Below are 110,325 nucleotides of genomic sequence, written 5' to 3'. Positions count from 1 at the left end.
AGACGGAACCTTGGCAGCTAGACTGCCAGTATGGGATCGTCGGGGCTGGGCATGAGACGGCGCGAGTTCATTGCAGGACTAACCGCGGCCGTGACCGCGCCCTCCGTGGTACGTGGACAGACGTCTAAACAGGTTCGCCGTGTGGGCGTGCTGGTCGGGCTTGCCGCAAATGCCGACGTGCCGGTGGCGCGGGCGTTTCTCAAACCATTCAGCGAAGCCATGACGGGGCCGGTTGGATCGAGAACGAGAATGTTCGCATCGACTATCGCTTCGGCGGAGCGCTGTCCGATCTCGCCAACACCCGTGCCTCCGCCGTGGAACTAGTCGCGCTCCGCCCCCGAAGTGATCTATGCCCAGGGCCTGCCGGCGGCGTTGGCGCTTCGGCAGCAGACTACGACGATTCCCATCGTGTTCACGCAGGTGATTGATCCGGTCGGCTTCAAGCTTGCCGACAGTCTCGGCCATCCAGGCGTGCAGGTCGTCGAGCTCCGCACCCACAACGATGGTGAGACCGAAGCGCTGATCGCTACGTTCGGTGGCGAACGAAATACCAGTCTACTGGTAATACCCGAGCCGTTCACCAATGGACATCGCGACCACATCGTCGCCCAATGCGCCCGTTTTCGCGTGCCCGCATCCTGAAGGGCGGATCGCCGCGCGACCTGCCGATCCAGGCGCCGCGACGATATGAACTGGTCGTCAATCTGACGACGGCCAAGACTATTGAGCTCGACGTGCCGCCATTGTTGCTTGTCCGCGCCGATCGCGTGATCGAATAGCGCGCGCCTGGCGCTACCCAGCGGCCTCGTCAAACTGCGTGCTTGCCTCCAGCCACTGCTCTTCCGCGCGCGCCAGCGCGTCGGCGGCATTGGCGCGGGCCTTCGACAGCTGCGCGGCCTGCTTGGGATCGCGGGTGAAAATGTCGGGCAGGGCGAGGGCGGTGTCGATCTTGGTGATGATTTCGGTGACGCGCGCGATCTCGGCTTCGGCTTCGGTGATGCGTTTCTTCAGCGAGCCGCGATTGTCCAACCTGGCGCGCTGCGGCTTTTCGCTGGGCACGCTGCGCTCGCGCGGGGCGGGCTCGCCGTTGCGCGTGGACAGCACCAGGCGGCGGTACTCGTCGAGGTCGCCGTCGTAATTGGTGACGGTGCGGTCGGCGACGATCCAGAGCTGGTCGGCGCAGGCCTCGATCAGATAGCGGTCGTGCGAGACCATGATGACGGCGCCGGGGAATTCATTGATGGCCTCCGCAAGCGCAGCGCGGCTGTCGATGTCGAGATGGTTGGTCGGCTCGTCCAGGATGATCATGTTGGGGCCGAAGAAGGTCGCAAGGCCCAGCAGCAGCCGCGCCTTCTCGCCACCGGACAGTTTTGCCACCTTGGTGTCGGCCGCCTTGCCGGAAAAGCCGATCGCGCCGGCGCGGGCGCGGACCTTGGCCTCGGGCGCATCGCCACCCATCAGCTTGCGGACGTGGTCGTAGGTGGAGGCGTCCTCGTTCAGCTCGTCGAGCTGATGCTGCGCGAAATAGGCGATCGACAGCTTGTCCGCGCGCGTCACCTTGCCGGAGAACGGCGCGAGGCGGCCTGCGAGCAGTTTGACGAGTGTCGACTTGCCGTTGCCGTTGGAGCCGAGCAGGGCGATGCGGTCGTCATTGTCGATGCGCAAGGTGACCCGATTGAGCACCGGCGCTGCCGGATCGTAGCCGACGGATGCGTTGTCGACGGCGATGATCGGCGGCGAGAGAAGTTTCTCCGGTGCGGGGAAGCTGATCTCGCGCACATCCTGGGTGACCAGCGCCGTGATCGGCTTCAGCCGCTCCAGCATCTTGACGCGAGACTGCGCCTGGCGGGCTTTGGAGGCCTTGGCTTTGAAGCGGTCGACGAAGGCTTGCAGGCGGGCGCGCTCGGCCTCCTGGCGCTTGACCGCCTTGGCATCGAGCATCTCGCGCATGGCGCGCTGCTCCTCGAAGGAGGAATAGGTGCCTTTGTAGAGCGTGAGCTTGCCGCGCTCCAGATGGAGGATCTGGTCGACCGAGCTTTCGAGCAGATCGCGGTCATGGCTGATCACGATCACCGTGCGCGGATAATGCGCGAGATGATCCTCCAGCCACAGCGTGCCCTCGAGATCGAGATAGTTGGTGGGCTCGTCGAGCAGCAACAGGTCTGGGGCGGCGAACAACGTGGCCGCGAGCGCGACGCGCATGCGCCAGCCGCCGGAAAATTCGGCGCAGGGACGGAGCTGGTCGGTGGCGGAGAAGCCGAGGCCAGACAGGATCGCAGCGGCACGGCTCGGCGCCGAATGCGCGTCGATGTCGACCAGCCGGGTCTGGATCTCGGCGATGCGGTGCGGGTCAGTCGCGCTTTCGGCTTCAGTGAGCAGAGCGTCGCGTTCGAGGTCGGCCTTGAGGACGACGGAGATTAGGCTTTCAGGTCCGTTCGGGGCTTCCTGGGCGAGGCTGCCGACGCTCCAGCGTGGCGGCAGGCTCACCGAGCCGTGCTCGGCCGCGAGTTCGCCTCGGATCACCTTGAACAGCGTCGACTTGCCGGTGCCGTTGCGTCCGACCAGACCCACGCGCGATCCCGGCGTGATCTGCACGGAACTCTGGTCAATCAGAAGGCGTCCGGCAAGGCGGATGGAGAGGTCGGTGATCCCAAGCATGCGGCCTTGTCACCGCAAGGCGCGTCGAACGCAACCCGTTTTTCGCACCCGCTCAGTGCTGGTCGCGGTCGCGCTGCCTCAGCTCGTTCATGAGCTGTTCGAGATGGGTCGGGAGCTGGGTTTCGGGACGCAGCCGCTGCTGGAGCCGTTCGCCCACGGCATCGCGAATCGAGCGACTGGTGCGCCGGTCGATCTGTTCGCTGTCATTGGCAAAAGCGCCGGCCATAGCGTTGGTTCCGTGTGTTCATAGTCAGGACACGGTACCAAGTCATTGACCCCCAAAATGGTTTCGCCGCTTTTGGGCAATGTCGGCATTCTCGTCAAAATTGCATGATTCTCGGCATGTCCGCCCAAAATGCGAAGCCCCGGCGGGGGGATCGCCGGGGCTTCTCTTGGAAGGTACCTGTGGGGGCGCAGATACCTATCGTCCTTCAGGAAGGTGCTATCGGGCTCAGTAGCAGCGGTTGACCATCCGCCAGCGGGGTCCCCAGGGGGTCGGGACCAGCCGGCGCGCGTAGCAGCCGCCATAACCGTAGGAGACGGGGGCATAGAAGCGCGGACCGCCCCAACGGTAGCCGCCGTGCCAGCCGCCACCGCCATGCCAGCCCGGGCCGCCGCCGTGCCAATGCGCTGAAGCCGAGGTCGGCGCCAGCGCGGCACCCAGCGCAACCGCAGCGACAGCGGCAAGCGAAAGTTTCCTCAACATGGTGATCTCCTCAAAAACTGCCGGCGCGGGGCTATCGCGTCCGATGGAAAGGCCTCCGAAACGGTCCGCCCGGTGATCGGGCTTCGGTTTCGATGGGGCCAACCCTACGCCGGTGAGGCTGAACCGAATCCTGACGGAGCCTTCAGATTGGGTTCATCTGGGTGAAATTGTCGTAATCCATGTTGAAACCGAACCGTCCGGTCCTGCGGCGAAGCGCCTGTGACGTCACCCCGGCGGTCGCTTGCCGGATGACAAAGGCGCCGATATAAGCCCGGCAACTCGACAACCACCGCTTTTCTTCCCAAGGACAAGATTATGGCCATCGAACGCACTTTCTCGATCATCAAGCCCGACGCGACCGCCCGTAACCTGACCGGCGCCGTCAACGCCGTGATCGAAAAGGCGGGCCTGCGCATCGTCGCGCAGAAGCGCATCCGCATGACCAAGGAACAGGCCGAGACCTTCTATGCCGTCCACAAGGCGCGGCCGTTCTTCGGCGAGCTCGTCGAGTTCATGACCTCGGGCCCCGTCGTCGTCCAGGTGCTCGAAGGCGAGAACGCCGTCGCCAAATATCGCGACGCGATGGGCGCGACCGACCCGTCCAAGGCCGCCGACGGCACCATCCGCAAGCTCTACGCCAAGTCGATCGGCGAGAATTCCGCGCACGGCTCGGATGCGCCGGAGACCGCCGCGATCGAGATCGCGCAGTTCTTCTCGGGCAACGAGATCGTCGGCTGATCCATCAGCCGTAATTTAAAGACCGGGCGAAAGGACCTATTGTGAGCTGGCTCTGGCAGATCTTCGATCCCGCCACGATCGGGGCATTCTTCACCCAGTTTCGCAACGAGATGGCCGAACCGACCTTCTGGATTGCGGTCGGCAAGATCATCTGGATCAACATCCTCTTGTCCGGTGACAACGCGCTGGTGATCGCGCTCGCCTGCCGCGGCCTGTCGCCGCGACACCGCCTGTGGGGCATGATCTTCGGTGCCGGTGCCGCGGTGCTGCTGCGGATCATCTTCACCGGCATCGTCGCGACCTTGATGGAGCTGCCGTATCTCAAGTTGATCGGCGGTCTCGCGCTGATCGTGATCGCGGCCAAGCTGCTGGTGCCGGAACACGACGACGACGACGACGTCGACGCTGCCTCGCATCTGTGGCAGGCCGTGCAGATCGTCGTGGTGGCCGACATCGTCATGTCGCTCGACAACGTCATTGCGGTCGCCGCGGCCGCCAATGGCAGCGTGCCGCTGCTGATCCTCGGCCTTGCCATCAGCGTGCCGTTGATCGTGGCCGGTGCGGCGCTGATCATGGCGCTGCTCGAAAAGCTGCCCGTGCTGGTCTGGGCCGGTGCGGCGCTGCTCGGCTGGATCGCCGGCGAGGTGATCGCGACCGATCCCGGCGTCGCGCCCCACCTGCACACGCTGTTCGAAGGTCCGTTCGGCGCCTCGCTCGACAGCATGCTCGGTGCCTTGCGCATCCCGCCGCAGTTCGGCCATGGCGGCGCCGGCGGCGAATATTTCTGCGCGGCGCTCGGCGTCGTCGTCGTGCTGGTGGTCGGCAGCATCTGGCGCCGGCGCAAACTGAACTCTGCCGCACTGGCATCGTCCGAGCGGCACGCCCGGGCGTCGGCAGAGTAGGGCCGCTCAGTCGATCGTGCCGAGCTCCGTCACGGGGATCGTCCAGTACACCAGCTTGGTTCCGGCGAACGCGACCCGCAGCCGGTCGAGCAAGCGGCCGGCATCGCTGCTCGGCAGGACCACTTGCACGACGGCCTGATCGGCATGGCCCTTCACGCGTTCGGCGGCCGTGTGCAAGCGGATCTCGGTGCCGTGACCCGCTCCGTGCGATGCCGTGAAGCCCGAAACCAGGTCGGTCTGCTCAGTGAGATAGTCGAACACCTCCTCGCGCAGGAGATGCGGCACGATCAGCGTGAGACAGACGGGGTGCTCGGTCATGTCGCCACCTTCGACGTCCCGCCATAGCGGCGATACAGGATCGGCAGGAGAATCAGGGTGAGCAGGGTCGAAGACATCAGTCCTCCGATCACGACGATGGCGAGCGGCCGCTGCACCTCGGATCCCGGGCCGGTGGCGAACAGCAGCGGGATCAAGCCCAGCGCCGTGATGCTCGCCGTCATCAGCACGGGGCGAAGCCTGCGCATGGCGCCCTCGACGACGATGCGATCCTCGGCAAGGCCGTGGGCGCGGAGCTGATTGAAGTAGGACACCAGCACGACGCCGTTGAGCACGGCGATGCCGAGCAGCGCGATGAATCCGACCGAGGCCGGCACCGACAGATACTCACCCGTCACGACCAGCGCGAACACGCCGCCGATCAGCGCGAAGGGAATGTTGACGAGCACCAGCAGCGCCTGGCGGATGGCCCCGAATGTGGTGAACAGCAACACGAAGATCAGGCCGATTGCAACGGGGACCACGACGGACAGGCGCGCGGCGGCGCGTTGCTGATTCTCGAACTGTCCGCCCCAAGTCAGTCGGTAGCCACTCGGCAGCGGCAGTTCGGTCGCTACCTTTTGCTGGGCGGCTTCGACGAAGCCGACCATGTCGCGGCCGCGGACGTTGGCACGCACCACGCTCATGCGGGTGCCGTCCTCGCGGTCGATCTTCACCGGGCCGTCCACGCGCTGGATGCGGGCGACCTGCGACAGCGCGACATGCCGTCCGGACGCCAGCGTCAGCGGCAGGCTCGCCAGCAATGTCGGCGCCTCCCGCGTCGTCTCGCTGCCCCGGACCAGGATCGGCGTGCGACGCCCTTCTTCGAGCGCCGTCCCGATGATTCGACCCTCGATCTGGGTCCGCAGCGAGGCGACGATGGAATCCACGGTCAGGCCGAGGCGACCGGCCTCCATGCGATTGACTGCAACCGTGTAATATTGAGCGCCTTCGTTCAGCGTGGTGTAGACGTCCTCGGCACCGTCGATACTGGACAGGATCGCCGACAGCTTCGCCGCGGTTTCGTTCAGCCTGGCGATGTCGGGGCCGAAAATCTTGACGGCGACGTCGCCGCGCACGCCGCTGATCATCTCCTGCACGCGCATGTCGATGGGCTGGGTGAAGCTGAGCGAGATGCCGGGAAAGCCGGCCAAGACCTCGCGAAGCTTCTGCAGCAGGGCCTCGCGATTGTCGGTCGCGCGCTCGGCGGCCGGTTTGAGCACGAGGAACGTGTCGGTCTGGTTGGGGCCCATGGGATCGAGGCCGAGCTCGTCCGACCCGGTCCGGGCGACGATGCCGGCGATGTCAGGTACGGCCAGAAGCGCGGTCTGCAGCCTTGCATTCATGGCGAGCGACTCGTCGAGGTTGACGGATGGAAGCGTCTCCACGCTGACGATGACGTCGCCTTCGTCCATCGTCGGCATGAAGGTCTTGCCGAGCTGGGTATAGGCGAAGCCCGCAGCGACGAGACAGATCAGCGCCGCGGCCATCACCTTGCGCTCGTTGTTCAGGGCCCAGTTCAATGCCGGCGCGTAGACCCGTTGTGCCGCACGCACCAGCAGGGGATCGCGATGTGACGCGGATTTGAGCACGAAGGAAGTCGCAACCGGAATTACGGTGAGTGCCAGCAGCAGCGAGCCGGCCAGCGCGAAGATGATGGCCAGCGCGACCGGGATGAACAGCTTGCCCTCCAGCCCCTGCAGCGTCAGCAGCGGGACGAACACGATGATGATGATGAGCACACCCGAGGCGACCGGCTCCAGGACTTCGCAGACCGAACGGTACACCAGATGGATCAGCGGCGCGGTTTTGCCGGGCTCGTGCTTGGCGAGATTGCCGACGATGTTCTCGACCACGACCACCAGCGCGTCGATCAGCATGCCGATCGCGATCGCAAGTCCGCCGAGGCTCATCAGGTTGGCCGACATGCCCACTAGGCGCATGATGATCAACGCAATCACGATGGCGAGCGGCAGGCTGAGCGCGATCACCAGCGATGCGCGCCAGTTGCCGAGAAAGAGCAGCAGGAGGACGATGACGAGGACGGTGGCCTCGCCGAGGGCCCGCACCACGGTGCCGACGGCGCGGTTGACCAGGCGGCTGCGGTCGTAGAACACGTTGATCGACACGCTCTTAGGCAGCGAAGGCTGCAGCTCGGCGAGCCGGGCACGCACGTCGCGGATGAGCTGACCCGCGTTGGCGCCGCGCAGGCCGAGCACCAGACCCTCGACGGTTTCGCCGCGGCCGTCAGATGTGACCGCGCCATAGCGCGTCAGCGTGCCGACTTTGACGCTCGCGACGTCGTTGACCAGGATCGGCACGCCCTCGCGGGTGTCGACGACGATGGCCTTGATGTCCTCGATCGAACGGATGCTGCCTTCGATCCGAACCAGGGCGCTGTCCTCGCCCTGGTTGACCCGCCCGGCGCCGTCGTTGCGGCTGTTGGTCTCGATGGCCCGGCGAAACACATCGTAGGAAATGCCGCGCGCGGCCAGCGCATCGTTGCGCGGCACGATCTCGAAGGCGCGGACATAGCCGCCGAGCGCATTGACGTCAGCAACGCCGGGGACCGTCCGCAGAGCAGGGCGGATCACCCAATCCAGCAGGGTCCGGCGCTCGGCGAGCGAAAGCTCGGGGCTGTCGATCGTGAACATGAACATCTCGCCGAGCGGGCTCGTGATCGGCGCAAGCCCGCCGGTCACCCCTTCCGGGAAATCGCGCGAGATGTTCGACAGCCGCTCTGAGACCTGGTTGCGCGCCCAGTAGATGTCGGTGCCGTCCTCGAAATCGACGGTGATGTCGGCCAGCGCGTATTTCGTCGTCGAACGAAGCACCTTCTTGTTCGGCAATCCGAGCAGCTCGAGCTCGACGGGGACGGTGATGCGCTGCTCGACCTCTTCAGGGGTGAGGCCCGCCGCCTTCATGATGACTTTGACCTGAACCGGCGAGACGTCGGGAAAGGCGTCGATCGGCAGGCTGGGCAGGAGGACGGCGCCGGCGCCGATCACCAGCAGCACACTTAGCAGAACGAACAGTCGCTGCGACAGCGCGAACGCAACCAGGCGCCGGAGCATTTTACTGCCCCAGTCCCGAGAGCATGCCGCGCAGCGCCGAGATGCCGCCGATTGCAATCGCGTCCCGTTCCGTGACGGCGCCCGACACGACGACATGGTCCTGATCTTCCGCCAGCAGCTTGACCGGGACCAGCCGGAAGCCGCCGTCGAAGGCGACGAAGACCGATGTCTGCTCGCCCCTTCGGACCAGCCCACTGTAGGGGATCTCAAAGGCGCTTTCGCCGGCCGAGAGAAACCCTATGCGGGCCGCGGTGGTCTGGCCGGGATGCAGTTCGCCGTCATTGGGGACTTCCGCGCGAATCAGAATGGTCTGGGTGGCAGCATCGATGGTCTCTGAGACCAGCACGACCCGGCCTGAAGTGGAATAGCCCTCGATCTCGACCTTCGCGCCGGTGCGGATCGCGCGAATGTTGGTGGCAGGGACCGCGATTTCGGCCCATAGCGGCGAGAGCCGCGCCAGCTTGACGAGCGGCGCGGATTGTTCGAGCCGTTGCCCTGGCGACACCGCGAGCTCGACCACGGACGCGGTTTGCGGCGCATTGACGGTGAGCGTCGCGCTGATCGCCGCTTGCTGGGCGAGGCGCGAGATTGCATCATCGGACATGCCGCTCAGATGCAGCATCTGGCGCCGTTCGGCGACGACGAGAGCGGCCTGGCGCGCTTCGGCCTGGCTGGCCTCGAGCACGCGTTGCGGCACGGCCTTGCCCTCGAACAGATCGACGTTGCGCGCGAGCTGCTGGCTGACGAGATGCTCCTGCGCAATCGCGTGCAGATAGTCGCGCTGCTGGGAGACGAAGCTCGGACTCTCCAGGGTGACCAGCGGCTGGCCGGCGGTCGCGCGGTCACCGCGCCCGACCAGGAGATTGGCGACCATGCCGGCCACAGGCGCGCTGACGACCCACAATTGCTGCGTCGGGATCACGATCTGGACGGGATAAGGCATCGTGAGATCGGTCCGGCTCGCGATCGGATGGGTGACGCGCACGCCGAGATTGCGCGCCTGCGCATCGCTGAGCTTCACCTCGCCCTGCGCCATCGCAACTGAGGGCAACAGGCTCAGTGTAATCGCAACAAGGGTACGCGCGAGCGCGCCCCCAGAGGAGGTGAGACGGAGATTTCCGTGACGGACTCGCATGAGGAATGTCCCCTGCTCACCGGCGAGCGAAGCGCTATTCGATTGCAGGTTTTGCTTACTCCAGCCGCGCGTGGGCGAGTTGATTTGCCTCAATCGGCTGTCTTCGCCCCTCTCGGTGAGGCGGCGGCTGGGCCAGGCAACCTCGCTCACGATGGACGCTTCCTGCCGGTGATCATCGCCTTCACCAGGTTCTCGCGGTGCTCGAAGCTCGCCACCAGGACGCCAAGCACATGGACGACGACCAGGCCGATCGTGAGGTTGGCGAACGTCTCATGGACCTCTTCCACCCATTTTGCTCCCCAGAAGCTGCCCGTCGTCATCATGTAACCGGTGGCGCAGGTGCCGATCAGCATGACGATCAGCGCCACGACCATCGCGCCGCCGGCAGGATTGTGGCCGAGATAGCGCGGCGCCCTCAGCAGCGCCACGTCGCGCGCGTAGGCGAGCACCGCGCGCGGCGAGCGCACGAAGTCGCTGAAGCGCGCACGGCGCGGTCCCACGAAGCCCCACACGATCCGTAAGCCGAGCAACCCCGCGATCGTGTAGCCGGCAGCGATATGGACATTCTCGACCTCGTCACCGGTCGCATAAGCGAGCAGAAACAGCCCGGCCAGCGACCAGTGGAACAGGCGCACAAAGGGGTCCCAGACCTTGACGGTGGCCGGCGGCTTCTCGCCGCCGGCCACGATCGCGTCGTGAATGACGCTCATGGTGCGGCCTCTTACAACTGACCGACGATCCGGCCGCTGGTCGGATCGACGAACAATTCGACCCGGCTGCCGGACTTGTCGATGGTGTAGAGTTCGCCACAGGCATTCTTGAGCTTGGCCTTCTGGACTTTGTAACCTTGGGCTTCGACCTTGGCCTGCAATTGTTCGAGCGGCAGCCAGTTCGTCTGTGGCGCTGCAGTGCAGGGGCGCCCGAGGCTGCCGGCATGAGCGGTCGCGGCGGCTGCGAGCAAGGCGACGGCAGCGGTGAAGATGGTGATATTGCGCATGGTTCTCTCCGGCTTGTGGCCTCCAGCCGCGTCAAGCGGCAAGGCGATTTGCGGACATTGGCAGACGAGCCCTGACGGCAACCTGTTGATCCACGTCAGCGTTTCGTCAGGTTGATTAGGGCAGACTTTGTGAATGCAACTAGCTAGCTTCCTGGGATTCCTCGTGGTGCCTTTGTTGGCAGGCGTCCTGCTCGCGCCGGTGCCTGCCGCAGCCGGCGGCCACGATCGAGGCGCGCCCGACGCGGTTCGCCGCGCGGTCGAGGCGGGCGAGATCAAGTCACTCGCCGACATCCTCGCCTCCCTTCGTGGCAAGCTGCCGGGTGAGGTCGCCGGCGTCGAGATAGAGCGCGAGCGGAGCCGCTGGGTCTACGAGTTTCGCGTCGTCGACGACAAGGGGCGCCTCTACGAGGTGCACGTCGATGCGCGGAGCGGCGAGATCGAACGCATCAGGGAGAAGTGATGCGTCTCTTGCTGGTGGAGGACGACCGACGGATCGCAGCCGATGTGGAGAGGGCGCTCCACGCGGCCGGCTACGTGGTCGAGACCGTCCGCAACGGCGAGGAAGCCTGGTTCCGCGGCGATACCGAGGATTACGGCGCCGTCGTCCTCGATCTCGGCTTGCCCAGCATGGACGGCCTGGCAGTGCTCAAGCGCTGGCGCGCGAACGGCCGCTCCATGCCGGTGCTGATCCTGACGGCGCGCGGCAGCTGGGCCGAGCGCGTCGACGGGATCGACGCGGGCGCCGACGACTATTTGCCCAAGCCGTTCCGCATGGAAGAATTGCTGGCGCGGCTGCGCTCGATCGTGCGGCGCTCGGCGGGGCATGCCTCTCCCCGGATCGTTGCCGGCGACGTCGAACTCGACGAGCGCCAGATGAAAGTGACGCTGCGCGGCATACCGGTCGCGTTGTCGCCGCTGGAATACCGCCTGATCGCCTTTCTCTTGCACCATCGCGGCCGCGTGGTGCCTCAGCACGAGCTTGACGAGAACGTCTATGGCCATGGCGAGGACCACGAGTCGAACGCGCTCGAGGTGCTGGTCGGCCGGGTGCGCAAGAAGCTCGGGGCGGATCTGATCGAGACCAGGCGCGGCTTCGGCTATCTAGTCCCGGAGACGACGCCGTGAGCTGGGGCTCGCTGCGGCTGCGACTGGTGGCCGGCGGAGTGGTGGCGATCCTGATCGCGCTGACCATCGCCGGCGCCGGGCTGACGCTGCTGTTCGAACGCCACGTCACGCGCAGCATCGGCGACGACCTCGACGTCTATCTGAAGCAACTCATCGCGGGTATCGACGTGGATGCGGAGGGCAAGCTGGTGGTGGGCCGGCCGCCGGCCGATCCGCGCTTTGCGGACCCACTTTCGGGCTTGTACTGGCAGGTATCGGACGACGCCGGTCAGGTGCTGGGCTCGCGTTCGCTGTGGGACGCGGCGTTGGACTTGCCGCAGGACGAGCCGTCGCCTCGCGAATTGCACCGTCACGTCATCGCCGGGCCGGCGAACGCGCGGCTTCTGGTCAGTGAACGCCGCGTGCTGCTCACCGTGGGCGGCCGCCGCGTTCCTGTGCGCGTTGCGGTGGCGGCCGATCTTGCCCGCGTTTCGGTCGCCGCCTCGCAATTCGCCAGGGATCTGGCGCTGGCGCTCGGCCTGCTGGGGCTTGTGCTGGCGGCGGCCACCTCGGTCCAGGTCGGACTGGGCCTCCGGCCGCTCGATGCACTTCGCCGCGGCGTCGCCGACGTCCGCTCCGGCCAACGCAAGCATCTTCCCGTCGATGTCCCTGTCGAGGTGAAGCCTCTGGTGGAAGAGGTCAACAATCTGATCGATGCCCAGGAAGGCGAGATCGAGCGTTCGCGCAGCCGCGCCGCCGACCTGGCCCACGGGCTGAAGACGCCGCTCGCCGCGCTCGCGGCCGACGTCGCGCTATTGCGCCAGCGAGGTGAGCAGGACGTCGCCCAGGCCATCGAAACCGTCGCCGATGCGATGAGCCGTCATGTCGACCGCGAGCTGGCACGTGCCCGGGCGCGGGGCTCGGCGCGAGTGCGTGGCGGTACTTCCACGCCCCTCAGGCCGCTTGTCGAATCCCTGATGCTGACGCTGGCGCGCACGCCTGCTGCCCAGCGGCTTGAATTCAAGACCTGCATCACGGGCGAGCCGAGCGCGCCGCTCGATCGCACGGATTTGGCCGAAGTGCTCGGCAATCTCCTGGAAAACGCCGCCCGTCACGCCAGGAGCCAGGTGCGCATTGGCGCAGACAGCACCGCAAATCCGGCGATCACGGTCGAAGACGACGGCCCGGGCATCGCGGCCGCCGAACGTTCGCGCGTGCTCGAACGCGGTGCGAGACTGGATGAGCGCGGCGAAGGTGCCGGTCTTGGCCTCGCGATCGTTCAGGACGTGCTGAGTGCCTATGGATGGCAGCTCGTCCTCACCGATTCCGAGCTCGGCGGACTGAAAGCCGTCATCGCGCCCGAAGGCAGCCGCGATCCAGCGGTCACGGCTGGTTGAAGACCCAGCCGCTCGCTTGACGCGCTGTCCTCGTTGTCAGCGCCGCACGATCGAGCCGGCTCGGTTGATCAGGCGGGCGAGCTGCTTGAAGCGGCTGCCGACGCGGTCGGCGACGAGGTCGCCGAGGCGGTGCTCGAACATCAGCATCAGCTTGCGGCCCTCGCTGCGGAAATGCGTGGCCGGCAGCACGCCTGGACGCGCCGCCGAGATTAGATGCGCGACGCGGAACGCGGCGCCGAGAAGGCGCGCGCGTTCGAGTTGCGCCGGCGTCAGCAGTTCCTGCATGGTCAAGGGCGGCTGGTTTTCCTCGCTCAGGCCTGCATAGCGATAGAACACCGAGAGGCCGACGAAGGCCCGCTCGGTGTGGGTGATCGCGCCGAAATTGCCGTTGACGACGAGGCTCAGCGTCTGCTCGCCGCGGTGATCGGGATGCACGCGCCAGCCGATGTCGGACAGCAGGCACGCGGCGTGGCGCAAGCGGCGGTCCTCCTCGGTCTCGCGCAGCTTCACCACGCGCGCGAGACGGTCGGTCCAGGCAATCAACTCGTGGGCGTGCTTCGCCGAGCGCGACAGCAGCCGGTTGAGCTCTTCCGCGGCGCAGATCAGGCCGTCCTTGGTGCGTTCCGCCTCCGACAGCTTCTCGTGCAGCAGGCCCTCGCGCACGCCGAAGGTCGAGAACACGATCGTCTTCGGTTTCGCCACCCGGATGATGTGCTCGAGCACCAGCGCCGCATAGGTGAGGAGCGGGCGGCGTGCATCGGCGACGCTCTCGATGTCGGCGAGCATGTCCGCGGCCGCAAGACGACGCAGACGACGCGAGAAGTCGAGCGCCTCGGCGGCCGAAATCGAATAGCCGTGCATCACCTGGAGCGGATAGCCGCTCTGGATGATGTGAATGCGCGCCAGCGCGCGCCAGGTGCCGCCGACCGCATAGAAGGAGCGGCCGCGGCCCGCCGTGAGCAGCTCGACCTCGTCGATCTCCTCGCGCACGATGCGGTCGGCGCGCTTGAGCGATTTATGCGCGAGGTCCTGCAGCGCCAGCCCGCCGAGCGGCAGCGTCACGCCGCTGCGCACGCTGTTCCTGCGCACGTCGATCAATTCGAGTGAGCCGCCGCCGAGGTCGCCGACGATGCCGTCGGGATGGTGGATGCCGGAGATCACGCCGAGCGCCGACAGCCGCGCCTCGCGCGGGCCCGAGAGGATCTCGATCTTCACGGCGCAGATGCGCTCGGCCCTGGCGATGAAATCGGGGCCGTTGGAGGCGTCACGGCAGGCTGCGGTCGCGATCGCGAACACGTGTCCGACCTGCATCACGCGGCACAATGCGCGGAAGCGCCTCAGCGAGGTCAGCGCCTTGTCGACCGCATCGGGCGCGAGCAGCCCGGTGCTCTGCACCTCGCGTCCGAGGCCGCACAGCGTCTTCTCGTTGAAGATAGGAATGAGACTCCGCGTCAGTCCCTCGTAGACGACGAGACGGACCGAGTTGGAGCCGATATCGATGACTGCGACGCTCGAGCCGCGCTTGCGCGGCCGCTTCACGTCGGGAATCCCCGATCAGGATTGATGGCGTTCGTTCCGGCGCGTGAGACGACGCGGCGAGGATTCCTTGAGCGACTTTCCACGGCCAGACAGACTCGGATTTGTCATGAAGTAGTTGTGCACGTTGAAGGGCTCCTCGCCCTTCGCGGTCTTCATACGCGTTGAGGACCCGTCCGGCAACAATTGCCAGCTTTGCTCATTGTCCTTCAGGTTCGCGACCATGATCTGTTCGAGAACCTGCTGATGCACCGTGGGATTTTGCAGCGGACACAGTACCTCGACGCGGCGGTCGAGGTTGCGCGGCATCATGTCGGCCGACGAGATATACACAGCCGCTTTGGCGCTCGGCAGACCCTGACCCATGCCGAAGCAGTAGATTCGACCGTGTTCCAGGAAGCGTCCGATGATCGACTTGACGCGGATGTTCTCGGACAGGCCGGGAATGCCGGGCCGCAGGCAACATATACCACGTACCACGAGTTCGACCTGAACGCCGGCCTGGGAGGCCTCGTAGAGCGCATCGATGATATCAGGATCGACCAGCGCATTCATCTTCATCCAGACCGCGCCGGGCCGGCCGTGCTTCGCGTGTGCGGTCTCGCCCTGGATGTGTTCGATGATGCGTTTGCGCAAGGTGAGCGGCGACACCGCCATCTTTTCCAGATCGCTCGGCGCGGCGTAGCCGGTGATGAAATTGAACACGCGCGCGGCATCGCGGCCGATGGTCGGATCGGACGTGAAGTAGGAGAGGTCGGTATAGATGCGCGCGGTGACCGGATGGTAGTTGCCGGTGCCGGTATGGACGTAAGTCGTGAGGCTGCCGCCCTCGCGGCGCACCACCATCGAGAGTTTTGCGTGCGTCTTCAGTTCGAGGAAGCCGTAGACAACCTGCACGCCGGCGCGTTCGAGGTCGCGCGCCCAGCGGATGTTGGCCTCCTCGTCAAAGCGTGCTTTCAGCTCGATGAGTGCGGTGACGGATTTGCCGGCTTCGGCAGCTTCCACGAGCGCGCGCACGATCGGGGAGTTGCTCGAGGTGCGGTAGAGCGTCTGCTTGATGGCGACGACGTCGGGGTCGCGCGTCGCCTGCTGGAGAAACTGCACCACGACGTCGAAGGATTCGTAGGGGTGATGGACGACCAGGTCCTTCTGCCGGATCGCAGCGAAGATGTCGCCGCCTTGTTCGCGCACGCGCTCGGGATGCCGGGGCACGTAAGGGGTAAATTCCAGGTCGGGCCGGTCGATGCGGGTGAGTTGCGAGAGCTCGTTCATGGCGAGGACGCCGTCGACGAGGAACACCTCGTCGTCGGCGGTCGACAGCGCGTGCTGCACGAAGCTGCGCAGCTGCTCCGGCATCTTGGCGTCGATCTCGAGCCGGATCACCGAGCCGCGGCGGCGGCGTTTCAGCGCAGTCTCGAACAGGCGGACGAGATCCTCGGCCTCTTCCTCGATTTCGAGTTCGGAGTCGCGGATGACGCGGAAAGCGCCCTGGCCGTGCAGGTTGTAGCCGGGGAACAGGCGGTTGATGAACAGGGCGGTCGCCTGTTCCAGCGAGATCAGCCGGACCACCTTGCCCTCGGTCGGCAGGCGGATGAAGCGGTCGATCTTGCCGGGCATGCGGATCAGCGCGTTCATCTGCTTACCGTCGGCGGCGCGCGTGAGCTGGAGCGCGATGGTGAAGCCGAGGCTGGGGATGAACGGGAAGGGGTGGGCGGGGTCGATCGCCAGCGGCGTCAGCAGCGGGAACACGTTGCTGAGGAAGTAGTCCTCGATCCAGGTCCGTTCCGCCTTGGTGACGTCCTTGCCCTCGACCAACACGATGCCGACGTCGGCCAGGGTGCCGCGCAAATCGCGCCAGATCGCCTGCTGGTCGGAGGCAAGCTCGGAGACGGTGCGGTTGATCAGCGCGAGCTGCTCGGACGGGGTCAGACCATCGGGACTCCGTTCGGCAATGCCCTCGCGCACCTGGGCCTTGATGCCGGCGACGCGGACCATGAAGAACTCGTCGAGGTTATTCGCCGAAATCGACAGGAATCGCACCCGCTCCAGCATGGGGTGGCTGGGATTGACCGATTCCTCCAGGACACGTCGGTTGAAATGCAGCCAGGAGAGTTCGCGGTTGATGAATCGCTCGGGACTCGATGCGATCGCCGGCAGGCTCTCGATCTCTGGGGCTTTTTCTTTAGTTTCAACGGCTTGCGCAGAGTCCATCAGAAGTCGGTCCATCCAGTTCGCCCCAATTTGCGACTTACGCGCAAAACCGCCGGGAGCATGTGCTAGAGCGATGACGTTTCGATGACATTGATGTTCCGCCGCTTCGCCCCGTCAAGCGGACTTCGCGTGGGCCGTGGAAGGGCAGGTCAGGCGTCCCGCAGCAGCTCGGCGGCCAGCGCCCGGGTGACGGGGCGGCCGAGCCTGAGGGCTTCGCTGTCGAGCAGCTCCACGGCCTGGCGGGCGGCGGCCGAGGACCGCTCCAGGCGGGTGGCGAGGTAGCTGACCACGCTCTCGTCCACGGCGAGCTGGCGGTCGGCGCAGAATTTGACGATCAGGCCGCGGAACAGCCGGTCGTCGGGCGGCAGCAACGCGACCACGGGCACGGCCCGCAGACGCGAGCGCAGGTCGCGAAGCTCGATCTCCAGCGCGGCCGGCACCTCGCGTCCGGTGAAGAGGAGGTAGGCCTCGTCCTCGCGGGCAAGGTTCATCAGGTGGAAAAGGGCGCGTTCGTCAAATTCCCCGGCCTTGAGATCCTCGACCACCAGCGCGCCGGTGGCGAGCGCGCCCGGAACGCCCGCGGCGGTCAGCCCATTGGCCGTGGTGGAGCGCGCGCCGGCCTCCTCGGCCCAGATCGCGGCGAGATGGCTCTTGCCGCTTCCTTCCGGGCCGGCCAGCCACATGATCCGGTTCGGCCATTCCGGCCAGCTGTCGATCAGGCCAAGACCGGCCGCGTTGGCGGGGCCTTCGAGGAAATTGTCCCGGCTGAGGCTTTCCGCGTGCGGAAGCGAAAACGCCAATTGTCGGGGGTGAACGCGGCCTGGCACGCTTGCTTTGCTCCATGCCGGCGGGCCGGCGTGATGTGAAGAGATCGAACGTATCGAGCGCGACTTGGCCTTTTGCGGGGCCGCATCGCCTCTCATTTGGCCTCGATCGTACTCATGTGCCGCAGCCACTCGACCAGATAGAGCGACACGGAGGAGAGCGTGAAGACCGTGACGAGGCCCATCAGGATGATATCATAAGGGGCAGGCTTGAAGCCGAAGGCAAGCGCTGCCAGCACGAGGGCCGCGAACGCCACTTGCGCCGCGGTGTTGAGCTTGGACACTTTCGACGGCTTCATCTCGACCGGCCGGTCGAACAGCCAGGATACGATCACGGCGGCGACGATCATGATGTCGCGCGAGACCACCAGGATCACGATCCAGCGCGGGATTGCGCCCCAGATCCCGAGCGCCATGTAGATTGAGACCAGCAGCGCCTTGTCCGCGAGCGGATCGAGCAGGGCGCCGAGCTCGCTCGTCATGTTGAAGCGCTTGGCCAGGAAGCCGTCCACGGCGTCGCTGATACCGGCGATCAGGAAGACGGCGAACGCGACCTCCATTTGGCTCGACACGATGGCCCAGACGATGATCGGGACCAGCATGATGCGGCCCAGCGTAATGATATTCGGAATACTCACGAAAGCGCTTCCCGGCACCCGGTCTGACCTCGAATCCGGCCCCCTCGGGAGGCTGAACCGGTTGATATCTACATACTATAGGGTAGGGCGCCACGCTTGCCATTGCGCGTCCCCGGAATTCGACGTAACCAGCCGCAAACCCACTGGAAATCGGGCATGACCGACCGCAAAAACGGCCTCACTTACGCCGATTCAGGCGTCGATATCGACGCGGGCAACCGCCTGGTCGATTTGATCAAGCCGATGGTGCGCGCCACCGCACGGCCCGGCGCCGACGCCGAGATCGGCGGCTTCGGCGGTCTGTTCGACCTCAAGGCGGCCGGCTTCAAGGACCCCGTCCTGGTGGCTGCGACCGACGGGGTCGGCACCAAGGTCAAGATCGCGATCGAGACGGGCTTGCACGGCGGGATCGGCATCGACCTCGTCGCCATGAGCGTCAACGACCTCGTGGTGCAGGGCGCCGAGCCGCTGTTCTTCCTGGACTATTTCGCCTGCGGCAAGCTCGATCCGGAAGCGACGGCCTCGATCGTCGCGGGCGTCGCGGAGGGCTGCCGCGAATCCGGCTGTGCCCTGATCGGTGGCGAGACCGCCGAGATGCCCGGCCTGTACAAGGACGGCGATTACGACCTCGGCGGCTTTGCCGTCGGTGCTGCGGAGCGGGGCACGCTGCTGCCGCGCAAGGACATCGCTGCGGGCGACGCCGTGATCGGGCTCGCCTCGTCAGGGGTGCATTCCAACGGCTTCTCGCTGGTCCGCAAGATCGTCGAGCAATCGGGCCTCGGCTTCGAAGCCCAGGCTCCGTTCGCCCCTGTGATGACGCTGGGCGGCGCGCTGCTGACGCCGACCAAGCTCTACGTCAAATCCTGCCTGCGCGCGATCCGCGAGACCGGTGCGGTGAAGGGCCTTGCCCACATCACCGGCGGCGGCTTCACCGACAACATTCCGCGCGTACTGCCGAAGGAGCTCGGCGTCGGCATCGATCTGGCACGCCTGCCGGTGCTGCCGGTATTCAAATGGCTGGCCGCGCAGGGCGGCATCGCCGAACTCGAACTGCTGCGCACCTTCAACTGCGGCATCGGCATGATCGCGATCGTCGAGCCCGACAAGGTCGACGAGGTCGTGCAGGTCTTCACCGACGCCGGCGAGACCGTGGCGCAGCTCGGCACCGTGATCCCGGCCGAGGGCGAGCACCGCGTCGTCTATAACGGCCATCTCGACATGGCATTGTAATGACTGGCGCTGTGATGAAGCGCCGCGTCGCCATCCTCATCTCTGGCCGCGGCTCCAACATGGCCGCGTTGATCAAGGCCGCTGCGGCTGCGGATTTCCCGGCCGAAATCTCGCTCGTCATCTCGAACAAGGCCGACGCGCTCGGGCTGGAGCGGGCCAAAGCGGCTGGCGTGAACACGCTGGTGATCGAGAGCAAGCCGTTCGGCAAGGACCGCGCCGGCTTCGAGAAGGTGCTGCAGGCGGCCCTCGACCAGCACGGTATCGAGCTGATTTGTCTGGGCGGCTTCATGCGCCTGTTCACGGCCGAGTTCACCCAAAACTGGTACGGGCGGATGCTCAACATCCATCCCTCGCTGCTGCCGTCCTTCCCCGGCCTCGACCCGCACGGCCAGGCCCTGCGCGCCGGCGTCAAACTGTCAGGCGCGACTGTGCACTTCGTGATCCCCGAGACCGACGCGGGCCCGATCGTGATGCAGGGCGCGGTGCCCGTTGGCGATCACGATACGGGCGATACGCTGTCAGAACGCATCCTCGAGGTCGAGCATCGCATCTATCCGGAAGCGCTGCGGCTGCTTGCGACCGGAAAGGTCCGGATCGAGGGCGATGTGTGCAGGACGGCCGGGAGTGCTGCGTCGGAGAATTTCCTGGTGGCGCCGGTGGTGAGCTGAAACGCCGTCCTTGCTGCGGCCTTCACAAACAAAATCCCCCGGCAGAGCCGGGGGCAACGTCATGATCTCTCGTGTGTAGGCTTGAGAGAATTCAGGAGACCTTGAGGTTCTCCGCGGATGCCTTGCCGCGGTTCTCCACGAGGTCGTATTCAACCACCTGATTTTCGTTGAGGGTCGAGAGTCCGGCGCGCTCGACGGCTGAGATATGGACGAAGACGTCCTTGTCGCTGCCGTTCGGCTTGATGAACCCATAGCCCTTGGTCGGGTTGAACCATTTGACGGTGCCCTTTTGCGGCATCGCTAGTCTCCTCCGCTAGATACAAAAACGACGCGGCCGCTTTTCGCGTGCCACGCCACAAACGGGCTTCCGGAAGTCTGTTCGAGTCTTGAGTCTCAATGTCGCGAAACGCACAGTCGAGCGGCCAATTCCGATTGTGTCCGATATTGCAACATGAAAATCGCCCGTTAGCAAGCCGTGCGCGGATTTCAAGGGCGGGCCGTTTGTGCCGATTTGCAATTTCCGACCTGTGGCCGCGGAACCACAATCGAGGGCAATAGCCTCGGTGACAGCGGGCCAAGCGGTTGACCCTCTGCAGCAGTTCGGCGCAAATCGCCGCATCGGCGGCGTGTCTTGTTGCATTTTTGCGCGTTGCCCTTTGCTTCGGGATTCATCGTCATGCGCTGCATCTCGCAGCTCTCCGGGACACGACAGGTAAGTGGAGGAGCCCGGGTTCGCCGGACGACGGCCAACGTCGCGGGTGCCGTCGTGGCTGGTTTGATGGCGCCGGCTGCTTTTGCTCAGGTGGCGCCGCCGCTGCCGCCTCCCACGCCCTCGGCCATCTCGACCAATTACGACCAGTCGGCCGGCAACAGCGCGCTCAATCTCGGCTCGAACTTCCTGGAGCGCCTCGGCAACCAGGCATCAGGCGGCGTCAACCGGACGTTCCGGACCAATCCCGGCGGCGGCGGCGCATCCGCGAGCACGGAAGACCCGCGCTACCGCACCTGGTTCGAGGGCTACGGCATCTCGGTGCGGACAGACGCGCAAGGAGACTTCGTCGGCGACAGGCGCAAGACGGTCGGCGGCGTCGCCGGCTTTGGCGCGCGCGTGGCCCCTGGCGTCAATCTCGGCCTCTCCGTCGACCAAAGCCACACCGACGTCGACGTGCCGCTGGCGTTGCAATCGGCAACGCTCGACCTGACCCAGCTTGGCTTCAACGGCTCGGTCGACAAGGGGCCGTGGACCTGGGCCTTTGCGGTGGTGCACGGCTTCGGCAAGGTCCGTTCCAGCCGCGACACCGGCCTGGGTCTTGCGACTGCGGGCTATCGCGCCGCGGTCGACGGCGCGCTGACCGAGATCAGTTATTACTGGACCAAGGACCAGATGCGCATCGTGCCCAAGGGCGCGCTGGAATATGTGCGCGCCACCAGCGCGGCGTTCCAGGAGGCCGGCGGCCTCGATCCGCTCAACGTCGGTTCGACCACGCTCTCGCGCGCACGCATCATGATCGGGGCCGAGATCGGCAGCTACTTCATCATCGACCGGAAGATCCTGGACCTGTCGGCCTACGGCAAGCTCGTCGACAATTTCCATCAGGATTTGGGATCGATCCAGGTCAGCCTCGGCACCCAGAACATCGTGGTGCCCGGCATCGGCGAGAGCCGTCACGGCATGGATGCAGGCGCCTCGGCTTCGCTCAGCCTGACCAGCGTGGCGCGGCTCTACGTCAATTACGACGGCAAGTTCCGTAACGAGTTGACCTCACACCAGGGCACACTCGGCTTCGAATATCGCTGGTAGTCGCAGCCTGCTAAGTCGGCGTCGCCGCGACATATCCCGTCAACCCAAATCCCTCGCGCGCGGCCGTCATCATCGGCACCAACGCGTTCGGATGGATGAATTCGTCGCGAAAGCAGGGACAGATCTTGGGATCGAAGATCTTCTTCAGCCAGTCGATCACGATCTTGTGGCGCTCGGAGGTTCGGAACTCCTTGTGATAAGTGAGCCAGAGATCGGCGTGGTGGCTGACGCCGAGATCGACGGCGATCAACGGCGCGCCGAGCGCGATCGAGACCGTCGGCAGGAAGCCGATGCCGGCGCCGCGCTCGACGGCATAGAGCGCGCCGACCGAGGAATTGGTCTTGATCCCGACGATGCCCTCCAGCGACTTCAGTCCGAGCACGCGGGCGTAGGCGCCGTCGTCGACCTGCGGCGCGCTCTGCTTGATGATGCGGTGGTTGTTCAGTTCGGCGAGCGACGTCGGCACGCCGTAGAGGCTTTCGTACTCCTTGGAGACGAAGGGATAGATGTGCAGACGGCCGAGCTTGGCGACGATCAGGTCGGGATTGGTCGGAGGCTCGAGCTGGATCGCGATGTCCGATTCAAGCCGCGCGACGTCGGCCTGCTCCATCGCGCAACGCAAATCGACGGTGATCTTGCGGTAGGTCTTCTGGAAGTCGATCAGTCGCGGCAGGATCCAGAAATTGCCGGGGCCTTCGGTCACCGCGACGCGCACGGTGCCGGACGTGTCGTTAGACGACCGCGAGGCGCGCCGAAAGACGTTGAAGGCATGACGCTCCATGTGCGCAACGTCGGCGATCATCGCGGTGCCTTCATCGCTGAGCGTGAGCCCGCTCTGGTCGCGCAGGAACAGCTTGCAGCCGATGCTCTCTTCGAGCCGGTCGATCCGGCGCATCAGCGTGGTCGAGGTGAGCCCGAGCTCCTCGGCGGCATTGCGGAAACTTTTATATTTTGCGCACGCTAAAAACAGCTTCAAATCGTCCCAGGACGCATCCAGGGCTTCTTCACCGTGCTGCGTCACCGCAGCACCCCGGTGCAATAACTGCTGCATACTCCTGATCCCCAGCCGCTAAGCTCATCGGCATAGCGGGGCACGAAAGCCTCGAACGATAGAGGCGTGACATGTGTATGGAAAGGGGCTCGTTTGCCGCAAGGCATGATTTCGATGCCTTGCCGCTGAGTCCGGATGTCGAAGTCCGTTGCGCGCAATCTTCCGAAATTGCCGTGCTTGCACAGATGGCGCACCGGCTGGTGCCGGGCGTTCGGATCGGGGCCGCCGAGCTTGGGCGATACGTCGCGTTCGACCCCCAGAGTATCCTGACGTTCACCCGGAAGGGCGATCTCGTCGGCGGCATGGCGTTCCTGTTCCTCAACGACCGCGGGCACGACGCGCTGCTGCTCGATGAGATCTGCCTCACGGCGCCCGAGACGCACTATCTCGCTTCCGCGAACGAAGAGGTCGCTGCCATCTACATCTGGGCGATCGCGGCGACAGGACGCGGTATCGCCGGTCTCGGCAAGGCTGCAGCGCATCTGCGACAGCTAAGGTTTCGCAGCGCCGATTGCTATGCGCAGCCGTCAACGGTGGCCGGACGCGACATCATGAAGGCGACCGGCTTTGCGCCGGTCCCGAGCTTCCAGCCCGACCTCTGGTGCTACGAGCGGCCCTGGCATCGCCAGCCGCTGCAGATGCCGGGCGCGATCATCCAGGCAAGGAGTTTTGCAGATGCACGGTACTAGAATTCCTCTCGCCAAGCCCAGTTCCCGCGCCATCTCGATCCGTCTTGCGCGCGATCCCAGCGATCTCATGCTGGTCACGGCCATCCGCTCCGCGGTCTATCTCGCCGAGCAGGATTGTCCGTTCGAGGAGGAGTTCGACGGCAACGACATGGTCGCGGCCCATTTCATCGGCTTCGTCGGCAGCGAGCCCGCGGGCTGCCTGCGGGTGCGCTTCTTCGGCGATTTCGCCAAGGTGGAGCGGCTCGCGGTGCGTCACCAATACCGGCGCTCGCGCGTCTCGTTCAAGCTGGTGCAGGCCAGCGTCGACTATGTGAAGCGCAAGGGCTTTCGCAAGATCTACGGCCAGGCGCAGGACAGGCTGGTCGATTTCTGGGCCCATTTCGGCGCCAAGCCGCTCGGCCACAATCGCAAGGTCACCTTCTCGGATTTTTCCTACACGGAAATGCTGCTGGAAATCGAGCCGGGCCCGGACGCGATCACGCTGGACAGCGATCCCTACGTGATCATCCGTCCCGAGGGCGATTGGGACCGGCCGGGCGTGCTCGACGCCTCGGCAGGGCGGGCCGTGACGTCACCGCTGCGGGACCTCGCACTCGCCGACCGTTGAAACTGGTGCAGCTCTGCGCAAGACAATGCTGGATTCCATCCATGATGATCCGCCGATCCTGGTCTGCGCGGATCTCCAGGTCGAATATCTGACCCCCGGGCGTCGCCACGTCATCCTCGACGGCGACGCCGTCACGTCGCGCTGCCTGGAACTCCTGACCTTGTGGCGCGGCAATCTCTGGCCGGTGATGCATCTGAAGCGCATCGCGCAGGCGGCTTGGTTCAATCCGGCATCGAGGCTGACCGATTGGATCGCGGCGACCAAGCCGCGGCCGGGAGAGTTGACGTTCGAGCACCCGCTGCCATCCGCTTATAGCTCGCCGCGGTTCGTGGATTACATGTCCAATATCCGCAGTGTGCGCTGCATTCTTGTCGGTTTTTCCCTGGACGAGACCATTTTGGCCACCGCCGCCGATGGGTTTCACCGCAGTCATCGCTACCAGGTGGTGGCCGACGCCGTGGCTTGCCGGCAGCCTGGGACGGGCGATGCTGCCGCCTATAAACATGCGGTAGTGGATGTCATCGGGAATTTTGCTACAATCCAGGCCAGCGCCGAACTGCTCAGAACCAGCGGCGCCGTTGCGGTGTAGGCGGCCGCGACCGGTGGATGGGGTGGAGATTGTCGCGGGGAGACGAGCTCGAGGAGCTGGCGAGCGATCTGTCGCGTGCGGCCGAGAGGGCGCGCGGGCTTGGTTTGCCGACCACGGTCTATCTGCTCTCGATGGCGCTGGTGGAGGTGCGGGAAGCCGCTGCCGGTGATCACGACGGACATGACGACGACGCGGCGTGAGCTGCTCCAGCTGCTGCTTCGTCCGGTGCTGCTTCGTCAGGTGCCGCTTCGTCATGGGCGGATTTGTCACGTGCAGCGTCGCCGCGTGCATCTTTGTGCATCGCTGCTGAGCGCTTGTTGCCGACGAATTGGCGTTGCAAGTTCGGTGCTGTCGCAATAGCCAAGGTATTGATCATCGAGTGATGACGCCGGCTCTGCCTGCGACGTGACGCTTTCAAGGATCTGCGCAAATGTCCATGCTGCCCAATTCGCAAGAAGCTCGTGATGTGGCCTACCAGCTGCATTCGTACACCAATGCGCGCGCGCATCAGCAGGCCGGTCCGCTGGTGATCGAGCGCGGCGAGGGGCCTCACGTGTTCGACGCATCGGGCAAACGCTATTTCGAGGCGATGGCGGGCCTGTGGAGCGTCGGGCTCGGCTTCAACGAGAAGCGGCTGGTCGAGGCCGCGCACAAGCAGATGCTGGCGCTGCCGTTCTACCATACCTTCTCCGCCAAATCGCACGGACCCTCGATCGACCTCGCCGAGAAGCTGGTTGCGCTCGCGCCTGTCCCGATGAGCAAGGTGTTCTTCACCAATTCCGGCTCGGAGGCCAACGACACGGTCCTCAAGCTGATCGCCTATCGTTCCAACTCGCTCGGCCAGCCGCAGCGCAAGAAGATCATCAGCCGGATGCGCGGCTATCACGGCGTCACCATTGCGTCGGCCAGCCTTACCGGCCTGCCGAACAACCACCGCTCGTTCGACCTGCCGCTGCCGAACATCCTGCATACGGGCTCGCCGCATTTCTACAAGGACGGTGCGCCCGGCGAGAGCGAGGAGGCCTTCGCGACGCGGCGGGCCGAGGAGCTCGACGCGCTGATCCAGAAGGAGGGGCCCGAGACGATCGCGGCCTTCTTCGGCGAACCGGTGATGGGCGCGGGCGGCGTCGTCGTGCCGCCGGCGACCTATTGGGACAAGATCCAGGCGGTCCTGAAGAAGTACGACATCCTGCTGGTCGCCGACGAGGTGATCTGCGGCTTCGGCCGCACCGGCAAGATGTTCGGCTGCGAGACCTACGGCATCAAGCCGGACGTGATGGTCGTCTCCAAGCAGATCACGTCGAGCTATTTCCCGCTCTCGGCCATCATCATGAACGACCGCATGTTCGAGCCGATCGCGGACGAGAGCAACAGGATCGGCGTGCTAGGCCACGGTTTCACCGCGGGCGGCCATCCGGTCGGCTCGGCGATTGCGCTGGAAAACCTCAAGATCATCGAGGAGCGCGGCCTGGTCGCGCATGCGGCCGAGCTCGGTGCCTACATGCAGGGCAAGCTGCGCGAGCTCACCAGCCATCCGCTGGTCGGCGAGGTCCGCGGCGTCGGCATGATCGCGGCGATCGAACTCGTGCTCGACAAGGGGCGCAAGACGGCAGCGGCGACGCCCGGTGCGGTCGGCGGCATGGCCAGCCGCATGCTCCAGGAACGCGGCGTGATCTCGCGCAACATGCTGGACGCCATCGCCATCTGTCCGCCGCTGATCGTCACCAAGGCCCAGATCGACGACCTCGTCGCCGCGATCTCAGGCGTGCTGAATGACATGAAGCCGGAAGTCGCGAAGCTGACGCCAGCGTAGGGAAGCCGGGGCGTCATACCCCGTCATTGCGAGCGAAGCGAAGCAATCCAGAGTCTCCGCGGAGGCAGTCTGGATTGCTTCGCTACGCTCGCAATGACGGTACGAGAAGGTTGCGACCTATTCTGCCCGCTGAACGCCGATCACGCGGCCCTTCTCGACCGCCAGCGCAAGTTCACCGCGCTTGAGCTTCAAGGCGGCATCGCCGAACAGCTCGCGGCGCCAGCCGCGCAAGGCGGGCACGTCGGCCTCGTCGTCGACTGCGATCTCTTCGAGATCGTCGACCGTCGCGATCACCTTGCTGGCGACCGCGTGTTTTTCAGCGGTCATGCGCAGCAACACCTTCAACAACTCGACGATGGCGGCGCCATTGTTGTTGTTGCGCGGCTTCTCCAGCTTCGGCAGCGTGGCAGGATCGCGCGCCAGTCCGCGCGTGACCGCGGCGACGATGTCCGCGCCCCATTTGGATTTCTCAAAACCCTTCGGCACCGAGCGCAGATTGGCTAGCTTCTCGATGGTATTGGGTGCGTGGGTTGCGATGTCGCTGACAGCTTCATCGCGCAGCACGCGCCCGCGCGGCACGTCGCGGCTCTGCGCTTCCTGTTCGCGCCAGGCCGCGACCTCCATCAGCACCGCGAGATCCTTCGGCTTGCGCACCCGCGTCTTCAGCCGCTCCCAGGCGCGCTCGGGGTGGAAGTCGTAGGTCTTGGGCGAGGTCAGGACCTCCATCTCGATGGAGACCCATTCGCTGCGGCGGCGCTTCTTCAAATCGGCGTCGAGCGCTGCGAACACGTCGCGCAGATGCGTGACGTCGGACACCGCGTAATGCATCTGTTCCTTGGTCAGCGGGCGGCGCGACCAGTCGGTGAAGCGGTGGGTCTTGTCGGGGCGGTGGCCGGTGACTTTCTCGACCAGGGCGTCGTAGGCGATGCTGTCGCCGTAACCCAGCACCATCGCGGCAACCTGGGTGTCGAATACCGGGTGCGGGATGATGTTGGCCTGGTGCCAGATGATTTCGATGTCCTGGCGGGCGGCGTGGAAGACCTTCAGCACGGCTTCGTTGGCCATCAGCTCGAAGAACGGCTTGAGGTCGATGCCCGCGGCCAGGGTATCGACGACAATGGCTTCCTCGGCGCTGGCCATCTGCACCACGCATAGCAGCGGGTAATAGGTGGTCTCGCGCAGGAACTCGGTATCGACGGTAATGACGGGGTGCTTGGCAAGCCGGCTGCAGGCAGCCGCGAGGTCAGCGGTGGTGGTAATCAAATCCATGAACGGCCCATGACACTTGATATCAGCCGATCTGCCGAAAGTGCTGTGATGTCAAGGGGCTCAGTGCGAATTCGAGCCTTGAATTCGGGCCGGAATCGCTTTTTCCGACGAAATTCCTATTCGTAGCGGATCCGGTGCGAGGATTTGCGGGCGCAGGGCAGCGCCACCACGACGACGCACATGGCGACCAGCGCCAGTCCCAGGAACTCGATAACCAACAGATCCACGGCGAAACCTCCAGAAACATAGCTAGATTTGTCGGGGGTGCGTTGAGGGTCTGTTAATTGCAATGGTTACCGGCGGCCGGGCCGGCGGGATGGTGGACAAGGGGTTAATGGGAGGCCGAAACGAATTCGGCGCCCCGCCCGGGCGGAGCGCCGATGCTCGTTTGCCGTTGCAGCAGCCCCTACGGCAACTTCAGCGACGTCTCCGCATTGTACGGCTTGAGCGTCTCGTCGGCAGCCTTCTGCGCGGCGGCGAGGGCTTCCTTCGGCTGCTTCTTGCCGTTGAGGACCAGCATCACCTCGTCCTCCAGCGTCTTGCGCACCGGCACGGTCTTGTAGGTTGCGAACCACGGCTTTGCGACGTCGAGCTGCTCGACGGCGGTCTTGGCGTCCGGGTTCTTGTTGAGGAAGTCGACCATCTCGGGCGTCTTGTACGCCGCCATGTTGGGCGCGAAATAGCCGGTGGCGCGGCTCCACCAGGCGCTCTTCTCCGGCGAGGTCATCCACTTGATCAGAGTCCAGGCGGCCTTCTGCTTGTCGGCTTCGAGACCGGCCGGCACGATCAGCGAGGCGCCGCCGATCGGCACGGCGTTGCGGACGTTGCGCGGAATGAACGCGACCTTGTAGTTGAACTTGGCGTTGTCGCGCACGTAAGTAAGCGAGCCCGTCGACAGCATCATCATCGCGGCATTGCCCGAGATGAAGGAGGTGCTGACGGCTGGTCCCGGCGTCGCGCCGGGGGCATGGACCTTGTGCTTGTAGACGAGGTCGTTCCACCAGGAGAGTGCGCCGAGCATCGAGGGCGTGTCGTAATACACCTCGCCGCCAAACTCCTCGTTGTAGTAGCGCCCGCCATTGCTCATGGTGAGCGTTTCCATCATCCAGCCGCAATAGTCGTAGGCGCAGGGGATCGCGATGCCCCATTGCGTCACCTTGTCGCCCTCGCGCTTGGTGAGCTTCTTGGCCCAGTCGGTGAGTTCGGCCCAGGTCTGCGGCGGCTTGGCCGGATCGAGGCCGGCTTCCTTGGCCTTGTCGGCGTTGATGTAGAGCAGCGGCGTCGAATTGTGGAACGGCACGCCGTAGACGGAGCGGTTGATCACCGCGTTGCCCTGCAGCGCGGGGAAGAACTGGCCGAGGAACTGCTCCTTGGTGGTGCCGTCGGCCTTGATCAGGGCATCGAGGTTGGTCAGCTCGTTCTCGATCTGCATGTCGAGCAGGAAGTTCGCCGACATGATCACGGCGGACGGCGGCTTGCCGGCCTTGATCGCGGCGCGCGTCTTGATCAGCGTGTCGTCATAGGAGCCGGTGTAGACGGCGGTCGCCTTGATGTCGGGATGACCGTCGTTGAACTCCTTGATCAGGGTGCCCATGTCGCGGGCGAGCTTGCCGTCGACGGGGACGGGGAAGAACAGATCGATCTCGGTCGGACCTTCGGCCATCGCCGGGACGGCGAGGGCGCCGGCCAAAGTGGCTGCCAAACTACTTGCCATGGCGAGGCCGAACACGAGCCTGCGGGAAAACAGCATCGAAGAATCTCCTATTTGATGCCTGAGGTGACGAAAGAGCTGATGAAGCGCTTCTGGAAAATCAGGAACGTGATGAGCAGCGGTGCGATAACCATCAGCGTGCCAGCGGCGATGGTGCCCCAGGCCTGCGTGCCTTCGGCGGTCTTGGTGAAGACCGAGAGCCCGACCGTGAGCGGCCGCTTGTCCGGCGAATTGATCACCATCAGCGGCCAAAGGAAGTCGTTCCAGTGGCTGGTCACCGAGATGATGGCGAAGGCCGAGAAGCTCGGCATCGACAGCGGCACGTAGATGTGGCGGATGCGCTGGAGCAGGGTCGCGCCGTCGATAAGGGCGGCATCTTCGAGCTCGGTCGGGATCGCCTCGAACGCCTGGCGCATCAGGAAGGTGCCGAAGGCCGAGGCGAAGAACGGCATCATCACGCCGGCGAGCGTGTCGTAGAGGCCGAGCCGCGCCACGAGGCTGAGATTCGGCACGATCAGCAGCACCGGCACGAGCATCAGCTGCATGAGGAACAGATAGAAGATCAGCGACTTGCCGGCGAAGTCGAGGCGCGCAAAGGCAAAGCCCGCCAGCGTGATCGTGACGAACTGCACCAGCAGAATGCCAGCGCAGATGATCGTGGTGTTGAGCGTGTAGCGCGGGAAGTCGCCGATCTCCCAGGCGTCCCTGACATTGTCGAGCGTCGGCTTCAGGCTCGGCATCAGCTCGGCCATGGCGTTGATGCCGTCGGAGGCCGGGCGCAGCGTCGCGACGACCATCCACAGGAAGGGGATGAGCCAGACGATCGCGAGCAGCACGGTCAGCAGGAAGCCGAGCTTGGGCGTGATCTCGCCCCGTGTGGCCAACGGCGCGTCCTTGTAGAGCCGGTCGATCAGCTTCATGGCCCGCCCTCGCGGTTGGCCATGGTGCGGAAGGAGAGCGCGGTGAGGCCCATCAGCGCGGCGAGCGTCAGCAGCGTCGCGGCCGAGGCCTTGCCCACGTCGTAATGCTCGACCGCCTGCTGGTAGATGTAAAACAGCACGAGGTTGGTCGAATTCGACGGCCCACCCTGAGTCATGACGAAGACGTGGTCGACCTGCGTCACCGCGTTGAGGATCGCGATGACGATGACGAACAGGAAGGTGGGCTTGAGCTCCGGCAGGATGATATGGCGCAGGCGCTGGTAAGGCCCGGCGCCGTCCAGATGCGCAGCTTCCATCACGTCTTCGGGCACGGCCTGCAGGCCGGCGAGGAAGAACAGCATGTAATAGCCGGCGTTCTTCCAGATCGTGATGATCATGATCGCATAAAGCGCGATGTCGGGGTCGCCGAGCCAGTTCGGCAGCACCGGAAGCAGGCGGCCGATATAGTAATCGAGCAGGCCGACATTGGGCAGGAAGATGAACATGAACAGTGCGGAGGCTGCGACCATCGGGATCAGCACCGGCAGGAACAGCGCGGCGCGCAGCGCGCTGCTCACGGCATGGGTGCGCGACAGCGTCAGCGCGAACAGCAGCGCGAGGCCGATGCTCGGGATCGCCGTGCCGACCGCATAGACGAGATTGTTGACGACCGCGCTGGAGAAGGCGGGGTCGGCCAGCACCGCCGCGATGTTGTCGAGACCGACGAAGCGGACCGGGGCCTTCGGTGTGGCGCGCTGGTAGAGCGCATCGATCAGCACGCGGCCCATCGCGCCATAGGTGAACAGCACGAGGAAGACCAGCGAGGGCAGCAACAGGAGATAGGCGGGCAGCGAAGCTTTGATGCGCCCGACGAGGCGCTTCGGCACGTGCAGGCGCGGCGCCGCCGAGGTCGCGACCGGAAGAGTCGCGGGTTCGGCGAGGCTCATCTCACCGCGCCGGAAAGTTGAGTGCATAGTCGCGGCCGTCCACCCCCGCCGGTGGCTCGAAGGGGAAGCGCAGACTGGTGTCGAGAAAGTCGTGGCTGTGTACGACCAGGTTTTCGTCGTCGATCAGCACCACGCCATAGGCGGGCGGCTCGTGGCTCGCCAGATGCGGCGCGCCGGCGTCGAGCTCGAACCAGACCTGATGGTTGGTACCGCGCAGGGTGGAGAACGGAATCTTGCCGTAGCTGCCGAAAATCGGACGGTGCACATGACCGAAGAAGAGGTGGCGGATGCGGGAGCGATAGGGCGCGATCACCTCGGCGAACTCCGCGCTCTGTTTCAGCCCGATCTCGTCCATCGCATGGACGCCGATCGGGAAGGGCGGGTGATGCATGAACGCGACGAACGGCATGTCGGCCGGCGCAGCCGCGAGCGTCTTCGCGAGCCAGTCGAAGCGCTTGGCGCACATCTCGCCGGCGTGGCTTGTCTCGTCCAGCGTGTCGAGGAAGACGAACAGGCCGTGCTCGGTGGTGCGCGTGCCCTGCACGAAGCCGTTGGAATCGCGCGGCGCGGCCTTGAGCGCGTCGAGGCAGGTGACGCGGCGGTCGTGATTGCCGACCATGGCGATGTAAGGGATCGTCAGCGCGGCCATCGCGTCGGCGAAATTGGCGTAGGATTCAGCCTCGCCCCAATGGGTGAGGTCGCCGGTCACGACCGCAAAGGCAGCATCCGCCTGGTGCTTGTTGATGTCGGCGATCGCCGCGTCCAGCCGGGCGCGCGGATCGAGGCCATAGAGGGTCGAGCCGGGATTCGCCAGATGCGTGTCGGTGAGGTGGATGAATTTGAAGGGCATGGCGCTTGTCAGAGTGTGTTGGAGAACGGACGTCTCCAGCAAGACGACCCTGACAGGCGGTTAGAGTGTGTGTGTTTCAGTTTGATGACAGCGGTTCCCGCGGGCAGAGGTGTCCACAGGGCCCGCGGAACCGCAACGGACCGCGCAAGGCGCGATCCACGCAGTGCATAATTTGGGGATGGTCGTGAGCGCTCGAACCCGCCTCACGTCCCGCAGAACGTCTGCAGCACACGCTGGTCCGGCAGCGGCGGATCGGCGTAGGCGGCGTACTCGGGCTGATCGTCGAACGGCTTGGCCAGTACCTTCACCAATTCCTCGAATGGTGCGTAGTCGTCGTCATTCACGGCGGCCTGGATCACGGCTTCGACGCGGTGGTTGCGCGGGATGAAGAGCGGGTTGACCGAGTGCATCGCGGCCTGCCGCTCGGTCGCGCCTTCCTGCTCCAGTGCGATGCGCGCGCGCCAGCGGCCGGCCCACTCGTCGAAGGCTGCGGGCTCCATGAACTGCGCACGCGCATCCGCGCTGTCATCAACGGCGGCATCGCCGAGCTTGCGGAAGGTGAGGGTGAAGTCGGCCTGGTTCTTGGCCATGGCATCCAGCAGGTCCTGGATCAGCGCCTCGTCGCCGTCGCGCTCGGTGAACAAGCCGACCTTCCTGCGCAGCCCGGCCTGATAGGCGGCGCTAAATTGGTCGGAGAAGGCGCCGAGAATATCCTGGGCTTCGGCGACCGCCTTCTCCTGCTCGTCGGAAAACAGCGGCAGCAGGCATTCGGCGAGGCGCGTCAGATTCCACAGCGCGATACGCGGCTGGTTGGCATAGGCATAGCGGCCCATCTCGTCGATCGAGGAAAACACCTGCGAAGGATTGTAGGTGTCCATGAAGGCGCAAGGGCCGTAATCGATGGTCTCGCCGGAAATGGAGCTGTTGTCGGTGTTCATCACGCCGTGGATGAAGCCAACCAGCAGCCAGCGTGCGACGAGCTGGGCTTGGCGCGCAACCACGCCGGCGAGCAGCGCGTGATAGGGCCGCTCCGCGTCGCGCAGCTCCGGATAGTGCCTGACGATCACGTGGTCGGCGAGCCGCCGGACCGCCTCGGTATCGCGGCGGGCGGCGAAGAACTGGAAGGTGCCGACCCGGATGTGGCTCGAGGCGACACGCGTCAGCACCGCGCCGGGCAGCGCGGTCTCGCGCATGACGTGCTCGCCAGTGATCACGGCCGCGAGCGAGCGGGTGGTCGGAATGCCGAGCGCGAACATGGCTTCGCTGACCATGTATTCGCGCAACACGGGTCCGAGCGCGGCGCGGCCGTCGCCGCGGCGGGAGAATGGGGTGGGACCGGATCCCTTGAGCTGGATGTCGCGGCGGACGCCGTCTTTGTCGATGACCTCGCCGAGCAGGACGGCGCGGCCGTCGCCGAGCTGGGGCACGAAATGCCCGAACTGGTGGCCGGCATAGGCCATGGCGATGGGATCGGCGCCTTCCGGAACCGTTTTGCCGGCCAGGATCGCCGCGCCTTCGGGGGTCTCCAGCAAGTCAGGATCAAGCCCGAGCTGGAGCGCCAGCGGCCGGTTCAACTTGATCAGCCGGGGGGCCGCGACCGGGGTCGGCGCGACGCGGGCAAAGAAGCTGTCCGGCAGCGTCGAATAGGAGTTCTGGAAGGGGAAATGCACTGTCATGGCTTCAAGATAGGGCTGGAACGGCTAATGGCAAAGGGATGGGCCCAGATTGGGCAAAATTGGACGCCTCCGGCCCAAAACAGGGCGTTCCCTTGGTTGCCGCCTCCGGCCTCGTCGGGTAAACCCTGCCGCAATCTCGGACCGGCCGTGACAGGTCGTCCGATTCGTTTCCTCCGACATCATTTTTGGGACGACCATGCATCGCTACCGGTCACATACATGCGGCGCGCTCCGCGAGAGCAACATCGGCGAGACGGTCCGCCTGTCGGGCTGGGTCCATCGCGTTCGCGACCATGGCGGCGTACTGTTCATCGACCTGCGCGACCATTACGGCCTGACCCAGTGCGTGGTCGATCCGGACTCGCCGGCCTTCGCGCAGGCCGAGAAGCTGCGCTCGGAATTCACGGTGCGGATGGACGGCAAGGCCCGCCGCCGGCCCGAGGGCACCGACAATGACGATCTGCCGACCGGCAAGATCGAGATCTATGTCACCGAGATCGAGGTGCTGGGCCCGGCCGGCGACCTGCCGCTGCCGGTGTTCGGCGACCAGGAATATCCCGAAGACATCAGGCTCAAATATCGCTTCCTCGACCTGCGGCGCGAGAAGCTGCACCAGAACATCATGACGCGCGTCGACATCATCAAGTCGATGCGCCGGCGCATGGAGGGGCAGGGCTTCTTCGAGTTCAACACGCCGATCCTGACCGCGTCCTCGCCGGAAGGCGCGCGCGACTTCCTCGTCCCGTCGCGCATCCATCCCGGCAAGTTCTACGCGCTGCCGCAGGCCCCGCAGCAGTACAAGCAGCTGCTGATGATGTCGGGCTTCGACCGCTACTTCCAGATCGCGCCGTGCTTCCGCGACGAGGACCCGCGCGCCGACCGTCTGCCCGGCGAGTTCTATCAGCTCGACGTCGAGATGAGCTTTGTGACTCAGGAAGACGTTTTCGCGGCCATGGAGCCTGTGATCACGGGCGTGTTCGAAGAGTTCGCCAAGGGCAAGCCGGTGTCGAAGAACTGGCGCCGCATCCCGTTCGCCGAAGCGCTGCGCAAATACGGCAGCGACAAGCCGGATTTGCGCAACCCCATCGAGATGCAGGACGTCTCCGAGCATTTCCGCGGTTCCGGCTTCAAGGTGTTCGCGCGAATGTTAGAGGACCCCAAGAACCAGGTCTGGGCCATTCCGGCACCGGGCGGCGGCAGCCGCGCCTTCTGCGACCGCATGAACTCGTGGGCGCAAGGTGAGGGCCAGCCCGGGCTCGGCTACATCATGTGGCGCGAGGGCGGCGGGGGCGCAGGTCCCTTGGCGAACAACATCGGGCCGGAGCGCACCGCCGCGATCCGCGCACAGATCGGCACCAAGGAGGGCGATGCCGCCTTCTTCGTCGCCGGCGATCCCGACAAGTTCTGGAAGTTTTCGGGTCTGGCCCGCAACAAGGTCGGCGAGGAATTGAATCTCACCGACAAGGAGCGGTTCGAGCTCGCCTGGATCGTCGACTTCCCGATGTACGAGTACAACGAGGAGGACAAGAAGGTCGACTTCTCGCACAACCCGTTCTCGATGCCGCAGGGCGGCCTCGACGCGCTGAAGGGCCAGGACCCGCTGACCATCAAGGCGTACCAGTACGACATCACCTGCAACGGCTACGAGATCGCCTCGGGCGGCATCCGCAACCACGTTCCGGAAGCCATGGTGAAGGCGTTCGAGATCGCGGGCTATGGCGAGCAGGAAGTGGTCGACCGCTTCGGCGGCATGTACCGCGCCTTCCAGTACGGCGCCCCGCCGCATGGCGGCATGGCCGCCGGTGTGGACCGCATCGTGATGCTTCTGTGCGGCACCAACAATCTGCGCGAGATCTCGCTGTTCCCGATGAACCAGCAGGCCATGGACCTGCTGATGGGCGCCCCGTCGGAAGCCACCACAAAGCAGCTCCGTGAGCTGCATGTGCGGGTGAACCTGCCGCAGAAGTGAGGAACTTGTGCCCCGGACGCTGCGCAGCGCTTCTTAGCGGTGCGCTGCAGAGCCAGGGCCCATGTCTCAGCGAGCATCAAGCGTTCTGGGTCCCGGCTCTGCGCAGCAACGCTCGCGCGTTGCAGCGCGTCCGGGACACGAGATCGCCTCTCTTGCCTACAACCCCGTCGAGGCCTCGATCCTGAACTGCGCCAGCGCGATGATCGGCTCGTTGTTGAGGACATCCATGAGCTGAAGCACCGGCAGCTTGCCGAGCGGGGTCAGCTTGATCGTGAGCGTTTGGCCTGACGTTGCGACGAATCCCGCAAGCGCATCGACCGCAGTCCTGGCATCGAGATTGGAGGCGGCGATCCTCTCACCTTGCGCCCTGATCATCTCGACGATGGCGTTGCGTGCGGCGTCGCGGCTGACATTCTGTATGCGCGCGAACTGCGCCACGACGAGATCGACCACGCCGCTGTCGCGTAGCGAGAGCTCTATCGCGCCAGTCTCGACCTGCGTCGCCTGGCCCATCGCCTGCACCGGATCTGTCGTGAACAGGCCGCGCGGCACGTTGGCGAGCGCGAGGCGGGCCTGAGCCCTGGCGAGATTGCCCAGATCGATCGTGGCCGGCGCGAGCGCGAAGGCCCCCGACGATTCCGTCCAGGCCGCACCGAGATCGACGTCGATCGCGAGCTTGTCCACGCCTGCCATGATCAGCGGCTGCAGCGCCGGATTGGCAGGATCGGTCGGCGTGACCATCTTCACGACCAGATTGGCCCTGCTCGGAATCGATCCGACCAGTTGGCTCCAGTTCAGGCTGATCGTATCGACGGTGAAGAGCTGCCGCGTGGTCTTGTAGGGCGAGACCACGCCCTTGATTTCGGCGCCTTCGAGCACCCCGAACAGGCCGAGCATCTGATCGGGTGAGGGCGGTTGTCCGGGTGATCGAAGACTCGCCGCCCAGCGCATCAGTTTCGCCGCGCTGAAGGACTTCAGAGCGAAGCTCTCCATCTTGAGCTGCCCCTGCGGCAGCGGCATGACGAGGCCTTCCAGCGCGATCCTGTCCTGGTCGTATTTGACGGCGTTGAGCCGCCCAGTTCCTTGCGACGTCTCGACCGTCTGCTTGCCGATTTCGACCTTGCCGATCCGAAAGCCCTCGAAGAAGTCGGCCACCTTTGCCATGATGTCGCGCGACTGCGCCGGCGTGGGGGTCGAGCCATCAGCCGGCACCAGCGCGATGATCTCGGCCGGGCGGAATTTCGAGGGCCGGATAGAAATGTCGTCGAAGGCGAAGCCGTCGACCTGCACGCGCACGCCCGGTGCCGTCGTCACCACATAGGAGTTGACCGAGATGCGCCGATAGATCCTGTGAAAGCTGTCGTCGCTCGACCCGTGCTCATCGAGAGCGGCCCGCACGGCGGTCGCGTCGAAATCGTGGGCGGCAAGACCCGACATTTCGCCGGTCATTTTCGCGGGCTTGCCCGGCTGGGCGAGGTCGATTGTAAAGGTGATGCGGTCCGTCTTCGCCGTTTCGATCTTGCCGCGGTCGACGTTCTGCACCGACAGGCCCGAATAGACGTAGTCGCCGCCGCCGGGGGTGCCGGGGCCTGCATCGACATTGACCGTGACGGTCGGCACCACGATCGAGGACGCCGAGACGGTGGCGTATTGCGCGAGCATGAAGCGGTACATGTCGATGATCGAACCGGATAGCGACGTGCCGTCCGCGCGGGTCGGGCCCGAAAAATCGCGGGCGCTGACTTGCGGGATCTTGTAGTTCGCCTTCAGCTTGGCCGGCTCGGTATACGTGAAGGCGACCTCGACCCCGGACACTTCAATGCTGTCGGCCGAGAAACGGGCGTCATCCGGCTGGCGCAGGCCGACGGCCGTGACCTTTGCGATCTTGACGTTGGCGAGCCGCGGCTGGTCGGGCTCGACATTGATGTCCTCGATCGTCAGCGTCCGGCTCGCCAGTTCGAACGTGATCTTGCCGTGGCTCGCCTTGCCGCCGCCGGAGCGCATCTGTTCGAACGCCGCCTCGACCTCGCTGGTGGCCCGGTGCTGGACATAGAGATTGAAGCCGAACCATCCGCCCGCGCCGAGCACGAGGAGTGCGACCAGGCCGACCACGATCCGCTTCATTCTCAGCTCCAGTTGCTCATTTTCCACCGCGCAACCTGCCATATTCGCAAAACGCCGCGCGGTCCATGGAAAGCTAGCGCAATCAGATATTTGACCGCGCGCCCTGTTGATGGGGGCGCAATCGGATGTTGCCACCGGGGCGCCCGGCGTGCTTCATCCCGTTTCCATGACCCGGAATACCGCGACCCGCGACAGACCGGTCAGGACACCGTAGTTTGAGGCCGGTAACGCGAGGCAAGAGACCGCATGTCGTCCTATTCCGATGATCTCCACCAGGCGGCGCTGGCCTATCACCGACTGCCGCGCCCCGGAAAGCTCGAGATCCAGGCGAGCAAGCCGCTCGCCAACCAGCGCGACCTCGCGCTTGCCTATTCTCCGGGCGTCGCCGCGGCCTGCACCGAGATCGCGAAGAATCCGGCGGAAGCCGCCACGCTCACCACGCGCGCCAATCTGGTCGCGGTGGTCTCCAACGGTACCGCCGTGCTCGGCCTCGGCAATATCGGCCCGCTGGCCTCCAAGCCGGTGATGGAAGGCAAGGCGGTCCTGTTCAAGAAGTTCGCCGGCATCGACGTGTTCGACATCGAGATCGCCGCCGACACCATCGAGCGCGTGGTCGAAACCGTGGCGGCGCTCGAGCCGACCTTCGGCGGCATCAATCTGGAAGACATCCGCGGACCGGAGTGCTTCGAGATCGAGGCGCAGTTGAAAGAGCGTATGAAGATCCCGGTCTTCCACGACGACCAGCACGGCACCGCCATCATCGTCGCCGCCGCCGTCACCAATGCCCTGCGACTCAACGGAAAGAAGCTGTCCGACGTCAAGATCGTGGCATCAGGAGCAGGGGCTGCGGCGATCGCGACACTCAATCTGCTCGTGTCGATGGGTGCGCAGCGCAAGAACATCTGGGTGTGCGACATCGATGGCCTTGTTCACGAAGGCCGCAACACCACGATGGACCGTTGGAAGGCGGTCTACGCGCAGAAAACCGACAAGCGCACGCTCGGTGACGTCATCGGCGGCGCCGACATCTTCATCGGGCTCTCCGCGCCCGGCGTGCTCAAGCCTGACATGGCCAAGGCGATGGGCGACAAGCCGCTGATCATGGCGCTTGCCAACCCGACCCCTGAGATCATGCCGGAGGAGGCGCGCAAGGTGCGCCCTGACGCGATGATCTGTACCGGTCGCTCCGACTATCCGAACCAGGTCAACAACGTCCTCTGCTTCCCCTTCATCTTCCGCGGCGCGCTCGATGTCGGCGCCAGCGCCATCAACGAGGAGATGAAGCTCGCGGCCGTCGAGGCCATCGCGCAGCTTGCGCGCGAGGCGCCGTCGGATGCCGTCGCGCAGGGTTTCGACACCGGCGAGACGCAAGGCTTCGGCCCGGGCTCGCTGATCCCGAGCCCGTTCGATCCCAGGTTGATTCTGCGCATCTCGCCGGCGGTGGCGAAGGCGGCAATGGAATCCGGCGTCGCGACGCGGCCGATCACCAATTTCGACGAATACACCGCGCTGCTGGAGCGCTTCGCCTTCCGCTCCGGCCTCGTCATGAAGCCGGTGTTCGCCAAGGCCAAGACCCAGCCGGTGCGCGTGATCTACGCCGAAGGCGAGGACGAGCGCGTGCTGCGCGCCACGCAGGTGGTGCTGGAGGAAAACCTGGCCCGGCCGATCCTGGTCGGCCGTCCATCCGTCGTGGACGCCCGCATCAAGCGCTTCGGCCTGTCGATCCGCGCCGGCAAGGATTTCGACCTCGTCAATCCCGAGGACGATCCGCGCTACCGCTCCTATGTGCAATCCTATGTCGAGGTCGCCGGCCGCCGCGGCGTGACGCCGGATGCGGCTCGCACCGTGGTGCGCACTAACAACACGGTGATCGCAGCACTCGCGGTGACGCGTGGGGAGGCGGATGCGATGCTCTGCGGCGTCGAAGGCCGCTACATGAGCCATCTGCGCCATGTCAGAGAGATCATCGGTTTTTGCCCTGGCATCAGTGACTACGCGGCGCTGGCGCTGCTGATCACCAGCAAGGGCGCCTTCTTCATCGCCGACACGCAAGTGCGACCCAATCCCAGCGCGGAAGAGCTTGCCGAGATCGCATCGCTCGCCGCGGTCCACGTCCAGCGCTTCAACATCAAGCCGAAGATCGCCTTCGTCTCGCACTCGGATTTCGGCAGCTACGACACCGATTCCTCGCGCAAGATGCGCCGCGCGACCCAGCTGCTCAAGGAAAAGCATCCAGAGCTCGAGGCGGACGGCGAGATGCAGGGCGACACGGCACTGTCGGCGGCGGCGCGAAAAATGGTGCTGCCGCACTCCAATCTCGAGGGCGAAGCCAACATCCTGATCATGCCGACGCTGGACACCGCCAACGTCGCCTACCAGATGATCAAGTCGCTGGCGGACGCGCTTCCCGTCGGCCCGATCCTGATCGGCCCCGCGCGCCCTGCACATATCCTCACCCCCTCGGTGACGGCACGCGGCATCCTCAACATGACGGCAGTGGCGGTCGTCGAAGCGCAGGAGCGCGCCGCCCGGCAGCCGACGTTGTTCACGTAACGGCTCGTTCACGTAAGGGATCAGCATTCCCCGAACTCGTCCTGCCCGGGCTTGTCCAGGGCAACCACGATCGTCGTGCCGCGGGACAAGCCGTGGATGGCCGGGTCAAGCCCGCCCATGACGTCGAGAGAATGGTGATCGAATTCGTCCAAGGGTTCGATTCCGCTGGGGAGCGCCACTACGCCGCCCGCGTCGCCACCTTGTAATACTTTCAGTTCTCCATTTCCCCGTTTGTAAAGCGGCGCGCGACTCTTCATAATCCTCGCGCGTTCCGTGCTTAGCGCTTTGCCAAGAGGCCGATCATGCCAGCGTTCGTGACTTTCGGGCGGATCCTGTTCGCCGTGCTGTTCATCTACACGGGCGCGACCAAGCTCTTTGCCATCCAGGCGACCGCCGACTTCATTGCCACCAAGGTGGTGGTGCCCGACATCGTCGCGCCTTACGCCAAGCAAATCGAGACGGCCACCGCCATGACCACGCCGCAGCTGCTGGCGATCGCCGTCGGCGGTCTCGAGATCATCGCAGGCCTGATGATCGCACTGAATTTCGGAGCCCGGTTCTTCGCAATGCTGATGATCGTTTACGTCGCGATTGCGACCGTGCTGTTCGACGATTTCTGGAACCAGGCGCCGCCCGACAACGCCAAGATGGTGGTCGACGCGCTGAAAAACCTGTCGATCATGGGCGCCTTGTTCATGATCATGGGATACGGCCGCACCACGCGTCCGGCCGAGGCGGCCTACGGGGACGTCTGAGGGCCTACGTTCGTCGCCACGGGGTCACGGTCACGCCGTGCGCCGCGTCGAGTAGATAGGGCGCATCAGGCTGCAGCCCGTGTGACGTCAGCACCTGCTGCGGCGTCTGCGCCGGCACCCCGACGAAACAGCCTTCGCCGCCGGGCAGGCGCACATGCGGGGCTTCCGACAGCCAGAACGTATCATAGCGGTCCATGAACATGTCGAACACGACGGGGCCGCCGATCACGGCGACCATGCCGGAGGCGACATCGGCAAAGGCGCAGGCTTCCTCGAAGCTCGCATGTTCCGGATTCCACAGCGTCGCGTTCGGCATCTCGGGATCGACGGTGAGCGGCTTGATCTTGCGGGTGACGATCAGCCGCTTGCGCTGCGGCGAGTTCGGCTGCTGTTCATGCGAGTTGCGGCCGTGCACGATCAGCGCGGCGCGGTCGAGCGCCTGCTCGAAGAACAGCTTGTCGCCCTCGAACTTCAGGCTGTCGGGCATGACATTGCTGGCGTCGGCGAGCATGCCGTCGGCGGAGACGATGACGTAGCCTTCGATACGGAAAGACAATGCCGTCTATTCGGAAACGGTCGTCACCACGGAATTGACCGGGCGCTGGCTCACCGTCGGCAGCTTGGCGTCCTTGAGCAGCTCCTGGTCGTATTCGGGCAGCGACGAAGCCGGGAACTTGGCGCGCATCGCCACCACCTTGTAGCCGCCGGCCTTCAGGCGCTTGAGCAGCTCGGGCAGGGCCTCCGCCGTGTGCTTCTGGAAATCGTGCATCAGGATGATGCCCTTGCCCTTGGTGTCGAGCTTCTTCATCACGGTTTCGACGATCTTTTCGGGCTTGGACGCCTTGAAGTCGAAGGAGTCGATGTCGCAGGAGAAGATCGCGGTGTTGCGGTTGCCGAGATAGGTGACCATCTCCGGCGGATGCTGAAGCGCCGGGAAGCGGAAGAACGGCGAGGGCGAAATGCCGCCGAGCGCCCATTTCACAGCGGAAAGGCCTTTCTCGATCTCTTCCTTGCGTTGCGCTTCGGTGAGCTTCTTGTTGTTGAGATTGGCGTGCGACCAAGTGTGAGTGCCGACGGTGTGGCCGGCGTTGTAGACCTGCTTCAGGATCTCCGGCTCGTAGGTCGCGTGCTTGCCGATCGAGAAGAAGATGCCGGTGGTGCATTCGTCGGCGAGCGCCTTCAGCACAGCGGGCGTGTTCCTGGGCCAGGGGCCGTCGTCGAAGGTCAGCACCACCTCCTTGTCGCGCAGGAAGTCGAGCTCCTTGAAGTGCTCGAAGCCAAAGCCGGGACCGCCCGTGGTGTCGATCTCGACGGTGCGGGCGACACCGAGCGCGCCCGGCGTGTTGCAGGCCGCGCGGGCCGGCTGCGGTGCCTGCTTGGGCGGGGGCGGATTGACGAAGCCCGCTGGTGCTGCGGCCGGCGCGGGAGCTGCTGGCGGAGCCGCCGTCGGCGCGGCTGCGGCCGGCGTCGTCGTCGCTGGGGCGGCTTGCGTCGCGGCTGCGGGCTTTGCGGCCGGGGTCTGCGACCATCCTGCGCCGGTCATCGCGACCGACATCGCGCTTGCCAAAATCAGTCCTGCCGCCACACGCATGGTGTTGTCCTCGAGATTGATCCCGTTGTTCCGCCGCTGCTTTTCGCCTTCGGCACAACCGTCCTGCCCCAAACGATCCTAGCCTAGATGGTGGGCCATCGCCATTGCAACGGCTGTTTGGCATCCCGTCACAATTGTGCCCAGCCGGATTGAGCGCGCCTCGCATCAACTGTCGGCCAGCGTCCTGGCAATGGCCGTCTTGATCCGCGTGTCGGCCGGTTCGACCGAGGACGGAAAGACCTCGGCGATATAGCCGTCGCGGCCGATCAGATATTTGTGGAAGTTCCAGCGCGGAACGTCCCTTGGCCGCGCCTCGGCAGCCCATTTGTAGAACGGATGCGCCTTTGCGCCGACCACGATGGCCTTGGCCGTGATCGGAAAGGTAACACCATATTGGTGGTGCGCGGTCTCCGTAATCTCGCTGCTGCCGCCGGGCTCCTGGCCGCCGAAATCGTTGGAAGGCACGCCGATCACGGTGAGCCCACGCGCGCGAAACTCGTTCCAGAGCTCCTGCAGGCCGGCATATTGCGGCGTGTAGCCACAGAGCGAGGCCGTGTTGACCACCAGCAGCGGCTTGCCGGTGAAAGCGGCGAGGCGGATGTCGTCGCCGGACAAGGCTGGGAAGGAAAAGGCGTAGGCCGGGATCCGGCTCATGCCGCTATCGGCGAGCGCGCGCGTTGCAGGCGCCAGCGTGCCGGCCAGCGCAGCTAAGAGCATGGTTCTGCGATTCATCATGACGGCGTCCCCCGAAATGATCCGGACCGCATGTTACTCCGCCGCTGCAACCTGCCTCGTCAACACCGCGTTATCGGGCGCCGTGCAACGGTACGCTGTTGACGCGTTTTCTTGACGCGAACCGGTATCCACTTCGTTCGAAGCGCTTTAGTACAAGCGGACGATGAAGTCGGTGCCTTCGCCTGTCTCGCCCTGGTTGATGCCCTGGTCCGAGATGATGATGGAGCCGCCCGACGTCAGCATTTCGTTGATCTTCGCCATGGTGTCGGCCGGGATCGAGATGCGGTCGAGGGCCGCGGCCGGGCTGTCCGGCGTGACCACGGGCTTGGCGGCGACGGGGATCACAGCCGCGCCACGCTGGCGGTGCGCGAGGCGAGCGTCGTCAACGCGCGCCGCGGAGCGGGCGGAGACGGGCAGCGATACCACCGACCAACGCAGCGCATTGGAATCGGATTTGTCCAGTTCGGCGGTGAAGATATGCGTGCCGAGCGGTCGCTCGCTCGTGGCGATGGTGACCGGCACCTCGAACAGCGGCGCAAAATTCTGCCGTACGTAGAGCTTGGAATCCTTGCGGCTGATGAAGACGGCGATCTGGCCGGCCCGCCTGGGCGCTTCCGGTTTTGCAGCCGGCGCCGGTTCGGCAACACGGCTGTCGTCCTTCTTCGCGTCGGGCGAGGCGGCGATCGCGGGAGCCGGCGCATCGGGTGTCTTCGCAGAAGCAGCGTCCGTCTTGACCGGCTCGCTCTTCCCGGCCTCGACCTTGTCGGCAGGCTTGTCCGCGTTCACCGGCTTGGCAACATCTTCCGCCGGAGGCTTGGCTGAATCCGATGCTTCGGCCGTCTTGGCGTTGTCGGCCGGCGCGGTGGCTACTTCGTGAGTTCCTGCATTGCCCGTGGTCACATCCGACATTACGGTGTGACCGACGGAGGTGCGCAGCTCCAATACGCTGTCGGCGCTGGCGGTCTTGGTTTCGACGGGCTTGGTTTCGACCGGTTTGGCGTCGGCGGCTTTGGTTCGCGCGGCGCCCTTGTCGGCCTTGTCGCCGACATTGGTCTGCGGCTCGAGACTGGCCGCAGGCTGCGGCGGCACCCGCACGGAGGCGAGCAGGGGATGGGAGAAGCTGTGCGGTGACATCTCGCCGGGCGCGACGATGACGCGGGCGCCCATCCTGGTCCAATTCCACATCTTCACCGCGAATGCCATCGGCATGCGGATGCAGCCATGCGAGGCCGGATAGCCCGGCAGCACCCCGGCATGCATGGCGACACCGGACCAGGTGATCCGCTGCATATACGGCATCGGCGCGCCGCTATAGATGTTGGAGTGGTGGAATTTGTGCTTCTGGATGACGCTGAACACACCCATCGGCGTCGAATGGCCCTTCATGCCCGTCGACACCGGCGATTGCGCGAACACGCCGTTGGTGTCGTAGACGGTGACCTTCTGCCGGTCGATCGAGACGACAATGACGAGCGGCCCTTGCGGCTTGGTGCCGGCTTCCTTCTCGGCGACGACTTCTTTCTTGCCGGTCGCGCCGCGCTTCTGCGGCTTCTGGCGCGGAATCTCGGGGCGCCGGTCCTGCCGGGCGTAATAGGACCCGTCGGAATAATCCGTCCAATAATAAAATGCTGCGTCTGCCTGGCTGGTCGCGCCGATCGCACCCGCCGCCGTCAAAATGGCGACCTGCCACAGCCGCGCCGGTGTGGCAGAAAAACCCGACCCGTTCACGCTGTTCATCCTCGAATCCATAATCCAAATCAGACGTTAGTCTCGCAGAGGGGATACGCGTTCACCAGCATGGCGGTTCTGCCGTCCGCTACTTTTGTCCAAGTCGTAGCAAAAAAGCCTCACGGAGCGGTAAACGGCGGCCGCGCCCGTCGGTCCGTCGTCTTCCTGAGTGGCCGTCTCATACCTACATTGTGGCGACTTGTTACCGGAGAACTTCATGTCATCTCGTTTCCTCAGTCTTTCCAACATACGCTTGAAAGGCTTCGCTTTCCTCCTCCTGGCCCTGGTCGTGCCGGCCGCGTCCGCTTCGGCCGCCGACGAGCCCGATCTGATCTTCCGCCGCTCCACCGTGTTCAAATGGATGAGCCCGAACGACAAGCTCGCGACCTATGGTCTCGACGATCCTGAAATCGAGGGTGTCGCCTGTCATTTCACCGTGCCGGAGAAGGGCGGCTTCAAGGGCTGGCTGGGCCTTGCCGAGGAGGTTTCGGACATCTCGCTGGCCTGCCGCCAGATCGGTCCGATCAAGTTCAAGAACAAGATGGAGCAGGGCGACGACATGTTCCGACGGCGCCGCTCGCTGTTCTTCAAGAAGATGCAGATCGTGCGCGGCTGCGACACCAAGCGCAACGTGCTGGTCTACATGGTCTATTCGGACAGGATTATCGAGGGCTCGCCGAAGAACTCGACCTCGAGCGTGCCGATCATGCCGTGGGGGCCGGCGGACGCCAACGTCCAGAAGTGCGGCGAGTTCTTCACTCAGTGACGCGCTTGCGTTCACGCAGTGACGCGTTGGCGCTTCACTTGGCGCGGCGGGGCTGCGGTTTGACGAGGTGCGAGCCGGTCAGCCGCACGAACGCTTGTGGCGCGGCTTCAAAGCCGCGGCCGGATTGCAGCGACATCGCACCGGCTGAGGCGACACGATTTGATCGGTGATCTCCGCGGTCGTTCCGTTGTTCCGCCTCGCGCGGCATTGCGCGATCTTGCGCCACCATAATGGCCATCCCTCAACTGAACGCGCCCGGTGATCCGGGCGTCCTGGCTTCGATGGCTTGGGTCGCGGCCGATGCGACCTCGGTTCAACTCAGCCTTCGTTTGCCGCTCCATTCAGCAGAAAAACGTAAAATGCGTGTGAAGCAGGTGAGGCGGGAGCATGACGGCCGCTCCCTCCGGAGTGTTCAGGCACAGCAGCCGGAACTTGGCAGGCTACCTTGAGCTGCAGTGAGACCCATCTGAAATGATTGGTCTTTCCGGCGAATTGTGTCGTCGTCTCTGGCCGGACGAAACAATTCTCCCGGAGATGAAACCATTTTGCGCTTTGGGCGCATCACGGGCGAAACCGCCCATGGTTATCAGCTTCACAACGACGAACGGCGCACCGCCGGCCACGGGAACTCGGAGACAAGACCATGCGCGCGCTCAGCTTCATCCTTGCCTTTGGCTTCGTTGTTGCCGGTTCTTCGTTCGCAGGCTCGCCGGACGGCAATCTCCCCGGTGTCGGAACTTTCCAGTACAGCGGCTCCCCGATCACGACCGCCACGACGCAGTCGATCGTGGTCGCCGCGCGCTTCTGATCAGCAACAAGAAAATCAGCCGATAAAGGCCGTCATGATCGTTCGATTTTGCGCCGCTGTGTTCGTGTCTGTTCTGACGATCAATGCTGCCCAGGCGCAGGTGCGCGCGCCCTCCAGGTTACCGGATCCCCGCAGTGAATTCGTGCGCCAATGTGCGCCGCGGATGCTGGGGCGGTGGGAACATCCCGAGGAAGTTTGCGGCTGCCTGCACGATCATGCCGCAGCCGCCGTCGAGGACCGCGATCTGCGCGAAGCGCTGTTGCGCGGCATCAGCGAGACCGGCGTGCCCACCATCGAGACCGACTGGGTGCCGGCGTCCAAGCAGGGCGAGATCGGCCCGACCTTCACCAAGATCGCCAAGCCGACTCTGCAGTGCATGTTCGACCCGGCGAAGCAGTAACTATTTTGTCTTCGGACCGTAGCGCGGCACGCAGGCGGCGGTGCGCGCGACGCCCTTGTCGGTCATCTTCGTTCCGCGCACTTCCTTGACCTGTCCGGCGGGACAGGTTCCGTCATCCACCTGTACGCGCTGACCAAGCTTGAGATCGACGATGTCCTGCTCGCGTCCCACCGTGACGGCGTGCGCCGTCGTCGCGAGCGCGGCGGAGATCAGGATTGAGAGGCAAGCAGCACGGCGAAACAGCATGGCGAAAGATCCCGGCATTGATACCGCAATGTAAGGACGAGCCCGCGATTCTAATAGTGAACCTTCGTCAGGTCTGCCGGTCCGATCTGTTCCCGGTGCGCAAGGCTGCGCGCGATTCCCGCGCGAGCCGTTCGGCGGAGGCGACGAGCTGTGGAACCGCATGGCCGGAAAATCCGAGCACGAAGCCGGGCAGAGGCCGCGCGCGCGAATAGGTGTCGGCCAACAGCCAGCCTTCCGCGCCGGCCGCCTGCTTGGCCCGCGCTGCCACCGAAAGATCGACCGAGCGATCGAACCGGGCGACGAGATGCAGGCCTTGTGACGGCACCGGTACCGACAGCGCGCCGTGGGATTCAGCCTCCAGCGTTTCCGCCAATGCGTCACGCGCTTCGCGATAGAGCTTTCGCACGCGCCTGAGGTTCGCGGCGAACGCGCCCGAATTGAGCATGTCGGCTACCGCGCCTTCCATCAGCGTGCCGGGGAAGCGGTCGAGCGCCGCGCGCGCAGCCGTCACGTCCGCGATCAGACGTTCGGGTAGGGCGCAATAGCCGATGCGCAGGCCGGGAAACAGCGTCTTGGCAAAGGTGCCGAGATAGATCACACGCTGGAGGCGATCGATGCCGGCGAGCGACATCAGCGGTGCGCCGTCATAGCGAAATTCGCTGTCGTAATCGTCCTCCAGCACGAAGGCGCCGGCCTGCCTCGCCCAGTCCAGAAGCTCGAGCCGCCGCTGCATCGACATCTGCACGCCCAGCGGAAACTGATGCGACGGCGTGACATAGGCCGCGCGCGCGGCCGGCCCTGCGATGCGGCCCTTGGCGACCCGCATCCCGTGCTCATCGACGGGAACGCCCACGGCGCGATAGCCGCAATTCGCAATGGTTTTCCGCGCGGCCGGGTAACCCGGGTCTTCGCACCAGACCTGGTTGCCCGCCCTGAGGATCGCGCTCAGCACGATGCGTAGCGCGTGCAACGTGCCTGAGGTCAGCATGATCTGATCGGGATCGCAGCGCAGCCCGCGCGCCGACAACAGATGATCGGCGATTGCCGCGCGCAGCTCGCGGCTGCCGCGGGGATCGCCATAGTGCAGATGCTCCGACCCGAAGTTGCGCATGCGCCGGCCGACGAAGGCACGGAAGCGTTGCACGGCGCGTTCGTCGATGTGGGTGCAGCCGAGCGCGAACGCGCCTTGTCCCGGCGTTTCCACAATGACTTTCGGCCTGTTCGGCTCGGCCGTGCGCGCAGGAATGCGCGCGGCGACGAACGTTCCGGAGCCGACGGTTGCCTCGGCGAAGCCGTCGGCGATCAGGCGCTCATAGGCGATGACGACGGCGTTGCGCCGGAAGCCGGCCTGCGTGGCCAGCGTTCGCGACGGCGGCAGCGGCTCGCCAGGCTTGACCAGGCCCGAGACGATCATCTCGCACAGCGCCTGATAGAGCCGGTGCGCGGCGGAGGCGCCCGGCGTGACGTGCGGGCCGGTAAGGTCGAGCGGCAGCCCGGTCTTTGTCGGCAAGGAAGACTTGGCAGCCGAGGGCAGGGAATTGGTTGGAATATTTCTCATGGAATTGGAACTATCGCAGACCAAATGCGCCGCTACAACTGCTTCCAGTTTTCTTCCAATCCGAGCAGGAGCGGCCGTGAGCCAGACCGAGACTTCGAATTCCTATCCGACATCGGCGCGCAACCAGGTGAAGCGCCGGCACGACCGCGGCTTCTACGATCACGAGACCGTCCATCGCATCCTGGACTCCTCGATGCTCTGTCACGTCTCCTACGTGATCGACGGCCAGCCCTATTGCACGCCCACCTTCTTCTGGCGCGAGGGTACGAAGCTCTATTGGCACGGCTCGAGCGCAAGCCGGATGCTGCGCAACCAGACCAAAGGCGAGCGCGTGTGCCTGACGGTCGCCCATCTCGACAGCCTCGTGCTGGCGCGCTGCGGCTTCAATCACTCGGCCGACTATCGCGCGGTGATGGCGTTCGGCGCCGCCTATCTCGTCACCGATGCCGAGGAGAAGGAGCGGGCGGTGATCGCGATGGTCGACCGCTTCTTTCCGGATCGCACCGCGAGCCTGCGGGCGAGCACCACGCAGGAGATCAAGGCGACGTCCTTCATCGCGATGGAGATTGAGGAAGCCTCGGCCAAGATACGCGCCAAGGGTGTTGCCGACGACGACGAGGACTATGCGTTGCCGATCTATGCCGAACGCATCCCGGTTCGTACCGTGCTCGGCGCGCCCGAGCCGTGCCCGCGCCTGCTCGACGGGGTCAGCCGGCCCGCTACGCTCAATGGCTATTCGGAAGGCCGCCTGCTCGAAGATGCATTGCGGGATGCATATTTTGTGGAGTACCCGAACGGCTGAAATCGGCTAGCTTGCGCCTCCTTGGGACCAATGAACTGCCTGGAGTTGCCTGATGAATGCCGAAACGCAGCAGAGGATTCTCGACGCCGTCGATGCCGGCTTCGAAGCCCAGCTTGCAACCACGCGCGATTTCGTCGCGATCCCCTCGACCCGCGGGGCGGAGGGGCCGTGCCAGGACATGATCGGCGACCTCCTGCGCGAACGCGGCTACGAGGTCGACGACTGGCACATCGATGTCGAGGACCTCAAGGATCTGCGCGGCTTCGGTCCGATCGAGCATGATTTCTCCAAGGCGCGTTCGGTGGTGGGGACCTACCGCCCGCAAACGAACGCCGGCAAATCGCTGATCCTGCAGGGCCACTGTGACGTCGTGCCCGCCGGTCCTCTGGAATTGTGGGACACGCCGCCATTCTCTCCCGTCGTCAAGGATGGCAAGATGTTCGGGCGCGGCGCCTGCGACATGAAGTCGGGGACCATCGGCGCGCTCTATGCGCTGGATGCGATCAAGGCCGCGGGTTTCAAGCCGACGGCGCGGATCCACTTCCAGTCCGTCATCGAGGAGGAGAGCACCGGCGTCGGCGCGCTGTCGACGCTGCAGCGCGGCTATCGCGCGGACGCCTGCTTCATTCCGGAGCCGACCGGCGGCAAGATGGTGCGCTCGCAAGTCGGCGTGATCTGGTTTCGCCTGCGTGTGAAGGGGCACCCGACCCATGTCGCCTTTGCCGGCTCCGGCGCGAACGCGATCATGGCTGCCTATCATCTGATCCAGGCGCTGCAGAAGCTCGAGATCGAGTGGAATGAGCGCGCCAAAGCTGACAAGCACTTCAAGACGCTCAACCATCCCATCAACTTCAACCCCGGCATCATCAAGGGCGGCGACTGGGCCTCCAGCGTGCCGGCCTGGTGCGACGTCGATTGCCGGATCGCGGTCTTGCCGGGCTGGTCGATCGCCGATCACCAGAAGGAGATTGCGGCCTGCGTCGCGGCTGCCGCGCGCAACCACCGCTTCCTCGCCAACAATCCGCCTGAGATCGAGTGGTCGGGCTTCCTGTCCGAAGGCTATGAACTGACCGATTCCGCCGCGCCGGAGGCCGCGTTCGCCAAGGCGTTCGGCAAGGTCTATGGCGGTCTGCCGGAGGATCTCGTCTTCACCGCGCTCACCGACACCCGCTTCTACGGCCTCAACGAGGGCATCCCGAGCCTGTGCTTCGGTGCCAGCGGCGGCGAGATGCACGGCTTCAACGAGTTCGTCGAGTTGGAGTCGTTGAAGAAGACGACCAGGGCGATGGCGCTGTTCATTGCGGAATGGTGCGGGGTGGAGAAGGCGTAGCTCTCTCCGCCGCCATTGCGAGGAGCTCTTGCGACGAAGCAGTCCAGACTGCCACCGCGGAGGCAGACTGGAGTGCTTCGCTGCGCTGGCAATGACGGAACGTCCCATCCACCAGCGCCAAATACTTTAAGCTTAAAATAAAGACTAGGATGCCGGGCGCGGCAGTGGCAGACTGGTCAGGTTGCTGGACGAGTCCCCGGGAGTCACAATGCGCGATTGGGATGATGCCTACGCCAATTCGGCCCATATCCCGGGCTCGGACAAAATGCCGGCACAATGGGCGGAGCGTGCCGCGGTCTATCGTGCCGGGCTGAAGAATTTTCGACCCGACATCGTCTACGGCGCAGGTGAGCGCCAGCGCCTCGACCTGATCCTGCCCGACGGCGACAGCAACGGGCTCGTCGTCTTCGTCCATGGCGGCTATTGGATGCGCTTCGACAAGTCGACCTGGACCGATCTGGCCGAAGGCGCGCACCGCCATGGTTGGAGCGTGGCGCTGCCGAGCTATACGCTGACGCCGGCCGCCCGGATCTCCGACATCACCGCCGAGATCGCCGCGGCGATCGCCAAGGCAGCCTCGCTCGTCTCCGGGCCGATCCGGCTCGCCGGGCATTCGGCCGGCGGCCACCTCGTCACGCGCATGCTGTGTGACGACAGCCGGCTGGAGCCGGCCGTCTACAACCGCGTCGCCGGCACGCTCTCTATCAGCGGCCTGCATGATTTGCGTCCGCTGCTGAAGACCAAGATGAACGAGACGCTCGGCCTGACCATGGAGGAGGCGACGCTCGAAAGCGCGGCGCTGCATCTGCCGCGCGGGCTTTCGCCCGTCACCGCCTGGGTCGGTGGCAGCGAGCGGCCGGAATTCATCCGCCAGTCCGACCTGATGGCCAATGTCTGGACCGGCCTCGACGTGCCGACGCGCCTCGTCGTCGATCCCGGCCTGAACCATTTTACCGTGATCGACGGGCTGAAGGATCCGTCGTCGCCGATCACCGCGCGCTTGATCGGCCTCGACTGAGCAAAGCGGGGAAGATCGACCGAAAGGGCCTGCCCATGACGTCCAGCGATTACGATCCTGCAAGCGAAGGCGCCGAGACCGATTTCGCAAGGCGGATGTCCTACGGCGACTACCTTGCGCTGGATGCGATCCTGGGCGCGCAGCACCCGCTGTCGGAAGCGCATGACGAGATGCTGTTCATCATCCAGCATCAGACCACGGAGCTGTGGATGCGGCTCGCCATCCACGAGCTCAGTGCCGCACGCCGCTCCATCTCCAAAGACGAGGTGCAGCCTGCGATGAAGATGCTGGCGCGGATGTCCCGGATCTTCGAGCAGCTCAACAACGCCTGGGACGTGCTGCGCACGATGACTCCGAGCGAGTACACGCGTTTCCGATCGCAGCTCGGACAGTCCTCCGGTTTCCAGTCGCGCCAGTACCGGCTGATCGAATTCCTGCTCGGCAACCGCAACCACGCCATGCTCAAGCCGCACGCGCATGATGCGGAGACGACAAAGCTGCTCGAGGCAGAACTGGCGACGCCGAGCCTCTACGACGAGGTGCTCAGGCTCGCCGACCGCACCGGCCTGAAGATGCCGGCCGCGGTGCTGGCGCGCGATGTTCGTGAGACCCACAGCTTCAACGAGGGTGTGCTGCAGGCCTGGCGGATCGTCTACGAGGCGCCGGAGACGTATTGGATGCTCTACGAGCTCGCCGAAAAGCTGGTCGACTTCGAGGACTATTTCCGCCGCTGGCGCTTCAACCATGTGACGACGGTCGAGCGCGTCATCGGCTTCAAGCGCGGTACCGGCGGCACCGGTGGCGTCAGCTATCTCAAACGCATGCTGGAGGTGGAGCTGTTCCCCGAACTCTGGCGCGTCCGCACCATTCTGTAGAAATGCCCAAGAAATATCCAAGACATATCCATGAACAGATATCGCGTCTATGACGACACCAAAGCGCTGTTCCATCTGCCTGACGGCGTGATCTATCTCGACGGCAACTCGCTCGGCGCGCTGCCGCTCGGCGTTGCCGAGCGCGTCAACCGCGTCATCACGACGGAGTGGGGCAACGAGCTGATCCGCGCCTGGAACAGTGCAGGATGGTATGCCCAGCCACGCCATGTCGGCGATCGCATCGCGCGGCTGATCGGCGCCGAAGCAGGCTCGGTGATGGTTGGAGACACGCTGTCGCTCAAGGTCTATCAAGCGCTGGCCGCCGCGCTCGACATGAACGCGTCCCGCAAGATCGTCTTGTCGGACACCGGCAACTTCCCGACCGATCTCTACATGGCCGAAGGCCTGATCGCGACGCTCGGGGGCGGCCATCAATTGCGCCTGGTGGCGCCGGAGGAGATCGAGGCCGCCCTGTCGGAGGAGGTCGCGGTGCTTTATGTCACCGAGATCGACTATCGCACCGGCCGCCGCCACGACATGGCGAAGCTCACGGCAAAGGCGCATGCGCTCGGCATCGTCACGGTCTGGGATCTCGCACACTCCGCCGGCGCGCTGCCGGTCGATCTTGCCGGGTGCGGCGCGGATTTCGCGGCCGGGTGCACCTACAAATATCTCAACGCCGGCCCCGGCGCGCCGGCTTTCCTCTACGTCGCGCCGCGCCACGCCGACAGCGCACGCGCCGCGCTGTCGGGGTGGATGGGGCATGCAAAACCATTTGCGTTCGAGCTTGGCTATGCGGCTGCGGGCGGCGTCGAGCGCATGCGCGTCGGCACACCGCCGGTGCTGGCGATGGCGGCGCTGGAGGCCTCGTTCGATATCTGGGATCGTATCGATATGGCAGAGGTCCGTGCGCGTTCTTTGGCGCTCGGTGATTTGCTGATCGCCGAGGTCGCGCGGCGCTGCCCGACTTTGAAGCTCGTCACCCCGCGCGCACATGAGCGCCGCGGCTCGCAGGTCTCCTTCGCCTTCGACGGCGGCTACGCCGCCATGCAGGCCTTGATTGCCCGCGGCCTCATCGGCGATTTCCGCGCGCCCGACATCATGCGGTTCGGTATCACGCCGCTGTACATTGGCGAGAGCGAGATCGTCCGTGCGGCCGAGATCATCGAGGAGGTGATTTCAGGGGAGGTGTGGCGACGGCCGGAATATCAGGTGGTGAATGCGGTGACGTGAACGAAGCCGTGCCCCGGACGCAGCGCCGCTCTGGCGTTGCAGTGCGTCCGGAACACGAGCGTATTCGCCGTGCGCCCCATGTCAGCCCGACCATTACCTCCGACGTCATTGCTTTGCAGCACGAAGCAATTCACGCTGAGGCAACAATCAATTGGGAGAACTTTTGATGACGCCGCTCGAAAAGCTTAAAGCGATGAAGATGCCGTTCGCCGAGCTCAAGGGCGTCGAGTTCATCGAGGCCGGGAAGGATCGCGTGGTGGCGCGCATGATGGTCCGGCCTGATCTCTGTACGCTCCACCACACCATCCATGGCGGGGCGGTGATGGCGCTGGCCGATTCCGTCGGGGCGGCGGCGACCGTGATCAACCTGCCCGAGGACGCCAAGGGCACGACCACGCTGGAGAGCAAGACCAATTTCATCGGTGGGGCCAAGGAGGGAACCACGGTCATTGCCACCGCGACCCCGGTCCATCGCGGTCGTCGGACCCAGGTCTGGACCACCCGGCTCGAAACTGAGGATGGCAAGCTGGTTGCCGTGGTCACCCAGACTCAGCTGGTCCTGTAAGACTACGGGTCTTTGATTCTATTAACGAATTAGTCGTTTCGCATGCCTTTAACTTGGGCAGGTCCTCATCTTGCAAAAGATGTTGCGATGCACAATATTAGGAGGCCTAGGGATTCGAACGCCTCCTCGAGGGACACCAAGAGGAGTTTTTGACGTGGTACTTGAAGAAACCGTCCGCACCGCTCCGGGCTATGTGCGGACCCTGATCCAGCACGAAGAATTGCCGCTCTTGCGCGATCATCTGCTGAGGCTCGATGCCGAAAGCCGGCATGACCGTTTCAACGGCTTTCTCGACGACAGCTTCATCGAGCGTTACGCCGCCCGCTGTGCCGAGGACGGCACCGTGATCGTCGCCTATATCGTCGACGGCGTGGTCCGCGGTGCGGCCGAGCTGCATCCGCCGGAAGGCGATTCGCTGCCTGAGGTCGCCTTCAGCGTGGAAGCCTCCGCGCGCCGCCAGAACGTCGGCACCGTGCTGTTCAGTCGCTTGATCGCCGAAGCGCGCTGGAAGGGCTACAAGACTCTGCGCATCACCACAGGCGCGGAGAATCACGCCATGCGCGCGCTCGCCAGGAAATTCGGCGCGCATCTCGCTTTCCGCCATGGCGAGTCCACCGGTACGATTGATCTTGCGAAGACGCCTGAGGACGAGCTTGCGGAACTCGCAGCATCGCCGTTCAAGGCGGGACGTGCTCTTCTCAGCTTCAACGCCACCTGCTGGAAGCTGTTCTCCAGCATGTACGGCAATCGCGCGGCCTGACATCCAACGGGCCTGAATCAAAAAAGCGGACCGGCTAACCGGTCCGCTTTTTTCATTGAAACGAAGAATGAAGCGCTCAGGTACCGGTGCGCTTATCGTTGCCGAAACGGCGGACGACGCGGCGTTCAACCACGACGGAGCGCTGTGCGCCCTGTTCGCCGGCGATCACGCGCGTCGCAGTGATACGGCTGTTGGTACGCGCCTGCTTCTTCACCTCGGCCTGCACGACGTCGAGCGGCATTCCCATCAAGGCTGCGGCGATCTCGGCCTGCTGCCCCTGATCGTCGGTGATGCCGATAGCGGCGAAGATCGCCTCGTCCAGGGTCGGCGGATCATGGCGGACGCGCCGCGTGCCATATTTGGTATTCCAGTCTGCGCTCATAACGGCCTCGTTTGATGCCGGGATACCTAGTGCCGGGGATGTTGCATTGCAATATGAATTTGGTGTGGCATCTCAGCTATGCACCGGTCGGGTGTCAGGGCGGTGACGCGACACCGGTCTCGATCTCCATCCGTTGTTGCGGCCAGCGTTTCAGCGCGGCATGCCCGGCCTCGGTGAGCCGGTAAATTCCCCGGTCAGCCCGTTCGAACCACCCATACACATTGTTAAGCAAGATCTTGCCGGCGTCAGGGCAGCGCACGCGCAACTCGCGCACGGGCCGCGGCCCGTCGGCGAGCGCCGAGGCGCAGGCCAGAGCCTGCTGCCGATAGGCCGTCATGATCGGCTCGCGGGTGCTGCCGCCGAGCACGGGATCGCCCTGGCGGCGCTGATGTTCGGCGACGAGGCGCGAGCGCACTTTCGGCTCGCGGCGCGGCGCTGCGGTCGGAGGCTTCACCAGCACCTCGACCTGGCCGCGGTCGGTGACGCCGAGCATGCCGAAGCCGAGGCGGCGGCAGAGGTTGCGATAGCGCGCGTCGCTCTCGCGCCCCTTGCCCCGGATCGACATCTTTGCCGCGATCCAGACCTCGTCGCCGGCCGGCGCGCGGTCGACCGCCTGCAGGATCAGTTCGAGATTGAAGGCGAGCTTGAGTTCGCCGATCACCACCACGGGCGGATCGCCGGCGCTGAGGCCCACGAGATCGCAGCCGCCGATCTCGCCCTTGACCGTGAAGCCGAGCTCTTCGAGGAAGCGTTTGACGGGAAGGTAGAGCGCGGTTTCCAAAGGGGATCCGATCAGCGAATCAGTTGCGGGCAGTTTAGAGCCTTCCCGGCTCCGATTGAATCCGAGCTGGCGCCCAGCACGGGCGATCAGACTGCGATTACACCCGCCCGCTGACCGGAATCAGCGCGCCGGTAATGCCGCTGGCGGCATCGCTGGCGAGGAACAGGATGACCTCAGCGAGCTCCTGTGGCGTCACCCATTTGGAGAAGTCAGCTTTCGGCATATCGGCGCGGTTGGCTGCTGTGTCGATGATCGACGGCAACACGGCGTTGACGGTGACCTTGCCCTTCCACTCGCTGGCGAGCGCTTCGGTGAGGCGATGCACGCCTGCCTTCGACGCAGCGTAGGGACCCATGCCGGAGCCGGCCTGAAGAGCGCCTATGGCGCCGATATTGACGATGCCACCGGCCCTGGATGCGGCCAGATGCGGCAGCGCCGCGCGCGAGGTGTTGAGCGCGGTCAGGACGTTCAGCGCGTACATGCGCTGCCAGGTCTTGATGTCACCGTCGCCGATCGTCTCGAAGGCGAAGCCGCCGGCGATGTTGACGAGTGCGTCGAGCCGGCCGAAATGCTTGGCCGCCATCTCGACCGCCGCCTTCGCCTGCGCCGCGTCGGAGAGATCGACGCCGCCGATCTCGATGCTTTCAGGCGTCGCGGACCTCTGTGAAGTCGCGTGATCGATGCCGGCAATGCGCGCGCCGCGTGACTGCGCGACCTCCGCGACCACCTTGCCGAGCGCACCCAGCGCGCCTGTCACGACAATGACTTTTCCCTGCACATCGCTCTCCCTCGTTACCTGCGCGGCGACATTGCGCGGGCCGAATTGGACTTGCAATGGCGGCGGCGTCAAGGCTGGGCTATAATGCAACTTTAGATCGTTGAGGAGGTTTTCATGCCCGACAATTTGCCGACCATCGAGTTTCCCGCTGCGATCGTCGATTTGAAATATCCACTGATGCGGCTCCGGCAGGCGTTGGGCGGAAAGGGTCCGGTGCGCGTCGTGGCCATGGGCTCGTCGTCAACAGCCGGACGAGGCGATGTCGTCCCGTATCCCTATCGGCTGGAGATGTATCTGAGGCAGTACTTCAAGGACGTTGTCCAGCGGCCGCACATCCGGATTGATGTGCTGAACCGCGGCAAGGGCGGAGAAGAGGCCACCGAAGAGCTCGGGCGCTTCGAGACCGATATCTTTCGTGATGATCCGGCTTTGGTCATCTGGCAGGTTGGAACCAACGCTGTCTTTCACAACGACAAGTACGACGTGGACGTTGTTGCCGGGGATATCAGGAAGGGCCTGGCGCAACTGCGCGCCCGCGGCTTCGAGGTTCTGGTGATAGATCCCCAATATGTGCCGAAGATGCTTTGGGACGACCGCGCCGAGCTCTCTGACCGGATGGTCCGGCTAATCCGCGATGTTGCCAATGAAGCCGAGGTCAATCTGTTTCAGCGCTGGGCGCTGATGCGGCATTGGCATGTGCAAAACGGCATCTCGCTCGAGCAATTGATAGATACGAGCGATCCCGACAAGCTTCATCAGAATGATTGGAGCACCCAGCAGGTGTCCCTAGCGCTCAAGAACGCCATCATCAAGTCTGTCGAGCCGATGGCTTGAGGCCGCCGCGGATTACGCCTGCAGATAGCGCTCTTTCAGCGCGGTCCGTTCGGCTGCGCCGAGCTTGAGTCCGTCGCGCAGATAGGTTTCGAGATCGCCATATTCGCTTCCGATGGCCTCGAAAGCCGCAGCAAGATATGAGGCCTCGACGCCGCCGATGGCATTGCGCACGTCCTCCGGCAGGTCGGTGACAGCCGTCGCATCGCGCTTGTAATGCCGGTTGGTGAGCAGGTAGTCCTCGGCGATGATGTCATCGGCAACGCCGAGTGCATGCAGGATCAGCGCACTGGCAAAGCCGGTGCGGTCCTTGCCCGCCGTGCAATGGATCACCAGCGGCGCGCGATCTTCCAGGAGATGGCCGAACAGGTTGCGAAAGCTGTTCGTATGGTGGCGAACGTAGTTGCGATAGGATTCGCGCATGAGCTCCAGCGCGACCGGTGCAGTCAGCGTGCCCTTCGCGAGTTCGGTCCGCAGTGCAGCCACGACGCTCGGCTCGATCGGCAGCGAATGCACTGTGATCTCGCTGACAACGCAGACGCCGGCCGCGCGCTCCTCAACCCCACGGAAATCGAAAGCGCTTCGCACGCCGAGCGCGCGAACGATCTCGACATCATCAGCGGTGAGCAGGCCGAGATGGTTGGAGCGGAAGATGTGCCGCCAGCGCGTGGTGCGGCCGTCGGTGGTCGGGTAACCGCCGAGATCGCGAAAATTGCTGGCGCCTTGCAAGGCGAGGTGACGGGCAGGGGAATCTGACATGGGATCGGTTATGGTTCCATTGGACGCACGAGGGGGCGTCCTTGAAGGCTGTCCTTGAAGGCTATTACAGGGGGCGATCATGGGCCGGCACAAGGCCATTCTTTCGGGGATCACCATGCTGGCGACTGGATTGACCGGTGCGCCGCAGACTGAAGCGCAGACGTTCCGTACCTATCGCTGCGCCGATGGTACGCAGTTCATCGCTGGGTTTTATGACGACGACAAGCGCGCGTTCCTCCAGATCGACGGTGAGCCGGTCACGCTCGCAAAACGGCTGTCGGTCTCGGGCGCTCGCTATTCGGGGGCAGGGGTGACTCTGAAGATTCCCAAAACCGGGCCCACCACGGTGAAGCATCTGAGGCGGCCGGTCACGGCCTGCGCGGTGGTCGAAAAGCCCGGGATCTAGCTGCGAGGACGAACTGGAATCAAAAAGGGCCGAAACTTCGTTGTTTCGACCCCTTTTCAAACTGCCGCCAAGCGCCTGTGAGGGCGCGGTGGTTTCAAACCAGCAATAGGCATCAGCGATCCCATTTCGGCTTGGCTTCGTCGACCGCGTCCTGGTGGTACCAGCTGTCGCTGCAGATCGAGGCGTTCGCGGGAAGCGAAGCATGATCGGCAGCAAGGCGGGTCTCGCCATAGCGGCCTCGGGCGAGAGCAGCGCGGCCCCCGACCGGAAACTGGTAGATCGTTGCCGATCCCTGACTCAGACCATTGTTCATCATTGAGATTCTCCTTGGTCGAAGCGCCATAGCCTCCCATGGCGCGCCCGACTCGTTCGATTGTGGTTACCGGACTCCCCATATCGGCCGCGTCTCCTCGATTGGAAAGTGCTGAAAAGGAAATCAGTTTCCGCCCAATTTATGAGCAGATGGCGCTCTGCATCCTCCAAGGCACCCTGCCGGTGGCTAACGCCTGAGCCATTCCAAAGGTTGCTCAAGCCGGGCGGGAGGCTTTGCGAAAATTGCCGGACGTTGATGCGCGTTTCATCGGCAACCTCCAGGCCAGCTCGGCTTGCTTCAGAATCGGGCGATTTCCGTGGGTTTTTGCGCTGCAGCTTCACGCGAAGGTGCGCGGCTATGACGCACATTGTCGGAGACGGTCCACCCGCAACGGCAAGACCCCCATCGCGGCGGAGAACCCTCCGCACTGCGGCCTTTTGGCACGTAAAATGCTTGTAAATGGCCGGCCGATGATGGCCGGGTACAAAACGTTCGGTGGCCCCCGGGCCCCCAACCTTTCGCATCATCTACAGAGAGGCTCAATGACCAAGTATAAGCTCGAGTACATTTGGCTCGACGGATATACGCCGACTCCGAACCTGCGCGGCAAAACTCAGATCAAGGAATTCGCGTCGTTCCCGGCGCTCGAGCAGCTTCCGCTCTGGGGCTTCGATGGCTCCTCCACCCAGCAGGCCGAAGGCCACAGCTCCGATTGCGTGCTGAAGCCGGTCGCCGTCTTCCCGGACGCCGCGCGCACCAACGGCGTGCTCGTGATGTGCGAAGTCATGATGCCCGATGGCAAGACGCCGCACTCGACCAACAAGCGCGCCACCATCCTCGACGACGAGGGCGCCTGGTTCGGCTTCGAGCAGGAGTACTTCTTCTACAAGGACGGCCGTCCGCTCGGCTTCCCGGCCTCCGGCTATCCGGCGCCGCAGGGCCCGTACTACACCGGCGTCGGCTTCTCGAACGTCGGCGACGTCGCCCGCAAGATCGTCGAAGAGCATCTCGACCTCTGCCTGGCCGCCGGCATCAACCATGAAGGCATCAACGCGGAAGTCGCGAAGGGCCAGTGGGAATTCCAGATCTTCGGCAAGGGCTCCAGGAAGGCCGCTGACGAAATGTGGATGGCCCGCTATCTGATGCTGCGCCTCACCGAGAAGTACGGCATCGACATCGAATTCCACTGCAAGCCGCTCGGCGACACCGACTGGAACGGCTCCGGCATGCACGCCAACTTCTCGACCGAGTACATGCGCACGGTCGGTGGCAAGGAGTACTTCGAGGCCCTGATGGCGGCCTTCGACAAGAACCTGATGGACCACATCGCCGTCTACGGCCCGGACAACGACAAGCGTCTGACCGGCAAGCACGAGACCGCGCCGTGGAACAAGTTCAGCTACGGCATTGCCGACCGCGGTGCTTCGATCCGCGTGCCGCACTCCTTCGTCAACAACGGCTACAAGGGCTATCTGGAAGACCGCCGTCCGAACTCGCAGGGCGACCCATACCAGATCGCTTCGCAGATCCTGAAGACGATCGCGTCCGTGCCGGCCGACAAGAAGGCCGCGGCCTAAGATCCTCCCGGCCCGGGCTGGGGGGCTGGCCCGGGTTGGCTTTCAATCCGCCGGAGCTGAAAGGCTCCGGCGGATTTTTAGCATCCTGATGAGAGCCATTCCCGTGACGCAGCAGGGCTGCGTCACGGGAAGCCTGTCCATCTCCGCCCAAAGCGCGATAGAGTGCCCGCAGGATGCGCGCAGGGCCGGGGACGGCTGGTGTTTGAAGGCTTCTACAAGGTGAAATTTCAGCTCGGCGACGCCGTCGGCCGGAGCGTGATGCATGCCGGCAACGGCAAGATGCTCGGCGGCAATTCGGCCTTCGCCCATATCGGCACCTACGAGAAGACCGACAGCGGCGTCGACGTCGTGATCAACACCGTCCGCCACAACCCCGATCCGAACTACCGCGCAATGGCCGGGACAGACGATGCCACCTTGCTTGCCAAGGGCTGGGCTGATGGCGACCTCTATCGCTTCAAGGGCGAGCTGAAGGAGCTGCCCGGCATTCCCTTCCAGTCGGTGATGACGCCGATCACGGAAGACGAGGTGCCGATCGCCGGTGGCGTTGGCGAAGCCGGAATCGCCGACGGTCTCTACTCCATCCATCTGCGGATGCTCGATGGTCTCGACGGCGGCCTCACCGGCGTGATGCTCCTGAACCGGGGCCGCATCCTCGGCGGCGATGCCGCGTTTTACTATCTCGGCAGCTACACGGCCGCGAACGGGCGCTGGAAGGGGCAGATCCTCAACCAGGAGCATACGCCGGCCAAGGACGATCCGATCTTCGGCGGCCACGAGGTCGGCATCGGCTTCGCCGGCACGTACGATTCAGAGCAGGCCGTGCTGGAGGCGACCGCGCTTGCCGGCAAGCGCAGCCTGCGCCTGACCGCCGCGCTCAAGCTGATGCATCGCGCCTGATCGCGACGGGAATAGCTCATGGAAAACCTTCGCATGCTCTCGACGCTCGGCCTGATGGGGGCGATGCGCAGCCTGTCGTCCGCATACGAAGCCGCAACCGGCGTCCGTATCGACGCTGAGTTTGCGCCGACCCTCGCCTTGCTGAAGCGGTTGCGTGAGGGCGAGGCCGCCGATCTCGTGATCCTCACGCGCGAGGGACTGGACGAGATGATCGCTGAAGGCCGCGTACCCCCCGAAGGCGCGGCCGATCTGGCGCGCTCCTATGTCGGCATTGCGGTGCGAGCCGGGCAGGCGCACCCCCAAATCGGAAGCGAAGCGGCGCTGCGCGGGACGCTGCTCGCGGCGCGGTCCGTTGCCTATTCGCGGCTGGGCGCCAGTGGCGTCTACTTCGCCCAGCTGATCGTGCGGATGGGGATCGCAGCCGAGATCAACGCCAGGGCCACCGTCGTCGAGCAAGGTTTTACGGCCGAGCGCCTCGTCAGCGGCGAGGCCGACCTCGCCGTGCAGCAGATCAGCGAGTTGAAGCAGGTTGGCGGCATCGAGGTGGTCGGCCCGATCCCGCACGAGCTGCAGACACCGGCGGTGTTCTCCGCAGGCCGCATGGCAGCCGCGAAGCATGCCGACGCCGCGGACCGCCTGCTGCGCTATCTGGCATCGGCCGAGGTCGTGCCGGTCCTGCGTCAATCAGGACTCGAGCCTTGAATTTGCCGGAGCGGGGACGCAACGTGACGACCATGCGGATTTGTTTCCTTGCCATGTTCCTCGTGCTCGCTGCGCCCCTGGCGGCGCGCGCGCAATCGGCCGATCTCGTGTTGTGCGACCGGGTCGCGGCCGATCCCAGCGATCCCGACAAGCCGGCTGACGTGAGGGGCGTGGCCGAGATTGCTGCCTCCGACGTCGCGACCGCGATCAGGTTCTGCAAGCAGGCCGCAGCATCGTCGCGCCGTGCGATGTTCGCGCTCGGCCGCGCCTATGCCGCCAACCGGCAGACGGCTGAGGCGATCGCCGCCTGGCGAAAGGCGGCCGACAAGGGATCGAGCGCGGCGATGGTCGAGCTCGGCGTTGCCTATGGCACCGGCTCTGGCATCGCCAAGGACGAAGCTCAGGCGCGAAAGCTGTTCGAGAAGGCGGCGCAATCAGGCAACCCCCGCGGCGTCAGCAACCTCGCCGCGCTCGGCGGCGCGGGTGGCGCCGCGCCGGCCGATCCCGCGCAGGCGCGGGCGCTGCTCGGCAAGGCCGCCGAGACCAACGCGGAGGCGCAGTACCAGCTCGGGCTGATGCTTTCCGAAGGTTCGGGCGGTGCAAAGGACGACGTCGCGGCGCGTGCGCTGTTCGAGAAGGCAGCGGCGCAAAACCATCCCGGCGCACTGGAACGGGTGGGGGCCTTCGCGGAAGGCGGCCGCGGTGGGCCAAAAGACAAGGACGCCGCGAAGGCCTATTACGAACGCGCCGCCGCGCTCGGCGACGCAGACGCCAAGGCAGCGCTGGAGCGGCTGCGCTGCCCCTACGCGATCAAGGACAAGCAGGGCAAGCTCGTCACCACGCTGTGCTTCTAGCGCACTGCTCCCTTTGCGAGAGATGAGCCTGGCGTGCGCCTTGGCAGCTCACTTCATGTAGTAGGCGAGATTGTTGCGGGCGTCGCGATAGGTCGTCTCGAGGAAATCGGGATACTCTGCTGCGGCCTGCGCCACGGCGCGGACGACGCATTCCCAGAAATCGCCGTCCCATTTGAAATGAGCTTCGGTCGCGGCCTCGAATTTGACCGCTGTGATGATGGCCCGCCGGATTGCCTCGTCATCGGCATCGGGATGGGCGCGCTTCACATAACCGAACATCGGCCCTTCATGGGCGTGGTCGCGGTCGTAGCGGTACTTCGCCGCCATCTGCTGCGGGTTGAGGGTGCGATTGATGCGGACCTCTTCGGCGGTCGGGCGCCCCTCGATTGAATCCAGCCGGTAGCGACAGCGCCAGAGTTCGAAGGCGGCATCGAGCAGCGGCTGCTTCGCCGCGCCGGCGACGAACGCTGCGATCTGCTCTTCGGCTGATGGCCCGGTCTCACTCATGTGCCTCTTTGTCGGGCGCTCCCGCCTGATGGTTCGAAGCAGGAACCAGCTCCGGCACGGGCCGTTGAGACCTCGGCAAGCAGGAGGTGCGGTCATGATCCGCAAACTGGCGTCGGGCGAATACCGCCTCTATTCACGCAAGGTGAATCCGAAGACCGGCAAGCGTCGTAACCTCGGGACTTTCAAAAGCCGTGCGGCTGCCGAGAAGCACGAGCGTGAGGTGCAGTACTTCAAGCGGCATTGACGCGCGATGAAGCCCCGCTCAAAACAAAAAACGCGAAAACAACCCCATGCACAGTAGGGAGTCGTTGAAATCGCAGCGGAATTACAGTCTTCCGATTTGGCGAAATCTCGCTTTGACCGATCGGCAAAGAAATCCGCTTTGACCCGTCCGGCAAAACAGGAAGATGATGGCGTCGGGCCGCGGTCCCGCAAGGCCCCTGCGCGGAAAAGCCGGGTGGCCGAGGTGCGGCGGCAATGCTAGGTAGCCTGCGTTCTTTTCCGATGTTGTGGGCTGGTTACGTTGCTGGATGGACTCTACAAGGTTGAATACGGCGTCAACGACGCGGCAGGCCGCAGCATCATGTGCCTGCATGACGGCAAGATGCTGGGCGGCAATTCGGGCTTTGCGCATCTCGGCACCTATGTCGAGCGCGACGGCGAGATCATCGCCGAGGTCATCACCGAGCGGCATAACCACGATCCCAACTACAAGCCGCTAATGGGGGCGGACGTCGCCTCGATCGCGGCGCGCGGCCGGCTGGTTGGCAACGAAATCCGTCTGCAAGGCGGTGCGGACACCATGCCGGGCGCCAGCTTCTGGGCCAATCTCACGCGGCTCGATGACGGGGCGCTGCCGCCCCGCGGCACGATCGGGCAGGGCGGCATCGCCAACGGGTTCTACGGAATGAGCCTGCGCGCGCTCGACGGCGTCGAGGCCGGGCTCTCCGGCGTGATGCTGCTGATCGACGGCCGCATCCTCGGCGGCGATGCGTTCTTCTATTATCTCGGATCCTATTCCTCGGCGGACGGCCGCTGGAAGGGCGAGATGCTCAACCAGGAGCACACGCCTGCGAAGGGCGAGAATCCCGTGTTCGGCGGCTATGAGGTCGGGATCGGCTTTTCCGGGACCTGCAACGCAGATAGCGGCGAGCTCGAAGGCATCGCGCTCGCCGGCAAGCGTAGCCTGCGGTTGGCGGCTTCGCTCAGGTTGATGAGAAGGGCCTAAAGGCCGTGCTTGCTCATCCGGCAATCTCGTCGTTTTCAGCCGAAAAGAGCGCCCTCGCGTTCTGAGCGCAGGGAGACGTCGTCATGAGGTTCTCGTCGCGTGAATCCGCTGCCGGCCTCAATCAGAAGATCATTGAAAATACGAAAGCTGATCTTCCGTAACGACTCGCTCGATCTTTTCGGACTTGGCCCTGATGCGGTATCTCACGCGTCCGTCAGATTCGATCGGCATGTGTTGAATGATGGTATAGATCATGGGCGGTTCGGTGGTGGCACGTCCTTGCGGACCCTGGGGCTGGTGGCGCACGTCTTCATTCAGCTTATAGGCATACGACATGTGTTACCTCGATGTTTGCAGCTGCTGTGACGTCAAGTGCGGGCTTGACGTAACACATTCTGCCGGCTCCCGCCCTTGCTCGGGTTGAAGCAAAAACCCCGCCCTGAAGACTCAGGAGCGGGGCAGGACCACAAGCTCTGCCAGTACATCCATGGCGAGAGCGACAGGTCTGTCGTGCTCTTAATTAAGCAGCACGAAGATTATCGGCAGCGGACTTGCCGGTGCGACGGTCTGCGACGACGTCATAAGACACCGTCTGCCCCTCGTTCAGGGTGCCCATGCCGGCGCGTTCGACCGCGCTGATATGAACGAAAACGTCGGTGCTGCCGTTTGACGGCTGGATAAAGCCGAAGCCCTTTTGGCTGTTAAACCACATCACTGTTCCCGTATTCATCGGGTCTTCCTTTCGCATGCGCGCAAGAGCGCTGGCGCGCGGACTGCTGCCAGCGTCTCGGTAGTCGATTTTGGAGAATGTCTGAAACGTGCGCGCCGTCAGGATCTGAGGCGAAAGCGGAACAGTTGTTCGGCCAGTATCGATGCTCGACACATTACATCAGTAGCCGAGAGACTTCAAGTAGAAGTCGACGGCTGCTTCTTATTACGGCTTGTGCAATTGTTCCGTAGTTCAGAGCCGCTCAAACCGGTGAGTGATGGCGGGAGCGACCTCGAGTGCTTGGGGAGGTTCCCTTTTCGCGCACTTTCCTGCATAGTCGGGCATGGCAAAAATAAAAGTGAGCTTCAAACCAATCCGTAAGGCCGAGGGCGACTGGGCGATCATCGCCGAGTACCCGGGCGCAGAACCCCGAGAAATCACGGGCTTCACGAGCAAGGCCGAAATTGACGATTGGATGAATGGTGAGCGTCGGATCTCGTGGCTCCGATCACAGGGTTACGCGAAGTGACACGATGATTCCCTCTCCGACTGTCCGAGGCTCTCATCGCGGCAGTTAGGCGCATGACCAATTGAAGCGCGCTTCGGCGAGCAAGATGCTCGGCGGCAATTCGGGCTTTCGTCCCCCTTGGAACGTATCGGGCGCGCGGCGGCGAGATCGTCGCTGGGTGATCACCGAACGGCACAACGAGGATCCCCATTACAGCCGTTGATAGGGGCCTATGTCGCCAGGATCGGTGCAGGCGGCCGGCTGAGCGGCAACCAGATCCGTCTCGACGGCAACGCCGACACGATGCGGGGCGGCAATTTCTGGGTTATCCTGATGCGGCTCGATGACGGTGCGATGGCGCCTTCCACGGCGAACGCGTCGATCTTCGGATGCCATTAGATCAGGCCGTTCTTGAAGGTATTGAACCGGCCGCCATTGGGCGCTGCGGCCTCGTCGCTGATGGCCGGCCCAAGCGCACCCTTGTCGCCGCCCTGCTTGGCGTGTTCGTGCCGATGGCACCGTAAACCGCGAAGGCGTATGCGGCGGATGCTGCGGCAATCAGGAACGATGCAGCCAAAAAAGATCTTTTCGGGAGACGCCATTCGCTGTCATTGGACGCGCCGCCGGAAGTCGGGGCGCGAGCCAGAGCCAGAGGCTGAGCCCTTCAGGCCTGAAGCCACGTCCGGGTTAGCCACGCGTAGTGGAACGTCATTCTTCAGCCAGCACGCCGGCTTTGCCGTTTGCGGATTGTACCTCACCCACGTCCACGCCTTGCACGGCGCCTCCTGCGCACAGAGGCTTTGGCATGCGGCCGGAGCCGCCCCCGCATTGAGATCCACCCTGCGGTAGTCCTTGCCGGGCATGTCGACGCCGGTCAGGATGCCGCTTTGGCCGCTTGCCGGAGGCGGGTTGGTGGCCGGCTGAGCGTTGGCTGATGAAGGAACGCTCGCCGGCGGATTGGTATTCGCTGGCGGTTGTGCGGGGGGCGGAGTGGTCGCGATGCCGCCGGCTTTGACGCCCGACGTCGTATACATGCCCCAGGCTCGCGGCGGCACGGCTCGCTTCAGCCAGCAAACCGCATGCGGTCCTTGCACGGCGGGCTTTACCCAAGTCCATGCCTTGCACACGTCCTCGGCGTTGCACATCGCCTGGCAGGCCTGCGGATCATTGTTGCCGACCATCGGCTGGTTGCGATAGTCCATTCCAGCCAGATTGACATCGGGTTGGAAGGTCGGATCGCGCGGAGCGCCGGTGAGCTTGAAGGCTTTCTGGTTCGGCGGCGGCGGATCGAGCACGACCTTCGCGGCGGCCGAGGCGACTTTGTGCGAGCAGGACTTGCCGGCAACGTTGTACGAGCACACCTCGACATACACCCAGGTATTTTCGAGAATTGCTTCGACACAATCAGGCGCCATTCCTTGCTTGGCGATGTGCGGCTTGTAGTACATCGCGTTATATTCGGTTACGCCGGTCACGCCGCTGTCCGGCCCGGTGGCGGCACTGACGGTCGTCCGGAGTTCGCTGTACTCTTCGAAGCTGAGGTGGGTAACCTCGATGATGTCCCGTTTCCGGCAGTAGTGGCTGTTGTCGGTGAAGTCGATCTTGAACTGCGGGGCTACGGGCGGCCCTGCCGGCCGAACAGGCGTCTTGGCGCACGCCCACGCGGACCATTGCTCGGAGACCATCTGGTCCGTCGTGCGCCGCGCTCTGAAGCGCGTGCAATATTGCGCGCCGAACTCGAGATCGCGAATATCAAAGCGAAGCTCCTTGGTGCGATCAAAGCCTTCCTTCAGGTAGTTCCTGGTCCAGCATACGGCTGATGCAGGAGATTGGGTTGCCTGTCCGCATCCCATCTTGTCGGCCTTGGCCGGCTGGCCGTCTTTCGTGAACTCCATTTCGATCAGCACGCTCTCCGGCGCGGTGTTGTGAAATCCGCCGCAAATTCTCGGGGCTTTCGAATTGTCTTCAGGACACCAGTTCAGCTTCACTTCGTTCGGCGTGCCCGGCCGGTCGGCGCGGGCCGGCTCTGTCAGTATGGACAAGCCAAAGAGCAGCGAAAGCGCTGCCAGCAGCACGGAAGATCGCACCAGCCTATCAATGAAGCGCATGATCAGTCCTAGCTGTCGATTGTTGGTGTTGTTCAGTGAACGATAACGCGTCCGACCGGCTTGACGCCGGAGACCGTGTCGGCATTCCTGAGCGCTCCGGGGATTGCGGTTTTCAGCCAGCACATCGGCTTCTTGCCTTGAAGACCTGCCTTGACCCAGGTCCACGACTTGCAGCGATCTTCCTTCTGGCAGAGGTCGCGGCAGGTGCTGGGATAGTTGTCGTTCATCGCGACGTTGCGATAGTCGCTGCCGGGAAGGTTGATCCCGGGTTCGAATGACGAACTGAAGCCACTGACGGGAGCCGGCGCTGGAGCGGGGGCCGAGGCCTTCATTGGGCCGCAAATCAGGCCCATCGAGTCGACGGCGCTGCCCGACGCGCCCTGAATCCCGGTCGCGCGCTCTTCGGGAGGGCACATCAGCTGATCGTATTTGTAGTCGAAGACGCGCGTAATGATGTCGCCGGCGCGTTTGGGCGGAATGAAGCCGCAGCCTTCGCCGCTGGAGATGCAGCGCTTGGTGACTTGGTTCATGTCCGAACTCGGACAGAACACGTCGATCGTGTTCACGAACTGGCGATCGAGGCCGTTGCCTCTGGTAAATGCGAGGCCGATTCCCGTCATCGGCTCACCCGGCGGGCAATAGGACTCCTGAGGCCCACCGCCCTTGCCTCCGGTCATGCGCGGATCGCGATTGATATCACCGACGCGATTTCCCCCAGTGTAGGGAGCGCAGATGATGCCGACCGCGTCGACCCAACCGCCGGCGCGTGCCTGAATGCCGACGAGGAATTGGCCCCCGGGACAGGTCAGATTGTAGTGGCCGCCACCGGGGCCGCCCTTGATCTCGGTCATGGTGGAGTAGCTAGGCCAGATCAGGGTGACCATGAATGCAGCCGCCAACGCGAATGCAGCGCCACCGTGGAGAATAGATTTCCTCTGTTTCATCGGGGCACTCCTTGGACGTCTAAATGACTTGGATCAAAATCATGGCTTGGATCAAAATCAGACAGACCGCCCGGCGAAGGGATCGGTGAGCGCGCCCAGGAACTGGTGCATCGCGTCGAAGGTCGATCGCTGTGAGCCGGTGGCGATCTCGCCGGACAAGGTCGTGAGCTCATTGCCGAGATTGGCGCCGCTGGGGCCGACGAGGTTGCCGAACGAGGCCGGCAGGGCGCCGCCACTGTTGAAGAAATTGTTGACGGTGTTGAGGACAGCCGGACCACCGCGCTCAGCTGGCCGACGATGGTGCCGTCAATAGCAATCGTTCTCGCCTGACCCAAGCTCATCCGATTGAAAACCGGGTAGTTGCCGTTTCCCGGCGAGCCCTGAAACGTCACGGTCCTGTCTCGAAATAGGAACCGGTTTCTGTTCAAGTTCCATATACAGAGCGCGGCAGGCTGATCGATGACGGTGCCTGGCCCATTGACCGTGACGCTCTCGGTGCCTGGACCGTCGGGGATCAAGCCGGTTGTAGGTGATGCTTCCATCCTGCCTGCCAGGCGTGACGTTAAAAGCCTGACTGTGCGTTTCGCCAATGAATGACCGAGTTCCGCCGAGCGCGGAGCCCAGCATGCAGATGTTCCAAAATGCAGTTATTCGCAGCTGTAACGAGATCCTGTTGGTCAAGGTCGGAGCAGCAATCATTTTCGATGGGATAAAGGACCCGCGGGGCAATCGGACCAAGCAATGGGAAAGAGCAATATCCGTGCTCTCTCATCGTATGAGTCTATCAGCGCCTCCAGTTTGGTCACCGCGCAGGCTGCCGATACCGGCATATGCCGGTGTTGGCCCTGTCAGGGCGCGCTTTTCCTGGATTGCGGCTATTCAGCCACAGGCGAAAGCCGCATCGTCGATGGAGCGATCGATCGTCTTGTTTGCGGACCGAGCTTGCGAGACGCGAAAACAATCAGCTAGGTTGAAGCCATTGCTTGCAATGACGCGGAATGACCGTGGAAATTATTGATTTTGCGTATGAAGCAGCCTTCGTTCCTGAACTCTGGCCAAGGCTGTTGTCCGAGCTCGCCGCAACGTCCAACTCGCTCGGCTCGACCCTTTTCCTCTTCGGTGATGACGGCGCCGCCAGTGGCGTGACGCTCGACAATCTGCAGGATCTTCTCCGAGAATTTCTGGCCAATCCGGATCTTCGTTTTTCGACATCGGTGGTCCGAATGTGCGACACGAAGCCGAACAGCTTCGTTGAGGTCGACGACTACCTGACAGCCGCCGAGATCGAGAGTGACCCGATACGCCAGCGCTTGCGCGCGCGTGGTCTCGGTGCGCACGTCTGCACGGCCGTGCCGATGCCGACCGGAGAGGTGGCGATCTACGTTCTTCAGAAGGGAAGCGGCGTGGGCCGCTATGAGCCAGAGGAACTCGCGCGTCTCAACTCCGTACGTCCGCATCTGGCCCGTGCGGGGCTGATCGCGGCTCGACTGGGAATCGAGCGGGCGAGGGGCACCGTCGCGGCCCTCGATACGCTTGGGCTTGCCGCCACCGTCTGCGTCAACGGCAGGGCGATCGCGACCAACCGATCGTTCCTTCAGCATTCCGATCTCTTCAACGTAGGTGTCGGAGACCGGGTCACTGTTGCACAAGGACGGGCAAACGAGTTGCTGCAAACAGCGCTTCGAGAGCCTGCCGGTGCCTTGAGTGCGGTTCGCTCGATCCCGATCGCCGGCACCAATGATGCAGTACCGGGCGTTCTGCATGTCCTGCCGCTGCTGCGATCCGCCCGGGACCTCTTTTCCGGTGGGGACACGATGCTGGTGTTCACACCAGCCAAGCCAAGTGCGCTCGTTCCCGCGCCCAGTCTACTGTCGGGTCTGTTCGACCTGACGCCTGCAGAGGCCAAGCTCGCAGTGAGCCTGTCCGCCGGTCTAACGCTCAAGGCAGCTGCAGAACAGAGCGGCATCAAGTTTGCGACCGCGCGTTCTTATCTCGAGCAGATATTTCGCAAGACCGGCACCGGTCAGCAAAGTCAGTTGGTGGCCCTGATGAAGAGCGCAACCGCCATTCGGTGACGTCGTCTTTGGGCGCCTCGGCTGGCGCCTTCCTATTTCGCGTGGGCGGCATGCGGGCAGGATTCCGTACCCGCCGGGCTTCCCCCGGCGGCCCGCATGGCCTATGACGCTGCAACGCAAAAATCCCCCTGAAAAGACCCCATGATCCGCCTCGACAACGTCAGCAAGCAAGCCGGCCACCAGATCCTGTTCATCGAAGCCTCCGCCGCCCTCAACAAGGGGGAGAAGATCGGCTTGGTCGGGCCGAACGGCGCCGGCAAGACCACACTATTCCGGATGATCGCCGGTGAGGAATTGCCCGACGAGGGGCAGGTCTCGACCGATCGCGGCATCACCATCGGCTATTTCAACCAGGACGTCGGCGAGATGTCTGGCCGCAGTGCGGTGGCCGAGGTGATGGATGGAGCCGGTCCCGTCAGCGAGGTCGCGGCCGAGCTGCGCGAGCTCGAGGCGGCCATGGCCGACCCTGACAAGGCTGACCAGATGGACGAGATCATCACCCGCTACGGCGAGGTGCAGCACCGTTTCGAGGAACTCGACGGCTACGCGCTCGATGGCCGTGCGCGCGAGGCGCTGTCCGGCCTCGGCTTCAGCCAGGAGATGATGGAGGGCGACGTCGGAAAACTCTCCGGCGGCTGGAAGATGCGCGTGGCGCTCGCGCGCATCCTCCTGATGCGTCCTGATGTCATGCTGCTCGACGAGCCGAGCAACCATCTCGACCTCGAAAGCCTGATCTGGCTGGAAAAATTCCTGCACGACTACGAAGGCACGCTCTTGATGACCTCGCATGACCGCGAGTTCATCAACCGCGTGATCTCCAAGGTGATCGAGATCGATAGCGGCTCGCTCACCACCTATACCGGCGATTACGAATTCTACGAGCAGCAGCGCGCGCAGAACGAGAAGCAGCAGCAGGCGCAGTTCGAGCGCCAGCAGGCCATGCTTGCAAAAGAAATCAAGTTCATCGAGCGCTTCAAGGCGCGCGCCTCGCATGCGGCCCAGGTGCAGAGCCGGGTGAAGAAGCTCGACAAGATCGAGCGGGTCGAACCGCCGCGGCGCCGCCAGAGCGTGGCATTCGACTTTCCGCCGGCGCCGCGCTCGGGCGAGGATGTCGCGGCGCTGAAGGGCGTCCACAAGGGTTACGGCAGCAAGCGGATCTATGACGGGCTCGATTTCATGATCCGCCGCAGGGAGCGCTGGGCCGTGATGGGCGTCAACGGCGCCGGCAAATCGACGCTGCTGAAGCTCGTTGCGGGCGCGAGCGAGCCGGACCAGGGCACGGTGGCTGTCGGCGGCAGCGTCAAGATGGGCTATTTCGCCCAGCACGCGATGGACCTGCTCGACGGCGAGCAGACCGTGTTTCAGTCGCTCGAATACGCGTTTCCGACCGCGGGGCAGGGCTCCTTGCGCGCACTCGCCGGCTGCTTCGGCTTCTCCGGCGACGACGTCGAGAAACGCTGCCGCGTGCTCTCGGGCGGCGAGAAGGCGCGGCTGGTGATGGCCAAGATGCTGTTCGACCCGCCAAACTTTTTGGTGCTGGACGAGCCGACCAACCATCTCGATCTCGCCACAAAGGAGATGCTGATCAATGCGCTGTCGGATTTCGAAGGCACCATGCTGTTCGTTTCGCATGACCGCCACTTCCTGGCGACGCTGTCGAACCGCGTGCTGGAGCTGACACCGGAGGGCATCCACCAGTTCGGCGGCGGCTACACGGAGTACGTCGCACGCACCGGGCAGGAGGCGCCGGGGTTACGGAGCTAGACGTTGGCCTAACCAGCGATTTGCGTGCTCACGGGATGATGCCGAGGCTTCGGCCCGCCGCCACCGGTCGGACGATGCCGTAGCCGTAGTCGTGGTTCGGCACTGCGCCGCCCAGGGGCAGCGCCGTCGCCTGCAATACCGTAATCATGGATGCCGGATCCGTTGCCGTCGGCGGCCGCGCGGTTCGCAGCGCGGCGATGCACCCGGATGCGACCGCGCATGCCGCCGACGTTCCCGTATCAGGCTCGAAGCCGCGCGGGCCTCGCAGCACCTTCGAGCCGAGAAACTCAGTATAGGCGGTTACGTCGGGCTTCTGCTGAGGCATGCCCGCGATCGACGGTCCCTGCGAGGAATAACAGACGCGCGTGTCGTGGATGTCGCAACCGCCGATCGTCAGGACTTCGTCATATGCGTTGGCGCCCATGATCATCCCATCCGTCCGTTGCAGACAAACCGGATTGGGGCAGCCTTTGCCGCAATTGCCGGCTGCAAAAACCACGTCCGCTCCGAAAGCCGTGAGCAACCAGATGTACAGTCTGAAGGGGTGATCGGGATTGTCGATGTAGCGTCGCGGGTCGCCGGGCGGGAAGTCGTCGAGGCTCGGATGAAAGATTCCCCAACTGTTGTTGACCACGAGCGCATCCTGCGGAATGGCCCCAGTGACCGCCCAGCGCCAGATCAGGATCAGGTAGCCGCGCATCATTTCCCCGATCGTTGCACTGACTGTGTGCTCGCCCGCAGGTCGCCCCAGCAGCAAGGGGTAGTCGAGCAGCGTCACGTTCGGGGCCACCACGAGCACGCCATAGGCGCACATCGTCCCGTGTCCGATGCGATGGAGCCCCGGCATGGTCGCCACGGTCGGTGGCGTCCACGAATTTCCGACATCCAGCGCCGGATTGAAGCCAAGCCGCTTCGCAAGATGTGCCCTGCAGATGCCGGTATCGACGATGGCGACGGCGACACCCGCGCCATAAAGGCCGTTGTCCTGCAGCACCGCGGTGTTGAGGTCCTGCCGAACCATGTCGGCATCGCCCGTGGCCTTGTTGGCGGGAGGTAAAGCAAGCGTGCCCCGCACATCGGAATCGAGCCAGACAGGCTCACCCTCGTTGAAGTCCGGCTTGGAAAGCCTGCCGGGAGACACGTAGGCGCGGATCAGGAATTTGATCGATTTATCGAGTGCGAGGAGTGAGGACGCATTCTCACCCCTGTCCGTGATCGAGACCGCCGGTCGCTGATCGGCGCCATCCCAGATCGGCAGGGCGCCGAACTCACCGTCGATCAAAAAATCGGACGCCGCATTCTCGTGGACGTAATCACGCATGGTGCGGGCAGGACTATTGCCGTCGATCAGGTCGTTGGCCGCCTGCAAGAACACGCGGTTCCGATTACGCTGCATCAGCACCCGGACATAACCGGTGCGCAATTCCCAAGGCGTCATGGCTTCCTCCGCTGCGGTGGTCACGTTGCGCGCGAACTCATTTCCATTCGTCCCGCGCGAGCTTGAATGTAGCCGCGTAGAACGGGCAAGCCGTCAGAAAGGGCTTCAGCGCGACCGCGGCCCTGGCGCCCGCGTCGATGTCTTCGCGATAGTGCAATCCTGCGATCACCCGGTTCATCGCGACGCGCGCGGCCAGCGCGCGCAACGGCTCCTTGTATTGAGGCAGTATGTCGGCCAGGCATTCGGAGGTGAGTGTGCCAATCAGCGCGTGTCCGGCCGGATAGGCCGGGTGGCCCGGGACCGCGACCGGCGGATACAGTGTCGGGCAGACCTGGCTTGGTCGCGGCTGGTACCAATAAGGTGGAGGCGCGGCACCGGCTGGATTCGGATGTTGGAGCTTGAGCTGGATCATCGCAAACTCGCCGACCCTGGCCATGATCTTCATCAGCAGGAATGTTTGCGGGTGGGTAGTGGCGGTGATGTTGAGAAGCTGCAACCAGCGCAGCTGAAAATTCTGGTTCTCCTCCACGATCTCGCCGAGGGCTTCCGGCCGCTCCGCGACTGCCAGCACCAGGACCTCGTCGATCATCTTCGCAGTGACCGGGTAGGTCGGCGGCGGCAGCGCGACCGCCGCCTGCCACTGCTTGCCTCCGATGGTCTGCGCCATGAACTCCGGCATGATCGCCAAGGCGCGTAGATCCGGATCCCATTCCGGATCTCGGAACTTCGCGGTGTAGTCCCGCGTGATAGCGATTTCGGCAAGTGGTCGATCCGCCCGCATCGCGAACACGGGTGATCCGCCGCCGCCTGGGCCGCTTGCCCAGTTTCCTCCGAACCAGTTGCCACCAAACCAGTTGCCTCCGAACCAATTGCCTCCCATGGCGGGATCCTCCTGTGGTTCGCTGCAAATGCAGCATGGTTTCAATCGGGCAGGCCTGCCTCTCGCAAATGTTCGATGAAACGTTCCCTCAAGGCTATTCTGAAGGGACACCGCTCACGATAGGCCGACAATTTGAATCGAGGTTGTATGTCCAGAATCGTCCTGGCGATGCTCCGAGCCTCCTCGCTCTGACCCTTCGCGACATAGGCGGCCGCGAGAATGCGAAGGTTGGCGGACAATCGCCCGTTCAGGGACGCCGTCTTGCGGGCCCACACGACTGCTTCGTCGTAATTGCCATAGATGTAATGCGCCTGGCCGAGGAACATCAGGTAAAAATACGCCTGTGTATCGGCCGGCGACAAGCGCAACCCCTGTTCAGCGCGCGTGATCGCCGACTGGCCCTCCTCAAGATAGCCGTACACGCCACTGCTCAGGGTCCAGGCCATGGCATTGCCAGGCGAGGCGCTCAACGCTCGGTCAAAGAGGTCGAGCGCTGCGTTGTAGTCCTTGAACAGCAGCGCCTTGGTGTGTCCGAGAACGGCCAGGGCGAAGCCGTCCGACGGCGCGCGATCCACCGCTGCAGCGGCGAGGCGCGCCGCCTCCGCTGCGTCGGGGCCACCCTCGGCGCCCCAGCCTTGCGCGACATTGTGAATGTGCCAGAGCGCCGCGTAGGCATAAGGCGTCGCGTAGCTGGGATCCAAAGCGATGGCGGCCTGCAGGAATTCTCCCGCGCGGCCGAAATCGAAGTAATTCATGCGGTACATGAAATCGATCGCCTTCATGAGCAGCTCGTAGGCATTGAGATTGTCCGAGCGCTTTTGCAGCGCGCGCTTCAGCTCCGCCTCACGGACCTGAGGGGCGATGCTCCATACGATGCGTGTCGCGATGCGGCTCTGAAATTCGAACAGCTCGGAAGCCTCGCCGTCGTAGTGATCTGCCCACAGCACGACCCCAGCTTCGACGTCCTGCAATTCCACGCTGATCCGAAGCCGCTGGTGGGCTCGCCGGATGCTGCCACTGAGGACGTATCGGACGCCGAGTTCCTGGCCGATCCTCTGGCTGTCGATCGGTCCGCTCCGATACGGAGACGTCGACATGCTTGAAATGACGCACAGCCCGCGGAGGCTCTGAAGCGCCACGACGATCTCGTCGGCCGTCCCGTCCCCGAAATAGTCGCCTTCCGGGTTCGCTGCCTGCGTACGAAACGGAAGGACCGCGATGTAGGGCACCTTGGCCTGGCGGCTCGCCTTGCGGCCGCCGCTCGACGGCAGGCGTTCGGCCTCGGGGAGCAGGAGGGAATAAGCGTGAACGGGACTTGCAATATGCTTGAGTCGGAGCACGCCGAGATCCTGGACAGGCACATCGATCCGGTCCTTGATCTGCTTGAACATCTCGTCCGAAAGCACCACGCCGCCGGCCGGCGCCGACTGCTCGAGCCTCGCCGCGATGTTGACTCCCTTTCCGAAGATGTCCTCGGATTCGACGATGGTCTGCGCGACGTTGAGACCCATTCGAAATTGGATCTTCCGATCATATCCCTCCTGCGCCTGTGCAGCGGCGACCTCGGCCTGCAAGGCAACCGCACAGCGCGCCGCATCAAGGGAAGAATCGAAGGAGGCGAGAAAGCCGTCCCCCGTGTTCTTAACGATCCTGCCGCGAAAGGAGACGATGCACGGGTTGACGACTCCGAAACGAAGTGATCGCAGGCGGATGTGGGTAGCTTCCTCGGCAAGCTCGGTCAGGCGAGCATAGCCCACGACGTCGGCGGCCAGAATCGCAAGCATGCGCCGCGTTGGCGCAACCTCTGCAGCATCGATCCCTGGATAATTCACCTTGATCGCCCCGCTGCTGCGCAGAACAGAGACAGGATAGCAGAACGTGGCGCCGTTGACAGCCCGGAGAGGTCACGTCGTGCGTCAACCGGCGTCAGCGCGCGCTTCCACGTAGGCCGAATTCTTGCCGAATGACGCGGTCCCGAAAGCATACAACCGACCCCTGCCTTCCGGTCCAAATTTGGGAACGCAGTCTCCAAACGGAGTGCGCCCAATCGTGGCGGCTCTTTCCGCTCTATCTGCAAGAGCCACAAAGTGTTCACCGCGGAGCGGAGGGCTCGAGGCCATCGCGTTGCATCGCTGCTTTATAAGAGCGAAACCGCCAGGGCGCTGTGAAGTAAATCATACGTCAATGCGATAATTTGAGCGCCAGCCGGCGGTTGTGTTTCGCCGGTCTGCTCGTATTGACCGAACGTCTTTTCCTGGGGTGCGCCGCGGATCGCCGTGTAGTTCCGGACCTGTGGACCGGCGCAGACGAGGTTGTTGATGCCGTCACCCCGTCGTGCTCAATAGGCGACTGATGCTGTCTTAAGAAAACATTGAACACTCTGTTGCGCCAGCGACGGGCGACGCATCGGCGCAAGCTTGCGCCCACGCGTCTCGAGCACTGAGCTCGTTGGCTACGCAAAGACAATCAAGGGAGGGAGCGTGAAGCAACTTCGGATCGGTGACATCACCATCGATGCGGTGATCGAGCGGGAAGGGCCGTGGCGGCGGCCGCAGGATTTCTTCCCGGCCTATGACGAGAGCGTGTTCGCCCGTCATCTCGCCTCGTTCGAGCCGGAGGTGTTCGACGCCGCGCGCGGCATGATGGTCATCACCTATCAGACCTTTGTCGTGCGCACGCCGCGCTACACTATCCTGGTCGATACCTGCACCGGCGAGGACAAGGGCCATCCGCCGCCGTTCGATTTTCCCGGCAAGGAGCGCTGGCGCAACGAGCTGTTCGCGCTCGGCATCTCCTTCGAGCAGATCGACTACGTGTTCTGCACGCATCTGCATATCGATCACACCGGCTGGAACACGAGTTTGCGCGACGGCCGCTGGGTGCCGACATTCCCGAATGCGAAATACGTCTTCCACAAGGGTGAGTATGCGGCCTGGGAGGCCGAGCACGCCAAGGGCAGCAATCCGCCCGGTACCGTGTTTCGCGACAATTGCCTGCCGATCGTCGAGGCCGGGCAGGCGCTCCTGGTCGACGACGATTACGCGCTCGACGACACCGTCACGCTGACGCCGACGCCGGGGCATTCGCCCTGCCATTGTTGCGTGAACATTGTCTCGAAGGGCCAGCGCGCGGTGGTCGCGGGCGATCTCATGCATCACCAGATCCAGTGCCGCGAGCCGGACTGGTCGGCGAAGCCGGATTGGGACCCGAAACAGTCGGCGGTGTCGCGGCGGAATTTCTTCGCGTCGGTTGCGGACACCGACACGCTGATTTTGCCGGTTCATTTCCCGGCGCCGACGGTGGGGCTGATCAAAACGCTGGGCGGGGCGTTTGACTATCGCTTCAGGCGGGAATGATGCTCGCCGTCATGCCCGGGCTTGGCCCGGGCATCCACGTCCTTGCTGCCGATTGCCCAGAACGTGGATGGCCGGGACAAGCCCGGCCATGACGGAGTTCGTTTTGGTGATCGCCCACTAAAGAGGCCGCAACCTCAGAGCGCGTTAAGCGCCCATCTCGCACTTCTTCATGAAGCTGTTCTTGGCGGCGCCGGCGAGCGGCTTGCCGTCGGCGCTGACGGCCTTGGGCGTGCAGGCGTCCGCCTTGCACTTCTTCATGAACGAGGTCTTGGCGGCGCCTGCCAGCGCCTTGCCGTCCTTGCCGACTGCCTTGCTCTCACAGGTGTCGTCGGCGAAGGCCGAGCCTGCTGCAAAGGTGGCAACGATCGCAGCCAGGAAAATCCGCTTCATCATGGGTGTCTCCGTAAACCAGAAATGGCGGAGAGATTGGAACCGGGAATCGTGGCGCAATCAAGCTGGTTGAGGCCCCCGTCCGGTCCGGCTGACGATTTTTTCCGAGCGGGAGTTGGCCGGGCTCGTTTCCTGTTGCACTGCTCGCTGACCGCGGCGGGCAGCCCTGCTAGGCTTGGCCAGCTTAGCCGGACGGAGCATCGTGATGGACGCCGTGATCCCGAAACACTCGGAAGCCGCCGATCAGCATTCGCATCTGGTTCGGCCTCAAGACATGGATTGGCAGACGACGCGCTTTCCAGGCTGCGAGGCCAAGACGCTGCTGTTCGATCGCCGCACCGGCCTGATGACCGCCTTGATGCGATTTGCGCCGGGGTCGGTGCTGCCCGATCACGAGCATGTCGGCATCGAGCAGAGCTGGGTGATCGAAGGCGCGCTCGTCGACAAGGAGGGGCCGGCCATGGGAATCGCCTGCAAGGCGGGCGAATTCATCTGGCGCGAGGCGGGCAGCCGGCATGCCGCCTGGTGTCCGGAGGGCGCTTTGATCCTGGCGATCTTCCAGGTGCCGAACAAGTTCTTCGAAGCCGACGGCCGCGTCGTCGACGCCGCCGGTCAGGATTGGGACGAAACCTGGGGGCACACGGCGGCGCAGCCTGTGCCGCGCGCCTAGGGCATCCTCATGCGCCCCGCACGAGCAGGGCCTTGAAGTCGGCCCGTGCGCGCTGCGCTTCGGCGCGCGCGACCTCGGAGGCATCGCCGAGACCAAAATAGCCGTGGATCAGGCCGGGGCCTTCATGGTGCTTGACGGGTACGCCGGCAGCCTCCAGCGCCCGTGCATAGGCCGCGCCTTCGTCGCGCAAGGGATCGAACCAGGCGGTGGTCACGATCGCCGGCGCGAGGCCCTCGAGCGAAGGTGCCCGCAGCGGCGAGACGCGCCAGTCAAGGGCGTGATTGGGGTCGGCGAGATAGTGGCCGCAGAACCATTCCATGGTGGCACGCGTCAGGAAGTAACCGTCGGCATTCTCGGCGCGCGAGGGATAGCGCGCGTTCTCGCCTGCATCGGCGTAGGCGCCAAGGACGTCGGTCACGGGATAGACCAGCAATTGCCCGGCAAGCCTGATCCCGGCGTCGCGGCATGCAATCGCGGTGGTGGCGGCGAGATTGCCGCCGGCGCTATCGCCGGCAACACCGAGGCGTTTTGCGTCGCCGCCAAATTCCGCGACGCGGTTGAAGATGTCGCTTACGGCCGCGAATGCGTCCTCGAAGGCGCCGGGAAACCGCGTCTCGGGCGGGCGGCGATAATCGACCGAAACGACGATGGCGCCGGTCTCGATCGCGAGGTTGCGCGCCTGCCGGTCGTGGGTTTCGATGTCGCCGGCGACCCAGCCGCCGCCGTGGAAGAACACCACGGTCGGCGCGGGCGTGGTGCCGATCCGGTAGAGGCGGGCAGGAAGCGGCCCGGCGCCGCCGCTCACCTCGATATCCCGTACGGTCTCGACCGGCGGCGGCGGAATGGCTGCGCGGGAGGCAGCCAGTGCACGCAAGGAATCGCGCGCACTCTGTGGCGTCATCGCGGTGGGATCGCGCAGCGGCAGCAGCGGAATGATCTGGGCGATGACGGGATCGAGCGGTGCGGGCATTGTTCCTCACTGGGTTCTTGGTCTTGCTTGCGGGGTAGCATAGGTTTCGCGAGCCGCATCGGCAACGGTGTTCAAGGCCGGATGAAGGGCAGGGAGGTTCACGAGGTGGAATTCGAAACGCTGGTCCAGTCGCGCCGCAGCGTGCGCGGCTTCCGGAACGAGCCGGTGCCGCGCGCTGTGATCGAGGCGATCATCGAGAGTGCCAAGCGCGCGCCGTCATCGATGAACACCCAGCCCTGGCACGTCCATGTGCTCACCGGCTCGCCGCTCGAGGAGGTTCGCCGCCGCAACATGGAAGAGATGATCGGTGGGGCCAAGGTCAAGCGCGATATCATCAGCCACGGCGAGTACCAGGGTGTGCATCGCACGCGGCAGGTCGACGTCGCCAAGAAGCTCTTCGGCGCAATGGGGATCGCGCGCGACGACAAGCCGATGCGACAGGATTGGGTGCTGCGCGGCTTCCGCCAGTTCGACGCGCCGGTCTCGCTGGTCCTGACCTACGACCGCGTGCTGGACCCCGGTGCCGTCTGCCATTTCGATCTCGGCGCGCTCTGCTACGGCATCGTGCTCGCGGCATGGGATCGCGGTCTCGGCTCCGTCATCAACGGGCAGGGCATCATGCGCTCCGACATCGTGCGCGAGGTCGCGAAAATTCCGGAGGACGAGGTGATCATGACCTGCGTCGCGATGGGCTATCCCGACGACGACTTTGCCGCGAACGCGGTGCGCTCGGATCGCGAGCACAATCAGGAGTTTGTGCGCTACGTCGGTTTTGTCGATTAGGACGAGGAGAGGAGATTCTTTTCCGGCAGAAATTTTTGGTGTGGACTCCTTGCGGCCTCTTGCAATCTCGAAGACGCGGGAGGAACAATATGCCTCCTGAGAGCTTTGTTGCTGGCGCGAGGGAATTTGACATGCGGCGGCTGGCTAGCCTGGTTCGGCGGTTCTTCGGCCCGCGATTGCGGCGCCCGATCGATGGTGATCCGAGTCTCCCTTTCACGCCAGAGGAGTTCGGCCGCTTGATACGCAGCGGCCGGCATGAGGACATGAAGCTGCTGGCCGAAGGGCTGGCCTGCCGGTCCATCCCGAGCCGCGCCAGCCATCATCGTGCCATCCACTAGACCGGGCTGGCTGCGCCTTCTGCCTGGGGCTCACCGGGTGAGTGCGACCTGCTTGAACGAGGTCACCAGGGCTTTTTCCAATTTTCCGCCCATCCCGCGCAATATTTCGTAGGCTTCCGCGCGCGGCATGGTCGGCTTGTAATGCCGGTGCTCGATCAGCGCTGCAAAGATGTCGGAGATCGTGAGGATCCTCACGATGTCGCCGATGCTCTCGGCGCAGAGAGCATCGGGATAGCCGCTGCCGTCGAGATATTCGTGGTGATGGCGAACGGCATCGAGGATTTCCGGCGAGATCTTGTCGTGTCCCTTCAGGAAGTCGTAGCCGGCGACCGGGTGGGTCTCGATCAGGGCCCGTTCCTCCGCATCGAGGCGGCCCGGCTTGTCGAGAATGGCAAGCGGAATTTGCGCCTTGCCGATGTCGTGGAACATGGCCGCCGAGTAGAGCCGCTCCAGGTCGGTCCTTCCGACACCGAGGCTCAGGCCGAAATCGACGGCGACGCCGGTCACGAGCAGGCAGTGCTGATAGGTTCCCTCGTGGTGGCGCCGCACGGTCGTGAGCCATTCCGAAAGGCCACGCGCGGCGATGCGATCGGCAATCTGACGGCCGGCCTCCCTGGTACCATCGACGTCGAGAGGCTGGCCAAGAGCAACTGCCGTGAACATCGAGGCGATCGCGGTTGCCGCGGCCTCGACCGCGTTGTCGGACTGTGCCGTCTCGCCCGGCGAGGCGGAGGACGGACCCGCTGGATCTGACAGCGTGGACAGCAGCTTGTTCCGGTTTAGAGGGCCGGGCAGGACGTGCGTCGCCCCGAGCGCGTAGGCTTGCGAGATACCGACGTGCGAGGTGTGCTCGAGGAGGAATATCCGCTTCTTCGCCTTGGCGAGCTTGCCGGCCCGCTTCTTGATGGCCGCGATGTTGTCGACGTCGCGCAGCTCGGCACGGATGACGATAGCAGAGGGCACCTGCGATAGCTTGGCTTCGGCGTCCAACCGTTCGCCCGCGACGACGAAGCGCTCCTCGAGGATCGAGCAAACGCCGGCCAGCTTGTCGGACGTGTCGGCCAGCACGTGCACGAAGCAGCGGGCCGGGTCCTTCTCGCGGTTGGCGCCCTGATCTGGGCTGAGAATGGTTCGCGCGTTCTGCACGGTTTGACCTGGACTGTCGCGATTGCAATGGGTGGGTTGAATGTCGGCCTATTTGCTTTGGACCGCGGTCTGTGTGCCGGCTGACGGCGCGTTCGCCGGCCGCTTCTTGCCGTCGGCGGTGATGAAGTGAATGCCGGCCGTGGTGCCATCAATCCAGACGAGCTCGCAGCGGCGATAGGCGAGCCCGGTCGACGACAGCAACATGAAGAATTCCTTGGCCTGCAGCACGTCCAACGTGCCCTCGACCTCGAGCTTTGCGCCTGTCTGCGACACGTCGAGCAGAACGCAGCTGCGCCGCCACGTGCCGTCGGAGCCCATCAGATTGACGGGCTGCCTGTGGTCCATCCGCACGCGCGCCGTCTTGCGGCCGTCGAACTTCATCGGTTACCCCCCGCTTTTGCGACGCGATTTCCCCGATCGCTCCCCTTGACGCTTGCGGCGATTTCCCCCCACCGCACCGTCCACTGGCTGGTCGACAGAAGCAGCGTCTCGAAAATGAGTTGTGCGCGTTCGCGCTCGGCAAAGGAAAGCCTGGTCCCGCTGCGGTTGCTCAGGATGGCGAGCGTGGTCTGCCAGTTCAGCCGTGAAGCCCGGCAGGCCATGACCAGTCCTTCGCAATCGCCATCGGTCATGACGTGCTCGACGATCTCGATGGGAGTCCCCGAAAGCACCGACAAGGCCGTGAGCAAATTGGCGGTCTCGCCGCGGATCGCGAAGCGATTTACGGTGGAATCGTTGAGCTTGCCGATGCGGTTGAGCGCGACGATCTCCGGCCGTGCGCTTGCATACGCGGCCGCACTGGGCAACCGGGGCACAATCGGCGCTGCCGCTTGCGGAGCCGAAACGGGGGGAGCCTTTGTCTCCGCGCGAGCGTTGGGGGCCGGCGAGGCCGACAGCAATTTCTTCAAGACCGGATCTGGCGTGCCTGGTCTCAGCGCCAGAGCCTTCGTGAGCTCGTCATCGCTTGCGCACGTCTCGACGAGTGCGACATAGGCGGCATCGGAGAATTGTGCACCTGCGTTGCCGATCAGGGCAAGGTGGACGGCGCGGCCGCCGCGCCTGACGAGCGTCTCGGTCAATTGCGGCTCGATGCGCGCGCGGGCAGCAATCGCGAGCTGCTGCGGTTCGCCGCTCGTCATCGCGATCGTTTCGAGATCGGACGCGGACAGCGCGGGCGATTTGAGCAGAACGCGGCAGGCGACGTCGGGATCGTCGTGCGAGGCAAGACGTCTCGAGGTCTCCGGTGGAGCTGCTTTGAGTTCGGCGAGCGCATCGCCGAGTTGGATCAAGGCGCTGGCCTCGAGCCGCTCCATCAATCGCAGCAGGACACGATCGACCACATTGGCAAGCAATTGCTGGGGCCGGTCGCGGCTGCCGCTGAGCAGCTGCAAAATGCCTTCGAGGATGCGGGCGCAGCGGTCCAACGGGCAGGTTGCGACCGCATCCTCCAGCTCGATCAATATATTAGCAGGCGCGTTTGCCATCATGGCAGGAGCCCGAATTGCAATGATTTTTTCGATCTAACGTGTTTCATTTCGCTCGAAAGGCGTTAATTTGCTTTTTAGGGATTGCGCGGTCGGGTGCCGAATGACCGGAAAACGCTATCGAAATTTGGCGAGATCCCATGTCCCTCCTTGTCCTCAGGACCGGACGCTCGTCTCCTGAGGGGACACGTTCAGATTGATTCCCTCGGTCTGACGTAAAACCGAAGGGGGGAGCAGACGGCTCATCGCCGGGCGCGCGTCGTTGCGACGCTGCGCTTCTCGTCGCCATGAACAGCATTCATGATGTGCCCAGCTTGGCACCCAGAATATTTCGCTTTTCAGATGTCGATGAATTTCGAAATGCCATCCGAGGCCTGAACTTCGAATTTACGCCTTTCGTTAGGAAGATTTCGGCCGAGCAGATCATTCTGTCGATGCCTGGATGCGACGTGAATCTGACGACCGCATTTCCGCGCGTGGTCGACGCCCAGCTTGTCGAGAACTGCACGGCGGTTGGTTTCACGATGGACGACCTCGACGTGCCGATACGCTTCAACGGCTCGCAGCGTATGCGTCCGGCTGTCGTCATCGGTAGCGGCGGCGCGGCCTATACCATTATCGAGGAAGTGCAGCGGCAGATCGCCTCTGTGGTCTTCAGGCCGGAGGTGACCGAACGCGGCTGGCCGAGACCAACGCAGAGCTTCAAGATTTTCGAAACGAGCGCCGTCGGCATTCAGCGGTTGCGCAGTTTGGTTCGCGAGATCCTGGCCGCGGCCTCGGCGCCGGTTGAGGCGTCGGATATTCCGCTCAAGGCGAGAGCGATGACGGAGTCTCTTCTCGCGGCCGTCGACCACGCGCTGGAAAACGTCGTTTCGGCCCGCTGGACCCTGCGTCCCAACGACGAGCGGAACTTCAGGATATTCAAGGATATCAACGATCTTCTGTCCGACGATCTCTCGCAGCCGATCTACAGCGAGGAGATTGCCCGCAAGCTCGGATTGTCCGTTCGCACGATGCACGACGTCGTCCGCCGCTATCGCGGCATGAGCCTGCACCGTTACCTGCGTCTGCGCCGGCTGTGGCTGGTGCGCCAGCGCTTGCTCGCGGGCGCCGACAGTGTCAAGGCCGTGGCGCTGGCATTCGGCTTCTGGCATCTCAGCGACTTCTCCCGGAGTTACCGCGACCAGTTTGGCGAGACGCCGTCGCAAACGCTGGAGTTCGGACGCGGCCGATAGTCAGCAAATCGGGTAGGGCGGCCGCCGGTTTCGTGCTACCGTTTGGGGATGAGCAATCGCATCCTCGTTCTCTACGGTTCCTACCGCTCCGACCGCATGGGCATCCGCCTTGCGAATTTCGTCATCAACCGCCTGCGCGAGCGCGGCGACGATGTCACCTTCATCGACGCCAAGGCGATCGGGCTGCCGATGCTCGACCGCATGTACAAGGAGTACCCGAAGGGCTCGGCGCCTGGGGCGCTGGAGACTCTGGCCGGGCAGATCTGCAGCGCCGACGGCTTCGTCTTCGTCACCGGTGAGTACAATTGGGGCATCCAGCCCGGCTTGAAGAATCTCACCGACCATTTCCTCGAAGAGTGGTTCTGGCGTCCGGCGGCGATCGTGAGCTATTCGGCCGGCCGCCTGTCCGGCGCGCGCGCCGCAACCGCCTGGCACGGCACGCTCTCCGAGATGGGGATGGTGGTGGTTTCGAGCACCATCGGCGTCGGGCCGATCGGGCAAACGCTGTCGGCCGAGGGCGAGCCGATCGGCGACGGCGGCAAGGCCCTGGAGCGCGCGTTCCCGCGCTTTGCCGACGATCTCGCCTGGTGGATCGAGGCGGCAAAGGCGCAGCGGGCGCGCAAGGCGCCGCCTTACTAACCCGTCTATGCCGCCCTGACTTCACCGAGGAAGCGGTCGAACTGTCCGGCGAGATCGCGCGACTGCGTCGAAAGCTGCTCGGCGGCGCCGAGCACTTCCCTGGCAGCAGCTCCGGTGTCGTCGGCGGCGCGCTGCACGCCTGCGATGTTGGTGTTGACCTCCTGTGTGCCGCGGGCGGCCTCCTGGACGCTGCGGGAAATCTCCTTGGTCGCCGAGCCCTGTTGCTCGATCGCCGCGGCGATCGCAGTGCCGATCTGGTCGATCTCGCCGATGACGTCGGCGACGTTGCGGATCGCGGCCACGGTTTCATCGCTCGCGGTCTGGATCGCCGTGATCTGCTCGGAGATTTCGGTGGTGGCCTTGGCGGTCTGGCCCGCCAGCGATTTCACCTCGGAGGCGACCACGGCAAAGCCGCGGCCGGCCTCGCCGGCGCGGGCGGCCTCGATGGTCGCGTTCAGCGCGAGCAGGTTGGTCTGCTCGGCAATGCTCTGGATCAGGGTGACGACGTCGCCGATCTTCTGCGCGCCCTCGGCGAGGGTGCGTGCGGTGTCGCCGGTGCGGCGGGCGTTCTCGACGGCGCGGGCCGCGATCTCGGTGGATTGTGCGACCTGACGGCCGATCTCGGAGATCGAGGAGGTCAGCTCTTCGGTGGCGCTGGCGACGGTCTGCACGTTGGTCGAGGTCTGCTCGGAGGCTGCCGCGACGACCGCGGCCTGGCTGTTGGTCTGGGCCGCCGTCGAGGTCATCGATTGTGCCGTGCTTTCCATGGTCGAGGACGCCGTGGACAGGCCGCCGACGAGCTCGGTGACCTTGGCCTCGAACGCGCGGGTGAGCTCGTCGAGCGCCTGAGCGCGGCGCATCTTGCCGTCGCTCTCGGCCTGCTTCTCGGCTGTGAGCCGATCTGCCCGGATCATGTTGTCCTTGAAGACCTGGACGGCCGCAGCCATTGCCCCGATCTCGTCGGAGCGCTCGGCGCCCGGGATGCTGTCCGCCACCTCGCCCTCGGCGAGCCGCGACATCCGGCTGGTCAGATTGACGATCGGCGCGCAGACACGGCGGCGAACCATCACGATGAGGCCGGCGCTCGCGATCAACACGGCGACCAGGCCGAGCAGCGCGATGGTGAAGCTCATGCGCGCGGCGGAGGAGGCGCCGGCGAGAATCTGCTCGGCATTGTCGTAGAGCGCATCGCGAACTCCGATGATGGATCCGAGGCCCTTTTGTGACGCCGCGTAATAGGTGTCGACATCGTGCTCATACTTGCCGCTGACAGCGCCGTCCTTGACCAGCTTGAGCTCGCGGCCGAACTCCTCGACATAGCGCGAATTCATCGTCTCCAGCGCAGTGCTGACATTGGCGGGCGTTGCGGGATGGCCGCGCAACTCCATCAGCGACATCACGATCTGGTCGCTGCGGCCCTGCATGCGGGCGACGTCGGCCTTCTCCGCGTCGGTCGCGACCTTCTTGCCGCCGACGAGGTTCTTGTGCACGCTGGCATTGAGGCCGCCGATGTCGCGGAGCGTCATGGCGATGTTCGCGTAGTTCGACTGCCGGTAGGCATCGCCGTTCAGGATCGCCATGCGGCGAACCTGCTCGTTGAGCAGTGCGGTCACGCCTGCGTTGAGAACGGCGTTGTCGGCGACGACCTTGCGGGCCGCATCCTTGCGCGCCTCGGCCGGGCCTGCGATCGCCTTGTCGATGGCTTCGCGGAGCGCGGTGAACTTCGAATTGATGGCGTCGATCTCGGTCCCGATGGTGGTGCCGTCGTCGAACGAGCCGGGCAGCTCCTTGCGCAGGGCGTTCATCCGGTCGCGCGCACCGTCGGTCTGCTTGCGCAGCTTGTCCTGCTCGGCCATCTGCGCCGGATCCACCGTCGCAGGCCCGTAGAGGATGTTGGTCGAAAAGCCCCGTTCGGGATTGAGATAGCGCGGGATGTCGCTGGCGGCGCGGACGATCGCAAGTCGGCCCTGGGCCTCGCCGATCCTGTCCATGGTCTGGTACTTCGTCACGGCGACGTAGACGGCGAGGCCGCCGCCCACGGTCGAGAGCGAGACGATGGCGGTGGTCAGGAGCGTTCCGATTTTCATGATCTGTCCGGCAATTGGCACGGGAGGGGAGAAAGATATTCTCCGGAAAATTGACAGACCCGTATTAATCGGGGGTTTACGCTGCCGGGGTCATGCGGGTGCGGCCCCGGGCTAGCGATCAAAGGTAGCAAGGATCTGCAGCGTCGCGGCGTCGCGCTCGCCTGCGAAATAGCGGGCGAGCGCCTCGCCGAACACGGGCTCGCTGGACACCGCGTCGAACAGCGTCATCGACGAGCGGAATTTGGCGTCATCCGGGGCGCTGAGGATTGCGTTGATGCTCCGGCCCTGAACCGCGAGCACGAGCCTGGTACATTCGACCAGGCGCGGCCCGAGCAAGGAATGGGCGAGATAGGCCTTCGCCTCCGCGCGGGAGCCGATGGCGTAGCGCTGCGACATGGCGCTGGACCCGAGCCCGGCAACCTGCGGAAAGACAAACCACATCCAGTGAGTCTGCTTCCGACCCCGGGCGAGCTCGCCCTGAACGTTGCGGTAGACCGGATCCTGGGCCCGGACAAAGCGCTCTAGATCGAAAAGATCGGTCATTAGATACCTTAAGATGCCTTGTCGCACCCTTGCCGGCCGCGATTATGCCTAACTTTTGGCTCCCAATGTGGTAGCTGGTATAGAATCGCCGGGTGGGGGTTGGGCCCCCCGGGGGTCGTTTTGGGGATCTGATGGTTTCCGACCGCGCAAGCGCCGAAAGGCTGTTGTCGCGCCGCCGTGTGGGGCGAGCGGAGACGATACTGCTGTCTTTGGCTGCCGTCGCGCTGGCACTGGGGGCTGCTGCTTGGGTCGCTGATATCGGCGATACGACCGCACTGGTCACCGCTGCACTGCCGCCGGCCAATAGCCCGTCTTTCGAGGACCGTTTCGCGTCGGCGTCCGGCAATCCGCCGGCCCGCGAGCTCGGCCTGCGGACGATGGAGCGTTCAGCCCTGAGCGCGGTCCAACTCAAGCTCCGCGACGCAAAGGCGATGCTTGCCCAGAAGCTCCAGGGTGACGATTGGCGCTCGACCCTGACCGATGACGACCGGCACGCGGTTGACGAGAGGAGGCCCTCGCAGCGTGCCGACGCTATCCCGATGCCGCGCTCGCGACCGGCCCAGGCGGACATCTCCGCCCAGATCGCCTCCAGCCAGGCCTATGCCGACACCAACCCAAGGGTCGACAACCGCAACTTGTTCGAAAAATTCACCGACAAGATCAGGCTCGCCTCGCTGACGCCCGGCGACGGCCTGTTCGGCAAGGCGCCGGACCTCGCCGCCCTCGGCTACGATTCGCGTACGGCGGTCTATGACATCAAGGCCAAGGCGCTTTACCTGCCGAGCGGCGTCGCTCTGGAAGCCCATTCCGGCATGGGCGCGCTGATGGACGACCCCGATCATGTCGATCAGCGCATGGTCGGTGCGACTCCGCCCGCGATCTACGACCTGAAGCCGCGCGAAAAGCTGTTCCACGGCGTCCGCGCGCTGCGCCTGACGCCGACCGAGGGCACCAGTGCACTCGGCCGCGTCGGCCTTCTCACCCACAATTACATGCTGGGCCCGCGCGGCGATTCCAACGGCTGCGTCTCGATCAAGGATTATGATCGTTTCCTCAAGGCCTGGGACAATGGCGAGTTCAACCGTCTTGTCGTGGTGCCGAGCCTGAGCGGATCGGCGACCGCCTCGCAGCGCGCCAGCACCAACTCCTGATCTTCGCCTGCTGCGGCGGGGCTGCCGTTTCCCCTTCGTTAAGCCGTCATCGTCCAGAAGCAGCCCATGAGTGATCCATCAAGTTCAGAGACCCCGCTGCGCACGACGTTCAAGATCAAGCTGAACGGCGACACGTTGGCGATAGCAACCGTCGGCCAGGCCTATCAATTCCTCACCAACTTCAAGTCGGTCGAATGGATGGAATTCCGCTCCCTGCACGAGGACGCCGTCGAAGCTCTGGAAGGGGCGGCCGGTAACGCGATGCTGGCGGTGCAGGCAACCAACGCCGTGCGCGCGCTGTTCGTCAGCGCCAAGCTGCTCTGAGGCTCTTCGGCTCACGGTCTCGTAGCACGGGCGGAGCGCGCGCGTCATGCGGGCGACCGGCCAGGGGCCTTTTCCTCGCGCATCTTGAACTCCACGACGGGAACGGGCAAACGGTCGGTCGTCGCTGCAAGCCCGCATGTTTGAAATTTGGTTCAGGGAGAAACTCATCATGAAACGCCGTACATTTCTCAAGGGCGGCGCAGTCGCCGGCGCGACGACGCTGGTTGCTGCACCTGCGATCGCGCAGAGCGCGCCCGAGATCAAATGGCGCCTGACCTCGAGCTTCCCGAAGTCGCTCGACACCATCTACGGCACGGCGCAGACCTTCGCGAAATACGTCGCCGAGGCCACCGACAACAAATTCCAGATCCAGACCTTCGGCGCCGGCGAGATCGTTCCGGGCTTGCAGGCGCTCGACGCCGTCAGCACCGGCTCGGTGGAGATGGCGCAGACCCCGCTCTATTTCTACATCGGCAAGGAGCCTGCGCTGGCCTATGCCACCGGCGCGCCGTTCGGCATGAACCATCGCCATCAGGAATCGTGGTGGCACTTCGGCGGCGGCGCCGATCTCACCAACGAGGCGCTCAAGCCGTTCAAGGCGCACGCCATCCTCTGCGGCAATTCCGGCACCCAGATGGGCGGCTGGTTCCGCAAGGAGATCAAGACCGTCGACGATCTCAAGGGCCTCAAATTCCGCATCGCCGGCATGGGCGGCCATGTGCTGGCACGGCTCGGCGTCGTGCCGCAGCAGATCGCGGGCGGCGATATCTATCCGGCGCTGGAGAAGGGCACGATCGACGCGGTCGAGTTCGTCGGCCCCTACGACGACGAGAAGCTCGGCTTCCATAAGGTCGCCAAATACTATTATTTCCCCGGCTGGTGGGAAGGCGGCGCGATGCTGCACATGATCATCAACGACGAGAGATGGGCTTCGCTGCCGAAGCAGTACCAGGCGATCGTCAACCAGGCGGGTGCGGCGGCCGGCGCCTGGATGCTCGAGAAATACGACAGCGTGAATCCGGCGGCGCTGAAGCGGCTGATCGCCAGTGGCGCGGAGCTGAAGGCGTTCCCGCAGCCGGTGCTGGAGGCCTGCTACAACGCGACCCAGGACCATCTGAACGAGCTAGCCGCCAAGAGCGACCTGTTCAAGCGGACCAAGGAAAGCCACGACGCGTATATGAAGGAGCTGCTGTTCTATACGCAGATCGCGGAGAATTTTTACGACAACTATCTGCTCAGCAAGATGCGCAACAAGAGCTGATTGTGAGGGGCGCGGTGTCACGCCGCGCCCGCCTCTCGTAGGGTGGGCAAAGGCGCCCTTGCGCCGTGCCCACGTTCTCTCGCTTCATTTGTAATGGTGGGCACGCTCGCGCTTTGCCCACCCTACGAATTCTTCGTAGCCCGGATGGAGCGCAGCGTAATCCAGGGTTCGTGCGTCACGGCGAGCTCTCCCGGATTGCGCTGCGCTCCATCCGGGCTACGGGCTGAGCCCCAGTTTCGCATAGATCCGCCGCGCATAGACACCGAACGCATCGGTCGTCTTGAGCGGAAGGTCACGCGGGAAGGGCAGGTCGATCGGGAAGTAGTCGGCCATCTTCGCAGGTCCCGCCGTCAGCACCGCGCAGTGTGACGACAGGAACACCGCTTCCTGGATCGAGTGCGTGACGAAGATGATGGTCTTGCCGCTTTCGCGCCAGATCCGCAGCATCTCCAGGTTCATCTGCTCTCGCGTCAGCGCGTCCAGCGCGCCGAACGGCTCGTCCATCAGGATCAGCTTTGGATCGTGAATGAAGGCGCGCGCGATGGCGGTGCGCTGCTGCATGCCGCCGGAGAGTTCGCGCGGATATTTCTGTTCGAAGCCTGAGAGGCCGACGAGGTTGAGCAGGTCGCGCGCCCGCTCGCGCGCGGCCTTCATCGGCAGGCCGACGATCTCGGCCGGCAGCAGCACGTTGTCCAGGATCGTCCGCCATTTCAGGAGCAGCGCCTGCTGGAACACCATGCCGATGTCACGGCTCGGATCGAAAGGGCTCTCGGCATTGCCGATCTTCACGCTGCCGCCGTCGGCGCCGTGCAGGCCGGCCAGGATCTTCATCACCGTGGTCTTGCCGCAGCCGGATGGCCCGACCAGCGAGACCAGCTCACCTTCCTGCACGTCCATGGTGACGTCGGAGACCGCCAGAAATTCGGCGCCGCCGCTGCGATAGACCTTGCGGACGCCTCGCAGGCTGATGAACGGTTCTGAACTCATGCCAGCCATTTGCTCAAATGGGCGGCGACGAAGGCATCGTCGCTGAGGTCGGCATGCTCGCGGTAAACGCGGTCGATCTCCTCCTTCTGGCCGGGGCTGAGGCCCTCGTTCGGATCGAGGCACCACAGGCCCCGCATCAGGCCCTGGCGCCGCAGCACCTCGTGGCAGCCTGCGATGCAGCCGTGAAAGTTGTTGGCGACGTCGAAGAAGGCGCTGTTGCAGTCGGTGACGCGGGCATCGAGCGCCAGCAGGTCTGCCGGAACGCTGTCCTTGTGCCGCGCCGCCTTGCAGCGTTCGAACTGCTTGATCGCGCTCGCCGTCCACACCGACCAATGGCCGAGCAGTCCGCCCTTGAAGTACGTGCGCGTCGTCACGCCTTTGTCGCGGAGGTCGAACGGCAACATCAGGTCGAGCAGGATGTGGTCGTCATTGCCGGTGTAGAGCGCGACGCGGTCGAGGGCGCCTGCGGCCGCGACGCCGCGCAGGACGTCGAGGGTGCGATAGCGGTTGAACGGGGCGATCTTGATCGCGATGACGTTGTCGATCGAGGCGAAGCGCTGCCAGAACCGGGCGGACAGGATGACGCCGCCGACGGCGGGCTGGAGATAGAAGCCGACCAGCGGAATCTCGGCGGCAACAGCCGTGCAATGGGCAATGATCTCGTCCTCGGAGGCGCTCTTCATCGCGGCAAGACTGAGCAGGCCCGCATGATAGCCGATGTCGCGCGCGGTGCGGGCCTCGGTGACGGCCTGCGTGGTCGGTCCGGCGAGGCCTGCGACCATCGCCAGCGGACGCTTGGTCCAGTTGGCCGCGGTCTCGGCGGCAAGCTCGAGCACGGGCCGATAGAGCCCGACCTCGCGGATGGCGAACTGGGTAGTGTGCACGCCGACCGCAAGGCCGCCGGAGCCGGCGTCGATGTAATAGCGCGTCAGCGCGCGCTGATGCGTCTTGTCAAGCTGGCGATCGGAGGTGAGCGCGAGGGGATGCGCCGGCATCACGGTGCCTTCGGCAATCAGCTTGCGGATGTCGGCGTTGATCTGGCTGTGGTGCATGATGTCCTATCCGAATTCCGGGCCGGCAACGGCGAATGGCATTTCTTCACCGGCAGTGGTGGCGGGGCCGAACCGCATGCGCTGGAATGGCCGTTCGATGGTCCAGCCAGATGCCGTCAAGCCTTCCAGGAACGCGGCTTGCGAGGCGACGGCGTCGAGCAGCAGCGGACCTGTCTCGGAGCGCACGATTGCGTCGACCAAGCCCAGCGCTGCCGGCGCATCGTCGGCCAACAACGGGCCGACATGGCGGGCGGTGCGGCCGTCGCGCACCAGTGCGATGGCGCCGTTCGCGCCAACGATGCGTGAGCCGGAACGCTGTGCGAAGGCTTCGAGCAGCGCGGTCCGGTCGAAACCGGTGGCTCGCAAGTCCCGCGCACGAAGCGCTTCGATGGTCGCGAATGACGATTGCGGCGTTTTGGCCGGCGCAGGCTTCGCCAGCTTCAGGCGGCGCAATTGCAGCGTCGGCGTGAACCCCAATGGTCCGTAGACGGCGGCGCCGTCGGGCGTGGCGTCGAGCCAGCTGGTCAGACCGTTCTGACGCGCCGTCTCCAGGCAGGCATCGACGAGGTGCGTGGCAAACCCACGCCGCCGATGCGTGCCTGAGACCAGGACCATGCTGATCCAGGCGTTGTTGCCGGAATAGGGCAGCAGCGCGGCCGTGGCGACCAGCCGCATGCCGTCGCGAATGCCGAACACGATTCCGTCGCGCAGGAAGATGCGCCAATCCTCTTCGGTCTGGTTCCAATGCGCTTCCGTCGACAACGCCAGCCCCGCGATCGCGTCGTCGACGCCGAGCCGGACGATGTGCGGGGCGTCAGTAACGGCCATCGCGGACCTCGTACTTGGTGGGCTTGCCGAGGCTCGGCATGGCGCGCGAGACCCAATCGGCGGTCCAGGCGATCAGCTGCTCGGTGTCGACGACCGGCAGGCCAAACAGGTCCACAGCCTTCGAGGTGTCGGTCAGCCATGCTGTCGGCTGCTCCTCGCCGACAAGCACCGGCGCGCGGCCGAACCTTGCGCCGAATTTTGCCGCGAGATCACGCACCGCCAAAATCTCGTGGCCGCTGACATTGATCGGCGAGGTCGGCGCGGTGCAATGGGCGAGGCAGCGCAGCGCCTGCGCGGAGGCGTCGCCCTGCCAGATGAAGTTGACGTGACCCAGGCTGACGTCGATCGGCGCACCCGTCAGCACTTTCGTCGCGATGTCGTGCAGTACGCCATAGCGCATGTCGATCGCGTAGTTGAGGCGGAACAGCCGGCCGGGCGTCGAAAATTTGCGCGAGAAATATTCGAACATCCGCTCGCGGCCGACGCAGGACTGGGCGTATTCGCCGGGCGGGTTCGGCGCCATCTCCTCGGTCGAGCCTTTGCCGTCGACGGGCACGAATGGATAGATGCAGCCGGTCGAGAACGTCACGATCCGCGACGACGGAAAGGCCTGCGCCACCAGCGCCGGCACATGCGCGTTCATCGCCCAGGTCAGCGACAGATCGCCCTCGGCGCCGAATTTTCGGCCGGCCATGAAGACGATGTTCGGCGCCTTCGGCAGCGACTGGATCGCCTTTTCGTCCATCAGGTCGCAATTGATGGTTTCGACGCCGCGCGCGTGTAGCCATTCCTTCACGCCGGCCTCGCTGAAGCGGGCGACGCCGATGACGCGGCGGTCCGGCGCGGCGGCTTTGGCGAGCCCGGCCAGCGTCGGGCCCATCTTGCCGCCGACGCCGAGGATCATGATGTCGCCCTCGACCTTAGCAAGGTCGTCGATCAGCGCTTGCGTCGGACGGCACAGGAGATCGTCGAGCGCCGCGATATCGGGAATCGTTTTCGGCAGGGTCTCGCGGGTGAGCAGCATGGTCGGTCCTTCGTTAGTTTTGTCTGGCGTCGCCGACGACGAACATGCGTTCGAGGACGAGGACCAGGCCGTAGAGAGCGACGCCGAGCAGGGTCAGCAGCACGACGGCCATCACCATCGCGGGCGTGTCGAGCGAGGACTGCACCTGGATCATGAGATAGCCGAGTCCGCGCTCGGAGGCGATGAACTCGCCGACGATGGCGCCGGCGACCGCCAGGATGGCGCCGACCTTCATGCCGGAGAACACGTAAGGCAGCGATCCCGGCAGCTGGATCTTGCGGAACAGCGTCCAGCGCGAGCCACGCAGCGACTTGACGAGATCGAGCAGATCAGGCTCGACCTCGCGCAAGCCGCGCGCGGTGGTGAGCAGGATCGGGAAGAAGCAGATGCTGAAGGCAATCAGGATGTTCGGCACGATGCCGTAGGAAAACCAGACGATCAGGAGCGGGCCGAGCGCGACCTTCGGGATCATGTTCAGCGTCACGAACAGCGGCAGCAGCGCCATGCTGAGCAGCGGGGCCCAGCTGAAGATCACGGCGAGCGCGACACCGACGAAGGCGCCGAGCGCGAAGCCGCCGAGGATCTCGATCTCCGTCACCAGCGTGTTGGCGCCCCAGGCGTAGTTCGCGGTTCCCAGCGTCTGGATCGTCGCGAGCGGGGAGGGCAGAATGAATTTCGGCACGTGGAAGGCGTCGACCGCGACCTGCCAGAGCACGAGCACGGCAAGGTGCACGATCAGGATGATTGCAAAACTGCGCGAGGCGCGTGCGCTGTCTCCTGCCACCGATTGCTCCCTGTTGGCGCGGCAGCGGGGCCGCTGGTCGCAAGCCTAACCCTCCTCTGCGAAAGTTTCAACCAGTTGGTTGATTAGGGCCGAAGCGACTGCAGGACCAGATCGGCGACATGGCAGCGGCGGGCGCGGCGCTGGGCGCGGCTCGACAGGTCTTTGCCGAAGATCGCCGAAAGCGTCGGCGTGTTGGAGAAGAAGAAATAGCTGAGGCCCGCAATGGAGATATAGAGCTGGACGGGATCGATGCCCTTGCGGAACACGCCCGCGCGCACCCCCTCGTTGAGAATGTGGGAGACGCTCTTCACCAGCGGGGAGTGCATCGCTTCCAGCCGTGTCGAGCCGCGGACGTGGCGGGCGCCGCCGCGGTTCTCGTCGTTCAAAAGCACGATGAAATCAGGGTTTGCGGCCAGGTGGTCGAAGGAAGCCTCGATCAGCTTGCGGATCGCCTTCTCCGGCGGCAGGCCCTCGAGATTGAGCTTGCGCTCCTGCTCGCGGATGTCTTCATAGACCCATTCGAGCACGGCGAGGTAGAGCGCGTCCTTGTCGCCGAAATAGTGATAGACCAGCTGCTTGTTGACGCCGGCGCGCATCGCGATCTCGTCGACGCGGGCGCCGGCGAAGCCGTGCCGGGCAAATTCCAGCCGCGCCGCGGTCAGCAGTTTCTTGCGGGTGGCGACGGGGTCGCGGCGCTGCGGCACGGTGTCGCCAGATCGTTTTGCGGGCATTTCCAACCAAACAGTTGACAAGTGGAGGGCGGGCTTGTTGCATTGGTATCCTCACACGGGGAGAGCGACAAGCCGGGTCGCTGGCATGAGGAGAGATGCGATGAAGCGTTTGCAGACGGCCGTTGTGGCCCTGATGCTCAGTTTGCCGGCGGTGCCGGCGAGCGCGGGCGAGGCCGTGAACCTGATCCTCAATTGGACGCCGACGGCCGATCACGCGCCGTATTATTACGCCAAGGCGCAAGGCTGGTACGAGAAGGCGGGCATCGACCTCACCATCGAGACCGGCAAGGGCTCGGGCGTCTCCGCCGCCAAGGTCGGCTCCGGCGGCTCGCCGTTCGGCGTCGCCGATCTCGCCACAATGCTGGTGGCCAAGAGCAAGGGCGCCGACACCGTCGCGGTGATGAGCGTCTATGCCAACACCGGGCAGACGTTCTACTGGCTGAAGAGTTATGGCGTGAACGGCGTGAAGGATTTTGCCGGCCACAAGATCGGCAATCCGCCCGGGGACGCCTCGCGCGTGATGTGGCCGGCCTTCGCCAAGGCCGCCGGCCTCGCGCCGGATTCCGTCGGCTTCGTCAATGTCGGACCGACCGCGAAGATCGCGGCACTGAAAAGCCACACCGTCGACATCATCAGCGACTTCTACAACGAGCACGATCTCAAGGTGATCGAGTTCGGGCCGGACCTCGGCTACGTCAACTGGAAGGACATCGGGCTCAATCCCTACGGCAATTCGCTGATCGTCAACGGCGCCTATTTGCAAAAGAATCCGAAGGTCGTCGAGGACTTCGTGCGCGTCACGCAGAAGGCCTTTGCGGCCTGCGTTGCCGACGTCGCCCCGTGTCTGAAGGCGTTGCTCGACCAGGTCTCCGGTCTCGACCAGGCGAACCAGGAGCGCCAGTGGGAGCGCATCAAGTTCCTGATGGCGGACGAGTTCACGACGACCAAGGGGCTTGGGTGGATCGACGGCGAGCGGATGAAGAAGGATTACGAACTGGTCCAGACCTATCTCGGCATGGAGAAGCCGTTCGACGTGACGACGGCGTTCACGACCAAGATGCTGGATCCGGGCATCAAGATGGATGCGAGCAAGGTGAAGAAGTAGGGGGCTGCGCGCGCTTCTCTCGTGCCCCGGACGCAGCGCAGCGTCCCTTTGACGGTGCGCTGCAGAGCCCGAGCCCATGTCGCGGAGACCAACCAAGTGGCACGGTCCCGGCTCCGCGCAGCAACGCTTGCGCGTTGCAGCGCGTCCGGGACACGAGAGCGCGACACCAACTTCTCCCACGTAACCCCACGGAGACATTAACCAGCCGTTAACCATATCCGCCGCATCGTTAACCATTCAATAACAGGGAACGAGTCGGCCGTGATGGAGGCTGCAGTCAAACCTCAACGCCAAATGGTGCGCCTGCGCGGGCGCTCCTATGTGGCCTTCGTGTTCACGCCGACGGTTCCGGTGCAGGATTGGCTGCACGAGATCGACGCCACCATTGCGCGCTCGCCGGGCTTCTTTGCCGGCCGGCCCGTGGTGATCGACCTGTCCTCGGTCGATCTCAGCCAGTCCGGCATCGGACATCTGCTCACCAGCCTTCAGGACCGTAACATCCGCGTGCTCGGCATCGAGGGCGTGGATGAGTCGCGGCTGACCCCGATGATGCCGCCGCTGCTCTCGGGCGGGCGCAGCTGCGTGGTTGAGCCGAGTGCGCCGAAGAAACCCGAGACGAAGGCCGAGGCCAAGCCGACCTCGCTGCTGCTGGAGAGCCCCGTGCGTTCCGGCCAGACCGTGATCTTCCCCGACGGCGACGTCACTATCCTCGGCTCGGTCGGCTCTGGCGCGGAAGTCGTTGCCGGGGGCTCCATCCATATCTACGGCGCGCTCCGCGGCCGCGCCATGGCGGGCGTGAACGGTCACACGAGCGCGCGCATCTACTGCCAGAAGATCGAAGCCGAACTGCTTGCAATCGATGGGTTTTATCAGACCGCCGACGATATCGATCCCGCTCTTCGCGGCCGGCCGGCCCAGGCCTGGCTGCAGGGCAACACCATGCGAATTACCGCGCTGAACTGACCAGAAGGAGATTTCAGAAATGGCCAAGGTACTGGTCGTCACATCAGGCAAGGGGGGCGTCGGCAAGACCACGACGACCGCCGCGCTGGGGGCTGCGCTGGCGCAACGCGGCGAAAAGGTCGTCGTCGTCGATTTCGACGTCGGTTTGCGCAACCTCGACCTCGTGATGGGAGCCGAGCGCCGCGTCGTGTTCGACCTCATCAACGTGGTGCAGGGCGTTGCGAAACTGCCGCAGGCGCTGATCAAGGACAAGCGGCTGGAGAACCTCTGGCTTCTGCCGGCCTCGCAGACCCGCGACAAGGACGCGTTGACGGAAGAGGGCGTCGGCAAGGTCATCGACGAGCTGCGCGCCCGCTTCGACTGGGTGATCTGCGACAGCCCGGCCGGCATCGAGCGCGGCGCCTCCATGGCCATGCGCTTCGCCGACGAGGCCGTGATCGTCACCAACCCGGAGGTCTCCTCGGTGCGCGATTCCGACCGCATCATCGGCATGCTCGATTCCAAGACCGTGCGGGCCGAGAAGGGCGAGCGCGTCGAGAAGCACATTCTCATCACACGCTACGATCCCTCACGCGCCGCGCGCGGCGAGATGCTGACCATCGAGGACATCCTCGAGATCCTCGCAACACCCTTGCTCGGGATCATTCCCGAGAGCCAGGACGTGCTGCGCGCCTCCAATGTCGGCACGCCTGTCACGCTGTCGAATGCGGACGGCGCACCGGCGCGTGCCTATATCGATGCGGCGCGCCGTCTGTGCGGCGAGACCGTCGCCATGCAGGTGCCGACCGAGCGCAAGGGATTCATGGATCGTCTGCTGCGACGGAGGGCTGCATGAGCATGGGTTTGCTTCGGCTTCTCCGCGGCAACAAGGCCTCTGCACCCGTCGCTCGCGAACGGCTGCAGATCCTGCTTGCCCATGAACGCGGAATGCGCGGCCAGCCCGATCTGCTCGGCGTGCTGCGTGAGGAAATTCTCGCGGTCGTCTCCAGGCACGTCACGCTGGATCCGACCAAGGTCATCGTCCGGCTCGAGCGCGGCGACGAGGTTTCGACCCTGGAGGTCGATATCGAGGTGCCCAACGATTTCGAACGCAAGAAAGCGGCGGTCGCGTAGGGGACGCGGCCGGCGACTCCCAGCTTTGGGGTGGGTGAGAAGGCGGTCCGCCGGGCATGGCGGGCCGCTTTCGTCGTTCCGGGGGGATCGAGTTCCGGCGAGTGTCGATGTGATCGGCTCGGCCGGAACGGTGATCATGGCGAGATCGTTGTTTGGGACGCGGCGCGCCGAGCCGGGCGCCGCGGTTTCCTCACAACGGGAGAAAAGCGCATGATGTCGGAGGTCCAGGTCCACAACGTTGCGCGGCAGATGCTCGAGCAGCACGGTTTTGCTGCGATCGCGAAGGCCGCAGAGCAGGCCCAGGCTTGCGAGGGCCGCGGCGAAGCCGATGAGGCCCAGGAGTGGCGTCACATCGCCGATGCCATGAAGATCATGCGCGGGCCCGCCCACAGCTGACCGCTGGACTGGAAAGGCTTCAGCGCTCCTCGCGATTCGGCCCCCGTGCCGGGGATCGCTGCGTCTGCGGCTGGTCGCGCTCGCCCGCCTCCTTGCAGGGAAGCGGTTCCCACGATCCGTCTGGCGCCTGTTGATAGGCGCTGCATGAGGACGCCGAGGTAGTCGATTTGTCGTCGCCCTTTTGGGCGTCGGAATTCTTTGCCTGTGCCGGGGCGGCCAGCGCTGCGCTCACCACGAGCAGGCCGGCGACAACGAGATGCGTCATCCGCATTGGGCTTCTCCTCTACGAAAGGAGCCCGCATGCTGGCGAGGAATGTGACAATTATTGGCCGAAACACGGGGTCTGTCGCGGTGTCGTTAACGCCGCGACAGCGGCTGGCTAGCCGCCCTTGGCGCGGATCAGGCCGGCGAGGTTGGTCTTCTGGGCCTCGCACCAGTTGGGCATGCCGAGGCGGCGCTGGTTGAGATCGGTCGCCTGGGTCGCCACTGCAACCTCGGCCATCAAATCGTCGTCCTGCTTCTCGCCCATCTTGCCGCCGGTGTGCATCCAGGCAATCGCTTTGCGCACCTTCTCCGTCGTGCCCTCGGGCAGCTTCATCTGCTCCGCCTTCTGCACGAGATCCTGGTAGACGACATCCGTGCCCGGACATTCGACCTTGGCGGCGAAAGCCTGCAGGACCAGGGTCACATAGGTCGAGCGTGGATGGTCCTCGGCCCGCACCGGAGCGGCGATCAGCAACAGGCCAGCCATCAGGAAACCGTAGCGCATCCCAGGTATCTCCTCCGTTTTTTTGGGAGGCTAGCGTCCGGCGGGCTGCTCCGCAATGGCGCGAAGGGCAGATTTGTAGCGCCCCGCTGCGGTGCGCTATCGTGGCCGGCATCCCGCCTTGGAGAGCGACATGAGCCTTTTCAGCACGCCGTTCGATCCCACCCGCGACACGGCGCTCGTCACCGGCGCAGGCAACGGCATCGGCCGCGCCATCGCGCAGGCCCTGGTCGGCGAGGGCGTCCGGACCGTGTTCGCCGACATCAGCGCGGAACGTGTAAGCGCGGCGATCAGCGCGTGCAAGAAGCCTGATCTGGCGGTGCCCTGGATCGGCGATCTCGCCGAGCCCGATGCGTGCGACGCACTGCTTGCTGCGGCGGACGCAGCGTTGGGCGGGACCACGCATTTCGTCCACAGCGCCTCGCCGCCGCGGCGGGAGGCCGATCACGCGCTCGCGGTCGATCGCAGGACCTGGCAGCAGATGCATGCCGTCAATCTCGATGCCGGCTTTCACCTGGCGCGCGAACTCGCAAAGCGGCTGATCGCGGCGAAGCGGCCGGGTTCGTTCCTGTTTCTCACTTCGCTGCATGCGGGCACGCCGCGCAACCTGCCGCATTATTCGACGGCAAAGGCGGGGATGGCGATGCTGGTGAAGGAACTGGCGAAGTCGTTCGGCCGCCACGGCATCCGCGTCAATGCGTTGGTGCCCGGCGCGATCGCGGCCGGCGGGTTCGTCGCGGATCCGGCGCTGGCGCGGCACATACCGCTCGGGCGCCTCGGCGAGGCCAATGACCTTGCGCCGATGGCGCTCACCGTATTGTCGAACAAGCTCTCCGCTTACGTCACCGGCGCGGCCTTCGTCGTCGACGGTGGATTGTCGCTGACGAACTGGTTCGAGCCGCCGGTGCTGGAAGAGTAGTCAGCGTTGCCAGGCCGGCATGGGATCGAGCGGCGTGCGGTAAAGCTCGTTGTCGTCGCGATCGGTGACGCGCACCGCGCAACCCCTCTGCTGCAGCTCCGGTTTTACCTGCGACAGCTCGGTGGCGAGCTGGTCGGCCCGATCGGAGGCAACCTCGATGTCTTCGAGGATGATTCCCCCCTGGTTCCTGAACTCTCCACCAACCACAAGATCGAAAGAGTAGTACGGCATCGGAATTCCCCGGTGTGACGAGATGAGCTTCAGTGGAAGTCTCAACACATGTCGGATGGTACCACTGAGTCGATATCTACCGGGTGAACAGAGCGAGCAATCTCTGTGCTTATGGCGCAGAAATGATGTGCAGTGTGTGAGCTCATTAACATTTTATTAAACATGTCGACGCGATCATGAGGCATGGAATTGCAGCAGAACCGGGCTCCGGGAACCGGGAGCTGCAAGAGAAGGCCGCCGGCATAGATCCCGACGGCCTTTTCTCTTGAGCGAGAAAAGTCACTCTCCGTAATTGCCCGGGCTCAACGCATCAGATCGACCAGGAAAGCCTATGCGACGTTGTCGCAGCCGTGCTGTTACGTGGACCCAGTCTAGCGCAACGGCATCGGCGGACGCACGATTGGTCCGTCGTCATCGGCGACGGCTTGAGTCGTGGTGACAGGTGCGACGGGCGGCGGCGGCACTGCGGCTGCCTGCGACGGCGGTGGCGCGAGCGGCGCGGGCGCAGAGGCCGGCATGTAGGTATGCGACACCACCGGTTTCGGTTTGCGAACCGGCGGTGGTGACGGAGCCCGCGGTGGGAGCGCAGCGGCGCGTGCGCGCGGATCGACCGGCTTGACCTCAGCTGTCGGCTTCGGCGCGGGCGGTTTTGCCATCTCGCGCGCCATCTGCTCCTGTCCAGACTTCAACTCGGCGATGTCAGCCTTGAGCGCTTCGATCTGCTGCGCCATCGCGGCGAGATCGCGCGTCATCGATTGCACCGACTGCGCTGCACCGGGCTGCGTCGTTGCAGGCGCAACTGCGGCGACCTGGGCTGCGGGCGGCGTCACAGATTGATCGGCGGTTTGGTCGGTTGCCGCTTGCTCCGTGGGCGGCGCGGCTTGCGCGGCAGCGACCGGCGCGGTCTGCGATGTCGACGGCAGCAGCGACGCCAGTGCCGGTGTCCATTCGGCGAGCATCTGCTTGGCGGTGTCGCCGTGTTGCGCCCAGACGATGGTGGCGGCCGCACTGGCGCCCGCAAACAGAAACGTGACGAAAGCGCCACGCAGCCACTTGCCGGCGGCGGATCGCTTCCGCGGACCGGCACCATCGCTCGCGGCCACGCGGACGGCCGTGTCGACGGAGGGCGGGGGTGCCGCCAGCGATTCCGAGACTGGACTGAACTTGGGCTCCAAAGAGATTTTGCGCTCGAACGAGGCCTTGGGCTCCGGCACGAATTTCGGCTCCGGACGGGTCGCGATGTCAGGTGCCAGCGCGGGCGCAACGCTGATGGGGCGCGAAGCCAGGACAATCTCGGGCGAAATCTGAATCGTGTCGTGCGGATCGTTGTCCTTGACCGTGTCCTTCACGATCTCATCGACGATTTGCTTGGGGTTCAGCGTCGCGAGCATCGCAGCTCCTTTGAAGCCGGGTGTTTGAAGCCCAGGCGCTTGAAATACTGGTCGTCCGCATTGGCGCGAGCCGATCTGTTGAGGTGAGCCCATCCCGATCGGACGAGCCTCGCACGAGACGCACGAGTCCAGCCGGGTTTGACCAAAGCAAGGCGAGGGGGTGGAGATGCTGCGACGCTCTTCCGCCGTTTGTGGTGATGGAACCCGCCTCGTCGAACACGCGCAATTGTTCCGCAGGGCCTTGTTTTCAGCACGATTTTGGCGGTATCTGGAAACGCTGGGGGCGCTGCTACAGGCTATCGGGGGCCGGCGCGGTGCCAAGATTACTAATCGCTCTATTCGCTATTGCCTTGCTGCCGCTGGGCGGCTGCATGCAAACCACGCTCTCGCCGTCGACCGACGCGAGCATGACGCCGCGCGACCGGCAGTTGCTCTCGCACACGCCTTACGCGCAAGCCAACGTGCCCGAGCAATTTCTCCGTCACGTCGTCGACTACCAGCGCAAGGAGCAGCCGGGCACCATCCTGGTCGATACCGATGCGCGCTACCTCTATTTCGTGCTGCCCGAGGGCAAGGCGATCCGCTACGGCGTTGCGGTCGGCGAGGAAGCCATGGCATTCTCCGGCGTCGCGCGGGTCGGCCGTCTGGCGGAATGGCCGGACTGGGTTCCGACGGCAGATATCCAGGCGCGGCTCGGACCATATCCGGCACGCGTTCCCGGCGGTCCCGCCAATCCCTTGGGCGCGCGGGGTATCTATCTCTATTCCGGTAACAAGGACACGCTCTACCGCATCCACGGCACCAATCAGCCGGAATATATCGGGCAGGCGATCTCGTCCGGCTGCATCCGGATGCGCAACGAGGACGTGATCGATCTCTACGACCGGGTGAAGCTCAATTCGACGGTCGTGGTTCTGCCGCCGGGACAGAGTGCGCAGGCCGAGGCGCGCGGAAGCTGGCGCGGGTGAAGAAGGCGCGCTCCGGTGTGGACGCGCGGTCTGATCTCGCTCTAGTCCTCAGGCCGGGCAATGCGCCATTGCAGCGTGGTTGCGGTGCCGTTGGCTTCACCTGGCGTCTTGTCGGCGGGGGAGGTGTAGAGCGGGCGATAGCGGTACGCCCACATCTTGCTGCCGTCGTTGCGGCTGATCACGGTGAAGTCGCCGACCGCCTTGGCGTCGGCCGTCGCGGCGAGCGGTACCCAGCTCTCGGTACATTTGCCGTTGCAGTTCGACGTCTTTCCCGTGGTGTCGCGCTCGTAAGTGTAGAGCGTCATGCCCTTGAGATCGACGAGCTTGGGACCCTGCTTGGTGATGATCACCTTCGCCGGCGCGGTCGCAGCCTCGGGCTTGGGCGCAGGCGCGGCATCGCCGCCGCCATGGCCGTTTGCGAGCGCAAAGCCAGTCGAGAGCACGATGGCCGCTGCCGCAATGACGAACCTGAACATCCTGATCTCCCGAACCGGCAAAGTTAATCGCGCGTTAAATGCAGAATGTTGCCGAGCGTAGCAGCCGAAGGTTAGTTCCTGGTTTCGCGATGCTGCGACAATCGCCCGCAAGGATACGGGATCATGCCTGCACGTGGCGCAGCGGCGCGCGGCTCAGATCGTTGCCGGCGGCAATCGCCTTGCGCAGCAGCCGCATCAATTCCTCGCCCTCTCTCGTGCTGAGACCGCGCAGCAGGATGCGCTGGGCCGATTCCACGGCCGGGGTGATCTTGCGCAGCGTGCGCCGGCCCTCGTCGGTGATCTCGAGCTCGCGGGCGCGGCGATCGCGGCTGGAAGCGCGGCGCTCGGCCAGTCCCTTCTGCACGAGGCGATCGATCACGCCGGTGATGGTGGTGCGGTCATAGGCGATCAAGCCTGCGAGCGTGACCTGGTCGAGCCCCGGATTGGCCTTGATGGTCGCGAGCGCGGCATATTGCACTGGCGTGAGGTCGAACCCGGCATCCGCGACCTCGGCCAGGAACACCGCAACGGCGATCTGCTGAAACCGGCGCGCGAGATGCCCGGGCATGTCGTTGTTGTCTTTCACCGAATTCTCCTGGGAGCCTGGGAGGCGCGCTGTCGTTGACAAGTATACTGATAGTCAGCATACTGAGCAATATCAAAGCAGAGAGTTGAGGGGAGAGGCGCATGCAATTCCATTTGAATGGATTTCAGCCGGGCGACCCCGAGATCGCCGACCCCGCCGAGCGCGTTCAGGCGTCGGGCGCCACCGGGGCCGTGCCTGATGAGGTCGATGTCCTTATCGTGGGCTGTGGCCCTGCGGGCCTCACGCTCGCCGCCCAGCTTGCGCAATTCCCTGATATCAAGACCTGCATCGTCGAGCAGAAGCCGGATCGCCTGCTGGTCGGGCAGGCCGACGGCGTCGCCTGCCGCACCATGGAAATGTTCCATGCCTACGGCTTCAGCGAGCGCGTGCTGAAGGAGGCCTATTGGGTCAACGAGACCACGTTCTGGAAGCCGGACGAGCGGCTGCCCGAGACCATCGTTCGCAACGGAAGGGTGCAGGACGTCGAGGATGGGCTGTCGGAATTCCCCCACGTCATTCTCAACCAGGCGCGCATCCATGACGGCTTTCTCGATGTCATGCGCAAATCGCCGGCCAAGCTCGAACCTCATTACAGCCGTCGCCTGCTCGACCTCCAGGTCGATCCGGCCGCAGGTCCCGCCGGTCCTGCCGTAACCGTGCGTCTCGAACGCGTCGATGCCGGGAACGAGGGCAGCGTCGAAACGATCAAGGCGCGCTATGTCGTCGGCTGCGACGGTGCGCGCAGCATGGTGCGCAAGTCGATCGGGCGAGAGCTGCACGGCGATTCCGCCAACCACGCCTGGGGCGTGATGGACGTGCTGGCCGTGACCGATTTTCCGGACATCCGCTTCAAGTCCCTGATCCAGTCGGCGAAGGACGGCAGCCTGCTGATCATTCCGCGTGAGGGCGGCTACATGGTCCGCATCTATGTCGAACTCGCCAAGCTCGAGGTCGGCGAGCGCGTCGCCAACCGCAACATCACCGCCGACGACGTGATTGCGAAGGCGCAGCGGATCCTGAAGCCGCATACGCTGGAGGTGAAGGAGATCGCCTGGTGGTCGGTCTACGAGATCGGCCAGCGTCTCACTGACAAGTTCGACGACGTGCCGGAGGCCGAGATCGCATCGCGCCTGCCACGTATCTTCATCGCCGGCGATGCCTGCCATACCCACAGCCCCAAGGCCGGGCAGGGCATGAACGTCTCGATGCAGGACGCCTTCAATCTTGGCTGGAAACTTGCCGCCGTCCTGCGGAAGCAGTGCGCCCCACACCTGCTGCATTCCTATTCGGCGGAGCGCCAGTCGGTTGCGAAAGAGTTGATCGATTTCGATCGCGAATGGGCGGGGATTTTGGCGTCGTCAGCAAAAGCGGGTGGCGCCGACGCCGACAGGACGCAGGATTATTTCGTCAGGCACGGCCGCTACACCGCGGGCACGGCGACGCATTACACGCCGTCGATCCTCACAGGTGCAGCCTCGCATCAGCATCTCGCGCATGGCCTCGTTATCGGCAAGCGCTTTCATTCCGCACCTGTGATTCGGCTGGCGGATGCCAAGCCGGTTCATCTCGGCCACGCTGCGCAGGCTGATGGCCGCTTCCGGATCTACGCGTTCTCGCCGGCCGAAGATCCTGCGGCGGCAGGCTCCGCCATTCGCGCGCTGTGCAACTTCCTCACGGACGCCCGGGAATCTCCGCTGAAACGATTCACCCCCGTTGGCGCCGACATCGACAGCGTGATCGATTTTCGGGCGGTCTTTCAGCAAAATCATCGCGAGCTCGACGTGGCGTCGATGCCGTCGCTGCTGCTCCCGCGCAAGGGGCGGTATGGTTTGCGCGACTACGAAAAGATGTTCTGTCCGGACCTCAAGAGCGGCCAGGACATTTTCACGATGCGCGGCATCGATCGGAAAGCCGGCTGCGTGGTTGTGGTGCGGCCGGACCAGTATGTTGCGAACGTGCTGCCGCTCTCCGACTTTGCCGGGCTTGCGTCGTACTTCGACGCGTTCATGTTGCAGGTCAATTGACGCTCCTGGGCGCGCCATACGCGGTGCGCCGATGAACGGCGGATGAATATTGAACCGCGCAGCGGCGCGCATCTCAATCTTTCGATGGTTGGCGCGCCGTACGCGGAACGCCTGTTCTGCTGGCGCGTTCCGCCTCTCAAAGGAGGACTGCGCCATGAAGTTCAGAACCGCTTTAGTTGCAGCATTGTTGCTGGTCCCGACGGCCGCGCTGGCCGCGCCGGGCATCGTCACCGTCTCGACCGGATTGCGCGCCGGGCCAGGGCCGGGCTTTCCCCTGGTCGATCGCGTCCCCGAGGGCGCTCGCGTCAACATCCATGGCTGCCTGCGCGGCAATGCCTGGTGCGACGTCAGCTTCTCCGATGACCGCGGCTGGGTTTCGTCGCAATATCTCGAATATCTCTACCGCAATCATTACGTCTATCTCCCCGACTATGTCGATGAGATCGACGTTCCCGTCGTTCCCTTCGTGCTGACCTCGTACTGGTCCAGCTATTACGAAGGACGTCCTTTTTATCGCCGCCACGCCTACTGGAATAACTACTGGACCTCGCACGAGCGCGTCGCGATGCGGATGACGATTGATCCGCGTGCGGCTCGCATCGGCCGTGCGGCGACGCGCGATGCGGCAATCGCGCTCGAACGCAGCGGCGTGCGCGGCAAGGGCACCGCCGCGATCTCAGGGCGTGACGCCACGACCACACAGCACGATGGAGCGATCGCGCGACGCGACGCTGCGATCGCCAGACGCGACGCTGCGATCGCGAAGCGCGACGCTGCTGTTACGCCCGACCGGACCCGCGCGGGACGAAACGAGCGCATCGCGCATGAACGGACCGACTCGCAGAGCCGCAATCCGCGCGATGCACAGGCACGCATGATGCACGAGCGGGCTGCGACCCGCGCTCCGGTGCGTGCGCAGCCGATGGCCCGCTCGCACGAAGCGCCCCGCGTATCGGCCGCGCGTCCGGCGTTGCCGCATGTCGCCCAGCCAAACGTGAGCCATGGTTCGCCGATGAATGCCCGTGCGCAGATGCCGGTGCCGCGCGCTGCCGCGCCTGCAATGCCGCACGGCGGCGGGGGTGGTGCCCCGCATATCAATGCCGCCCCGCGCGGCGGCGGTGCTCCGGCGGGCGGCCCCGGTGGCGGACATCAGAAGCACTAGCATTGCAACGCAAAGCCCGGCCATGGTGCCGGGCTTTTTCTTGGTTTGTCGAGGCTTTTACAATTTAAGATAGTTCTTCGCGGGCAGATTTCATCGATCGTAACATGTCTACCCAAAGCTGTAAGC

The 110,325-nt window shown here is 64.4% G+C and carries 117 protein-coding genes; 56 read left to right on the top strand and 61 right to left on the bottom strand.

Translation table 11 applies throughout. The features are described 5' to 3' along the window. The first annotated feature begins 342 nt into the window (after positions 1-342). Positions 343-642 (top strand): ABC transporter substrate binding protein, encoded by a 300-nt coding sequence (locus tag C7G42_RS22075; RefSeq protein WP_106951029.1) that lies wholly within the window; start codon positions 343-345, stop codon positions 640-642. After that, positions 612-779, top strand: a complete 168-nt coding sequence (locus tag C7G42_RS35070) for a hypothetical protein (RefSeq protein ID WP_158537624.1) — start codon at positions 612-614, stop codon at positions 777-779. The genes C7G42_RS22075 and C7G42_RS35070 overlap by 31 nt, the downstream gene beginning before the upstream one ends. Positions 780-792: 13 nt before the next feature. On the opposite strand, the gene C7G42_RS22070 is transcribed toward C7G42_RS35070, so the two are convergent. The 3 genes from C7G42_RS22070 to C7G42_RS22065 form a co-directional block, all read right to left on the bottom strand. Continuing rightward, the gene (locus C7G42_RS22070; protein ID WP_106951028.1) at positions 793-2,658 is read right to left on the bottom strand and encodes an ABC-F family ATP-binding cassette domain-containing protein; all 1,866 of its coding nucleotides are present in this window, start codon (positions 2,656-2,658) and stop codon (positions 793-795) included. A gap of 52 nt (positions 2,659-2,710) precedes the next feature. After that, positions 2,711-2,884 carry a hypothetical protein gene (locus C7G42_RS35410; RefSeq protein WP_199581056.1) on the bottom strand — a complete coding sequence of 58 codons (174 nt, stop codon included), beginning with the start codon at positions 2,882-2,884 and terminating at the stop codon, positions 2,711-2,713. 225 nt (positions 2,885-3,109) lie between these two features. Continuing rightward, positions 3,110-3,364: a sulfur globule protein precursor gene (locus C7G42_RS22065; protein ID WP_106951027.1), complete on the bottom strand. Its 255-nt coding sequence runs from the start codon at positions 3,362-3,364 to the stop codon at positions 3,110-3,112. A 315-nt stretch (positions 3,365-3,679) separates the two neighbouring features. Here C7G42_RS22065 and ndk point away from each other — a divergent pair, with 315 nt between their 5' ends. Together ndk and C7G42_RS22055 are read left to right on the top strand one after the other, a co-directional pair. Beyond that, positions 3,680-4,102 (top strand): nucleoside-diphosphate kinase, encoded by a 423-nt coding sequence (gene ndk / locus C7G42_RS22060; protein ID WP_094896700.1) that lies wholly within the window; start codon positions 3,680-3,682, stop codon positions 4,100-4,102. Positions 4,103-4,143: 41 nt separating this feature from the next. Continuing rightward, the gene (locus tag C7G42_RS22055) at positions 4,144-5,004 is read left to right on the top strand and encodes a TerC family protein (protein WP_106951026.1); all 861 of its coding nucleotides are present in this window, start codon (positions 4,144-4,146) and stop codon (positions 5,002-5,004) included. Between the two features lie 6 nt (positions 5,005-5,010). Here the strand turns inward: C7G42_RS22055 and C7G42_RS22050 are convergent, their stop codons facing one another. The 5 genes from C7G42_RS22050 to C7G42_RS22030 all read right to left on the bottom strand — a co-directional run bounded on the left by C7G42_RS22050 (position 5,011) and on the right by C7G42_RS22030 (position 10,525). Continuing rightward, entirely contained in the window at positions 5,011-5,322 is a 312-nt protein-coding gene (locus tag C7G42_RS22050; protein WP_106951025.1) for a DUF3240 family protein, read from the bottom strand. Continuing rightward, positions 5,319-8,393 (bottom strand): efflux RND transporter permease subunit, encoded by a 3,075-nt coding sequence (locus tag C7G42_RS22045; RefSeq protein ID WP_106951024.1) that lies wholly within the window; start codon positions 8,391-8,393, stop codon positions 5,319-5,321. Before C7G42_RS22045 ends, C7G42_RS22050 begins: the two co-directional genes overlap by 4 nt. A gap of 1 nt (position 8,394) precedes the next feature. Further along, entirely contained in the window at positions 8,395-9,429 is a 1,035-nt protein-coding gene (locus C7G42_RS22040; RefSeq protein ID WP_502694232.1) for an efflux RND transporter periplasmic adaptor subunit, read from the bottom strand. Positions 9,430-9,674: 245 nt separating this feature from the next. After that, positions 9,675-10,238 carry a cytochrome b/b6 domain-containing protein gene (locus C7G42_RS22035; RefSeq protein WP_106951022.1) on the bottom strand — a complete coding sequence of 188 codons (564 nt, stop codon included), beginning with the start codon at positions 10,236-10,238 and terminating at the stop codon, positions 9,675-9,677. Between the two features lie 11 nt (positions 10,239-10,249). After that, on the bottom strand, positions 10,250-10,525 hold the full coding sequence (locus tag C7G42_RS22030; protein ID WP_106951021.1) for a PepSY domain-containing protein: 276 nt from the start codon (positions 10,523-10,525) through the stop codon (positions 10,250-10,252). A gap of 133 nt (positions 10,526-10,658) precedes the next feature. On the opposite strand from C7G42_RS22030, the gene C7G42_RS22025 reads away from it, so the two are divergent. Genes C7G42_RS22025 through C7G42_RS22015 form a run of 3 tightly spaced genes read left to right on the top strand, consistent with a single transcriptional unit; the run spans position 10,659 to position 13,026 of the window. Then, positions 10,659-10,985, top strand: a complete 327-nt coding sequence (locus C7G42_RS22025) for a PepSY domain-containing protein (protein ID WP_106951020.1) — start codon at positions 10,659-10,661, stop codon at positions 10,983-10,985. Then, positions 10,985-11,650, top strand: a complete 666-nt coding sequence (locus tag C7G42_RS22020) for a response regulator transcription factor (protein WP_106951019.1) — start codon at positions 10,985-10,987, stop codon at positions 11,648-11,650. Before C7G42_RS22025 ends, C7G42_RS22020 begins: the two co-directional genes overlap by 1 nt. Further along, a complete protein-coding gene (locus tag C7G42_RS22015; protein ID WP_106951018.1) occupies positions 11,647-13,026 on the top strand; it encodes a sensor histidine kinase in 1,380 nt (459 codons plus the stop codon). The genes C7G42_RS22020 and C7G42_RS22015 overlap by 4 nt, the downstream gene beginning before the upstream one ends. 36 nt (positions 13,027-13,062) lie before the next feature. On the opposite strand, the gene ppx is transcribed toward C7G42_RS22015, so the two are convergent. From ppx to C7G42_RS21995, 4 genes are all read right to left on the bottom strand, one after another. Next, the gene (gene ppx, locus C7G42_RS22010) at positions 13,063-14,565 is read right to left on the bottom strand and encodes an exopolyphosphatase (protein ID WP_106951017.1); all 1,503 of its coding nucleotides are present in this window, start codon (positions 14,563-14,565) and stop codon (positions 13,063-13,065) included. Between the two features lie 15 nt (positions 14,566-14,580). After that, positions 14,581-16,773, bottom strand: coding sequence for an RNA degradosome polyphosphate kinase (locus tag C7G42_RS22005; protein WP_199581063.1), 2,193 nt, complete (start codon positions 16,771-16,773; stop codon positions 14,581-14,583). Positions 16,774-16,922: 149 nt separating this feature from the next. Then, a complete protein-coding gene (locus tag C7G42_RS22000) occupies positions 16,923-17,600 on the bottom strand; it encodes a P-loop NTPase family protein (protein WP_106951092.1) in 678 nt (225 codons plus the stop codon). A 92-nt stretch (positions 17,601-17,692) separates the two neighbouring features. Continuing rightward, entirely contained in the window at positions 17,693-18,235 is a 543-nt protein-coding gene (locus C7G42_RS21995) for a CDP-alcohol phosphatidyltransferase family protein (RefSeq protein WP_106951091.1), read from the bottom strand. 156 nt (positions 18,236-18,391) lie between these two features. Between C7G42_RS21995 and purM the strand changes: the two genes are divergently transcribed. Together purM and purN are read left to right on the top strand one after the other, a co-directional pair. Next, the gene (gene purM, locus C7G42_RS21990; RefSeq protein WP_106951016.1) at positions 18,392-19,465 is read left to right on the top strand and encodes a phosphoribosylformylglycinamidine cyclo-ligase; all 1,074 of its coding nucleotides are present in this window, start codon (positions 18,392-18,394) and stop codon (positions 19,463-19,465) included. A gap of 14 nt (positions 19,466-19,479) precedes the next feature. After that, entirely contained in the window at positions 19,480-20,133 is a 654-nt protein-coding gene (gene purN / locus C7G42_RS21985; RefSeq protein ID WP_199581055.1) for a phosphoribosylglycinamide formyltransferase, read from the top strand. A 91-nt stretch (positions 20,134-20,224) separates the two neighbouring features. Here purN and C7G42_RS21980 read toward each other — a convergent pair whose 3' ends face one another. Continuing rightward, the gene (locus C7G42_RS21980) at positions 20,225-20,431 is read right to left on the bottom strand and encodes a cold-shock protein (RefSeq protein ID WP_007591938.1); all 207 of its coding nucleotides are present in this window, start codon (positions 20,429-20,431) and stop codon (positions 20,225-20,227) included. Between the two features lie 378 nt (positions 20,432-20,809). Between C7G42_RS21980 and C7G42_RS21970 the strand changes: the two genes are divergently transcribed. Beyond that, positions 20,810-21,934, top strand: coding sequence for an autotransporter outer membrane beta-barrel domain-containing protein (locus tag C7G42_RS21970; RefSeq protein WP_106951015.1), 1,125 nt, complete (start codon positions 20,810-20,812; stop codon positions 21,932-21,934). A 10-nt stretch (positions 21,935-21,944) separates the two neighbouring features. On the opposite strand, the gene C7G42_RS21965 is transcribed toward C7G42_RS21970, so the two are convergent. Next, complete coding sequence (locus C7G42_RS21965; protein WP_106951014.1) at positions 21,945-22,985, bottom strand: LysR family transcriptional regulator; 1,041 nt, start codon at positions 22,983-22,985, stop codon at positions 21,945-21,947. A 71-nt stretch (positions 22,986-23,056) separates the two neighbouring features. Here C7G42_RS21965 and C7G42_RS21960 point away from each other — a divergent pair, with 71 nt between their 5' ends. The 5 genes from C7G42_RS21960 (at position 23,057) to C7G42_RS21940 (ending at position 26,683) form a co-directional block, all read left to right on the top strand. Continuing rightward, positions 23,057-23,674 carry a hypothetical protein gene (locus C7G42_RS21960; RefSeq protein WP_199581054.1) on the top strand — a complete coding sequence of 206 codons (618 nt, stop codon included), beginning with the start codon at positions 23,057-23,059 and terminating at the stop codon, positions 23,672-23,674. Further along, the gene (locus C7G42_RS21955; RefSeq protein WP_106951012.1) at positions 23,661-24,281 is read left to right on the top strand and encodes a GNAT family N-acetyltransferase; all 621 of its coding nucleotides are present in this window, start codon (positions 23,661-23,663) and stop codon (positions 24,279-24,281) included. The genes C7G42_RS21960 and C7G42_RS21955 overlap by 14 nt, the downstream gene beginning before the upstream one ends. 25 nt (positions 24,282-24,306) lie before the next feature. Continuing rightward, the gene (locus C7G42_RS21950; RefSeq protein WP_106951011.1) at positions 24,307-24,870 is read left to right on the top strand and encodes an isochorismatase family protein; all 564 of its coding nucleotides are present in this window, start codon (positions 24,307-24,309) and stop codon (positions 24,868-24,870) included. 29 nt (positions 24,871-24,899) lie between these two features. Further along, entirely contained in the window at positions 24,900-25,070 is a 171-nt protein-coding gene (locus C7G42_RS35405) for a hypothetical protein (RefSeq protein WP_199581053.1), read from the top strand. A gap of 230 nt (positions 25,071-25,300) precedes the next feature. Then, positions 25,301-26,683, top strand: a complete 1,383-nt coding sequence (locus C7G42_RS21940) for an aspartate aminotransferase family protein (RefSeq protein ID WP_106951009.1) — start codon at positions 25,301-25,303, stop codon at positions 26,681-26,683. Positions 26,684-26,800: 117 nt separating this feature from the next. On the opposite strand, the gene rnd is transcribed toward C7G42_RS21940, so the two are convergent. From rnd to C7G42_RS21910, 6 genes are all read right to left on the bottom strand, one after another. After that, entirely contained in the window at positions 26,801-27,952 is a 1,152-nt protein-coding gene (gene rnd / locus C7G42_RS21935) for a ribonuclease D (protein ID WP_106951008.1), read from the bottom strand. A 406-nt stretch (positions 27,953-28,358) separates the two neighbouring features. Then, positions 28,359-29,702: an ABC transporter substrate-binding protein gene (locus C7G42_RS21930; RefSeq protein ID WP_106951007.1), complete on the bottom strand. Its 1,344-nt coding sequence runs from the start codon at positions 29,700-29,702 to the stop codon at positions 28,359-28,361. Positions 29,703-29,713: 11 nt separating this feature from the next. Next, entirely contained in the window at positions 29,714-30,583 is an 870-nt protein-coding gene (locus C7G42_RS21925) for a carbohydrate ABC transporter permease (protein ID WP_106951006.1), read from the bottom strand. Then, positions 30,580-31,530: a carbohydrate ABC transporter permease gene (locus C7G42_RS21920; protein ID WP_199581052.1), complete on the bottom strand. Its 951-nt coding sequence runs from the start codon at positions 31,528-31,530 to the stop codon at positions 30,580-30,582. The genes C7G42_RS21925 and C7G42_RS21920 overlap by 4 nt, the downstream gene beginning before the upstream one ends. 1 nt (position 31,531) lies before the next feature. Continuing rightward, on the bottom strand, positions 31,532-32,380 hold the full coding sequence (locus tag C7G42_RS21915; protein ID WP_106951004.1) for a phosphodiesterase: 849 nt from the start codon (positions 32,378-32,380) through the stop codon (positions 31,532-31,534). A gap of 203 nt (positions 32,381-32,583) precedes the next feature. Continuing rightward, positions 32,584-34,056, bottom strand: a complete 1,473-nt coding sequence (locus tag C7G42_RS21910) for a protein adenylyltransferase SelO (protein WP_106951003.1) — start codon at positions 34,054-34,056, stop codon at positions 32,584-32,586. Between the two features lie 196 nt (positions 34,057-34,252). Here C7G42_RS21910 and aspS point away from each other — a divergent pair, with 196 nt between their 5' ends. Beyond that, positions 34,253-36,025, top strand: a complete 1,773-nt coding sequence (gene aspS, locus C7G42_RS21905; protein WP_106951002.1) for an aspartate--tRNA ligase — start codon at positions 34,253-34,255, stop codon at positions 36,023-36,025. Between the two features lie 156 nt (positions 36,026-36,181). Here aspS and C7G42_RS21900 read toward each other — a convergent pair whose 3' ends face one another. Next, the gene (locus tag C7G42_RS21900; protein ID WP_106951001.1) at positions 36,182-38,149 is read right to left on the bottom strand and encodes an aq_1923 C-terminal domain; all 1,968 of its coding nucleotides are present in this window, start codon (positions 38,147-38,149) and stop codon (positions 36,182-36,184) included. A gap of 246 nt (positions 38,150-38,395) precedes the next feature. On the opposite strand from C7G42_RS21900, the gene C7G42_RS21895 reads away from it, so the two are divergent. Beyond that, complete coding sequence (locus C7G42_RS21895; RefSeq protein WP_106951000.1) at positions 38,396-40,702, top strand: NADP-dependent malic enzyme; 2,307 nt, start codon at positions 38,396-38,398, stop codon at positions 40,700-40,702. Between the two features lie 20 nt (positions 40,703-40,722). Here C7G42_RS21895 and C7G42_RS21890 read toward each other — a convergent pair whose 3' ends face one another. Continuing rightward, the gene (locus C7G42_RS21890; protein ID WP_106950999.1) at positions 40,723-40,959 is read right to left on the bottom strand and encodes a hypothetical protein; all 237 of its coding nucleotides are present in this window, start codon (positions 40,957-40,959) and stop codon (positions 40,723-40,725) included. Between the two features lie 45 nt (positions 40,960-41,004). Between C7G42_RS21890 and C7G42_RS21885 the strand changes: the two genes are divergently transcribed. Next, positions 41,005-41,457 (top strand): DoxX family protein, encoded by a 453-nt coding sequence (locus C7G42_RS21885; RefSeq protein WP_106950998.1) that lies wholly within the window; start codon positions 41,005-41,007, stop codon positions 41,455-41,457. 4 nt (positions 41,458-41,461) lie between these two features. Here the strand turns inward: C7G42_RS21885 and C7G42_RS21880 are convergent, their stop codons facing one another. The 4 genes from C7G42_RS21880 to C7G42_RS21865 all read right to left on the bottom strand — a co-directional run bounded on the left by C7G42_RS21880 (position 41,462) and on the right by C7G42_RS21865 (position 45,520). Continuing rightward, positions 41,462-42,013, bottom strand: coding sequence for a dihydrofolate reductase family protein (locus tag C7G42_RS21880; protein WP_199581051.1), 552 nt, complete (start codon positions 42,011-42,013; stop codon positions 41,462-41,464). A 6-nt stretch (positions 42,014-42,019) separates the two neighbouring features. Further along, entirely contained in the window at positions 42,020-43,048 is a 1,029-nt protein-coding gene (locus C7G42_RS21875) for a polysaccharide deacetylase family protein (protein ID WP_106951088.1), read from the bottom strand. 165 nt (positions 43,049-43,213) lie between these two features. Then, positions 43,214-43,783: a glutathione peroxidase gene (locus C7G42_RS21870; protein ID WP_106950997.1), complete on the bottom strand. Its 570-nt coding sequence runs from the start codon at positions 43,781-43,783 to the stop codon at positions 43,214-43,216. Positions 43,784-43,930: 147 nt separating this feature from the next. Then, entirely contained in the window at positions 43,931-45,520 is a 1,590-nt protein-coding gene (locus C7G42_RS21865) for a L,D-transpeptidase (protein ID WP_199581050.1), read from the bottom strand. A 208-nt stretch (positions 45,521-45,728) separates the two neighbouring features. Here C7G42_RS21865 and C7G42_RS21860 point away from each other — a divergent pair, with 208 nt between their 5' ends. The 3 genes from C7G42_RS21860 to C7G42_RS21850 all read left to right on the top strand — a co-directional run bounded on the left by C7G42_RS21860 (position 45,729) and on the right by C7G42_RS21850 (position 47,485). Beyond that, positions 45,729-46,277: a CreA family protein gene (locus tag C7G42_RS21860; RefSeq protein WP_106950995.1), complete on the top strand. Its 549-nt coding sequence runs from the start codon at positions 45,729-45,731 to the stop codon at positions 46,275-46,277. 643 nt (positions 46,278-46,920) lie between these two features. Next, positions 46,921-47,085, top strand: coding sequence for a hypothetical protein (locus tag C7G42_RS35400; protein ID WP_199581049.1), 165 nt, complete (start codon positions 46,921-46,923; stop codon positions 47,083-47,085). Between the two features lie 34 nt (positions 47,086-47,119). Next, positions 47,120-47,485 (top strand): hypothetical protein, encoded by a 366-nt coding sequence (locus C7G42_RS21850; protein ID WP_106950993.1) that lies wholly within the window; start codon positions 47,120-47,122, stop codon positions 47,483-47,485. Here the strand turns inward: C7G42_RS21850 and C7G42_RS21845 are convergent, their stop codons facing one another. Together C7G42_RS21845 and pdxR are read right to left on the bottom strand one after the other, a co-directional pair. Beyond that, positions 47,486-47,731 carry a DUF6719 family protein gene (locus C7G42_RS21845; protein ID WP_106950992.1) on the bottom strand — a complete coding sequence of 82 codons (246 nt, stop codon included), beginning with the start codon at positions 47,729-47,731 and terminating at the stop codon, positions 47,486-47,488. Between the two features lie 67 nt (positions 47,732-47,798). Next, positions 47,799-49,289, bottom strand: a complete 1,491-nt coding sequence (gene pdxR, locus C7G42_RS21840; RefSeq protein ID WP_106950991.1) for a MocR-like pyridoxine biosynthesis transcription factor PdxR — start codon at positions 49,287-49,289, stop codon at positions 47,799-47,801. Between the two features lie 76 nt (positions 49,290-49,365). On the opposite strand from pdxR, the gene C7G42_RS21835 reads away from it, so the two are divergent. The 7 genes from C7G42_RS21835 to C7G42_RS21805 all read left to right on the top strand — a co-directional run bounded on the left by C7G42_RS21835 (position 49,366) and on the right by C7G42_RS21805 (position 55,872). Continuing rightward, positions 49,366-50,091 carry a pyridoxamine 5'-phosphate oxidase family protein gene (locus tag C7G42_RS21835; protein ID WP_106950990.1) on the top strand — a complete coding sequence of 242 codons (726 nt, stop codon included), beginning with the start codon at positions 49,366-49,368 and terminating at the stop codon, positions 50,089-50,091. Positions 50,092-50,143: 52 nt separating this feature from the next. Further along, on the top strand, positions 50,144-51,421 hold the full coding sequence (locus C7G42_RS21830; RefSeq protein ID WP_106950989.1) for an ArgE/DapE family deacylase: 1,278 nt from the start codon (positions 50,144-50,146) through the stop codon (positions 51,419-51,421). Positions 51,422-51,629: 208 nt separating this feature from the next. Next, complete coding sequence (locus C7G42_RS21825; protein WP_106950988.1) at positions 51,630-52,439, top strand: hormone-sensitive lipase; 810 nt, start codon at positions 51,630-51,632, stop codon at positions 52,437-52,439. A gap of 35 nt (positions 52,440-52,474) precedes the next feature. After that, on the top strand, positions 52,475-53,314 hold the full coding sequence (gene kynA, locus C7G42_RS21820) for a tryptophan 2,3-dioxygenase (RefSeq protein WP_106950987.1): 840 nt from the start codon (positions 52,475-52,477) through the stop codon (positions 53,312-53,314). Positions 53,315-53,344: 30 nt separating this feature from the next. Then, complete coding sequence (gene kynU, locus C7G42_RS21815) at positions 53,345-54,547, top strand: kynureninase (protein WP_106950986.1); 1,203 nt, start codon at positions 53,345-53,347, stop codon at positions 54,545-54,547. A gap of 166 nt (positions 54,548-54,713) precedes the next feature. Beyond that, the gene (locus tag C7G42_RS21810; RefSeq protein ID WP_063194196.1) at positions 54,714-55,112 is read left to right on the top strand and encodes a PaaI family thioesterase; all 399 of its coding nucleotides are present in this window, start codon (positions 54,714-54,716) and stop codon (positions 55,110-55,112) included. Between the two features lie 154 nt (positions 55,113-55,266). Further along, complete coding sequence (locus C7G42_RS21805; RefSeq protein ID WP_106950985.1) at positions 55,267-55,872, top strand: GNAT family N-acetyltransferase; 606 nt, start codon at positions 55,267-55,269, stop codon at positions 55,870-55,872. A 76-nt stretch (positions 55,873-55,948) separates the two neighbouring features. Here C7G42_RS21805 and C7G42_RS21800 read toward each other — a convergent pair whose 3' ends face one another. The 3 genes from C7G42_RS21800 to C7G42_RS21790 all read right to left on the bottom strand — a co-directional run bounded on the left by C7G42_RS21800 (position 55,949) and on the right by C7G42_RS21790 (position 57,813). Then, positions 55,949-56,254 carry a hypothetical protein gene (locus tag C7G42_RS21800; protein ID WP_028136768.1) on the bottom strand — a complete coding sequence of 102 codons (306 nt, stop codon included), beginning with the start codon at positions 56,252-56,254 and terminating at the stop codon, positions 55,949-55,951. A gap of 94 nt (positions 56,255-56,348) precedes the next feature. Beyond that, positions 56,349-57,035 carry a DUF2161 domain-containing phosphodiesterase gene (locus tag C7G42_RS21795; RefSeq protein WP_106950984.1) on the bottom strand — a complete coding sequence of 229 codons (687 nt, stop codon included), beginning with the start codon at positions 57,033-57,035 and terminating at the stop codon, positions 56,349-56,351. A 97-nt stretch (positions 57,036-57,132) separates the two neighbouring features. Then, positions 57,133-57,813 carry an SDR family oxidoreductase gene (locus C7G42_RS21790; protein WP_106951087.1) on the bottom strand — a complete coding sequence of 227 codons (681 nt, stop codon included), beginning with the start codon at positions 57,811-57,813 and terminating at the stop codon, positions 57,133-57,135. Positions 57,814-57,927: 114 nt separating this feature from the next. On the opposite strand from C7G42_RS21790, the gene C7G42_RS21785 reads away from it, so the two are divergent. Next, complete coding sequence (locus C7G42_RS21785) at positions 57,928-58,647, top strand: SGNH/GDSL hydrolase family protein (RefSeq protein WP_106950983.1); 720 nt, start codon at positions 57,928-57,930, stop codon at positions 58,645-58,647. A 12-nt stretch (positions 58,648-58,659) separates the two neighbouring features. Here the strand turns inward: C7G42_RS21785 and C7G42_RS21780 are convergent, their stop codons facing one another. Continuing rightward, complete coding sequence (locus C7G42_RS21780) at positions 58,660-59,403, bottom strand: tyrosine-protein phosphatase (RefSeq protein ID WP_106950982.1); 744 nt, start codon at positions 59,401-59,403, stop codon at positions 58,660-58,662. A 79-nt stretch (positions 59,404-59,482) separates the two neighbouring features. Here C7G42_RS21780 and C7G42_RS21775 point away from each other — a divergent pair, with 79 nt between their 5' ends. Continuing rightward, positions 59,483-59,809 (top strand): MliC family protein, encoded by a 327-nt coding sequence (locus tag C7G42_RS21775; RefSeq protein ID WP_106950981.1) that lies wholly within the window; start codon positions 59,483-59,485, stop codon positions 59,807-59,809. 112 nt (positions 59,810-59,921) lie between these two features. Here the strand turns inward: C7G42_RS21775 and C7G42_RS21770 are convergent, their stop codons facing one another. Then, on the bottom strand, positions 59,922-60,125 hold the full coding sequence (locus C7G42_RS21770) for a DUF2735 domain-containing protein (protein WP_106950980.1): 204 nt from the start codon (positions 60,123-60,125) through the stop codon (positions 59,922-59,924). 539 nt (positions 60,126-60,664) lie between these two features. Between C7G42_RS21770 and C7G42_RS21760 the strand changes: the two genes are divergently transcribed. The 4 genes from C7G42_RS21760 to C7G42_RS21745 all read left to right on the top strand — a co-directional run bounded on the left by C7G42_RS21760 (position 60,665) and on the right by C7G42_RS21745 (position 64,155). Continuing rightward, positions 60,665-61,699, top strand: a complete 1,035-nt coding sequence (locus tag C7G42_RS21760) for a glutamine synthetase beta-grasp domain-containing protein (protein ID WP_106950979.1) — start codon at positions 60,665-60,667, stop codon at positions 61,697-61,699. Positions 61,700-61,897: 198 nt separating this feature from the next. Next, entirely contained in the window at positions 61,898-62,599 is a 702-nt protein-coding gene (locus tag C7G42_RS21755) for a GrlR family regulatory protein (RefSeq protein ID WP_106950978.1), read from the top strand. 18 nt (positions 62,600-62,617) lie between these two features. After that, entirely contained in the window at positions 62,618-63,301 is a 684-nt protein-coding gene (locus tag C7G42_RS21750; RefSeq protein ID WP_106950977.1) for a substrate-binding domain-containing protein, read from the top strand. 32 nt (positions 63,302-63,333) lie between these two features. After that, complete coding sequence (locus C7G42_RS21745; protein ID WP_106951086.1) at positions 63,334-64,155, top strand: tetratricopeptide repeat protein; 822 nt, start codon at positions 63,334-63,336, stop codon at positions 64,153-64,155. 48 nt (positions 64,156-64,203) lie between these two features. Here C7G42_RS21745 and C7G42_RS21740 read toward each other — a convergent pair whose 3' ends face one another. Beyond that, positions 64,204-64,662 carry a hypothetical protein gene (locus C7G42_RS21740; protein WP_106950976.1) on the bottom strand — a complete coding sequence of 153 codons (459 nt, stop codon included), beginning with the start codon at positions 64,660-64,662 and terminating at the stop codon, positions 64,204-64,206. 94 nt (positions 64,663-64,756) lie between these two features. Between C7G42_RS21740 and C7G42_RS21735 the strand changes: the two genes are divergently transcribed. Together C7G42_RS21735 and C7G42_RS21730 are read left to right on the top strand one after the other, a co-directional pair. Then, positions 64,757-64,906, top strand: coding sequence for a hypothetical protein (locus tag C7G42_RS21735; RefSeq protein WP_007609497.1), 150 nt, complete (start codon positions 64,757-64,759; stop codon positions 64,904-64,906). 279 nt (positions 64,907-65,185) lie between these two features. After that, the gene (locus C7G42_RS21730) at positions 65,186-65,890 is read left to right on the top strand and encodes a hypothetical protein (RefSeq protein WP_106950975.1); all 705 of its coding nucleotides are present in this window, start codon (positions 65,186-65,188) and stop codon (positions 65,888-65,890) included. 129 nt (positions 65,891-66,019) lie between these two features. Here the strand turns inward: C7G42_RS21730 and C7G42_RS21725 are convergent, their stop codons facing one another. Then, positions 66,020-66,226 (bottom strand): hypothetical protein, encoded by a 207-nt coding sequence (locus C7G42_RS21725; protein WP_094896792.1) that lies wholly within the window; start codon positions 66,224-66,226, stop codon positions 66,020-66,022. A gap of 184 nt (positions 66,227-66,410) precedes the next feature. After that, the gene (locus C7G42_RS21720; protein ID WP_158537626.1) at positions 66,411-66,620 is read right to left on the bottom strand and encodes a cold-shock protein; all 210 of its coding nucleotides are present in this window, start codon (positions 66,618-66,620) and stop codon (positions 66,411-66,413) included. A 706-nt stretch (positions 66,621-67,326) separates the two neighbouring features. Here C7G42_RS21720 and C7G42_RS35875 point away from each other — a divergent pair. Continuing rightward, complete coding sequence (locus tag C7G42_RS35875) at positions 67,327-67,506, top strand: hypothetical protein (protein WP_245427862.1); 180 nt, start codon at positions 67,327-67,329, stop codon at positions 67,504-67,506. On the opposite strand, the gene C7G42_RS21705 is transcribed toward C7G42_RS35875, so the two are convergent. From C7G42_RS21705 to C7G42_RS21695, 3 genes are read right to left on the bottom strand one after another with little or no spacing between them, the layout of a single operon-like run. Beyond that, complete coding sequence (locus C7G42_RS21705) at positions 67,503-67,709, bottom strand: LGFP repeat-containing protein (RefSeq protein WP_106950972.1); 207 nt, start codon at positions 67,707-67,709, stop codon at positions 67,503-67,505. The genes C7G42_RS35875 and C7G42_RS21705 overlap by 4 nt on opposite strands. A 6-nt stretch (positions 67,710-67,715) precedes the next feature. After that, positions 67,716-69,215, bottom strand: coding sequence for a PAN domain-containing protein (locus C7G42_RS21700; RefSeq protein WP_106950971.1), 1,500 nt, complete (start codon positions 69,213-69,215; stop codon positions 67,716-67,718). Positions 69,216-69,247: 32 nt separating this feature from the next. Then, complete coding sequence (locus C7G42_RS21695) at positions 69,248-70,159, bottom strand: PAN domain-containing protein (RefSeq protein ID WP_106950970.1); 912 nt, start codon at positions 70,157-70,159, stop codon at positions 69,248-69,250. Positions 70,160-71,157: 998 nt separating this feature from the next. On the opposite strand from C7G42_RS21695, the gene C7G42_RS21690 reads away from it, so the two are divergent. Then, positions 71,158-72,234 (top strand): helix-turn-helix transcriptional regulator, encoded by a 1,077-nt coding sequence (locus tag C7G42_RS21690; RefSeq protein WP_106950969.1) that lies wholly within the window; start codon positions 71,158-71,160, stop codon positions 72,232-72,234. A gap of 141 nt (positions 72,235-72,375) precedes the next feature. Further along, on the top strand, positions 72,376-73,998 hold the full coding sequence (locus C7G42_RS21685; protein WP_106950968.1) for an ABC-F family ATP-binding cassette domain-containing protein: 1,623 nt from the start codon (positions 72,376-72,378) through the stop codon (positions 73,996-73,998). Between the two features lie 28 nt (positions 73,999-74,026). Here C7G42_RS21685 and C7G42_RS21680 read toward each other — a convergent pair whose 3' ends face one another. From C7G42_RS21680 to C7G42_RS21670, 3 genes are all read right to left on the bottom strand, one after another. Next, positions 74,027-75,436: a S8 family serine peptidase gene (locus C7G42_RS21680; RefSeq protein ID WP_106951085.1), complete on the bottom strand. Its 1,410-nt coding sequence runs from the start codon at positions 75,434-75,436 to the stop codon at positions 74,027-74,029. 37 nt (positions 75,437-75,473) lie between these two features. Beyond that, entirely contained in the window at positions 75,474-76,217 is a 744-nt protein-coding gene (locus tag C7G42_RS21675; RefSeq protein ID WP_245427867.1) for a phosphatase PAP2 family protein, read from the bottom strand. Positions 76,218-76,357: 140 nt separating this feature from the next. Beyond that, complete coding sequence (locus C7G42_RS21670) at positions 76,358-78,100, bottom strand: adenylate/guanylate cyclase domain-containing protein (RefSeq protein WP_106950966.1); 1,743 nt, start codon at positions 78,098-78,100, stop codon at positions 76,358-76,360. 696 nt (positions 78,101-78,796) lie between these two features. Between C7G42_RS21670 and C7G42_RS21665 the strand changes: the two genes are divergently transcribed. After that, complete coding sequence (locus C7G42_RS21665) at positions 78,797-79,672, top strand: MBL fold metallo-hydrolase (protein ID WP_106950965.1); 876 nt, start codon at positions 78,797-78,799, stop codon at positions 79,670-79,672. A 144-nt stretch (positions 79,673-79,816) separates the two neighbouring features. Here C7G42_RS21665 and C7G42_RS21660 read toward each other — a convergent pair whose 3' ends face one another. Further along, positions 79,817-80,065, bottom strand: coding sequence for a hypothetical protein (locus C7G42_RS21660; RefSeq protein ID WP_106950964.1), 249 nt, complete (start codon positions 80,063-80,065; stop codon positions 79,817-79,819). 202 nt (positions 80,066-80,267) lie between these two features. Between C7G42_RS21660 and C7G42_RS21655 the strand changes: the two genes are divergently transcribed. Then, a complete protein-coding gene (locus C7G42_RS21655) occupies positions 80,268-80,732 on the top strand; it encodes a cupin domain-containing protein (RefSeq protein WP_106950963.1) in 465 nt (154 codons plus the stop codon). A 7-nt stretch (positions 80,733-80,739) separates the two neighbouring features. On the opposite strand, the gene C7G42_RS21650 is transcribed toward C7G42_RS21655, so the two are convergent. Next, entirely contained in the window at positions 80,740-81,702 is a 963-nt protein-coding gene (locus C7G42_RS21650) for an alpha/beta hydrolase (RefSeq protein WP_106950962.1), read from the bottom strand. Between the two features lie 105 nt (positions 81,703-81,807). Between C7G42_RS21650 and C7G42_RS21645 the strand changes: the two genes are divergently transcribed. Next, positions 81,808-82,485, top strand: a complete 678-nt coding sequence (locus C7G42_RS21645) for a nitroreductase (protein WP_106951084.1) — start codon at positions 81,808-81,810, stop codon at positions 82,483-82,485. A gap of 368 nt (positions 82,486-82,853) precedes the next feature. On the opposite strand, the gene C7G42_RS21635 is transcribed toward C7G42_RS21645, so the two are convergent. From C7G42_RS21635 to C7G42_RS21625, 3 genes are read right to left on the bottom strand one after another with little or no spacing between them, the layout of a single operon-like run. Continuing rightward, positions 82,854-83,969, bottom strand: a complete 1,116-nt coding sequence (locus C7G42_RS21635; RefSeq protein ID WP_106950961.1) for an HD-GYP domain-containing protein — start codon at positions 83,967-83,969, stop codon at positions 82,854-82,856. A gap of 48 nt (positions 83,970-84,017) precedes the next feature. Next, complete coding sequence (locus tag C7G42_RS21630) at positions 84,018-84,350, bottom strand: PilZ domain-containing protein (protein WP_106950960.1); 333 nt, start codon at positions 84,348-84,350, stop codon at positions 84,018-84,020. Beyond that, entirely contained in the window at positions 84,347-85,456 is a 1,110-nt protein-coding gene (locus C7G42_RS21625) for a DUF2336 domain-containing protein (RefSeq protein WP_106950959.1), read from the bottom strand. The genes C7G42_RS21630 and C7G42_RS21625 overlap by 4 nt, the downstream gene beginning before the upstream one ends. 284 nt (positions 85,457-85,740) lie before the next feature. Here C7G42_RS21625 and C7G42_RS21620 point away from each other — a divergent pair, with 284 nt between their 5' ends. Next, a complete protein-coding gene (locus C7G42_RS21620; protein ID WP_106950958.1) occupies positions 85,741-86,688 on the top strand; it encodes an AraC family transcriptional regulator in 948 nt (315 codons plus the stop codon). Positions 86,689-86,736: 48 nt separating this feature from the next. Beyond that, positions 86,737-87,327 (top strand): NADPH-dependent FMN reductase, encoded by a 591-nt coding sequence (locus C7G42_RS21615; RefSeq protein ID WP_106950957.1) that lies wholly within the window; start codon positions 86,737-86,739, stop codon positions 87,325-87,327. 5 nt (positions 87,328-87,332) lie between these two features. On the opposite strand, the gene C7G42_RS21610 is transcribed toward C7G42_RS21615, so the two are convergent. Continuing rightward, positions 87,333-89,414 carry a methyl-accepting chemotaxis protein gene (locus C7G42_RS21610; protein WP_106950956.1) on the bottom strand — a complete coding sequence of 694 codons (2,082 nt, stop codon included), beginning with the start codon at positions 89,412-89,414 and terminating at the stop codon, positions 87,333-87,335. 111 nt (positions 89,415-89,525) lie between these two features. Then, the gene (locus C7G42_RS21605) at positions 89,526-89,957 is read right to left on the bottom strand and encodes a DUF1810 domain-containing protein (RefSeq protein ID WP_106950955.1); all 432 of its coding nucleotides are present in this window, start codon (positions 89,955-89,957) and stop codon (positions 89,526-89,528) included. Between the two features lie 200 nt (positions 89,958-90,157). Here C7G42_RS21605 and C7G42_RS21600 point away from each other — a divergent pair, with 200 nt between their 5' ends. The 3 genes from C7G42_RS21600 (at position 90,158) to C7G42_RS21590 (ending at position 92,693) form a co-directional block, all read left to right on the top strand. Then, complete coding sequence (locus tag C7G42_RS21600; RefSeq protein WP_106951082.1) at positions 90,158-91,108, top strand: DUF2778 domain-containing protein; 951 nt, start codon at positions 90,158-90,160, stop codon at positions 91,106-91,108. 66 nt (positions 91,109-91,174) lie between these two features. Beyond that, positions 91,175-91,432: a hypothetical protein gene (locus C7G42_RS21595; RefSeq protein WP_018322933.1), complete on the top strand. Its 258-nt coding sequence runs from the start codon at positions 91,175-91,177 to the stop codon at positions 91,430-91,432. Positions 91,433-91,601: 169 nt separating this feature from the next. After that, positions 91,602-92,693: a TRAP transporter substrate-binding protein gene (locus tag C7G42_RS21590; protein ID WP_106950954.1), complete on the top strand. Its 1,092-nt coding sequence runs from the start codon at positions 91,602-91,604 to the stop codon at positions 92,691-92,693. A 216-nt stretch (positions 92,694-92,909) separates the two neighbouring features. Here the strand turns inward: C7G42_RS21590 and C7G42_RS21585 are convergent, their stop codons facing one another. The 6 genes from C7G42_RS21585 to C7G42_RS21560 all read right to left on the bottom strand — a co-directional run bounded on the left by C7G42_RS21585 (position 92,910) and on the right by C7G42_RS21560 (position 98,099). Further along, entirely contained in the window at positions 92,910-93,689 is a 780-nt protein-coding gene (locus C7G42_RS21585) for an ABC transporter ATP-binding protein (RefSeq protein WP_106950953.1), read from the bottom strand. Further along, positions 93,677-94,732, bottom strand: a complete 1,056-nt coding sequence (locus C7G42_RS21580; protein WP_106950952.1) for a dihydrodipicolinate synthase family protein — start codon at positions 94,730-94,732, stop codon at positions 93,677-93,679. Before C7G42_RS21580 ends, C7G42_RS21585 begins: the two co-directional genes overlap by 13 nt. A 6-nt stretch (positions 94,733-94,738) precedes the next feature. Then, entirely contained in the window at positions 94,739-95,560 is an 822-nt protein-coding gene (locus C7G42_RS21575; RefSeq protein ID WP_106950951.1) for a GNAT family N-acetyltransferase, read from the bottom strand. Continuing rightward, positions 95,547-96,584, bottom strand: a complete 1,038-nt coding sequence (locus C7G42_RS21570; protein ID WP_106950950.1) for an NAD-dependent epimerase/dehydratase family protein — start codon at positions 96,582-96,584, stop codon at positions 95,547-95,549. Before C7G42_RS21570 ends, C7G42_RS21575 begins: the two co-directional genes overlap by 14 nt. A gap of 13 nt (positions 96,585-96,597) precedes the next feature. Next, a complete protein-coding gene (locus C7G42_RS21565; RefSeq protein WP_106950949.1) occupies positions 96,598-97,368 on the bottom strand; it encodes an ABC transporter permease in 771 nt (256 codons plus the stop codon). 83 nt (positions 97,369-97,451) lie between these two features. Then, positions 97,452-98,099 carry a TetR/AcrR family transcriptional regulator gene (locus tag C7G42_RS21560; protein ID WP_106950948.1) on the bottom strand — a complete coding sequence of 216 codons (648 nt, stop codon included), beginning with the start codon at positions 98,097-98,099 and terminating at the stop codon, positions 97,452-97,454. Between the two features lie 100 nt (positions 98,100-98,199). On the opposite strand from C7G42_RS21560, the gene C7G42_RS21555 reads away from it, so the two are divergent. The 5 genes from C7G42_RS21555 (at position 98,200) to C7G42_RS21535 (ending at position 101,676) form a co-directional block, all read left to right on the top strand. Then, on the top strand, positions 98,200-99,204 hold the full coding sequence (locus C7G42_RS21555; RefSeq protein WP_106950947.1) for an ABC transporter substrate-binding protein: 1,005 nt from the start codon (positions 98,200-98,202) through the stop codon (positions 99,202-99,204). 264 nt (positions 99,205-99,468) lie between these two features. Then, on the top strand, positions 99,469-100,167 hold the full coding sequence (minC, locus tag C7G42_RS21550; RefSeq protein WP_106950946.1) for a septum site-determining protein MinC: 699 nt from the start codon (positions 99,469-99,471) through the stop codon (positions 100,165-100,167). A gap of 19 nt (positions 100,168-100,186) precedes the next feature. Beyond that, the gene (gene minD, locus C7G42_RS21545) at positions 100,187-101,002 is read left to right on the top strand and encodes a septum site-determining protein MinD (RefSeq protein WP_106950945.1); all 816 of its coding nucleotides are present in this window, start codon (positions 100,187-100,189) and stop codon (positions 101,000-101,002) included. Beyond that, entirely contained in the window at positions 100,999-101,280 is a 282-nt protein-coding gene (gene minE, locus C7G42_RS21540) for a cell division topological specificity factor MinE (protein WP_008144923.1), read from the top strand. The genes minD and minE overlap by 4 nt, the downstream gene beginning before the upstream one ends. A gap of 210 nt (positions 101,281-101,490) precedes the next feature. Then, positions 101,491-101,676: a hypothetical protein gene (locus C7G42_RS21535; protein WP_106950944.1), complete on the top strand. Its 186-nt coding sequence runs from the start codon at positions 101,491-101,493 to the stop codon at positions 101,674-101,676. 19 nt (positions 101,677-101,695) lie between these two features. On the opposite strand, the gene C7G42_RS21530 is transcribed toward C7G42_RS21535, so the two are convergent. Both C7G42_RS21530 and C7G42_RS21525 read right to left on the bottom strand, forming a co-directional pair. Next, positions 101,696-101,947: a hypothetical protein gene (locus tag C7G42_RS21530; protein WP_106950943.1), complete on the bottom strand. Its 252-nt coding sequence runs from the start codon at positions 101,945-101,947 to the stop codon at positions 101,696-101,698. A gap of 108 nt (positions 101,948-102,055) precedes the next feature. Beyond that, positions 102,056-102,445, bottom strand: coding sequence for a hypothetical protein (locus tag C7G42_RS21525; RefSeq protein ID WP_106950942.1), 390 nt, complete (start codon positions 102,443-102,445; stop codon positions 102,056-102,058). 130 nt (positions 102,446-102,575) lie between these two features. Between C7G42_RS21525 and C7G42_RS21520 the strand changes: the two genes are divergently transcribed. Continuing rightward, positions 102,576-103,361, top strand: a complete 786-nt coding sequence (locus tag C7G42_RS21520; protein ID WP_106951081.1) for an SDR family NAD(P)-dependent oxidoreductase — start codon at positions 102,576-102,578, stop codon at positions 103,359-103,361. Here C7G42_RS21520 and C7G42_RS21515 read toward each other — a convergent pair whose 3' ends face one another. After that, the gene (locus tag C7G42_RS21515) at positions 103,362-103,592 is read right to left on the bottom strand and encodes a DUF6894 family protein (protein ID WP_106950941.1); all 231 of its coding nucleotides are present in this window, start codon (positions 103,590-103,592) and stop codon (positions 103,362-103,364) included. It lies immediately after the preceding gene. Between the two features lie 371 nt (positions 103,593-103,963). Beyond that, complete coding sequence (locus C7G42_RS21510) at positions 103,964-104,983, bottom strand: hypothetical protein (RefSeq protein WP_106950940.1); 1,020 nt, start codon at positions 104,981-104,983, stop codon at positions 103,964-103,966. A gap of 371 nt (positions 104,984-105,354) precedes the next feature. On the opposite strand from C7G42_RS21510, the gene C7G42_RS21505 reads away from it, so the two are divergent. Beyond that, positions 105,355-105,951, top strand: coding sequence for a L,D-transpeptidase (locus tag C7G42_RS21505; RefSeq protein ID WP_199581048.1), 597 nt, complete (start codon positions 105,355-105,357; stop codon positions 105,949-105,951). A gap of 41 nt (positions 105,952-105,992) precedes the next feature. Here the strand turns inward: C7G42_RS21505 and C7G42_RS21500 are convergent, their stop codons facing one another. Next, positions 105,993-106,427, bottom strand: coding sequence for a COG4315 family predicted lipoprotein (locus C7G42_RS21500; protein WP_106950938.1), 435 nt, complete (start codon positions 106,425-106,427; stop codon positions 105,993-105,995). A 121-nt stretch (positions 106,428-106,548) separates the two neighbouring features. Beyond that, positions 106,549-107,013, bottom strand: a complete 465-nt coding sequence (locus C7G42_RS21495; RefSeq protein WP_106950937.1) for a MarR family winged helix-turn-helix transcriptional regulator — start codon at positions 107,011-107,013, stop codon at positions 106,549-106,551. Positions 107,014-107,114: 101 nt separating this feature from the next. On the opposite strand from C7G42_RS21495, the gene C7G42_RS21490 reads away from it, so the two are divergent. Then, positions 107,115-109,037, top strand: a complete 1,923-nt coding sequence (locus tag C7G42_RS21490) for an FAD-binding monooxygenase (protein ID WP_106950936.1) — start codon at positions 107,115-107,117, stop codon at positions 109,035-109,037. Positions 109,038-109,191: 154 nt separating this feature from the next. Further along, complete coding sequence (locus C7G42_RS21485; RefSeq protein ID WP_106950935.1) at positions 109,192-110,199, top strand: SH3 domain-containing protein; 1,008 nt, start codon at positions 109,192-109,194, stop codon at positions 110,197-110,199. Positions 110,200-110,325 lie beyond the last annotated feature (126 nt).

Source organism: Bradyrhizobium sp. MOS003, assembly GCF_003020125.1.
Classification (GTDB): Bacteria; Pseudomonadota; Alphaproteobacteria; order Rhizobiales; family Xanthobacteraceae; genus Bradyrhizobium.
Note: the sequence above shows the minus strand (reverse complement) of the source record. Positions and strands in the feature narration are given on the sequence as shown.

Excerpts from the sequence above, each read along its gene's own strand:
- C7G42_RS35070 (WP_158537624.1), top strand. The coding sequence starts at position 612 with ATGCGCCCGTTTTCGCGTGCCCGCATCCTGAAGGGCGGATCGCCGCGC.
- C7G42_RS22070 (WP_106951028.1), bottom strand. The coding sequence starts at position 2,658 with ATGCTTGGGATCACCGACCTCTCCATCCGCCTTGCCGGACGCCTTCTG.
- C7G42_RS35410 (WP_199581056.1), bottom strand. The coding sequence starts at position 2,884 with ATGGCCGGCGCTTTTGCCAATGACAGCGAACAGATCGACCGGCGCACC.
- C7G42_RS22065 (WP_106951027.1), bottom strand. The coding sequence starts at position 3,364 with ATGTTGAGGAAACTTTCGCTTGCCGCTGTCGCTGCGGTTGCGCTGGGT.
- ndk (WP_094896700.1), top strand. The coding sequence starts at position 3,680 with ATGGCCATCGAACGCACTTTCTCGATCATCAAGCCCGACGCGACCGCC.
- C7G42_RS22050 (WP_106951025.1), bottom strand. The coding sequence starts at position 5,322 with ATGACCGAGCACCCCGTCTGTCTCACGCTGATCGTGCCGCATCTCCTG.
- C7G42_RS22045 (WP_106951024.1), bottom strand. The coding sequence starts at position 8,393 with ATGCTCCGGCGCCTGGTTGCGTTCGCGCTGTCGCAGCGACTGTTCGTT.
- C7G42_RS22040 (WP_502694232.1), bottom strand. The coding sequence starts at position 9,429 with ATGGCGCAGGGCGAGGTGAAGCTCAGCGATGCGCAGGCGCGCAATCTC.
- C7G42_RS22035 (WP_106951022.1), bottom strand. The coding sequence starts at position 10,238 with ATGAGCGTCATTCACGACGCGATCGTGGCCGGCGGCGAGAAGCCGCCG.
- C7G42_RS22030 (WP_106951021.1), bottom strand. The coding sequence starts at position 10,525 with ATGCGCAATATCACCATCTTCACCGCTGCCGTCGCCTTGCTCGCAGCC.
- C7G42_RS22025 (WP_106951020.1), top strand. The coding sequence starts at position 10,659 with ATGCAACTAGCTAGCTTCCTGGGATTCCTCGTGGTGCCTTTGTTGGCA.
- C7G42_RS22020 (WP_106951019.1), top strand. The coding sequence starts at position 10,985 with ATGCGTCTCTTGCTGGTGGAGGACGACCGACGGATCGCAGCCGATGTG.
- C7G42_RS22005 (WP_199581063.1), bottom strand. The coding sequence starts at position 16,773 with ATGGACTCTGCGCAAGCCGTTGAAACTAAAGAAAAAGCCCCAGAGATC.
- purM (WP_106951016.1), top strand. The coding sequence starts at position 18,392 with ATGACCGACCGCAAAAACGGCCTCACTTACGCCGATTCAGGCGTCGAT.
- purN (WP_199581055.1), top strand. The coding sequence starts at position 19,480 with ATGAAGCGCCGCGTCGCCATCCTCATCTCTGGCCGCGGCTCCAACATG.
- C7G42_RS21980 (WP_007591938.1), bottom strand. The coding sequence starts at position 20,431 with ATGCCGCAAAAGGGCACCGTCAAATGGTTCAACCCGACCAAGGGCTAT.
- C7G42_RS21970 (WP_106951015.1), top strand. The coding sequence starts at position 20,810 with ATGCGCTGCATCTCGCAGCTCTCCGGGACACGACAGGTAAGTGGAGGA.
- C7G42_RS21965 (WP_106951014.1), bottom strand. The coding sequence starts at position 22,985 with ATGCAGCAGTTATTGCACCGGGGTGCTGCGGTGACGCAGCACGGTGAA.
- C7G42_RS21960 (WP_199581054.1), top strand. The coding sequence starts at position 23,057 with ATGTGTATGGAAAGGGGCTCGTTTGCCGCAAGGCATGATTTCGATGCC.
- C7G42_RS21955 (WP_106951012.1), top strand. The coding sequence starts at position 23,661 with ATGCACGGTACTAGAATTCCTCTCGCCAAGCCCAGTTCCCGCGCCATC.
- C7G42_RS21950 (WP_106951011.1), top strand. The coding sequence starts at position 24,307 with ATGCTGGATTCCATCCATGATGATCCGCCGATCCTGGTCTGCGCGGAT.
- C7G42_RS21940 (WP_106951009.1), top strand. The coding sequence starts at position 25,301 with ATGTCCATGCTGCCCAATTCGCAAGAAGCTCGTGATGTGGCCTACCAG.
- rnd (WP_106951008.1), bottom strand. The coding sequence starts at position 27,952 with ATGGATTTGATTACCACCACCGCTGACCTCGCGGCTGCCTGCAGCCGG.
- C7G42_RS21930 (WP_106951007.1), bottom strand. The coding sequence starts at position 29,702 with ATGCTGTTTTCCCGCAGGCTCGTGTTCGGCCTCGCCATGGCAAGTAGT.
- C7G42_RS21925 (WP_106951006.1), bottom strand. The coding sequence starts at position 30,583 with ATGAAGCTGATCGACCGGCTCTACAAGGACGCGCCGTTGGCCACACGG.
- C7G42_RS21920 (WP_199581052.1), bottom strand. The coding sequence starts at position 31,530 with ATGAGCCTCGCCGAACCCGCGACTCTTCCGGTCGCGACCTCGGCGGCG.
- C7G42_RS21915 (WP_106951004.1), bottom strand. The coding sequence starts at position 32,380 with ATGCCCTTCAAATTCATCCACCTCACCGACACGCATCTGGCGAATCCC.
- C7G42_RS21910 (WP_106951003.1), bottom strand. The coding sequence starts at position 34,056 with ATGACAGTGCATTTCCCCTTCCAGAACTCCTATTCGACGCTGCCGGAC.
- aspS (WP_106951002.1), top strand. The coding sequence starts at position 34,253 with ATGCATCGCTACCGGTCACATACATGCGGCGCGCTCCGCGAGAGCAAC.
- C7G42_RS21900 (WP_106951001.1), bottom strand. The coding sequence starts at position 38,149 with ATGAAGCGGATCGTGGTCGGCCTGGTCGCACTCCTCGTGCTCGGCGCG.
- C7G42_RS21895 (WP_106951000.1), top strand. The coding sequence starts at position 38,396 with ATGTCGTCCTATTCCGATGATCTCCACCAGGCGGCGCTGGCCTATCAC.
- C7G42_RS21890 (WP_106950999.1), bottom strand. The coding sequence starts at position 40,959 with ATGAAGAGTCGCGCGCCGCTTTACAAACGGGGAAATGGAGAACTGAAA.
- C7G42_RS21885 (WP_106950998.1), top strand. The coding sequence starts at position 41,005 with ATGCCAGCGTTCGTGACTTTCGGGCGGATCCTGTTCGCCGTGCTGTTC.
- C7G42_RS21875 (WP_106951088.1), bottom strand. The coding sequence starts at position 43,048 with ATGCGTGTGGCGGCAGGACTGATTTTGGCAAGCGCGATGTCGGTCGCG.
- C7G42_RS21870 (WP_106950997.1), bottom strand. The coding sequence starts at position 43,783 with ATGATGAATCGCAGAACCATGCTCTTAGCTGCGCTGGCCGGCACGCTG.
- C7G42_RS21865 (WP_199581050.1), bottom strand. The coding sequence starts at position 45,520 with ATGAACAGCGTGAACGGGTCGGGTTTTTCTGCCACACCGGCGCGGCTG.
- C7G42_RS21860 (WP_106950995.1), top strand. The coding sequence starts at position 45,729 with ATGTCATCTCGTTTCCTCAGTCTTTCCAACATACGCTTGAAAGGCTTC.
- C7G42_RS35400 (WP_199581049.1), top strand. The coding sequence starts at position 46,921 with ATGCGCGCGCTCAGCTTCATCCTTGCCTTTGGCTTCGTTGTTGCCGGT.
- C7G42_RS21850 (WP_106950993.1), top strand. The coding sequence starts at position 47,120 with ATGATCGTTCGATTTTGCGCCGCTGTGTTCGTGTCTGTTCTGACGATC.
- C7G42_RS21845 (WP_106950992.1), bottom strand. The coding sequence starts at position 47,731 with ATGCTGTTTCGCCGTGCTGCTTGCCTCTCAATCCTGATCTCCGCCGCG.
- pdxR (WP_106950991.1), bottom strand. The coding sequence starts at position 49,289 with ATGAGAAATATTCCAACCAATTCCCTGCCCTCGGCTGCCAAGTCTTCC.
- C7G42_RS21830 (WP_106950989.1), top strand. The coding sequence starts at position 50,144 with ATGAATGCCGAAACGCAGCAGAGGATTCTCGACGCCGTCGATGCCGGC.
- C7G42_RS21825 (WP_106950988.1), top strand. The coding sequence starts at position 51,630 with ATGCGCGATTGGGATGATGCCTACGCCAATTCGGCCCATATCCCGGGC.
- kynA (WP_106950987.1), top strand. The coding sequence starts at position 52,475 with ATGACGTCCAGCGATTACGATCCTGCAAGCGAAGGCGCCGAGACCGAT.
- kynU (WP_106950986.1), top strand. The coding sequence starts at position 53,345 with ATGAACAGATATCGCGTCTATGACGACACCAAAGCGCTGTTCCATCTG.
- C7G42_RS21810 (WP_063194196.1), top strand. The coding sequence starts at position 54,714 with ATGACGCCGCTCGAAAAGCTTAAAGCGATGAAGATGCCGTTCGCCGAG.
- C7G42_RS21800 (WP_028136768.1), bottom strand. The coding sequence starts at position 56,254 with ATGAGCGCAGACTGGAATACCAAATATGGCACGCGGCGCGTCCGCCAT.
- C7G42_RS21785 (WP_106950983.1), top strand. The coding sequence starts at position 57,928 with ATGCCCGACAATTTGCCGACCATCGAGTTTCCCGCTGCGATCGTCGAT.
- C7G42_RS21780 (WP_106950982.1), bottom strand. The coding sequence starts at position 59,403 with ATGTCAGATTCCCCTGCCCGTCACCTCGCCTTGCAAGGCGCCAGCAAT.
- C7G42_RS21775 (WP_106950981.1), top strand. The coding sequence starts at position 59,483 with ATGGGCCGGCACAAGGCCATTCTTTCGGGGATCACCATGCTGGCGACT.
- C7G42_RS21770 (WP_106950980.1), bottom strand. The coding sequence starts at position 60,125 with ATGATGAACAATGGTCTGAGTCAGGGATCGGCAACGATCTACCAGTTT.
- C7G42_RS21760 (WP_106950979.1), top strand. The coding sequence starts at position 60,665 with ATGACCAAGTATAAGCTCGAGTACATTTGGCTCGACGGATATACGCCG.
- C7G42_RS21750 (WP_106950977.1), top strand. The coding sequence starts at position 62,618 with ATGGAAAACCTTCGCATGCTCTCGACGCTCGGCCTGATGGGGGCGATG.
- C7G42_RS21745 (WP_106951086.1), top strand. The coding sequence starts at position 63,334 with ATGCGGATTTGTTTCCTTGCCATGTTCCTCGTGCTCGCTGCGCCCCTG.
- C7G42_RS21740 (WP_106950976.1), bottom strand. The coding sequence starts at position 64,662 with ATGAGTGAGACCGGGCCATCAGCCGAAGAGCAGATCGCAGCGTTCGTC.
- C7G42_RS21735 (WP_007609497.1), top strand. The coding sequence starts at position 64,757 with ATGATCCGCAAACTGGCGTCGGGCGAATACCGCCTCTATTCACGCAAG.
- C7G42_RS21725 (WP_094896792.1), bottom strand. The coding sequence starts at position 66,226 with ATGTCGTATGCCTATAAGCTGAATGAAGACGTGCGCCACCAGCCCCAG.
- C7G42_RS21720 (WP_158537626.1), bottom strand. The coding sequence starts at position 66,620 with ATGAATACGGGAACAGTGATGTGGTTTAACAGCCAAAAGGGCTTCGGC.
- C7G42_RS21705 (WP_106950972.1), bottom strand. The coding sequence starts at position 67,709 with ATGGCGTCTCCCGAAAAGATCTTTTTTGGCTGCATCGTTCCTGATTGC.
- C7G42_RS21700 (WP_106950971.1), bottom strand. The coding sequence starts at position 69,215 with ATGCGCTTCATTGATAGGCTGGTGCGATCTTCCGTGCTGCTGGCAGCG.
- C7G42_RS21695 (WP_106950970.1), bottom strand. The coding sequence starts at position 70,159 with ATGAAACAGAGGAAATCTATTCTCCACGGTGGCGCTGCATTCGCGTTG.
- C7G42_RS21690 (WP_106950969.1), top strand. The coding sequence starts at position 71,158 with ATGACCGTGGAAATTATTGATTTTGCGTATGAAGCAGCCTTCGTTCCT.
- C7G42_RS21685 (WP_106950968.1), top strand. The coding sequence starts at position 72,376 with ATGATCCGCCTCGACAACGTCAGCAAGCAAGCCGGCCACCAGATCCTG.
- C7G42_RS21680 (WP_106951085.1), bottom strand. The coding sequence starts at position 75,436 with ATGACGCCTTGGGAATTGCGCACCGGTTATGTCCGGGTGCTGATGCAG.
- C7G42_RS21675 (WP_245427867.1), bottom strand. The coding sequence starts at position 76,217 with ATGCGGGCGGATCGACCACTTGCCGAAATCGCTATCACGCGGGACTAC.
- C7G42_RS21670 (WP_106950966.1), bottom strand. The coding sequence starts at position 78,100 with ATGCTTGCGATTCTGGCCGCCGACGTCGTGGGCTATGCTCGCCTGACC.
- C7G42_RS21660 (WP_106950964.1), bottom strand. The coding sequence starts at position 80,065 with ATGATGAAGCGGATTTTCCTGGCTGCGATCGTTGCCACCTTTGCAGCA.
- C7G42_RS21655 (WP_106950963.1), top strand. The coding sequence starts at position 80,268 with ATGGACGCCGTGATCCCGAAACACTCGGAAGCCGCCGATCAGCATTCG.
- C7G42_RS21650 (WP_106950962.1), bottom strand. The coding sequence starts at position 81,702 with ATGCCCGCACCGCTCGATCCCGTCATCGCCCAGATCATTCCGCTGCTG.
- C7G42_RS21630 (WP_106950960.1), bottom strand. The coding sequence starts at position 84,350 with ATGAAGTTCGACGGCCGCAAGACGGCGCGCGTGCGGATGGACCACAGG.
- C7G42_RS21625 (WP_106950959.1), bottom strand. The coding sequence starts at position 85,456 with ATGATGGCAAACGCGCCTGCTAATATATTGATCGAGCTGGAGGATGCG.
- C7G42_RS21620 (WP_106950958.1), top strand. The coding sequence starts at position 85,741 with ATGAACAGCATTCATGATGTGCCCAGCTTGGCACCCAGAATATTTCGC.
- C7G42_RS21615 (WP_106950957.1), top strand. The coding sequence starts at position 86,737 with ATGAGCAATCGCATCCTCGTTCTCTACGGTTCCTACCGCTCCGACCGC.
- C7G42_RS21610 (WP_106950956.1), bottom strand. The coding sequence starts at position 89,414 with ATGAAAATCGGAACGCTCCTGACCACCGCCATCGTCTCGCTCTCGACC.
- C7G42_RS21605 (WP_106950955.1), bottom strand. The coding sequence starts at position 89,957 with ATGACCGATCTTTTCGATCTAGAGCGCTTTGTCCGGGCCCAGGATCCG.
- C7G42_RS21595 (WP_018322933.1), top strand. The coding sequence starts at position 91,175 with ATGAGTGATCCATCAAGTTCAGAGACCCCGCTGCGCACGACGTTCAAG.
- C7G42_RS21590 (WP_106950954.1), top strand. The coding sequence starts at position 91,602 with ATGAAACGCCGTACATTTCTCAAGGGCGGCGCAGTCGCCGGCGCGACG.
- C7G42_RS21585 (WP_106950953.1), bottom strand. The coding sequence starts at position 93,689 with ATGGCTGGCATGAGTTCAGAACCGTTCATCAGCCTGCGAGGCGTCCGC.
- C7G42_RS21580 (WP_106950952.1), bottom strand. The coding sequence starts at position 94,732 with ATGCACCACAGCCAGATCAACGCCGACATCCGCAAGCTGATTGCCGAA.
- C7G42_RS21575 (WP_106950951.1), bottom strand. The coding sequence starts at position 95,560 with ATGGCCGTTACTGACGCCCCGCACATCGTCCGGCTCGGCGTCGACGAC.
- C7G42_RS21570 (WP_106950950.1), bottom strand. The coding sequence starts at position 96,584 with ATGCTGCTCACCCGCGAGACCCTGCCGAAAACGATTCCCGATATCGCG.
- C7G42_RS21560 (WP_106950948.1), bottom strand. The coding sequence starts at position 98,099 with ATGCCCGCAAAACGATCTGGCGACACCGTGCCGCAGCGCCGCGACCCC.
- C7G42_RS21555 (WP_106950947.1), top strand. The coding sequence starts at position 98,200 with ATGAAGCGTTTGCAGACGGCCGTTGTGGCCCTGATGCTCAGTTTGCCG.
- minC (WP_106950946.1), top strand. The coding sequence starts at position 99,469 with ATGGAGGCTGCAGTCAAACCTCAACGCCAAATGGTGCGCCTGCGCGGG.
- minD (WP_106950945.1), top strand. The coding sequence starts at position 100,187 with ATGGCCAAGGTACTGGTCGTCACATCAGGCAAGGGGGGCGTCGGCAAG.
- minE (WP_008144923.1), top strand. The coding sequence starts at position 100,999 with ATGAGCATGGGTTTGCTTCGGCTTCTCCGCGGCAACAAGGCCTCTGCA.
- C7G42_RS21535 (WP_106950944.1), top strand. The coding sequence starts at position 101,491 with ATGATGTCGGAGGTCCAGGTCCACAACGTTGCGCGGCAGATGCTCGAG.
- C7G42_RS21530 (WP_106950943.1), bottom strand. The coding sequence starts at position 101,947 with ATGCGGATGACGCATCTCGTTGTCGCCGGCCTGCTCGTGGTGAGCGCA.
- C7G42_RS21525 (WP_106950942.1), bottom strand. The coding sequence starts at position 102,445 with ATGCGCTACGGTTTCCTGATGGCTGGCCTGTTGCTGATCGCCGCTCCG.
- C7G42_RS21520 (WP_106951081.1), top strand. The coding sequence starts at position 102,576 with ATGAGCCTTTTCAGCACGCCGTTCGATCCCACCCGCGACACGGCGCTC.
- C7G42_RS21515 (WP_106950941.1), bottom strand. The coding sequence starts at position 103,592 with ATGCCGTACTACTCTTTCGATCTTGTGGTTGGTGGAGAGTTCAGGAAC.
- C7G42_RS21510 (WP_106950940.1), bottom strand. The coding sequence starts at position 104,983 with ATGCTCGCGACGCTGAACCCCAAGCAAATCGTCGATGAGATCGTGAAG.
- C7G42_RS21505 (WP_199581048.1), top strand. The coding sequence starts at position 105,355 with ATGCAAACCACGCTCTCGCCGTCGACCGACGCGAGCATGACGCCGCGC.
- C7G42_RS21500 (WP_106950938.1), bottom strand. The coding sequence starts at position 106,427 with ATGTTCAGGTTCGTCATTGCGGCAGCGGCCATCGTGCTCTCGACTGGC.
- C7G42_RS21490 (WP_106950936.1), top strand. The coding sequence starts at position 107,115 with ATGCAATTCCATTTGAATGGATTTCAGCCGGGCGACCCCGAGATCGCC.
- C7G42_RS21485 (WP_106950935.1), top strand. The coding sequence starts at position 109,192 with ATGAAGTTCAGAACCGCTTTAGTTGCAGCATTGTTGCTGGTCCCGACG.